This is a genomic window from Cupriavidus sp. GW823-FHT07B10, assembly GCF_058794355.1.
The window spans coordinates 1-112,032 of sequence record NZ_JBXAGS010000003.1; the positions used below are offsets into that span (position 1 = coordinate 1).

General features: G+C 64.2%; 105 protein-coding genes and 5 pseudogenes (1 of these 110 only partly in view). 60 read left to right on the forward strand and 50 right to left on the reverse strand.

The features are described 5' to 3' along the window. The coding region (locus tag AC1Q6V_RS07735) for a potassium transporter TrkG (protein ID WP_492316305.1) at positions 1-528 on the forward strand (528 nt) is incomplete at its 5' end. Beyond that, complete coding sequence (locus AC1Q6V_RS07740; RefSeq protein ID WP_454751330.1) at positions 521-1,216, forward strand: potassium channel family protein; 696 nt, start codon at positions 521-523, stop codon at positions 1,214-1,216. The genes AC1Q6V_RS07735 and AC1Q6V_RS07740, both read left to right, overlap by 8 nt. 199 nt (positions 1,217-1,415) lie before the next feature. Here the strand turns inward: AC1Q6V_RS07740 and nhaA are convergent, their stop codons facing one another. The 3 genes from nhaA to AC1Q6V_RS07755 all read right to left on the reverse strand — a co-directional run bounded on the left by nhaA (position 1,416) and on the right by AC1Q6V_RS07755 (position 4,349). Beyond that, positions 1,416-2,828 (reverse strand): Na+/H+ antiporter NhaA, encoded by a 1,413-nt coding sequence (gene nhaA / locus AC1Q6V_RS07745; RefSeq protein ID WP_052181700.1) that lies wholly within the window; start codon positions 2,826-2,828, stop codon positions 1,416-1,418. A 216-nt stretch (positions 2,829-3,044) separates the two neighbouring features. After that, positions 3,045-3,485, reverse strand: a complete 441-nt coding sequence (locus AC1Q6V_RS07750) for a universal stress protein (protein WP_010812563.1) — start codon at positions 3,483-3,485, stop codon at positions 3,045-3,047. A 624-nt stretch (positions 3,486-4,109) separates the two neighbouring features. Continuing rightward, entirely contained in the window at positions 4,110-4,349 is a 240-nt protein-coding gene (locus AC1Q6V_RS07755) for an SDR family oxidoreductase (RefSeq protein ID WP_454751378.1), read from the reverse strand. On the opposite strand from AC1Q6V_RS07755, the gene AC1Q6V_RS07760 reads away from it, so the two are divergent. Next, positions 4,318-5,181, forward strand: coding sequence for a substrate binding domain-containing protein (locus tag AC1Q6V_RS07760; RefSeq protein ID WP_492344485.1), 864 nt, complete (start codon positions 4,318-4,320; stop codon positions 5,179-5,181). The genes AC1Q6V_RS07755 and AC1Q6V_RS07760 overlap by 32 nt on opposite strands. Positions 5,182-5,971: 790 nt before the next feature. Here the strand turns inward: AC1Q6V_RS07760 and AC1Q6V_RS07765 are convergent. From AC1Q6V_RS07765 to AC1Q6V_RS07795, 7 genes are all read right to left on the reverse strand, one after another. After that, a complete protein-coding gene (locus tag AC1Q6V_RS07765) occupies positions 5,972-6,355 on the reverse strand; it encodes a c-type cytochrome (protein WP_010812567.1) in 384 nt (127 codons plus the stop codon). A gap of 254 nt (positions 6,356-6,609) precedes the next feature. Further along, positions 6,610-7,164 carry a RidA family protein gene (locus tag AC1Q6V_RS07770; RefSeq protein ID WP_081645169.1) on the reverse strand — a complete coding sequence of 185 codons (555 nt, stop codon included), beginning with the start codon at positions 7,162-7,164 and terminating at the stop codon, positions 6,610-6,612. A 235-nt stretch (positions 7,165-7,399) separates the two neighbouring features. Further along, complete coding sequence (locus AC1Q6V_RS07775) at positions 7,400-8,863, reverse strand: amidohydrolase family protein (protein WP_041687964.1); 1,464 nt, start codon at positions 8,861-8,863, stop codon at positions 7,400-7,402. Between the two features lie 43 nt (positions 8,864-8,906). Continuing rightward, positions 8,907-9,662 carry a sulfite exporter TauE/SafE family protein gene (locus AC1Q6V_RS07780; RefSeq protein WP_454751332.1) on the reverse strand — a complete coding sequence of 252 codons (756 nt, stop codon included), beginning with the start codon at positions 9,660-9,662 and terminating at the stop codon, positions 8,907-8,909. Then, positions 9,659-10,909: an MFS transporter gene (locus tag AC1Q6V_RS07785; protein WP_010812571.1), complete on the reverse strand. Its 1,251-nt coding sequence runs from the start codon at positions 10,907-10,909 to the stop codon at positions 9,659-9,661. Before AC1Q6V_RS07785 ends, AC1Q6V_RS07780 begins: the two co-directional genes overlap by 4 nt. Positions 10,910-10,971: 62 nt before the next feature. After that, entirely contained in the window at positions 10,972-11,850 is an 879-nt protein-coding gene (locus AC1Q6V_RS07790; RefSeq protein WP_010812572.1) for a polysaccharide deacetylase family protein, read from the reverse strand. Positions 11,851-11,874: 24 nt separating this feature from the next. Next, complete coding sequence (locus AC1Q6V_RS07795) at positions 11,875-12,561, reverse strand: fumarylacetoacetate hydrolase family protein (protein WP_439669657.1); 687 nt, start codon at positions 12,559-12,561, stop codon at positions 11,875-11,877. Between the two features lie 154 nt (positions 12,562-12,715). On the opposite strand from AC1Q6V_RS07795, the gene AC1Q6V_RS07800 reads away from it, so the two are divergent. Next, complete coding sequence (locus AC1Q6V_RS07800) at positions 12,716-13,699, forward strand: helix-turn-helix transcriptional regulator (protein WP_051398552.1); 984 nt, start codon at positions 12,716-12,718, stop codon at positions 13,697-13,699. Between the two features lie 143 nt (positions 13,700-13,842). Here the strand turns inward: AC1Q6V_RS07800 and AC1Q6V_RS07805 are convergent, their stop codons facing one another. Continuing rightward, the gene (locus AC1Q6V_RS07805) at positions 13,843-14,238 is read right to left on the reverse strand and encodes a GFA family protein (protein ID WP_011616585.1); all 396 of its coding nucleotides are present in this window, start codon (positions 14,236-14,238) and stop codon (positions 13,843-13,845) included. A 119-nt stretch (positions 14,239-14,357) separates the two neighbouring features. On the opposite strand from AC1Q6V_RS07805, the gene AC1Q6V_RS07810 reads away from it, so the two are divergent. Next, positions 14,358-15,266, forward strand: coding sequence for a LysR family transcriptional regulator (locus AC1Q6V_RS07810; RefSeq protein WP_454751333.1), 909 nt, complete (start codon positions 14,358-14,360; stop codon positions 15,264-15,266). Positions 15,267-15,511: 245 nt separating this feature from the next. Here AC1Q6V_RS07810 and AC1Q6V_RS07815 read toward each other — a convergent pair whose 3' ends face one another. After that, positions 15,512-15,910, reverse strand: coding sequence for a VOC family protein (locus AC1Q6V_RS07815; RefSeq protein ID WP_010812577.1), 399 nt, complete (start codon positions 15,908-15,910; stop codon positions 15,512-15,514). Positions 15,911-15,933: 23 nt separating this feature from the next. Between AC1Q6V_RS07815 and AC1Q6V_RS07820 the strand changes: the two are divergent. After that, a pseudogene (locus AC1Q6V_RS07820) lies at positions 15,934-16,203 on the forward strand (hypothetical protein); the annotation flags it as partial. A 79-nt stretch (positions 16,204-16,282) separates the two neighbouring features. On the opposite strand, the gene AC1Q6V_RS07825 reads toward AC1Q6V_RS07820, so the two are convergent. Next, the gene (locus AC1Q6V_RS07825) at positions 16,283-17,053 is read right to left on the reverse strand and encodes an IclR family transcriptional regulator (RefSeq protein WP_011616511.1); all 771 of its coding nucleotides are present in this window, start codon (positions 17,051-17,053) and stop codon (positions 16,283-16,285) included. Positions 17,054-17,150: 97 nt separating this feature from the next. Here AC1Q6V_RS07825 and AC1Q6V_RS07830 point away from each other — a divergent pair, with 97 nt between their 5' ends. From AC1Q6V_RS07830 to AC1Q6V_RS07850, 5 genes are all read left to right on the forward strand, one after another. Next, positions 17,151-18,131, forward strand: coding sequence for a Bug family tripartite tricarboxylate transporter substrate binding protein (locus tag AC1Q6V_RS07830; RefSeq protein ID WP_010812579.1), 981 nt, complete (start codon positions 17,151-17,153; stop codon positions 18,129-18,131). Between the two features lie 42 nt (positions 18,132-18,173). Then, positions 18,174-18,857, forward strand: coding sequence for an RraA family protein (locus AC1Q6V_RS07835; RefSeq protein ID WP_010812580.1), 684 nt, complete (start codon positions 18,174-18,176; stop codon positions 18,855-18,857). Further along, the gene (locus tag AC1Q6V_RS07840; RefSeq protein ID WP_454751334.1) at positions 18,854-19,789 is read left to right on the forward strand and encodes an NAD(P)-dependent oxidoreductase; all 936 of its coding nucleotides are present in this window, start codon (positions 18,854-18,856) and stop codon (positions 19,787-19,789) included. Before AC1Q6V_RS07835 ends, AC1Q6V_RS07840 begins: the two co-directional genes overlap by 4 nt. An 89-nt stretch (positions 19,790-19,878) precedes the next feature. Further along, complete coding sequence (locus AC1Q6V_RS07845) at positions 19,879-20,844, forward strand: Bug family tripartite tricarboxylate transporter substrate binding protein (protein ID WP_011616507.1); 966 nt, start codon at positions 19,879-19,881, stop codon at positions 20,842-20,844. Between the two features lie 12 nt (positions 20,845-20,856). Then, positions 20,857-21,780, forward strand: coding sequence for an SMP-30/gluconolactonase/LRE family protein (locus AC1Q6V_RS07850; RefSeq protein ID WP_454751335.1), 924 nt, complete (start codon positions 20,857-20,859; stop codon positions 21,778-21,780). Between the two features lie 102 nt (positions 21,781-21,882). Here AC1Q6V_RS07850 and AC1Q6V_RS07855 read toward each other — a convergent pair whose 3' ends face one another. After that, complete coding sequence (locus AC1Q6V_RS07855) at positions 21,883-23,151, reverse strand: patatin-like phospholipase family protein (RefSeq protein WP_439669655.1); 1,269 nt, start codon at positions 23,149-23,151, stop codon at positions 21,883-21,885. A 718-nt stretch (positions 23,152-23,869) separates the two neighbouring features. Here AC1Q6V_RS07855 and AC1Q6V_RS07860 point away from each other — a divergent pair. Then, positions 23,870-24,568 (forward strand): hydrolase, encoded by a 699-nt coding sequence (locus AC1Q6V_RS07860; RefSeq protein ID WP_454751336.1) that lies wholly within the window; start codon positions 23,870-23,872, stop codon positions 24,566-24,568. Between the two features lie 268 nt (positions 24,569-24,836). Beyond that, positions 24,837-26,501, forward strand: coding sequence for an ABC-F family ATP-binding cassette domain-containing protein (locus tag AC1Q6V_RS07865; RefSeq protein ID WP_010812586.1), 1,665 nt, complete (start codon positions 24,837-24,839; stop codon positions 26,499-26,501). Between the two features lie 193 nt (positions 26,502-26,694). Here the strand turns inward: AC1Q6V_RS07865 and AC1Q6V_RS07870 are convergent, their stop codons facing one another. Next, positions 26,695-27,963 carry an MFS transporter gene (locus AC1Q6V_RS07870; protein WP_011616505.1) on the reverse strand — a complete coding sequence of 423 codons (1,269 nt, stop codon included), beginning with the start codon at positions 27,961-27,963 and terminating at the stop codon, positions 26,695-26,697. A gap of 108 nt (positions 27,964-28,071) precedes the next feature. Here AC1Q6V_RS07870 and AC1Q6V_RS07875 point away from each other — a divergent pair, with 108 nt between their 5' ends. Together AC1Q6V_RS07875 and phaZ are read left to right on the forward strand one after the other, a co-directional pair. Beyond that, positions 28,072-28,959, forward strand: coding sequence for a LysR substrate-binding domain-containing protein (locus tag AC1Q6V_RS07875; RefSeq protein WP_454751337.1), 888 nt, complete (start codon positions 28,072-28,074; stop codon positions 28,957-28,959). A gap of 335 nt (positions 28,960-29,294) precedes the next feature. Continuing rightward, a complete protein-coding gene (gene phaZ, locus AC1Q6V_RS07880; protein ID WP_010812589.1) occupies positions 29,295-30,533 on the forward strand; it encodes a polyhydroxyalkanoate depolymerase in 1,239 nt (412 codons plus the stop codon). Positions 30,534-31,693: 1,160 nt separating this feature from the next. Here phaZ and AC1Q6V_RS07885 read toward each other — a convergent pair. Then, positions 31,694-32,578, reverse strand: a complete 885-nt coding sequence (locus tag AC1Q6V_RS07885; protein ID WP_454751338.1) for a LysR family transcriptional regulator — start codon at positions 32,576-32,578, stop codon at positions 31,694-31,696. A 201-nt stretch (positions 32,579-32,779) separates the two neighbouring features. Here AC1Q6V_RS07885 and argC point away from each other — a divergent pair, with 201 nt between their 5' ends. Further along, positions 32,780-33,733 carry an N-acetyl-gamma-glutamyl-phosphate reductase gene (gene argC, locus AC1Q6V_RS07890; protein ID WP_011616502.1) on the forward strand — a complete coding sequence of 318 codons (954 nt, stop codon included), beginning with the start codon at positions 32,780-32,782 and terminating at the stop codon, positions 33,731-33,733. A gap of 275 nt (positions 33,734-34,008) precedes the next feature. Then, positions 34,009-34,116 (forward strand): annotated as a pseudogene (locus AC1Q6V_RS07895) (MBL fold metallo-hydrolase); the annotation flags it as partial. 104 nt (positions 34,117-34,220) lie between these two features. On the opposite strand, the gene AC1Q6V_RS07900 reads toward AC1Q6V_RS07895, so the two are convergent. Further along, a complete protein-coding gene (locus AC1Q6V_RS07900) occupies positions 34,221-35,117 on the reverse strand; it encodes a LysR family transcriptional regulator (protein ID WP_010812593.1) in 897 nt (298 codons plus the stop codon). Between the two features lie 113 nt (positions 35,118-35,230). On the opposite strand from AC1Q6V_RS07900, the gene AC1Q6V_RS07905 reads away from it, so the two are divergent. The 4 genes from AC1Q6V_RS07905 to AC1Q6V_RS07920 all read left to right on the forward strand — a co-directional run bounded on the left by AC1Q6V_RS07905 (position 35,231) and on the right by AC1Q6V_RS07920 (position 38,349). Further along, positions 35,231-36,238 (forward strand): Bug family tripartite tricarboxylate transporter substrate binding protein, encoded by a 1,008-nt coding sequence (locus AC1Q6V_RS07905; RefSeq protein ID WP_011616501.1) that lies wholly within the window; start codon positions 35,231-35,233, stop codon positions 36,236-36,238. Between the two features lie 20 nt (positions 36,239-36,258). Further along, on the forward strand, positions 36,259-37,302 hold the full coding sequence (locus AC1Q6V_RS07910; RefSeq protein ID WP_454751339.1) for an Ldh family oxidoreductase: 1,044 nt from the start codon (positions 36,259-36,261) through the stop codon (positions 37,300-37,302). 22 nt (positions 37,303-37,324) lie between these two features. Then, positions 37,325-38,062: an ABC transporter substrate-binding protein gene (locus AC1Q6V_RS07915; protein ID WP_011616500.1), complete on the forward strand. Its 738-nt coding sequence runs from the start codon at positions 37,325-37,327 to the stop codon at positions 38,060-38,062. Between the two features lie 80 nt (positions 38,063-38,142). Continuing rightward, positions 38,143-38,349: a DUF302 domain-containing protein gene (locus AC1Q6V_RS07920; protein ID WP_454751340.1), complete on the forward strand. Its 207-nt coding sequence runs from the start codon at positions 38,143-38,145 to the stop codon at positions 38,347-38,349. Between the two features lies 1 nt (position 38,350). On the opposite strand, the gene AC1Q6V_RS07925 is transcribed toward AC1Q6V_RS07920, so the two are convergent. From AC1Q6V_RS07925 to AC1Q6V_RS07935, 3 genes are all read right to left on the reverse strand, one after another. Next, positions 38,351-39,487 (reverse strand): zinc-binding dehydrogenase, encoded by a 1,137-nt coding sequence (locus AC1Q6V_RS07925; protein ID WP_454751341.1) that lies wholly within the window; start codon positions 39,485-39,487, stop codon positions 38,351-38,353. 314 nt (positions 39,488-39,801) lie between these two features. Then, positions 39,802-40,770 (reverse strand): Bug family tripartite tricarboxylate transporter substrate binding protein, encoded by a 969-nt coding sequence (locus AC1Q6V_RS07930; protein ID WP_010812599.1) that lies wholly within the window; start codon positions 40,768-40,770, stop codon positions 39,802-39,804. A 31-nt stretch (positions 40,771-40,801) separates the two neighbouring features. Continuing rightward, entirely contained in the window at positions 40,802-41,782 is a 981-nt protein-coding gene (locus tag AC1Q6V_RS07935) for an amidohydrolase family protein (RefSeq protein ID WP_011616498.1), read from the reverse strand. A gap of 106 nt (positions 41,783-41,888) precedes the next feature. Between AC1Q6V_RS07935 and AC1Q6V_RS07940 the strand changes: the two genes are divergently transcribed. The 4 genes from AC1Q6V_RS07940 to AC1Q6V_RS07955 all read left to right on the forward strand — a co-directional run bounded on the left by AC1Q6V_RS07940 (position 41,889) and on the right by AC1Q6V_RS07955 (position 46,724). Continuing rightward, complete coding sequence (locus tag AC1Q6V_RS07940; protein WP_010812601.1) at positions 41,889-42,854, forward strand: LysR family transcriptional regulator; 966 nt, start codon at positions 41,889-41,891, stop codon at positions 42,852-42,854. Further along, a complete protein-coding gene (locus AC1Q6V_RS07945) occupies positions 42,854-44,167 on the forward strand; it encodes a hypothetical protein (protein ID WP_454751342.1) in 1,314 nt (437 codons plus the stop codon). Before AC1Q6V_RS07940 ends, AC1Q6V_RS07945 begins: the two co-directional genes overlap by 1 nt. Before the next feature lie 457 nt (positions 44,168-44,624). Further along, a complete protein-coding gene (locus tag AC1Q6V_RS07950; protein WP_492316304.1) occupies positions 44,625-45,395 on the forward strand; it encodes a helix-turn-helix transcriptional regulator in 771 nt (256 codons plus the stop codon). A 192-nt stretch (positions 45,396-45,587) separates the two neighbouring features. Next, entirely contained in the window at positions 45,588-46,724 is a 1,137-nt protein-coding gene (locus tag AC1Q6V_RS07955; RefSeq protein ID WP_010812604.1) for a helix-turn-helix transcriptional regulator, read from the forward strand. A gap of 118 nt (positions 46,725-46,842) precedes the next feature. Here AC1Q6V_RS07955 and AC1Q6V_RS07960 read toward each other — a convergent pair whose 3' ends face one another. After that, positions 46,843-47,781, reverse strand: a complete 939-nt coding sequence (locus tag AC1Q6V_RS07960; protein ID WP_010812605.1) for a LysR substrate-binding domain-containing protein — start codon at positions 47,779-47,781, stop codon at positions 46,843-46,845. A gap of 149 nt (positions 47,782-47,930) precedes the next feature. Here AC1Q6V_RS07960 and AC1Q6V_RS07965 point away from each other — a divergent pair, with 149 nt between their 5' ends. The 4 genes from AC1Q6V_RS07965 to AC1Q6V_RS07980 all read left to right on the forward strand — a co-directional run bounded on the left by AC1Q6V_RS07965 (position 47,931) and on the right by AC1Q6V_RS07980 (position 53,787). Continuing rightward, on the forward strand, positions 47,931-49,130 hold the full coding sequence (locus AC1Q6V_RS07965) for a fumarylacetoacetate hydrolase family protein (RefSeq protein WP_058698307.1): 1,200 nt from the start codon (positions 47,931-47,933) through the stop codon (positions 49,128-49,130). A gap of 131 nt (positions 49,131-49,261) precedes the next feature. After that, positions 49,262-50,593, forward strand: a complete 1,332-nt coding sequence (locus AC1Q6V_RS07970) for an MFS transporter (protein ID WP_058698306.1) — start codon at positions 49,262-49,264, stop codon at positions 50,591-50,593. 36 nt (positions 50,594-50,629) lie between these two features. Then, positions 50,630-52,234 (forward strand): aldehyde dehydrogenase (NADP(+)), encoded by a 1,605-nt coding sequence (locus tag AC1Q6V_RS07975; RefSeq protein ID WP_058698305.1) that lies wholly within the window; start codon positions 50,630-50,632, stop codon positions 52,232-52,234. After that, complete coding sequence (locus AC1Q6V_RS07980) at positions 52,231-53,787, forward strand: UxaA family hydrolase (protein ID WP_454751344.1); 1,557 nt, start codon at positions 52,231-52,233, stop codon at positions 53,785-53,787. Before AC1Q6V_RS07975 ends, AC1Q6V_RS07980 begins: the two co-directional genes overlap by 4 nt. A 53-nt stretch (positions 53,788-53,840) precedes the next feature. On the opposite strand, the gene AC1Q6V_RS07985 is transcribed toward AC1Q6V_RS07980, so the two are convergent. From AC1Q6V_RS07985 to AC1Q6V_RS08005, 5 genes and pseudogenes are all read right to left on the reverse strand, one after another. Beyond that, entirely contained in the window at positions 53,841-54,620 is a 780-nt protein-coding gene (locus AC1Q6V_RS07985) for a DeoR/GlpR family DNA-binding transcription regulator (protein ID WP_010812610.1), read from the reverse strand. A 79-nt stretch (positions 54,621-54,699) separates the two neighbouring features. After that, positions 54,700-55,701, reverse strand: a complete 1,002-nt coding sequence (gene pdxA / locus AC1Q6V_RS07990; RefSeq protein ID WP_010812611.1) for a 4-hydroxythreonine-4-phosphate dehydrogenase PdxA — start codon at positions 55,699-55,701, stop codon at positions 54,700-54,702. 36 nt (positions 55,702-55,737) lie between these two features. After that, positions 55,738-56,985 carry a D-threonate kinase gene (gene dtnK, locus AC1Q6V_RS07995; protein WP_010812612.1) on the reverse strand — a complete coding sequence of 416 codons (1,248 nt, stop codon included), beginning with the start codon at positions 56,983-56,985 and terminating at the stop codon, positions 55,738-55,740. After that, positions 56,982-57,965, reverse strand: a complete 984-nt coding sequence (locus tag AC1Q6V_RS08000) for a 2-keto-3-deoxygluconate permease (protein ID WP_010812613.1) — start codon at positions 57,963-57,965, stop codon at positions 56,982-56,984. Before AC1Q6V_RS08000 ends, dtnK begins: the two co-directional genes overlap by 4 nt. A gap of 235 nt (positions 57,966-58,200) precedes the next feature. Next, positions 58,201-58,382: pseudogene (locus AC1Q6V_RS08005) on the reverse strand (2,4-dienoyl-CoA reductase); the annotation flags it as partial. A 367-nt stretch (positions 58,383-58,749) separates the two neighbouring features. Here AC1Q6V_RS08005 and AC1Q6V_RS08010 point away from each other — a divergent pair. Next, positions 58,750-60,144, forward strand: coding sequence for a hypothetical protein (locus AC1Q6V_RS08010; RefSeq protein WP_454751345.1), 1,395 nt, complete (start codon positions 58,750-58,752; stop codon positions 60,142-60,144). A gap of 242 nt (positions 60,145-60,386) precedes the next feature. Continuing rightward, on the forward strand, positions 60,387-62,189 hold the full coding sequence (locus AC1Q6V_RS08015) for a sulfatase family protein (RefSeq protein ID WP_439669642.1): 1,803 nt from the start codon (positions 60,387-60,389) through the stop codon (positions 62,187-62,189). Between the two features lie 53 nt (positions 62,190-62,242). Here the strand turns inward: AC1Q6V_RS08015 and AC1Q6V_RS08020 are convergent, their stop codons facing one another. Further along, on the reverse strand, positions 62,243-62,947 hold the full coding sequence (locus tag AC1Q6V_RS08020) for a GntR family transcriptional regulator (RefSeq protein ID WP_010812617.1): 705 nt from the start codon (positions 62,945-62,947) through the stop codon (positions 62,243-62,245). A gap of 145 nt (positions 62,948-63,092) precedes the next feature. Here AC1Q6V_RS08020 and AC1Q6V_RS08025 point away from each other — a divergent pair, with 145 nt between their 5' ends. From AC1Q6V_RS08025 to AC1Q6V_RS08040, 4 genes are all read left to right on the forward strand, one after another. Continuing rightward, the gene (locus tag AC1Q6V_RS08025; protein ID WP_011616486.1) at positions 63,093-64,787 is read left to right on the forward strand and encodes a thiamine pyrophosphate-binding protein; all 1,695 of its coding nucleotides are present in this window, start codon (positions 63,093-63,095) and stop codon (positions 64,785-64,787) included. Positions 64,788-64,852: 65 nt separating this feature from the next. Beyond that, complete coding sequence (locus AC1Q6V_RS08030; protein WP_454751346.1) at positions 64,853-65,854, forward strand: tripartite tricarboxylate transporter substrate binding protein; 1,002 nt, start codon at positions 64,853-64,855, stop codon at positions 65,852-65,854. Between the two features lie 94 nt (positions 65,855-65,948). Continuing rightward, on the forward strand, positions 65,949-66,641 hold the full coding sequence (locus AC1Q6V_RS08035) for a TVP38/TMEM64 family protein (protein ID WP_011616484.1): 693 nt from the start codon (positions 65,949-65,951) through the stop codon (positions 66,639-66,641). A gap of 177 nt (positions 66,642-66,818) precedes the next feature. Beyond that, entirely contained in the window at positions 66,819-67,934 is a 1,116-nt protein-coding gene (locus AC1Q6V_RS08040; RefSeq protein WP_439672355.1) for a sensor histidine kinase, read from the forward strand. Between the two features lie 47 nt (positions 67,935-67,981). Here the strand turns inward: AC1Q6V_RS08040 and AC1Q6V_RS08045 are convergent, their stop codons facing one another. After that, positions 67,982-69,010, reverse strand: a complete 1,029-nt coding sequence (locus AC1Q6V_RS08045) for an AraC family transcriptional regulator (protein WP_454751347.1) — start codon at positions 69,008-69,010, stop codon at positions 67,982-67,984. Positions 69,011-69,262: 252 nt separating this feature from the next. Here AC1Q6V_RS08045 and AC1Q6V_RS08050 point away from each other — a divergent pair, with 252 nt between their 5' ends. Genes AC1Q6V_RS08050 through AC1Q6V_RS08065 form a run of 4 tightly spaced genes read left to right on the forward strand, consistent with a single transcriptional unit; the run spans position 69,263 to position 72,176 of the window. Beyond that, positions 69,263-69,607, forward strand: a complete 345-nt coding sequence (locus AC1Q6V_RS08050; RefSeq protein ID WP_011616480.1) for a hypothetical protein — start codon at positions 69,263-69,265, stop codon at positions 69,605-69,607. Further along, a complete protein-coding gene (locus tag AC1Q6V_RS08055; protein WP_011616479.1) occupies positions 69,597-70,256 on the forward strand; it encodes a Dabb family protein in 660 nt (219 codons plus the stop codon). Before AC1Q6V_RS08050 ends, AC1Q6V_RS08055 begins: the two co-directional genes overlap by 11 nt. Continuing rightward, positions 70,253-71,128: an SDR family NAD(P)-dependent oxidoreductase gene (locus tag AC1Q6V_RS08060; RefSeq protein WP_454751348.1), complete on the forward strand. Its 876-nt coding sequence runs from the start codon at positions 70,253-70,255 to the stop codon at positions 71,126-71,128. The genes AC1Q6V_RS08055 and AC1Q6V_RS08060 overlap by 4 nt, the downstream gene beginning before the upstream one ends. Positions 71,129-71,144: 16 nt before the next feature. Further along, positions 71,145-72,176 (forward strand): NADP-dependent oxidoreductase, encoded by a 1,032-nt coding sequence (locus tag AC1Q6V_RS08065; protein ID WP_454751349.1) that lies wholly within the window; start codon positions 71,145-71,147, stop codon positions 72,174-72,176. A gap of 43 nt (positions 72,177-72,219) precedes the next feature. Here the strand turns inward: AC1Q6V_RS08065 and yddG are convergent, their stop codons facing one another. The 3 genes from yddG to AC1Q6V_RS08080 form a co-directional block, all read right to left on the reverse strand. Next, the gene (yddG, locus tag AC1Q6V_RS08070; RefSeq protein ID WP_010812627.1) at positions 72,220-73,164 is read right to left on the reverse strand and encodes an aromatic amino acid DMT transporter YddG; all 945 of its coding nucleotides are present in this window, start codon (positions 73,162-73,164) and stop codon (positions 72,220-72,222) included. Between the two features lie 282 nt (positions 73,165-73,446). Beyond that, positions 73,447-74,415, reverse strand: a complete 969-nt coding sequence (locus tag AC1Q6V_RS08075; protein ID WP_011616477.1) for a tripartite tricarboxylate transporter substrate binding protein — start codon at positions 74,413-74,415, stop codon at positions 73,447-73,449. Positions 74,416-74,441: 26 nt separating this feature from the next. Beyond that, on the reverse strand, positions 74,442-75,329 hold the full coding sequence (locus AC1Q6V_RS08080) for a pyridoxal-phosphate dependent enzyme (protein WP_454751379.1): 888 nt from the start codon (positions 75,327-75,329) through the stop codon (positions 74,442-74,444). A gap of 386 nt (positions 75,330-75,715) precedes the next feature. On the opposite strand from AC1Q6V_RS08080, the gene AC1Q6V_RS08085 reads away from it, so the two are divergent. Further along, positions 75,716-76,627, forward strand: coding sequence for a LysR family transcriptional regulator (locus AC1Q6V_RS08085; protein WP_010812630.1), 912 nt, complete (start codon positions 75,716-75,718; stop codon positions 76,625-76,627). A 110-nt stretch (positions 76,628-76,737) separates the two neighbouring features. Here the strand turns inward: AC1Q6V_RS08085 and AC1Q6V_RS08090 are convergent, their stop codons facing one another. Next, complete coding sequence (locus AC1Q6V_RS08090) at positions 76,738-78,186, reverse strand: PQQ-dependent sugar dehydrogenase (protein ID WP_454751350.1); 1,449 nt, start codon at positions 78,184-78,186, stop codon at positions 76,738-76,740. A 148-nt stretch (positions 78,187-78,334) separates the two neighbouring features. On the opposite strand from AC1Q6V_RS08090, the pseudogene AC1Q6V_RS08095 reads away from it, so the two are divergent. Then, positions 78,335-78,637 (forward strand): annotated as a pseudogene (locus AC1Q6V_RS08095) (LysR substrate-binding domain-containing protein); the annotation flags it as partial. Between the two features lie 58 nt (positions 78,638-78,695). Here AC1Q6V_RS08095 and senA read toward each other — a convergent pair. Then, a complete protein-coding gene (senA, locus tag AC1Q6V_RS08100; protein ID WP_010812633.1) occupies positions 78,696-79,898 on the reverse strand; it encodes a selenoneine synthase SenA in 1,203 nt (400 codons plus the stop codon). Here senA and senB point away from each other — a divergent pair. The 6 genes from senB to phnE are packed head-to-tail and all read left to right on the forward strand — an operon-like array spanning position 79,897 to position 85,260. Next, positions 79,897-80,892 carry a selenoneine biosynthesis selenosugar synthase SenB gene (senB, locus tag AC1Q6V_RS08105; RefSeq protein ID WP_010812634.1) on the forward strand — a complete coding sequence of 332 codons (996 nt, stop codon included), beginning with the start codon at positions 79,897-79,899 and terminating at the stop codon, positions 80,890-80,892. The genes senA and senB overlap by 2 nt on opposite strands. Beyond that, positions 80,889-81,962, forward strand: a complete 1,074-nt coding sequence (selD, locus tag AC1Q6V_RS08110; RefSeq protein WP_174549463.1) for a selenide, water dikinase SelD — start codon at positions 80,889-80,891, stop codon at positions 81,960-81,962. The genes senB and selD overlap by 4 nt, the downstream gene beginning before the upstream one ends. Beyond that, positions 81,946-82,797, forward strand: a complete 852-nt coding sequence (locus AC1Q6V_RS08115) for a putative selenate ABC transporter substrate-binding protein (RefSeq protein WP_037025643.1) — start codon at positions 81,946-81,948, stop codon at positions 82,795-82,797. Before selD ends, AC1Q6V_RS08115 begins: the two co-directional genes overlap by 17 nt. Positions 82,798-82,807: 10 nt before the next feature. Continuing rightward, complete coding sequence (locus AC1Q6V_RS08120) at positions 82,808-83,650, forward strand: phosphonate ABC transporter ATP-binding protein (RefSeq protein ID WP_454751351.1); 843 nt, start codon at positions 82,808-82,810, stop codon at positions 83,648-83,650. Then, positions 83,647-84,468: a PhnE/PtxC family ABC transporter permease gene (locus AC1Q6V_RS08125; RefSeq protein WP_010812638.1), complete on the forward strand. Its 822-nt coding sequence runs from the start codon at positions 83,647-83,649 to the stop codon at positions 84,466-84,468. Before AC1Q6V_RS08120 ends, AC1Q6V_RS08125 begins: the two co-directional genes overlap by 4 nt. Before the next feature lie 3 nt (positions 84,469-84,471). Further along, positions 84,472-85,260 (forward strand): phosphonate ABC transporter, permease protein PhnE, encoded by a 789-nt coding sequence (gene phnE, locus AC1Q6V_RS08130; RefSeq protein WP_231881478.1) that lies wholly within the window; start codon positions 84,472-84,474, stop codon positions 85,258-85,260. Here the strand turns inward: phnE and AC1Q6V_RS08135 are convergent. Further along, the gene (locus AC1Q6V_RS08135) at positions 85,235-85,369 is read right to left on the reverse strand and encodes a hypothetical protein (RefSeq protein ID WP_231881503.1); all 135 of its coding nucleotides are present in this window, start codon (positions 85,367-85,369) and stop codon (positions 85,235-85,237) included. The genes phnE and AC1Q6V_RS08135 overlap by 26 nt on opposite strands. Here AC1Q6V_RS08135 and AC1Q6V_RS08140 point away from each other — a divergent pair. Then, entirely contained in the window at positions 85,307-85,435 is a 129-nt protein-coding gene (locus AC1Q6V_RS08140) for a hypothetical protein (RefSeq protein ID WP_255266289.1), read from the forward strand. The two genes, AC1Q6V_RS08135 and AC1Q6V_RS08140, sit on opposite strands and share 63 nt — an antisense overlap. Before the next feature lie 115 nt (positions 85,436-85,550). After that, entirely contained in the window at positions 85,551-86,015 is a 465-nt protein-coding gene (locus tag AC1Q6V_RS08145; RefSeq protein ID WP_011616468.1) for a YaiI/YqxD family protein, read from the forward strand. A gap of 249 nt (positions 86,016-86,264) precedes the next feature. Here the strand turns inward: AC1Q6V_RS08145 and AC1Q6V_RS08150 are convergent, their stop codons facing one another. Both AC1Q6V_RS08150 and AC1Q6V_RS08155 read right to left on the reverse strand, forming a co-directional pair. Beyond that, positions 86,265-86,600: a hypothetical protein gene (locus tag AC1Q6V_RS08150; protein ID WP_041687924.1), complete on the reverse strand. Its 336-nt coding sequence runs from the start codon at positions 86,598-86,600 to the stop codon at positions 86,265-86,267. Positions 86,601-86,646: 46 nt separating this feature from the next. Further along, on the reverse strand, positions 86,647-86,946 hold the full coding sequence (locus AC1Q6V_RS08155; protein ID WP_041687922.1) for a hypothetical protein: 300 nt from the start codon (positions 86,944-86,946) through the stop codon (positions 86,647-86,649). Positions 86,947-87,123: 177 nt separating this feature from the next. On the opposite strand from AC1Q6V_RS08155, the gene AC1Q6V_RS08160 reads away from it, so the two are divergent. The 3 genes from AC1Q6V_RS08160 (at position 87,124) to AC1Q6V_RS08170 (ending at position 90,133) form a co-directional block, all read left to right on the forward strand. Next, complete coding sequence (locus AC1Q6V_RS08160) at positions 87,124-88,707, forward strand: MFS transporter (RefSeq protein ID WP_454751380.1); 1,584 nt, start codon at positions 87,124-87,126, stop codon at positions 88,705-88,707. Between the two features lie 167 nt (positions 88,708-88,874). Next, positions 88,875-89,753 (forward strand): alpha/beta hydrolase, encoded by an 879-nt coding sequence (locus AC1Q6V_RS08165; protein ID WP_011616466.1) that lies wholly within the window; start codon positions 88,875-88,877, stop codon positions 89,751-89,753. Continuing rightward, positions 89,750-90,133, forward strand: a complete 384-nt coding sequence (locus tag AC1Q6V_RS08170) for a RidA family protein (RefSeq protein ID WP_454751352.1) — start codon at positions 89,750-89,752, stop codon at positions 90,131-90,133. Before AC1Q6V_RS08165 ends, AC1Q6V_RS08170 begins: the two co-directional genes overlap by 4 nt. An 8-nt stretch (positions 90,134-90,141) precedes the next feature. Here AC1Q6V_RS08170 and AC1Q6V_RS08175 read toward each other — a convergent pair whose 3' ends face one another. Continuing rightward, positions 90,142-90,858 carry an FCD domain-containing protein gene (locus tag AC1Q6V_RS08175; RefSeq protein ID WP_011616464.1) on the reverse strand — a complete coding sequence of 239 codons (717 nt, stop codon included), beginning with the start codon at positions 90,856-90,858 and terminating at the stop codon, positions 90,142-90,144. 358 nt (positions 90,859-91,216) lie between these two features. On the opposite strand from AC1Q6V_RS08175, the gene AC1Q6V_RS08180 reads away from it, so the two are divergent. The 3 genes from AC1Q6V_RS08180 (at position 91,217) to AC1Q6V_RS08190 (ending at position 94,404) form a co-directional block, all read left to right on the forward strand. Next, positions 91,217-92,206, forward strand: coding sequence for a Bug family tripartite tricarboxylate transporter substrate binding protein (locus AC1Q6V_RS08180; protein WP_011616463.1), 990 nt, complete (start codon positions 91,217-91,219; stop codon positions 92,204-92,206). A 9-nt stretch (positions 92,207-92,215) separates the two neighbouring features. After that, on the forward strand, positions 92,216-93,175 hold the full coding sequence (locus AC1Q6V_RS08185) for an NAD-dependent epimerase/dehydratase family protein (protein WP_058698287.1): 960 nt from the start codon (positions 92,216-92,218) through the stop codon (positions 93,173-93,175). Between the two features lie 146 nt (positions 93,176-93,321). Continuing rightward, on the forward strand, positions 93,322-94,404 hold the full coding sequence (locus AC1Q6V_RS08190; RefSeq protein ID WP_161940229.1) for a porin: 1,083 nt from the start codon (positions 93,322-93,324) through the stop codon (positions 94,402-94,404). A 330-nt stretch (positions 94,405-94,734) separates the two neighbouring features. On the opposite strand, the gene AC1Q6V_RS08195 is transcribed toward AC1Q6V_RS08190, so the two are convergent. From AC1Q6V_RS08195 to ilvD, 3 genes are all read right to left on the reverse strand, one after another. After that, positions 94,735-95,166 carry a hypothetical protein gene (locus AC1Q6V_RS08195; RefSeq protein WP_037025644.1) on the reverse strand — a complete coding sequence of 144 codons (432 nt, stop codon included), beginning with the start codon at positions 95,164-95,166 and terminating at the stop codon, positions 94,735-94,737. Positions 95,167-95,331: 165 nt separating this feature from the next. Further along, positions 95,332-95,514, reverse strand: coding sequence for an RraA family protein (locus AC1Q6V_RS08200; RefSeq protein ID WP_231881477.1), 183 nt, complete (start codon positions 95,512-95,514; stop codon positions 95,332-95,334). 43 nt (positions 95,515-95,557) lie between these two features. Next, the gene (gene ilvD, locus AC1Q6V_RS08205) at positions 95,558-97,417 is read right to left on the reverse strand and encodes a dihydroxy-acid dehydratase (RefSeq protein ID WP_454751353.1); all 1,860 of its coding nucleotides are present in this window, start codon (positions 97,415-97,417) and stop codon (positions 95,558-95,560) included. Between the two features lie 226 nt (positions 97,418-97,643). Between ilvD and AC1Q6V_RS08210 the strand changes: the two genes are divergently transcribed. Continuing rightward, positions 97,644-97,979, forward strand: coding sequence for a DUF3175 domain-containing protein (locus tag AC1Q6V_RS08210; protein WP_011616458.1), 336 nt, complete (start codon positions 97,644-97,646; stop codon positions 97,977-97,979). Between the two features lie 85 nt (positions 97,980-98,064). Continuing rightward, positions 98,065-99,087, forward strand: coding sequence for a class I fructose-bisphosphate aldolase (locus tag AC1Q6V_RS08215; protein WP_454751354.1), 1,023 nt, complete (start codon positions 98,065-98,067; stop codon positions 99,085-99,087). 309 nt (positions 99,088-99,396) lie between these two features. On the opposite strand, the gene AC1Q6V_RS08220 is transcribed toward AC1Q6V_RS08215, so the two are convergent. Continuing rightward, positions 99,397-99,852: a carboxymuconolactone decarboxylase family protein gene (locus AC1Q6V_RS08220; RefSeq protein ID WP_010812652.1), complete on the reverse strand. Its 456-nt coding sequence runs from the start codon at positions 99,850-99,852 to the stop codon at positions 99,397-99,399. Between the two features lie 9 nt (positions 99,853-99,861). Next, the gene (locus AC1Q6V_RS08225; protein ID WP_011616456.1) at positions 99,862-100,278 is read right to left on the reverse strand and encodes a cupin domain-containing protein; all 417 of its coding nucleotides are present in this window, start codon (positions 100,276-100,278) and stop codon (positions 99,862-99,864) included. A gap of 87 nt (positions 100,279-100,365) precedes the next feature. Here AC1Q6V_RS08225 and pdxR point away from each other — a divergent pair, with 87 nt between their 5' ends. Further along, positions 100,366-101,778 (forward strand): MocR-like pyridoxine biosynthesis transcription factor PdxR, encoded by a 1,413-nt coding sequence (pdxR, locus tag AC1Q6V_RS08230; protein ID WP_011616455.1) that lies wholly within the window; start codon positions 100,366-100,368, stop codon positions 101,776-101,778. A gap of 471 nt (positions 101,779-102,249) precedes the next feature. Continuing rightward, on the forward strand, positions 102,250-102,768 hold the full coding sequence (locus tag AC1Q6V_RS08235; protein ID WP_439672342.1) for a DUF1697 domain-containing protein: 519 nt from the start codon (positions 102,250-102,252) through the stop codon (positions 102,766-102,768). A 96-nt stretch (positions 102,769-102,864) separates the two neighbouring features. On the opposite strand, the pseudogene AC1Q6V_RS08240 reads toward AC1Q6V_RS08235, so the two are convergent. Further along, positions 102,865-103,273 (reverse strand): annotated as a pseudogene (locus tag AC1Q6V_RS08240) (PPC domain-containing DNA-binding protein). 301 nt (positions 103,274-103,574) lie between these two features. Between AC1Q6V_RS08240 and AC1Q6V_RS08245 the strand changes: the two are divergent. After that, positions 103,575-104,132: a DNA-binding response regulator gene (locus tag AC1Q6V_RS08245; RefSeq protein ID WP_234788241.1), complete on the forward strand. Its 558-nt coding sequence runs from the start codon at positions 103,575-103,577 to the stop codon at positions 104,130-104,132. A 271-nt stretch (positions 104,133-104,403) separates the two neighbouring features. On the opposite strand, the gene flgL is transcribed toward AC1Q6V_RS08245, so the two are convergent. From flgL to AC1Q6V_RS08280, 7 genes are all read right to left on the reverse strand, one after another. Continuing rightward, the gene (flgL, locus tag AC1Q6V_RS08250) at positions 104,404-105,633 is read right to left on the reverse strand and encodes a flagellar hook-associated protein FlgL (protein ID WP_454751355.1); all 1,230 of its coding nucleotides are present in this window, start codon (positions 105,631-105,633) and stop codon (positions 104,404-104,406) included. 46 nt (positions 105,634-105,679) lie between these two features. Beyond that, a complete protein-coding gene (gene flgK / locus AC1Q6V_RS08255; RefSeq protein WP_011616450.1) occupies positions 105,680-107,599 on the reverse strand; it encodes a flagellar hook-associated protein FlgK in 1,920 nt (639 codons plus the stop codon). Between the two features lie 136 nt (positions 107,600-107,735). After that, positions 107,736-108,779: a flagellar assembly peptidoglycan hydrolase FlgJ gene (gene flgJ, locus AC1Q6V_RS08260; RefSeq protein ID WP_011616449.1), complete on the reverse strand. Its 1,044-nt coding sequence runs from the start codon at positions 108,777-108,779 to the stop codon at positions 107,736-107,738. A gap of 2 nt (positions 108,780-108,781) precedes the next feature. Then, positions 108,782-109,951 (reverse strand): flagellar basal body P-ring protein FlgI, encoded by a 1,170-nt coding sequence (locus AC1Q6V_RS08265; RefSeq protein WP_011616448.1) that lies wholly within the window; start codon positions 109,949-109,951, stop codon positions 108,782-108,784. Continuing rightward, the gene (gene flgH / locus AC1Q6V_RS08270) at positions 109,935-110,633 is read right to left on the reverse strand and encodes a flagellar basal body L-ring protein FlgH (protein ID WP_454751356.1); all 699 of its coding nucleotides are present in this window, start codon (positions 110,631-110,633) and stop codon (positions 109,935-109,937) included. The genes AC1Q6V_RS08265 and flgH overlap by 17 nt, the downstream gene beginning before the upstream one ends. 11 nt (positions 110,634-110,644) lie before the next feature. Beyond that, positions 110,645-111,430 carry a flagellar basal-body rod protein FlgG gene (gene flgG / locus AC1Q6V_RS08275; protein WP_010812663.1) on the reverse strand — a complete coding sequence of 262 codons (786 nt, stop codon included), beginning with the start codon at positions 111,428-111,430 and terminating at the stop codon, positions 110,645-110,647. 54 nt (positions 111,431-111,484) lie between these two features. After that, a protein-coding gene (locus AC1Q6V_RS08280) for a flagellar basal body rod protein FlgF (RefSeq protein ID WP_010812664.1) crosses the window boundary here: on the reverse strand, positions 111,485-112,032 show its 3' portion. It continues 196 nt past the right edge of the window; 548 of the gene's 744 nt are visible here — the last part of the coding sequence; the start codon falls outside the window, past its right edge; the stop codon is at positions 111,485-111,487.

The window sequence follows — 112,032 nt, forward strand, 5'->3', positions numbered from 1 at the left end:
CGCAACTCCAAGATAACAGTGGTGGGCTTGTTGGCCCTTTTTGTTTCTAAACGGTCACGCAGATCGGCGATGAACCATTTTTTCTTGATGTTCGTTGGCGGAGGTAGCGCCAGTACCGCCGGCGGAGTCAAGGTTGGCACCATTGCAATACTCGCATTGCTGGTGCTCGCTGAGATCCGCGGTCGTGGCGACACTGAGGCGTTCGGGCGGCGCGTTAGCAACTCGGCACATAGGCAGGCGATCACCGTGCTGGCACTGGGAAGCGCCCTAATTACGGCGGGAACACTCACCATTCTATTCGTTACCGAGTTGCCGACTGATCAGGTCATCTTTGAAGTCATTTCAGCTTTCGGTACAGTTGGCTTGTCGACTGGCATCACAGCGGACCTTCCGGCTTCCGCTCAGCTTACGCTGACCGCGCTCATGTACGCAGGCCGGGTCGGCACCATTACGCTCGCCGTATCGTTGGCGATGGGCGAGCATCGCACGCCATACCGCTACCCTGAGGAGCACCCAATTGTTGGCTAGGTTATTTACCGAGCAATTCTCTTTCTCTGCAGGAGACAGCGTCGTTGTGATCGGGCTCGGACGTTTCGGCAGCTCAGTTGCGCAATCGCTAATCCGCCTCGGCCACGATGTCATGGGGATCGACAAGGATGCCGATCTTGTGCAGCGCTGGTCAAATGCGTTGACCTACGCAGTCCAAGCTGACTCGACTGATGTGGCTGTGATGCGCCAACTCGGCGTGGCGGATTTCTCTCACGCCATAGTCGCGATCGGCACAGACATGTCGTCCAGCCTGATGACTTTGATGTCACTGACCGAACTTGAGATCAAGGATATCTGGGTCAAGGCCTTTACCCCTGAGCATGGTCAGATCGCGCAACGCATCGGTGCGCACCATGTGGTTTATCCAGAAGCGGACATGGGTGCACGAGTTGCACATTTGATCACCGGTCGCATGATCGATTTCATCGAATTCGACGATGGCTTTGCCATCGCTAGGATCCATGCGCCAACTTCAACCCACAATAAGGCGCTGTTGGTGTCCAGGGTGCGCGAGAAATTCGGCGTTACCGTGGTGGGCATCAAGCGTCCCAACGAAGAGTTTGAACATGCGACAGCAACCACCACGATCCAGCCGGGAGACTTGCTGGTCGTCTCTGGGCCGACTAGCAAGATCGAACGATTCGCTGGCAGTACGGAAAAACAATAGCGGTGCGCACTTGTCATGGCTTGGACTGGTGGCTGATAGGCGCCCATGATTTGGTCCACCCCAACATCACCATACCAGTAGTAGCAGGCTCGCTTGCGCCGCGAGCGCGTCTTACCGTAACGGGCGAATCAACTCCCTGCCTGTCCTAGCGGACATCGATTCTGTAGCAACTTCCCACGCCGATGCACGCGTAGCCCCTTCAGTCGGACGCCGCCGCAGTAGATTCGTCGGCTCGTTCCATGCTCGGTCTTCGGCCCCTGGCATAAATGAAACCCCAGGTCAGCCCTATGGTGGCAGCTATCGCCGATGCCAAGAGCACGCCAAGCTTGGCAGCCCCAAGTAGGTTGACATCCTCGAACGCAAGCGTGGCGATGAATATCGACATCGTGAAGCCGATGCCGGCCAGTAGTCCAACCAGGCATACGCCGCGCCAGGTCACGTCGGGCGGCAACTGGCACCAGCCCAGGCGTACGGCCAGCCAGCTGACCGACACGATGCCGAGAGGTTTGCCTACGACCAGTGCAAGGACAACACCAAACATCGCGCCTAGCGATCCGCCGCTAGTGAGATCGACGCCATCAATGCTCACTCCGGCATTTGCCAAGGCAAAGAGCGGCATGACAAGGTAGGCGACCCAAGGGTGAAGCGCCATCTGTACACGGATCACGGGCGGTAGTAGCTCCCGCTGGGCGTGACGCAGTTGCTTAAGCGGTGCCGCGATGTGTTCTGGTTTAGGTGTCCGAGCGGTCGCGCGAGCGCGCAGATCAAGGAGCGCACGCATGGCCACATCCAAAGGCCGTTCTCGCGTGCGACCGGGCAGTACCGGCGTCATCATGCCAAGCACGACGCCAGCGAGCGTCGGGTGGGCACCGGTCTTCAGCATTCCCAGCCACAGAATGGCCCCCGGTACGACGTAAGCATAGGCGGTTCCGACGCCGATCCATTGCAGCCCCAGGACCATTAGAATACCTGTACCTGCAACAAGAAGCCCCCCATAGTCCAACCCGCCCGAGAAGGCCACTGCGATAATCAGGACCGCGACAATGTCGTCGATGATCGCCAGCGCGAGCAGGAACACTCGAACGTTGCCGGGTATGGATTTGCCGAGTAACGCGAGCACCCCGACGGCGAACGCGATGTCAGTAGCGGTTGGCACCGCCCAACCCTGGCGCTGGGGCATCTCTGTGTTTATCGCGAGGTAGATCAACGCGGGGACGATCACGCCACCAAGCGCCGCAGCCATTGGCAGGGCCGAAAGGCGCACGTTCGCCAGCGCTCCCTCATGGATTTCGCGCCGGATTTCCATCCCAACGACGAGAAAGAAGATGGTCATCAGGGCGTCGTTGATCCAAAAATGCAGGGATTGCGATACCAGATGGCTACCTATCCCGAATGAGAGCGGGGTATGCCATAGGGCGTGGTAGCTGTGGGAAGCGGGGGAATTCGCCCAAAGTAGCGCGATCCCGGCGGCGGCGAGCAGGACAATGCCGCTGACGGCCTCGATATGAAGAAAATGTTCGAGCGCCGAGAATGCCTTCTCGGCTAAAACTTGAGCACGCGGCAATGGTTGCCGTGGTGGGGGCGGTGGGGGCGGGAGTCGGTCCACAGTCATAGAGCATTTGCGTTGGCGGCCCGACCAACGCATTAACCTGTCTCACTGCGACGTGCAGCGTAGACACCCTATCGGCGATTGTACATGAGCTGCCGACAAGCGACGGCACGACAACATGCGGTCTGTGACGGCAGCCGTCCCCCTGCGCTAGCAGCGGAACCCGCAGACATGCACTGCTGCAGACTCACCTCTATCGCGTGTCACCGTGGCCGCACTTCAGTCATGGCCATGGTGCTTAGGCACCAGCAAGACCGGAACGGGAGAGGAAGCTAACACGCGCGCTGCCACCGACCCGAGGACGGCCGACAGGAAAGCGCCCCGGCCGTGCGTGCCCATGACGATGACGTCGGCTCGGCACGCTAGCACCACGTCTACGATTCGTGGCGCTGGCTCACCAATGCAAGCATGTTCGGTCACCGCACAGTGAGCCGCCTTCAGTAATGGGCGAATTGCCTGGAATGCGTTATCTGCGGCCTCGTTTGCCCACTGATCGATCTGGGGCTTCGAGAAATATGCCTGCGCCCTGCCGCTGATATCGGGAAACGCGTGCACTAGGTGCACTTCCAGCGGGCGCTCAAAGAGACCGGGAGAAACCAGTCTTCTCGCGGCTCTAATGCTGTATGGCGAGCCGTCGCTCGGTAGCACGACAATGGTCATCCCGGCCTCCTATAGCAACGATTCAAGCTTACGTAAGCTCTTCCGCCTGTGATTGATTCACGTCAAAGCAGCACGCTCTCAAACCTGTAACCAGGCAGAACCCGGTGTACCACCCGCGCCGGAGTACGTCGCACACGTACCTGAATGTTACCCCCGGCATGGCCCGACTCCTTGCTGTCGATGGAGCGGTCTCCGATCGCTTCGTGCTAGGCACTATCAGCCGCCGTCCGACAATAGAAAAGCTGTCGACAATGTTGACGAGGGCTTCAAGAATGGGTGGGCAATCGCGGCGACGTCCGAAACAATGCTCGCAAACAACGCGAGGTTATCGAAGCCTACTTATTGGTGGTATCGCGTCGGTGCAACGTTCGAAGCACTCAGGACTCCTAAAGCGGTAAGTAGAGGATCAGCCGCAGATGGCGGCTCTTTCGTGCGCCGCAATTAGCCTGGTTCGGTGCTCATGGAGCCAGCAGGAAGAAAGTCATGAGTTCGCGCGACGTCCGGGCCCGGCACGTCAGCCAGTAGCGACAAGAAGATCGTTGAAGAGCGCCGGCCGGCGTGAGGCTAGGTCAATGTCGTCCCCGGCCAAACGGAACCTGGCCGTTGGCTGCCGGCAAGGCCGGCTCAAACCAGGCGCTGGCCGCCGTCGATGTGCAGCGTCTCGCCGTTCATGAAGTCGTTCTGGATCAGGAACATGACGGCGGCGGCAGCCTGTTGCATAGGAACGATCTTCTTCAGCGGCAGCCGTGCGCTGAGCTCCGTGACATAGCCGCCGCGGGCGTCGCCGAGCGTGCGGCCCAACAGCGGGGTGGCGGTGGTGCCGGGTGAAAGCGTGTTGAAGCAGCTCGGGATCCCGCTGTTCATCCGCACAACGAGGTCGTTGCGCCTGACCCACGAGGGCGAGGGGTTGCGCGAGCGCGCGATGCGCCTGTTGCACGAAGCGGAGGAAATACAGCAGGCCGCGATTTCCACTAGAAACGGTCCTTCCGGGATAATCCGCGTGGCGGCGCCGTATCCGATCGGCGTGCATGTGCTGGCACCGGCGCTGGTGCTATTTCGCGCGCGGCATCCCGCCCTCGCGGTCGACCTGCGCATCCGCGACCAGATGGCCGACCTCGTTGCCGAGGGCATCGATATCGCCATCCGCGTAGGCGATCTCCCGAATTCCCGCCTGATCTCGCGCCATCTGGCGCCGCACCGGATCTGCGCGTTTGCCGCGCCCGCGTACCTGGCTCGGAAAGGCACGCCCACGCGCCCGGAGGAGCTGGATCGGCATGACTGCGTGAAATTCCGCTTCCAGAGTTCGGGCCAGGCGTTGCGCTGGCCGTCTTCCGTGGATGGGGAGCTGGTCGAGATTGCTCCGGATGCGGGCATCGTCGCGGATGTAAGCGACGTGGTGGCGTCGATCGTCATCGCCGGCGGCGGGATCGGCATCATGCCGACCTATCTGGCGGCGACGCATGTGATGCGAGGGGAGCTGGTCCCGGTCATGCCGCGGTTAGCGGTCCCTCGCGCGAACATTACCGCGCTATGGCCCGAGAGCCGGCGCGCAAGCCCCAACGTGCGGGCATTCCTCGACTTGCTGGATGAGGTATTTACCGCGCCGCCAAGATGGGATGCGCTGATCGACGGCTTCGGGGGGGGACGAGGGAAACGGCTGATGGTAACCCCGCCGGGCTACTTGAGTCTGTACTAAAGGCAGATAGCAGCGCGCCGCGCTCTTCATCAGATGCGAGGCGCACCGCATTTGCCGGATCGGCCGAGGTCAGCCACGCCAGCGCGACACGACGCGCCGGCTCCTCGCCGGGGTGCGGCGTCGACGGGCCAGGCCGATTCCCGCTGCATGCTGCCCAGGGCCCGGTGATGGAAACGGATCGACGCAAGTGAGATGGCTGAGCACTGCAAGACTGGCCATGTTAAGGCGTGGCATAAGGTCGTACCGCCAGCATGTTTTCAAAAGTCGGCACGGGCGTGCGTTCTGTGCACCGCCTGGTCTCTTCGTTGAAGTTGGCCCGTGAAGCAGTGAACCTGTCCTGAGACAGCAACGTCGTGTCGAAGGTAGGGCAGGAGGCACGGTCTACGATCACAGTCATCCACCAACCTGCGCGGTCGTCCGGGTCCGGCCAGTGGACTAAACCGCTCGCGCGGTAGCCCTCCGGCCATTGCACAAAGTGACTGAACCGCCTGTGCTGTTCCCTATGTTGAGAATCGAGGCAATTTGCCTCGATTCTCGACAGGAGCACAGCCATGTCAATCCCGACGCCTACCATCAGCCCGCCGCGCCAGCGCATGATCGAGGACATGCGGATGCGCAAGCTCCATAGTTGAACTGCCTACGAACCGGCGCAGACAACGGTTCAAATCCAGAGCAGTCACTTAGAATCTGGCCGCCCTTCACGCCAGACTAATGTCGTCTGGCTAACGGCCGGACACAAGGAAAAGTGGCCGCGATCACCGAACTTCCGTATCGTCTTCTTGCCTCACGATCACCGGCTATTTGAAATCACACCACTCATGTATTTATTTAAATCTCGAAAATCTTGAACAGTCCAAGAGTGCGGCGCCAGCCTTACACCATTCTCTTGCAAAGTTCTTGGAATCAAGTCTCCATTTGGACGAAGTATCACCGATGAAACAATAACACCAGGATAATCATTGAGTCGTCTTTTGAAAGCGGCGGTTGTCAGATCAGGTGTGGGAGGAATGCTTTTCTTGGCCAATGGCCCTGTCCCTTTGAGGTCTGCTCCATGGCATATGGCACATCTCTGCGTAAAGAGATTTTTCCCATTAAAATTTTGCGCACAGGATAGTGATGTTTGAGTTAGCACCACAACTCCTAGCGAAGCGATGCATAATGCTCTTACTTTCATTTGGCCTTATTGTATAAATCAGATCATAATCGAGAGCAAATACCGGGGAGCACCACTGCAACACATGAGGGCCACGACACGCGACAGCTCGTCGGGCCGCCAAGCCGATCCCTGGGCAACCCGCCTCGCAGGCGGCGGCTCGGCGCACTCAGTCATGTTCCAGCGAGAGTTAGGTGCGCTGTCCCACTACCTGCGCCCGGCCACGCGAGCTCCGCCCTCCCGGTTGCGGCACACCGCTAGTTAGCCTATGTCTTCTACTGTGGCCGCCGCGACGGCACACGGCTCGCCATGACGGTGACTTCGACTAGCCATCCCGGCGGCACCAGCCGCAAGACTTCGGCTCGCGTGCGCACCGGCACGTTGGGCTGCTTGTCTGTTCCGAAGTATTGCTTATAGGCGCTCGAGAAGCCGGTGAAGTCTGGCTCGCCCGTGGCCGGGTCTGCCACAATCAACGCCTGCATGGAGACGATGTCGCCCATGCGATAGCCGCGATCCTGGAGGATGCGCTCGATCTGGCCAAGCACGCTGCGAGTCTGGGTTGCGGTGTCGCCATAGGAGGCCGCGGTATCGGGCAGCGCCGAGGCATTCGCCACCGTGGGCCCCACGCCGCTGAGCACAAGCAGCTGCGCATTGGCGGGAATCTCGATCACCTCCGCGAACTCACGCGCCCACGGTTCGGTCATGTGCGCCGGGTTGCGATGCCTGACGATCTGCTCGGCGGCGTTGGCATTGGCGATGCAGAGCGCCGGCACAACGAGGGTGGCAAGGGCCGCGATAGAACTACATGATAGCAAGCGTGCTGTGCGCATGGGCAGGGCCTGGGAAGTAAAGGATGAAGGTCCGGACAACGCGGCGTTGCCTTGCCGGACCGTACAAAACGAAGAACGCATATGCGAAGAACGTGCTCGCGTTCGTCTCGACTAAATCGAGTGGTCGCCCCTTGGGCGGACAAATAACTCCCGCTGCCTGGTCCACGGAGGGAGTTCGGTGTGCATTTCATCTCGAACAGAAGGCGGCGTTCGTCCCACTCACTCTTTAGACTACTCATAACTTCATCATCTCATCAGCCGCATTGAGAATCCGATTGGAGGACTGCTGAGCACCGCGAACAATGCTGTCCACGTTGTAGGCTAGCAAGCGACCGCTTCTCTTTATTATTCGGCCATCGACTAACACCGTGTCGACGTTGCTGGCGCTGCCGCTCTGCACAATCGCCGTTTCGATATTGCCTATTGGCCAGATGTTCAGATCCTTGGCCCGCACCAGAATGATGTCTGCGCGCTTGCCTTCAGTGATCGATCCAGTGATGTCGCCGATCCCCATCGCGATGGCTCCATTGATCGTCGCCATCTCGATCACCTCTTGCACGCTGACCGCCCTTGCCCGCTCGCTGGGGGTGCCAACCCAGGGCACCCCGAGGTTCCAGGTGAAACGCATCATTTCGAACATGTCCGGTGGGGCAATGGACGTCGCGTCGCTCGACAATGAGATAGTCAGCCCCGCGGCACGCATCGCGAACAGCGCAGCCCGGGCATCGCCCGTGCTGCTGAGCCGGAGTTCGGAATGTGTCGCAAAGGAGAGCGGTGTCTTCGTGCGCGCCATCGCCATCAAGTCCTCGGTCGTCGCCGGGACGTAATGCGCGATCATAAAATCGGGGCCGAGGTAACCGCGCCTCTCGTAGTCGACAGCATCGACATTGTTGGGCGACTCCTGCGGCGCGTGGATCGCTACGGGAAGCCCACTCTTCTTGACGAACTTCATTTCCTCGTGAAAGACAGCATCGGTGCTCTGTTGCGGACCACGCAGATTCAGTCCCAGGTGCACCAAACCTTCGAATGGGGAGTTTGCACCGAACCATTTGCGCTGGACGCGCGCAAGGTCGCCGAACCTGTTCACCTCGTCTACCGGGAGCTTGTCAATGTGGCCGTACGAGTAACGGGCCCTCAGCAGAGAGTGCTGGTGCGCGCGAAGTTCGGCATCCGCATGGGCCGCGGAGCGGGTGTTATGCGACCAGTTGTGCACGGTAGTGGTCCCGCCGTTCGCTAGTTCGGCGCACGCAAGGAGCACGCTGTTGTAGAAGTCCTCCGGCGTGTACAAGGCGGATGTGGCGCTCTTGGCCGGGTAGTAGGAGAAGCCGCCGTTCCGCGCGGTGAAGCTGCGTCCGATCGCGCTCCACATATGGTAGTGAGAGTTGACGAAGCCGGGCATGACGATCATGTCCGCGGCATCGATCGTCTGCGCGCCGGCCGTGCTCAGACCCCGACCGATCTTCTCGATCACGCCGTTTCGAATCAAGATGTCGGCGCGTGGCATGACGCCATTCTTCCGGTCGACCGTGATGACCATGCCGTTCTTGATCAGGTAGGTGCCTCGACGGGCTCCGGACGCCGCGGATGGCATGCCGCCTCCCGCCGAAGCCGATGCCGAAGCGACAAGCGAGGGGATCCCGGTTGCCGCGACCATCATTGCGCCGGCGACCTTGGCGAATTCTCTTCTGGTTGTTCTCATGTTCCTTTCCGATGCGATTTGGATTGCAGGAAGACGGTTGTGGTCAACTCGTCTCGAGAAAGAATGCTGCGGTCATTGCCAGCCCTGTCAGGACGACGAAGCCACGCACCAGGGCCGGTTTAAGTCGCCGAGCCGTGACGCCGCCGAAATACCCGCCGGCTGTGGCGCCGCTCGCCATCCATAGTGCATGCGTCCAGGCGATGGCGCCGCTGGCCGCATAAATGACGACAGCTATCAGCGTCAGGATCACGGAGACGAAGTTCTTGATGCCGTTCATCCGGCTCATGTCGGTGTGCCCGAGCGCAGCGAGAACCGCCAGCAGCAAGATGCCGAGACCGCCGTTGAAATAGCCACCGTAGATCGCGACCGCAGCGATGCAGATGTCCGTGATCCATTCACTGGGGGACTGCGATGCGACGGCTCCTTTGCGCAGAAGCCTTGGCCCACAGGCAAAGAGAAGGGTCGCGGCCAACAGCAACCATGGCACAATGCGCCCGAAGTCGCTGTTCGAGGTCGACAGCAGCAACGTGGCGCCTGCCGCACCGCCCAGCACCGACAGCACGCTTAGCCGAAGAAGCGAGGGTGCCATCGGCCCCGACAGATCCTTGCGCTGTGCCCAGGCACCCGCCATATAGCCAGGCAGGAGCGCGGCGGTCCCGGTGGCGTTGGCAGATACCGGCGGCACGCCGACCATCGCCAAGGCCGGCAGTGTCAGGAAACTACCGCCGCCTGCCACCGCATTCAGCGTCCCGGCGAAAGTCGCAGCGCCACCGAGCAGCACCCATTCGGCCGGCGTCATGGCTTACGCACAGGCAAGGACATCCGGTCGGTCCGCAGTAGCACGGTGAGTACTATTCCGAAGACCGATAGCAAGGTGATCTGCGCAAAGCCGGCGGTGCTCCAGCCAAAGCGCGCCGCGATGCCGCCGATGATGTAGCCCGCGAAAGCGCCCGCGCCGTAGAGCGTCGTGACAAAGACACCGGTGGCCCGATTCGTGAGCGAAGAGCGCACGGACTTGATATGGTAGCCGGCCAGGTTCACGTACAGCACGCCACTTACCACCAGCCCCCACACGAATGACAGCACCGATTGGACCAACATGCCCGTCGGCCCCGAGAACAGAAGGAAGCCGAGCAGCCCGGTCCCCGCAAAGCTCAGCGACAACACAAGCTTGGGGTGGAAGCGGTCGCCAAGCCAGCCGCCAAAGATGGAGGCGAACACGCCGCACCCGAAGATACTCATGACGCGACCAGTGTCCGACGGCGTGTAGTGCAGATGCTCGCGCAGGAACGTGGGGTACATGCCGAGGTAGCCATAGATGCACAACCCGCCAATGATGCTCATCACAGTCAAGAGAGCCGTGTTGCGGTTCCACATCGTGGTTGCACCGCGCGTGTCGATGTGCGTGGCGATCGCGCTGGCCTTTTCGGTCATGCGCTTGCTCACGGTAGCCGCGATCAGCGCCATTGCGACAAATCCGGTCAGGCCGAACACCACCAGCGGCAAGCGCCAGTTTCGCTCAATGCCGATCAGGTGCCCACCGAGCAGCGGTCCCACGATGGCTCCGACACCGAAGGAGAAGTTGATGGCCCCAACGGCCGTCGCGCGGAAGCGAGCGAAATAGCTCGCCGCGATGGCGATCACCACAGTCAGCTGCATCGCTTCGCCGATGCCAGTAGCGGCGCGGTAGAGGATCATGTCGGCAAAGCCGCTCGAGTAGGCAGTCAACAGCGTGCCAAGCGAGAAGATCGCGATGCCAATCTGGAGCACGGCCTTGCGCGACCACCGCGCCAGCAGGTAGCCTGTCGGCACCCCCGCCAGTGCCATGCCGAGCGTAAAGATGGTCGAAAGCAGGCCGGTGTCGGCGAGGCCGAACCCAAACTCCCTTCGCACATCTGCGGCGATCAGCGGAAAGATCTGCCGGTCCATCGCGTTGAGCGCATAGGAGGCAAGCAGCACAAGAAACATGCCGATCTCCAATGCCGTGACGGGCGCATCGCTGCGCACGTCTCCGGTCAGCGGGCCGGCCGAAGTCGAGGAATTCACGTGTTGTCTCCTTCTCGTCAAGCGAGAGATTTGTTCGAGTTTCTGGCGATGTACGGATCCGGCTATGAGGCCGCGCGCGCTGCCTTATACCAATCGAGGATCTGTTCTCCCGTCAGGAAGGCAACGTCGTCGTGTGCCCGAATGTGCGCCAGCGCCTCCCGGAAATAGCGCAGGCGGTGTGGCGCGCCCATGATGTACGGATGCACGACCAGCGCCATCACGCGGGCTGAGTCCTTCGCATCGGCGTAGAGTTGCTCGAACTGGTCGATAGCGCGGTCGCGATACTCGCTGGCCTTGTGATGCTGGATCAGCATCATCGCTACATCGTTGCACTCCTGTGTGTAGGGCACGTTCACGATACAGCCGCCATCTCGCGTCCTCAGTTCCACGGGCTGATCGTCGAGCACCCAGTCGCACACGTACTCGTAGCCTTGCTCCGCGAGGATGTCGGGTGTATTCCAGGTCTCGGTGAGCCCCGGTCCGAGCCAGCCGCGGGGGCGCTTCCCGGTGTAGGCGCGAATGGCCTCGGTGGTCTTTGCGATGTCGACCGCTTCGTCGGGCACCTTCTGCATGTTGCGCTGCCCAAAGCCATGGCCGATGAACTCCCAGTTACGCGCCTTCGCCGCCTTGGCGATAGGCTCGTAGGCATCGATGGCGGCGCCGTTGATGGCGAGCGTTGCATTGATCCCAAGCTCGTCAATGACGTCCAGCATGCGCCAAAAGCCGACGCGGTTGCCGTACTCGTGCCAGGCCCAGTTCGGGATGTCTGGCATCGGCGAACCGCCCGCCGGAGGCGTGAGAACCGTGCGCGGCATGGTCTCGTTGATATCCCATTCCTCAACATTGACGATGACCCAAACGGCCAGGCGCTTGCCAGCCGGCAGCGTCAGGGCGGGACGCTCGGAAATGGCCGAAAATGAGATGCGTTCGAGTGGTTTCATGGCGTGTTTCCTTTGACCCGGGACTCAGACGATCTCGACCTGCAAGGGGTCGAGTCCTTCAATACGGCCGATCAACCTGTCACCGCGCTGCACCGGACCAACGCCTTCTGGCGTGCCGGTAAAGATCAGGTCGCCAGGAAGCAGGCGATACTGCCTGGACAGCTCGCTGACGATTTCATGGACGTTCCAGATCATCTTCTCCAGGACCGAGTGCTGTCGTACGTCACCGTTTACCGCCAGGCTCAGTGCGCCCGAACGGAGATGGCCGACCTTCGCCACGGGATGGATGGGACCGCATGGCGCCGAATGGTCGAATGACTTGCCCAGCTCCCACGGCAGGCCGCGCTTGTTGCATTCGCGTTGGCGGTCCCGCCGCGTCATGTCAAGCCCTGCGGCATAGCCAAAGACATGATCCAGTGCAGTGTCCGGCGGCACGTCCGTCGCTTCACTGCCGATGGCAACGACGAGTTCAAACTCGAACTGAAAGTCATCAGTAAACGTCGGATAGGGGACGCGGCCATCGGTCACAATGGCATCGGCCGGCTTCTGGAAGAAGAATGGGGGGTCGCGTTCGTCACCCTCGCCCATTTCCCGGATATGGGCAAGGTAGTTGCGCCCCACGCAATAGACGCGCCGCACCGGGAAGCGTTGATCGCTGCCAACGATATCAATGAAGGCGGGGGTAACGCTCAGGACCTTGGTCGATTGCACGACGCTGTCCGCACTGGCTCTAGGCATAAGGATTGTCTCTGTGTAAGATTATTGAACGGAGTGGCTAGAGTTTAGAGACGCGGTCGTTCGGCCTCAACGCACAGGCTTGCGAAAAGATGCGCAATCCTTACGATCCTTTGCCCCCCACGTTTCCATGCACCGAGCGAAGCCCTCGAACGACCCGCTGCTGCCCCTCCACCACGACGGCGAGAAGGGTGCTGTCATCCGGAACTACACCATGGCGGCCCGGGCGCAGAGCGCCTACTTTGGCATCCACGATCAGAGCAACTGTCTGCCGAACCCGGTGCCGCACCGTCACGAGTACTTCCAGATTTACGTCAACACACTAGGCGAAACCACTCACTACATTGGGGGCCAGCAGCGGCCCATTCGCCCCGGCACCGTAAGCTTCGTCCTGCCGTTTCTGGTTCACTACATTCCGAACGTAGCGGACGGCAAGTTCCACGTAATCAACATCAGCAAAGAGTATCTGCTACCGTCGCTTAACCTTGATGTCTTCGAGTTGTCGGAAGTGCCGCTCGCGCGCGCGCCAGAGCTTGGTCCCTTCCGCTTTCAGCATTGTCTGGATTTTCAGTTCGATGAACTGGACACCGAGTACCTTCAGGAGCTATGCGAGCGCATGGCGCAAGAATCCCAGCAATCGCCCAGTGACGATACGGCCAGCAACTTGCTGATCCGCAGCCACTTGCTAAACCTGATTGGCATGGTGTGGCGACGCCACGGTGACAAGATTCGTCTTTGCGAGAGCAACGGGATGTTGCTGCAGTCGTACAAGCAGTCCGTGCTGCGCTGCATTCGGTATATCACCCAAAACCTTTCGCGGGAACTGACGTTGGGCGACGCTGCGCAGGCCAGTCACGTATCAGCAACACACCTGGCCCACCTGCTGAAAAGTGAAACCGGAAAGACCTTTCTGGAGATCGTGACTGAAAGGCGGATCGAGCGGGCAAAGACTTTGCTGGCTTTCACATCCGCCTCGGCCGCAGAAATCGGGCAAAGCACGGGATTCGGTGAACCAAATAACTTTGCTAGGCGGTTTCGGCAGATCGTGGGTTCGACACCTTTGGCATATCGACGCCAATTCCAGGACGTGGGCGCGCGAACTTGGGTTGAGTAAGACCACCTGTCAAAAGACATAGCAAAGTGGTGAGCTGAGGGCTAGCCGATGAGACTGGCATTGTTGGGGCTTTCCACTAGTCTTTATTTTAAGCTTCTTATTCGTGATATTTCCCTTGTATGTGTACTGCGTTCCGACTGGCCTCAGTATTCCTTGTGCTGCAGAAGCGTATCGGTGATGTCATACCACGACGCCTTGCTGCCGACAAAAACATGGCGCTCGGCCTTCACGCCGGGATCGCTATCAAGCGTACCGAGCGGGAATCCGATTACATCGGGATTGCTGTCAAATCGCGTCAATATGCTTGAGCCACATTCGCTGCAAAATCCCTTGTGCTCGCCAGGCGAGGACTCGTAAAACTTGACGGTGTTCTGCCCGGATACCCATTCCCAATCCCTAATCGCCACCTTGGCTCTCGTGCGGAAGGCCGAGGCATGAAGCTTTCGGCACATCGAACAATGACAATTCAGGACGTCGGTTAGCGGGCCGTGGATTCGGTATTTGACGTGTCCGCAGAGACAACTGCCGTGCTGGGTCATGGGCTTCTCCAGGAAGTGTTGCGATGAATGCTAAATTGGAGAAGATCGTAGGGTGTGCGGAAATTTTGATAAAGTAGCCGCCCATGAATGGATTCTTCATGATTTACGAATAATCGACGATGGATCAGCTGTTCAGCATGCAGGTGTTCTGCCAGATCGTGGACTCGGGGAGCATGGCGCAGGCAGCCCGGGTCCTCGGACTCGCGCCTGCGACGGTGACCGGCGCACTAGCCCGAATAGAAAAACGGCTTGGCGCGCGCCTGCTCGACCGGACGACGCGTCGCATCGCCGTGACCGAGGCAGGCAGGCTCTGGTACAAACACGCGAAGCGCATCATTGAACAGTCGCATGAAGCGGAAGATGCGGTCCGGCGCCTTGCGTCGGAACCAAGGGGTGAGTTGCGCGTCACATTACCGCTGGGCGTGGCGCTGACTTTTGTATACCCGCATCTGGATGAGTTCACGGCACGCTTCCCGAGAATCAGCCTCGATCTCCAGGTTAGCGACCGGATTGTCGACCTTGTGGCCAACGGCTTCGATCTCGCCCTGCGGGCGGGGCGACCCGGGGATTCCGCTTTCTCGGCTCGATGCCTCAGCACGTACCGCCGCGTAACATGCGCCAGTCCCGGCTATCTGGCATCTCATGGCGCCCCCCGGCATCCGGCCGAACTGGCACGACATCAGTGCCTGATTTACCGCCATGAACCGCATTCCTCATCTTGGCAGTACCAGGTGGACGGCACAACTATGGCAATTCCGGTAGATGGGGCATTTTCGAGTAACGAATCGCATGCGCTGATTGCATGGGCCAAAGCAGGCAAGGGAATCACCCGGCAGCCCGACTGGCTTGTCGAGCAGGACTTGCTCAGCGGCGGCTTGATTCGGCTGCTGGAAGAGTACGACGAGATTGGTGCATCTGAGCAGCCGGGAATATATGCGGTGTTTCCGAAACCTCGCAATCACCCGAGGAAGGTCGAGGCTTTCGTGAAGTTTTTTTCTCAAAAGATCGCCTCAGCATCCCACCAGTAGCGTCACAAACGGGGCGAGGGTCGTGCGCCATAATCGAGTGTCCTGCTGGGATCGCAGGCGCCCATCGTTTCCTTGACCGGACGGATGGCTCGGATGACAACTATCTCAGTCCAGCCGCGTTTGTCGACTTCCTGCGCTGCATGGCATCGACCGGCTTCCGTTGCCCGCGCCAGCGCGTCGACGGCCATCTGAGGTGAGGGCCGCGTCGACAGGCGCAGAGGCAGGTCAGTGCTAAATTGATAACGCTAAACCGACACCAGGTGATGGCAGCATACGCAAAGCTTGTTTCCATCAGCATCTCGGAAGTATGCGCCGTAGTAGTGAGGGTGATACTGGGCTCTTAGGCCAGGAGCGCCTTCGCAATTTGCTCCGTTTGCGAGCGCGCGGGCGTATGCCTGGTCAACGGTCTGCCGATCACGCGCAAGCAATGCCACCATTTGACCATTCCCACCTCGCGCAGCATTGCCGTCATATGGCTTGCCAATAAGGAACAGCGGCCGCGGTGCGTCCGTTGCCATCCACCCTGCCCATGGCGTGTCGCGCTCGCAGAATTTGAGGTTGTGTCCTAGTTCATGCATCAACGCCGAATAAAACTCAAAAGCACGATCGAAGTCGTTAACGCCAAGAAAAATGTGCGAAATCACTTTGCGTCTCACAGGAGGGTGGTGGCGACGAACATTATCACGGTTGTGAGCATGGGATCGCTCCTAGCCTCCCCACGAAGCGTCAGCCTCGCCGGTCCGGTTTCGTCGAGTCGGCCGTCAACCAAGTGGTGAGCAGGCGCTTCGTCAAACGACAGCAGATGGCTTGGCGGCCTCGGCGCGCGCACAACCCGCCACAAATCCGGATGGCCGTGCTCAATGACCAGTTGCGATCGCACGTTGAGCGACGGTATCCATCTATTGCCGCAGAAGAACAACATCGCCTTGCCGCTTGATTAGCCCCAACGCCCGGCTCGCGACTGACAGAGGTCATCTAAGATTTCTATCGGCTCTCCTTGCCCCACATCTGCAATCTCAAGGGTGCCAGGTCGACGGCCTTTCAATTTGCATCGCAGGCCGTTGGCTTCCTGCCATGGCATACGAAAGCTTGTTCGCCGCGTCGACGACTGTCTGTGCCAGCTCCAGCAAACGCTCTTCGCTTAGCCGGGCGGTCGGTCCCGAAATGCACATGGAGCCTAGCAGCCGCCAGTGCAATCCGAAAACCGGTGCCGACACGCTCGAGACTTCGGCCTCGCGCTCGCCGAGCGACAGATGAAATCCACGGCGGCGGATCATTTCATAAAGCTCGCCCGGCTCACCTGAGAACGCCAGGATGACGCGGCCTGGCGAACCGCTGTCCAGCGGCAGGGCCGCCCCGATCCTGACGTGATGCCGGATGGCCTGCGGTCCTTCGACCCGGACGAGGCAGGTTCGCTGTTGTCCCTCCCGGACGTAGAACGAAGCGCTTTCGCCGGTCTTGATCGTCAGCTCCCGCAGCACCGGCTCCACCACTTCCTGAACGTTGAAGGTGGCCTGGTAGCACGCGCCCAGCCACCCGGCTGCGCGGCCGAGCCGCCAGTTGCCGTCTTCCTTCTGCACCAGATAGTTGTCCGCCGCCAGCGTGCGCGCCAGCCGCAGCACGGTGGTCTTGTGGATGCCGGTCCGCCGGCTCAGTTCGGCAAGTGAGAGCTGGGGGTCGTTCACCCCGAACGCCTCGAGTACGCGCAGGGCGCGGGTGACCGCTATGACGCCCCCAGCGCCATCGTCGCCTTTTGAGGCGCCCCTTGGATCACTATTCGCATTCATAGAATGAAACGCGGTGCACGGTATGAAACAGCATTGTATGCCGTGAAACGGTCGACCACAATCCGAAGCACAACGAAACCGAGATTCGGAGACAGTAATGAAGGCAATTTCCCGTCGCTGCATATTCATGCTCGCCGCAGGTCTGGTTCTGGCGTCCGCCACTACCCAGGCCGCGCCGCAATACCCCACCAAGCCCATCCGCGTCATCGTGCCTTTTCCCGCCGGCGGGGGCACGGACATCATTGCGCGCGAGGTGACCAATACGGTGGCCAAGTCGACCGGCTGGGTCTTTGTGGTGGAGAACAAGCCAGGGTCCGGTGGCAACCTCGGGGTGGACGCGGCAGCCAAGGCGCCGGCCGATGGCTACACCATCGTCATGGGGCAGACCAGCAACCTTGCAATCAATCCCTCGCTGTATGAACGGTTGCCGTATGACCCATTGAAGGATCTGGCGCCCATCAGTCTGGTCGCCTCCGCGCCGCTCGTCCTGGTGACGCATGTCAACTCGCCCTACAAGACGATGAAGGACGCGATTCAGGCTGCCAAGGCAAAGCCCGGAGCGATCAATTTCGCATCGCCGGGCAACGGCACGGTGGCGCACCTTGGCGGCGAGCTGCTTCAAGGTACCGCGAAGGTGAAGTTCACCCATGTGCCGTACAAGGGCGCAGCCCAGGCGGTCAACGACCTGATGGGCGGCCAGGTCGATCTCTACATGGCATCCGTGCCAACGTTGCTCGGGCATATCAAGAACAACAGGCTGCGGCCGCTCGCGGTGACGTCGCCGAAGCGTTTGCCAGACCTGCCCCAGGTGCCGACAGTCGCCGAGCTGGGCTATCCCGGCTTTGATACCGCGACCTGGTTCGGCTTCGTCGCGCCTGCCGCGACACCGAAGGACATCGTGGTACGCCTCAATACCGAGTTCAACAAGGCGCTCAAATCCCCGGAGCTCGCCAAGAAGCTGAATGAACAAGGTGCATCGGTGCTGGCCGGCACGCCTGAGGCGTTCAGCGCGCTGATCAAGCAGGACATCGGACGCTGGGCATCGGTCATCAAGACTTCCGGCACGAAGCTGGATTGACGCCCTTATCTACCTATCCATTTCATATTGCTGGAGTCCATCATGACCTTGCCCAACATCATCAAATCGTTTGAGCGCGTGCCCGCCGAGATCGTGGCGCGCGCTGCCAGGTTCCAACCGGCGATCCTCTCCGATGTCGGCGGACGCCGCGGCGCGTTGCATGGCCGGATCAGGGCCTTGCGCCCGACCATGAAAGTCGCCGGGCCCGCCTTCACTGTCGAGGTACGCCCCGGTGACAATCTGATGATCCACGCAGCACTGGCGCTGGCGCAGCCGGGCGATGTTCTGGTCGTCGACGGCAAAGGGGACCAGACCTCTGCGCTGATGGGAACGATCATGATGCATGCCGCTCGCCAGCGCGGCCTTGCTGGTGTCGTCATCGACGGCGCGGTCCGCGACAGCCTCGAGCTGGACGAAATGCAGTTCCCGGTCTTTTCGGTGGGCACGAACCCTAACGGCCCCACCAAGGAAGTTGGCGGGCGTATTGGACACCCCATTTCTGTTGGTGGCGTCACGGTGAACCCTGGCGACTACATCTGCGGCGATGCCGATGGCCTGGTCGTGGTGGAGCGCGAGAAGATCGAAGCCTTGCTCGATGCGGCGGCAAAGAAGGAAGAGGCGGAAGCCAAGCGCATCGCCCAGATCAGGGAAGGCAATACCACCGCGCCCTGGCTGCTGGCATCGCTGGTGACGGCGGGCGTCCTGAAGCAGGGAGAAGCACTGTGACGAAAAAGCAAGTCATTATCGTCACGGGTGCCGACCTCGCGCCGGAAGCCCTCGCGCTGCTGGGTGACTATGAGATCGTATTCGCGGGGAAAACGCCCCAGACCGCCGATATTGCAGCCCTGGCAAAGGAGCACAACCCGGTCGGCATTATCGTGCGCTACGGCAGCTTGACCGCTGAAGTCATGGACGCAGCACCAGCCTTGAAAGTGATTTCGAAACACGGCACCGGAACTGACACCATCGATAAATCCGCTGCGCAGGCGCGCGGCATCAAGGTGGCCGCCGCAGCCGGGGCCAATGCCGCCGCCGTGGCAGAACATGCGTGGGCGCTGATCCTTGCGTGCACCAAAGCGGTTCCACATCTCAACGATCGCATGCGCCAGGGTCATTGGGACAAGGCAACTTATAGGGCCGTCGAGCTGAACGGTTGCACGCTCGGTATTGTGGGGCTCGGAGAGATCGGCCGCCGCGCCGCCGTGATTGGTGTGGCGATGGGCATGCATGTCACCGCTTTCGATCCTTATGCGACGACAGTCCCGGAAGGCGTAACGCTTGTCGACCTGCCTCGGTTGTTCAGGGAATCGGACGTGGTGTCGCTGCACTGCCCGTTGACGGAAGAGAACCGTGGCATGTTGAACCGTGAAACACTGGCGACGTTCAAGGACGGCGCGATCCTGGTCAATACGGCGCGAGGCGGGCTCATCGACGAGCCTGCACTGGCCGAAGCGCTGCAGAGCGGCAAACTGTATGCCGCTGGCCTGGACAGCTTTGCCGTGGAACCGATGCCCGTGCCGCATCCGTTCCGCGACATTCCCAGCCTCATCCTGTCGCCGCACATCGGCGGCGTCAGCAACGCGGCGTACGTGAACATGGGGGTTGGGGCGGCGAAGAACGTCCTGGCGGTGCTGCAAGGCGTGGCGACGCCGGCCTGAACGACGCACGGCTGCATCATCAACTAGAACAGAAGTGTCGCGGGAGGAGCCGACGGACAGTCAGCCCCCCCCAGCACAAGGAGACAAAGGTGTTTTATCGAACCATTGGCTGCCTGGTGGCAGCAACGACGCTGCTTGTCAGCCTGTCCGCTGTGGCGGCGTACCCGGACAAACCGGTCCGCATCATCGTGCCGAATCCTCCCGGCGGCGCCGTCGACGTCGTGACGCGCAAGGTTGCGCAGAAGCTCTCCGTGCAGACGGGGCAGAGCTTCGTCGTGGAGAACAAACCGGGCGCGTCCGGCACGATCGGCACGTCCCTGGTCGTGAACGCACCCGCCGATGGCTACACGCTTCTGGCGAACGACAACTCCTATACCACCCTCCCCTATGTCTTCAAGAAACTGAACTGGGACCATCAGACAGCTCTGATCCCTATCGCGCCGTTCGCATTTTCGCCGGTGGTGCTTGGCGTCAAGGCCGATTCGCGCTTCAAGGACCTGGCCTCCCTCATCAGCTATGCCAAGGCGCATCCCGGAGAAGTGACGTTTGGCACCGGCGGCCCCGGTAGTTCGCCGCATTTTTCTGCCGAGGCGTTCCAACAGGCCGCAGGTATCAAGCTGATGCATGTGCCGTACAAGGGGGCTGGCGAGGCCATGGTCGGGCTGCTGTCCGGTAGCGTGGATCTGCTGGTCGTGTCGACCCCGACCGCGCTGGCGCCGGTCAAGGGTAATCAGATGCGTCTGCTGGGCATCAGTGGCAAGACCAGGGTGGATGTGTTCCCGGGCGTCCCTACGTTCGCTGAAGCTGGTGTACCCAACTTCAGCCTGTTCAACTGGTCAGGCCTTGCCGCGCCAAAGGGCACGCCGAACGATGTCATTACGCGCCTGCAAACGGAAATCCAGAAGGCGCTCCAGGCGCCCGACATGAAGGCATTCCTTGCGCAGATGGGGTCGCAGCCGGGCAACCTGGACAGCCCCGCGTTCGCGCAGCTGATCCAGCGCGAAACCGCGCAATGGGCAACGGTTGCGCAAAAGGCGCATATTGAGAAGCAATAACCAGGAGCGGCGATGTTCCTACTTCAGCAACCGGCCGTACGCGATGCACAGGTGCTCACCCGGCTTCCGGAGTCGTTCCGTCGGCATGACCCTGACAACGCGTGGGCGCACGCCAATCGCGGCGGGGCGACGATCGACTCATTCCTGGAGGGGCCGGTCTGGGCCGATGGCCATCTCTGGGTAACGGACATCCCCTACGGCCGCATTTTCCGTGTTTCGATGCAGGGCGACTGGGAGCTTGTTGCCGAGTATGACGGTGAACCGAATGGCATGAAGCGCCTGGCCAGCGGTGACTTCCTGATCACTGATTATCGCAACGGCCTGGTGCGTCTGGATGCAAAGTCGGGAACCGTCACCCCGTTTCTCGAGCGCAGGAATTCCGAACGCTTCCGGGGCGTCAACGACCTGACCTTCGATTCGCAGAGCAACCTCTACTTCACCGACCAGGGCCAGACCGGCTTGCACGATCCGACGGGCCGCGTCTATCGGCTGACGCCCGACGGCAAGCTGGACGTCCTGCTGGACAACGCACCGAGCCCGAACGGTGTCGTCCTGTCGCCTGACGAGAAGGTGCTGTTCGTCGCGATGACCCGCGGCAACAGCGTATGGCGCGTGCCGTTGCAGGCCGACGGTTCGGTCAGCAAGGTCGGGCAGTTCTTTACCTCTTACGGCCCGAGCGGCCCCGACGGTCTGGCAATGAGATCGGATGGCCATCTGCTGGTGGCCAATCCCGGACTTGGTTATGTCTGGGTGCTCAATCATCGCGCCGAGCCTGTGGAGGTGATTCGTAGCCCGGATGGCACATCGCTGACCAATCTGTGCTTTGGCGGCACCGAGGGCGCCACGCTACTCATGACCGAGTCGACCACCGGGACGATCCTGTGCGCCGACATGTCGGTGGGCGGTGCACCGGTGCATGGAGGGCGGCTGGCGTGAACGGAGTACCGGGCGTTCTCGCCATGCCGGACGCATGCCACCGTCAGAGCGCCGCGGCCGAGCAGCAAGAACGCGGCCTCACCCACGCCGCGTGCCGCGGGACTATCGCGCCTCGGTCGATTCGCGCTCGAACTCGCGGATCACCGGGTTGCCAAGGATGACATCCCTTCCCGCTTCGATCAGGCGATCGACGTCCTTCTCGGGCAGTCGAAGCCTGGTCGGCAGATCGTTCAGGCTTGCAGCTCGCTCCTTGTCGAGGGCCTCAAACGAGATCCGCGTGACGAAGAATTCGACTTCATTGCACCGCCAGCCTGGGCGGCGTGCAGCGATCTCCTGCTGCCGGGAATGCGGCAGCCCACACCGATACGCCACGAGATCATCGCGCCACCGTTGCATCATGGGAACGAAGGCGTCATAGGTCATTCGAACGCTGGTCGCCATTCCCGCGTCGATGGCTGCGCTTGCGACTTCGATTCCGGATGGGCCACCCGGGCTTTGGTTCCAATCTCCGCGCGGGCCCTGACCGGCGTCAACAACGATGAAGAGTAGCCGCCGCACATTGATCGCGTCGTTCTCGCTCATGGGACCGTAAGCCGTGCCCAGCAGCAGGCGCGATTGCAAAATTGTGGCCAGGCCGTAGTTGTCGGTCACCCCGCCGTCTACCAGCTTGATGTACTTTCCCTTCGAAGTGTCCCGGTGACCGCGAACGGCGGTTGCCAACGCGCCAAGCAGCAGCGATTGCCCGGGCCTCTGGGCGTGGTCAAGGTTCGGCAGCGGTGTACTGCAAGCCTCGGGATATTTTTGAAGGACGATCGGTGCAAAGAAGAGCGGGACCGCCATGGATGCGGCGACGGCCTCGGAAACGGGAAAGCTCGCGAGATCACTGCATAGCGCATCGAATGCCAGCTGGCTGAACGGGAACGCGACCCGGTAGTAGACGTTCGTGGCGTTGATCCAGACGAGCGGCTTGCCGCGGCGGAACATGTCGGCGAACGTCGCGCCCTTGAACACGTCTTCGTCGAGCCATGTCCGGAGATCTTCCCGATTGTTGAGGCCTCCCGCGAAGAGGCGCGCAAGGTTGACCGGATTCAGGAGACTGAAGCGAAGTCCCGCCTCTCCGTCCTTCAAGAGCACTGATCGAAAGGTCGCCAGGCTGGCCTTGCCGTGCAGACCGTAGTACGCCGCGGTGATGGAGCCTCCGGACACGCTGCTGATAAATGAGACGTCGTCGAGCAGGGACGCGCCCCCGGGACCTCTCATGGCGTCGAGCCCCTGCAGCGCGCCGAAGGCGAAAGCTGCGGCTCGCGTGCCACCGCCAGAGAACGACATGGCGACGGTTGTCGGGCCAACGACGTCGGTGGGTTCGCGCATGGTCGCGGATGCGCTGCCAGCCGCGGCCTGAGGCAGATTGCGCGGAGCATTGTGAGAAAGCGACCCACAGGCACTGAGTCCCGCAAGCAGAAGCAGCATCAGAGCGTGGCAGGCCCTGCCGCGGGCGTGCCACTCTCTCCCTGCCTCCCCAACTCGCCAAGGCAGGCTGCTCTTGCGGCAAAGAGTCTGGTCATGTCGAAACTTCCACATTGGACTAGGTCAGAAAGGTGCTCGGCGTGGTGGCGGCCCGCGGGAAGGGAAGGTCGAGTTTCGTTGGCGCCAGGATCCGGTGTGTCCGGCTCCCTCGGAATCTTACGGCATCGCCATGGGGCCGCGCGACCCGCAGATGGCGCCTGAGTAGCGTCGGGAGAAAGTCGGAGGGCGGACGAAGATCAATCAGATACTGAATGCTAACTCGACCGGGCTTGCCTGGTTCGCCTGGTGCCGCGCCGCTGGCGGTCATTTTCGATCTCCTCCAAGTTGTCGGAGCCCGCCACGCTCGCGGGCTTCAGGAACCAAACGCCCACCGGAGCCAGGGTCGTACATGTCCCGATTTAATCAAATTTTTTGAATAATACTTACAACTCTGGCTGACTGCCTCCGCACTCTCCTCCGCTATAGTTCGTCACATGGACGGCACGACAACGCAACACAGCGAACAAAGCGCCGCCCAACGAGAACTCACAATCATTGAATAAATTTCATCGGAGAGAGCAGCATGTCGAACGCCAAGCTGGAAGTCCTGACCCCGCGCAACAGCCAACTGATCATCATCGACCACCAGCCCCAGATGGCTTTTGGTGTGCAGTCGATGGACCGCCAGACCATGAAGAACAACGTCGTGGGCCTGGCCAAGGCAGCGAAGATCTTCGATGTGCCGACCACCATCACCACGGTCGAGAGCGATTCATTCTCCGGCTATACCTACCCCGAACTGCTCGACGTCTTCCCCGGCAAGCAAACGCTCGAACGCACCTCGATGAACTCCTGGGACGACCAGAAGGTGCGCGACGCGCTGGCCGCCAATGGCCGCAAGAAAATCGTCGTGGCCGGCCTGTGGACCGAGGTCTGCAACACTACCTTCGCGTTGTGCGCAATGCTTGAGGGCGACTACGAGATCTATATGGTGGCCGACGCTTCGGGCGGCACGACCAAGGGAGCTCATGACTACGCCATGCAGCGCATGGTCCAGGCAGGCGTGGTGCCCGTGACCTGGCAACAGGTCATGCTGGAATGGCAACGCGACTGGAAGAACCGCGAGACGTACGACGACGTGATGGCCGTGGTCAAGGAGCACTCGGGCGCCTATGGCATGGGGATCGACTATGCCTATACGATGGTCCACAAAGCCGCGCAACGCACGGCAACCACGCACGAATCGCTGGCTCCCGTGCACGCACCGGTCATCGAGCGCTGATGCATGTCCGCCACCAGCCATCCCTCGGAGCACACAAGATGATTCCAGGTCGAAGCGTGGCCAACGGCGCCTTCCTGCTGGGATGCTGGCTGGCCATCAGCACGTCCAGCGTAGCGGCGGCAGCGATCGTCGCCAACGCGCTGATCGCATGATCGCATGCCCCCGCTACAGGATGGATCTCAGCCATGAGCGCAAACGTCAACGCATCAGACTACAGCCCTGCTCATCCGGTCGGCTATCATGCGAATCCTCTCTGAAGTAGCTCCCTATGATTTCCGTCCGTAATGTCACGCTGCGCCGCGGCGTCAATGTCGTACTCGACCGCGCGTCCGTCACCTTCAACCCCGGCGAAAAGATTGGTCTTGTCGGCCGCAATGGCGCCGGCAAGTCATCCTTCTTCGGCCTTCTCAACGGGACGCTACACGAAGACAGCGGTGAGTTCTCGATTCCCGCTGCATGGAAGATGGGCCAGGTCGCGCAGGAGATGCCGGAGACCGGGCAGAGCGCGACCGACTTCGTAGTCGAGGGTGATACCGTGCTGTTGGCCGCGCAGGCCGAAGTAGCCGCCGCCGAGGTCAGCGACGACGGCATGCGCATGGCGCACGCCTACATGGCCCTGCACGACGCCGGTGCACACGATGCCCCCGCGCGTGCCCAAGCGCTGATCCTCGGCCTTGGCTTCAGTGCTGCGCAGCTTAGTCAGCCGGTCAACAGTTTCTCCGGCGGCTGGCGCATGCGACTGCAACTGGCGCGCGCGCTCATGTGCCCGTCCGACCTGCTGCTGCTCGACGAGCCGACCAATCACCTCGACCTCGACGCGCTGGTCTGGCTGGAAGCCTGGCTCAAGCGCTATCAGGGAACCCTGGTAGTGATCAGCCACGACCGCGAATTCCTCGATGCGGTGACGCAGGTGACGGTGCACGTCGACAACGCCAAGCTCGTGCGTTATGGCGGCAACTACAGCAAATTCGAAGACATGCGCGCTGAGCAACTCGTATTGCAGCAGGCCGCGCTGGCCAGGCAGGCGGACAAGATCGCCCACCTGCAGAAATTCATCGACCGTTTCAAGGCCAAGGCCTCGAAGGCGAAGCAGGCGCAGAGCCGGGTCAAGGCGCTCGAACGCATGGAGAAGATCGCACCGGTACTTGCCGACGCAGAGTTCAACTTCGAGTTCAAGGAGCCGCTCAACGTCCCGAACCCGCTGTTGTCGATGCTGGACGCGAGCTTTGGCTACCCGGCGCCGACCGGCGCACTGCCGGGCACGCCGCCCACGATCATCGTGCGGGGCATCAACCGTTCCGTGCTGGCCGGGCAGCGCATCGGCATTCTCGGTGCCAACGGCCAAGGAAAGTCCACGCTGGTGAAGACGGTGGCGCACGCGCTGGCACCGATTGCCGGCGAAATCAGCGAAGGCAAAGGCCTGAATATCGGCTACTTCGCACAGCAGGAACTCGACGTGCTGCGCCCGCTCGACACGCCGATGGAGCACATGATCCGCCTTGCCAAGGACACGCCGGCGCACATGCGCGCTCCCGGCCAGAGTGGCACCGAACAATCCCTTCGCACCTTCCTCGGCACCTTCAACTTCAGTGGCGACATGGTCCATCAGGCGGTTAGCACGATGAGCGGCGGCGAGAAGGCGCGGCTCGTGTTGTGCATGATCGTGTGGCAGCGTCCCAACCTGCTGCTGCTCGACGAGCCTACCAACCACCTCGACCTGGCCACCCGCGAAGCGCTAGGCATGGCGCTCAACGAATTCGAAGGCACAGTGATGCTGGTCAGTCACGACCGGGCCCTGCTGCGCGCCGTATGCGATGAGTTCTGGCTGGTCACCAAGGGCGGCGTCGAGCCCTTCGACGGCGATCTGGACGATTACCAGCAGTTCCTGCGCGACGAAGCCCGTCGCCTGCGCGAGCAGCCTGCCGCAGTGTAGAAGGTCATCGTCTGAAATGGTGGGACCCAGGCGTGAGCTTTACAGGATTCAGCGCGAAGGTCGCCATTGAGCACCTCGTGATTGATATGGCGAATTCCGAAATCCCGTCGCAGTGGGTCTCCTTTTCAGAACCCTGCGCATGCCTATTAATGGGAAGCTGCTCGCCGGTCGAAGCAGTGACTGGAAACGTCAGTCAGTTGCCGGGACCATCGCCAGCCCGGGGAAAAAGCGGCCACGCGGTCGCCGCGCAGGCCCCGGCCAGGAGCCAGACGCCGGCCCAGCCGCCGCTATCGAGCAGTAGCGGAATCGCCGCAGGGGCAGCGAAGTACGCGGCGAAGACCAGCGTATTGGCCAGTCCGAGGGCCGTACCCGCCCGCTCCGCGCCCGCCTGCGTCGCCAGTTCGGTGTAGGCAACCCCATGCCAGGCCGAAACCGCGATGCCAGCCAGCACGACCGCGACCATGGTCAGCGTCGCAGGAACACCCTGCCCGACCGCCGCGCAGAGGGCCAGCGGCACGAACATCAGCGCGGCGATCAGCGTGCAATGGCGCAGCCATGCACGGCGGTTGCCACGCCGATCGGTATGGCGGCCGCTCCAGATCCGCATCGCCATCGCGCCGAGCTGCACAGCGCAAAGGGTGGCGGCGATGCCCGACACAGCCACATGGGCCGCATCGTGCAGGAACACCGAGGCGAAGCTCAAGACCGCGAACTGGGGCGCGCACAGGATGCCGATGGCCAACGCAATGCGCCAGACCCGCAGGCTGCGCAACGGGCTGGCATTGTCATGCGCATGGCGTCGTGCCGACGCGGGGGCAGCGAGATGCGTGGGTTCGTGCAGCCATCGCCAGGTCAGCCAGGCAGAGGCAAGGCAGAACGCGGCCAGGACTGCATACACCCAGCGAAAGCCCATGGCAAAGGCCAGCCACGGCAACACGAGCGCCCCTAGCCCGCCGCCGAGGGGCACCGCCGTCTGGCGGATACTCATCGCCAGGCCGCGCTCGCCGTCGGCGAACCATCGCATCACCGCCCGCCCGCTGGCCCCGTTGACGCTGCCGCCCGCCAGTCCCAGCAGCGCCATGCAGGCCATCGCCACCGGCAAGGACGGCACGCGATCCGGCCTTGGGGCCAGGAACAGTGCCATCACCGCCAGTATGAGAGCGGTGGCGCCGAGCCCGTACAGCAGGACGCGACGGTCGCCCCACCGGTCGGCCGCTGCGCCCCACGGCAGTTCGGACAACGCGGCGCCGATGCCCAACGCACCAAGCAGCAGGCCAAGCCCCCCGTTGTCGATCTGATAGGCGCTGCGCAGCCACACCGCGGTGGCGGGCAACCCGTTGGCGGCAGCGATGAAGCTGGCGTTCGCGGCAACGCCGACGCCCAACACTTTCCAGCGATGCGAAGCAGCGGAAGCCGCGAGGGAATTGCCACCAGGGCGGGCAAAACAGACGGACTCGGCCACGACGGCCCTCCGATAAGGCTGTTGACAGGGCGTCAGTATTGCAACCAATATTCGTCTTGAAAATCAGAAAGTTTGGGACCAATTGTTTCGTTTTTCCGCACGATTGCCATGGCGTCGAATCTTGATATTGCCGCGCTGCGCAGCTTGATCGCCGGCATCGACCTGGGCAGCTTCGCGCGCGCTGCGGAGCAGGTCGGGCGCTCCACTTCGGCCGTCAGTGCGCAGATTCACAAGCTCGAGGACATGGCAGGCACGCCGCTGTTTCGCAAGGCCGGCCGGACCCTGGAACTTACCGAGGCGGGGAGTCTGCTGCTTGGCTACGCGCGCAGAATCGTTGCCCTGAACGACGAAGCTGCCGCGGCCGTGAAAGGGGTGGACCTGTCCGGCGGCGTGCGATTGGGACTGCAGGAAGAGTTCGGCGAGGCAATGCTGCCGGAGGTGTTGGGGCGGTTTGCGCGAGCGCATCCGAAGGTCCGGGTCGAAGCCATGGTGGCGCGCAATCACGATTTGTTCGCCCGCATCCAGGCGCGGACGCTGGATCTCGCGCTGGTCTGGGGCGGCGCGGATGGCGCTCGGACGGCAAGAGAGCCCGGCGCCGATATCGCCGTGGTCGGCGAACCGCCGATGTGCTGGGTCGGACCGGCTGCGCTGCCGTGGCACATCGAGCCCGGCCAGCCGATACCGCTGGCGGCGTTCGACCGGCCCTGCCATTTCCACGATGCCGCCACGGCGGCATTGGACCGCGCCGGAATCCCCTGGCGCGTCTCGTTCACCAGCCCCAACCTTGGTGGCCTGTGGGCCGCCGCGGCAGCCGGACTTGGGTTGGTGGTCCGCACGCCCTACGGCTTGCCGGCATCGCTGCGGCAACTTGGGGCTGCCGAAGGATTGCCGCCGCTCGGCAAGATGCCCCTGATGCTGCTGCGCGCGCCGGGACCCGCGTCCGAGGTATCGCAGCGCCTGGCTGACATCATGCTTGAGGCGTTGCGTCCAGTGTGATGGCGGCGGTGGGATGGCTGGTCACGCCCTATCGGATCGGCGGTGAACCATCGAATTCCGGCCGTTCACGTAACAGGATGCGGAAGACCGGTACGGGGTCGCAAGCAAGCGGGCCCCGCCAGCGGCGCGGCGCTTGATGTTTGGCGTTGCAGCAAGGCCTGTCCGACATATAGTGAAATCCTGGCCCGTGTTTATGACTGCACTTCCCCCCCCGCGGTGACACCTGTTGCCATGGAGAGGCACATCGACCCCGGCAGCATGCCCATCGCCGTGAGCAACACAGCGCGGATGTCATTGCCAGCCGGAATCGTGTGCGCGTTCCTACGGGAGTCTTCATGCTGTACCAGCTCGTCGAGTATCAGCGCGCGCTGCTCGCGCCATTCACCGCATGGGCGGCGAGCGCAGCAAATGCGTTCATCGATCCGGCCAGCCCCTTCGCGTATGTCCCGGGCGCATCGGGCTTTGCTGCTGGCTATGAGATGCTCTACCGGCTCGGCAGGACCTGCGAGAAGCCGTCGTTTGGCATCATCACCGCCATCCGGCGCGACGGCCACGTCATCGCGGTGGCTGAGCAGGTCATCGTGGAAGGGCCGTTTTGCCGGCTGCTGCGCTTCGCACCCGACATGGGCGCGCTTGACCCTTGCACCGCACCGACGCCGCCGGTGCTGGTCTGTGCGCCGCTGGCGGGCCATCATGCCGTCATGCTGCGTGAAGTCGTGCAGGCCTTGCTGCCCGAGCATGTCGTGTATGTGACGGATTGGAACGATGCGCGTCGCGTGCCGGTGGCCGAAGGACCGTTCCACCTCGATGACCAGGTGGCCCACCTGCAGGCCTTTATCCGTCGGATCGGGGCGGAACCGCTACATGTGCTGGCCATCTGTCAGGCCACCGTGCCAGCGCTGGCTGCGGTTTCCCTGTTGGCGAGCGCGGGTGAGCCGACGCCCAGGAGCCTCATCCTGGTGGGCGGCCCGGTCGATGCACGCCGCAGCCCGACTGCACTCGGACGTCTGGCCGCGCGCCACTCTCTCGCGTGGTTTCAGCGTAACCTGACCTATGCGGTACCGCAGCCCTACCCGGGTGCCGGACGCAAGGTGTGCCCAAGCTTTCTGCAACTTGCCGGCTTGGCGGCGGCACAGCCAGAACGTCTGGGGGAGGCTTATTGGGACTATTGCCTGGATCTCGTTCGCTGCGACCCCGTGCGTGCCAAGGAGCACCGGCGTGCCTGCGATGCCTACCACGCGGTGCTCGACATGGCGGCCGAGTTTTACCTGGACACCATCCAGCTCGTGTTCCAGGAATTTCAGTTGGCGCGCGGCAGCTGGCAGGTGCGGGGCGAGGCAGTGCGGCCACAGGACATCCGTACCACCGCACTGCTGACCATCGAGGGCGAACAGGATGAGATTTCCGGCCGGGGCCAGACGCAGGCCGCGCACGATCTGTGCCAAGGCATCGCCGCATGCGACAAGCGGCACCTCACGGCCCGCCAGTGCGGCCACTATGATCTGTTCTGCGGGCCTCGCTGGTGCACCGACGTCTACCCCCGCATCCGCGATCTGACCGGGCACGATACTTAGCATCGCCTGCCCGCGGGCAGGCGCGAGCGATCATCCAGTCAAGGGTTGTGCAATCCCTATTGGGGAACAAGAACTCGCGGTGGCCAGCTCAGGGCTGGCTCTCGGGCGCCGATGCAGGACGGCCACGCGTTGCCGCGGCGGAAGCGCCTTGGCCGCCGGCACGCCCCTTACTGCGGTCAACCTTGCCGTGCGCTTCGCTCTTGTCTTTCTTGGCACTCTCGCCGGAAGCTCCGCTGGCGGCCTGCACAGTTGGCTCCGCGCGCCTGCCAGTGTCAGTCCCCGGTGTTGGAGGCGAACCGTAGCGACCGCCCTGCGCCCACGCCGCAACGGCCGTTAGCGAAAGGGCGGCGAGGAAAGCTAGCTTTTTCATTGCTGTCTCCTTTCCTGTGGGATCGCCTATCACGGTAGACGCTCGCGCTGTAAACACAAGCCTGCGAACCCAATAGCGCTCAAGTAGCTGCAAACTCTGCTCCGCGCCGGCGTGCGATGAGGGTGCACACGAGTTCAAGAATGACGCTAACCCTCTGGCGCCGACGACACATCGTGCGTGATCTGCCCCGCGCCCAGCTTGTTCACGCGTCATCGCGCAGTCGGTAGTGGTACCGGTGATCGCTGATGCCGACACAGACTATGGCAACGAACTGAACGTCACGCGCCGGCGCGTACTTCGATCGTGAAGAAGTGATCGAGTGCCTGTACGGGACCGGCCGGCCCATCGACCGAGCCGCCGGGCGCGAAGCCGACCAGCCGCTGCAGGTCCCTACTTGCCGCCGACGCCGACCTTGCCGCGCCCGACCTTTCGATGCGGCACACTGGGGCGTAGCCTCTTCCTGGAGCCAGCCGTCAGCGTGACGTGCTCCGCAGGGTAGCGGGGGGTCCTGTGCGGCGCGGCCTGATGGGCGGAATGGCCCGGATCGATGCGCTTGATAGCTGACATGACTGACACCTCCTCAGAGGATTCTAGTCCGAAACGGCACGGCGCTTATGCCGCCCGCCGCTAGCAGCCCCATGGGCGCTGAGCTTGGGGCGCTCACCAGTGAGGGGCCCATGACCGCAACATGCAGACAGGCGCGGCAAATGTCTCCATCAATGCAATCGAGGACACGATCAACGCGTGGCGGCGCCGCGCACAGCCGCCGGCCGACGTGTGGCCAACGGCACTATCCCGCCCGCAGCGCCCACAGGGCCTCCAGTACGTATTCCGTGGCACGTTCTACCCGTTCCCCGCTGTGCGCCAACCCCAGTCGCCGCCACAACGCCGGCCGCAGCGGCCGCATCACTATGCGCGCATCCGGCGCCGGCGTGGTGACCTCGTGTGGCAGCAGGGCCGCACCATAGCCGGCCGCCACCAGGCTCTTGATGGCGTCGTTGTAGTTGAGCTGAATCCGCGGCGCCGGCCTGTGGCCACCGCTGGCGAACCACTCGGCGGTCAGGCGCGACAGGCGCGTGGTGCCGTCATTGAGGATCAGCGGGCGCGTTGCCAGCCAGGCCGGCGTGATGCGCGCCGGGCAGGGCCAGCTCGCTGGCAGGAAAGCCCGTACCGGATCGCGCCGCCAAGGGCGGATGGTCAGCCCCGCCACGCGCGCCTGTGGCAGTGCCACCAGACCGATCTCCAGCGTGCCGGCGGCCAGCCGCGCCAGCGTCTCCTCCGAGGTAAGCACGGCCACCTGCACGTCGATGTCGGGATGCCGCTCCGCCAGCATGGCCAGCGCCTGCGGCAGCAGGTGGGCGATGGCCCCGGTCGAGGCGCCGAGGCGCACGCGGCCGGTCAACCCCTGCGCCTGACGCTGCACGTCGTCCAGCGCAAGGTCGGCATCGGCCAGCAGGCGGCGGGCGCGATCGACCAGGGTCTCGCCAATGGACGACGGACGCACCTCACCGCGCCTGCGCGTCAGCAGTTGCGCACCGACACGGGCTTCCAGCTCGGCAATGTGAAGGCTGACGGTGGGCGGAGCCAGGTGCAACGCGCGCGCGGCTTCGGCGAAGGAACCCAGATCGGCGATGGCGACGAGGGTACGCAGGCGGTCCAGGCTGATCTCGCGCATGGGGCGGCACTCCGGTTAAGGGCGTATCTGCTGACGAGGAATATCGTTCAGGAAACGTGAATTTCATCGTCATGAAATTCAACTTCTTCGATTCTAGCCGGTGGCGCAAGATGGCGCTTCCTGTACCGGCCGCACCAACGCAGAGCTGATGCTGAACCGGCCGGGGCCGCCACTTTCACGCCACTGCCAAGGATCCATCCCATGCGCTACCCTCTTGTTTTCATCGACGGCGACCAGGGCACCACCGGCCTTCAGATCCACGAGCGCCTGCGCGGACGCGACGATCTGCGCCTGCTGACACTGCCCGCCGGCCAGCGCAAGGATGCGCGCGCCCGCGCCGACGCCATCAACGGCTGCGACATCGCCATCCTGTGCCTGCCGGACTCCGCCGCACGCGAGGCGGTGGCGTCCATCGTCAACCCTGCGGTGCGTGTGATCGACGCCAGTTCGGCACACCGCACGCAGCCCGGCTGGACCTACGGCTTTCCCGAGATGACCGCCGGCCAGGCGCAGCGCATCGCGGGCGCGCTGCGCGTCAGCAATCCGGGCTGCTATCCCACCGGGGCGATCGGCCTGTTGCGCCCCCTGGCGGAGGCCGGCCTGCTGCCGCACGACTACCCCATCGCCATCCATGCGGTGTCGGGCTATTCGGGTGGCGGCCGCATCGCCGTCGATACCTACGAGGGACCGGAGGCCACCCGGGCCCTGCCCTTCCAGGTCTATGGCCTGGACCTGGCGCACAAGCACACACCTGAAATCCGGCAGCACGCGGGCCTGGCACGGCGCCCCGCCTTCGTGCCGGCCTACGGCGCCTTCCGGCAAGGTATCGTACTGACGGTGGCGCTGGAGTTGGACCTGCTGGCACCCGGCACGGACGTCGGCAGGCTGCACGCCTGCCTGCTCGACCACTACGCCAACGCCCGCCATGTCGAGGTGATGCCGCTAGCCGAATCGGCCGCCGCCACTCACCTCGACCCGCAGGCACTGAACGGCACCAACGACCTGCGCCTGGGCGTGTTCGCCAACTGCGAGCACGGGCAAGTGCTGTTGGCAGCGGTGTTCGACAACCTCGGCAAGGGTGCTTCGGGGGCGGCAGTGCAGAACCTCGACCTCATGCTGGCCGGGGTGGCGGCGGAGGTTCACCGGGCCGCCTGAAGCCTACCCAGCGTCGAAATAAGAAGCGGGCCGGCAGCTTCCCGGCTTCCAGCCCGCCTGGTGCGATCGGGTCAATCACGCGTGATTCGGCGCGTCTGTGAATCCGCATGCCACGCATGGCGTGGATGCGTTCGTGATATTTCCGCATGCGCTCGTACTGACGCAGGAGCAATTGTTGCCGTTCGGTCAACATACTGAGGGCCTTCGCGATGCTGCTGGCGTTCGCCCCCGCTGCCTACAATCGGTTGCAACGATGGTTGCACAAGACGTGCGACGGTCGAGGCCTGGCTGCGGTCACCGACATCGTGATTACGCATATGCACATGGATCACGTCGGGGGCCTGAACGTGGATGGCGTCAAGGCCAAACTGCGCCCGGACGTGCCTGGGGTCGGCCATTCTCGGTCGATCATCGCTTCCTTCCCGAGTGACCATGGGTGCTCTGACACCGGTGGTCACTGACACGGCAGTAACTTCGTGCCACGCGCCTAGGGTTTCGCTGTTCCTCTTCGGATAAGCATGTCAAAGAGAAACTGAGCGGCCGGCGCCAACGGGCGTCCTCGTCGCGAGATCAATCCCAACGTTCGAGTTATCACCGGGTCAGTCAGCGGGATCGCAAGCAGACCACTGCTGGACTTCGGCGGCAAAGCCATTCGAGGCACAACACCGATTCCCAGGTCGGCCTGGACCAGGCTTACCAAGGCGGGAACATGATTTACCTCGCAGTACCATCGCGGTCTTACCGGCAGCCGCGCAAGGGCCTGGTCGATCAGGAAGCGGTTGCCGCTGCCTTGCGCGAGCGTAATGTAGTCAAAGCCTTCAAGGTCTTTCCATTTGACGCTTCTTCGCGTCGCCAGCGGATGCCCCTTGCGACAGGCGACAACGAACGCCTCTTCAATCAAGGGGCAGAAATCGATGTCAGGCTCCTGCGTCCCGATATAGGTCAGGCCGAAATCCGCATCGCCGCGCGTGACCGCGAGAAGGACATCCCCGGAAGACTCGTCAATGATGCGGATCCGTATCCCCGGATAGCGCTCGTGATACGGCCCCACGACAGAGGGCAGGAAATGCCCGACCGCAGACGGTACGCATGCAAGCGTCACCTCGCCCGACAGCCGATCGGCAACGGTCTGGATGCCGAGCATGGCCTCTTCCAGCTCGTTGATGACGTTTCGCGCCTTGTGCACAAACATGCGGCCCAGGGTAGTCAATTCGACTTTCCGGGTGGTCCGCGTGAACAGCGCGACGCCAAGCGCTTCTTCCAGTTTATCGACGCGACGCGACAGTGCCGACTGCGACAGGAACATCGCATCGGATGCCGCCTTGAAGCTGCCCAGATCGGCTACGGCCAGGAACGCTCGCAAGTCCGCCAAATCGAAATTCATGTGTCATACGCAAGAATACTTGTGATCTTTGCACTTTACACTGGAATCCGGTCAGCGTGATCATTCGCCCTATGGATGGAACGAAACACTGTCCTGACCAAGCAGGAGACACAATGCCCAACAAAGTACAAGAGCCGTTACGGCGCATGTCGCGCCGTAACGCCCTAGCCGCCCTCGCGATCCCGCTAGCCACTGCACTGATTCCCGCACAGGCGCAGACCTGGACACCCGCCAGGCCGATCCGGCTGATTGTCCCGTATGGGCCCGGCGGAAGCTCGGACGCCATTGCCCGCGTCATCGCGGCAGAGATGTCGAAGAATCTGGGCCAACAGATCGTGGTGGACAACAAGGGCGGCGGCCAGGGTGTCATCGCCATGCAGGAGACCGCACGCGCAGCGCCTGACGGATACACACTGGTTCTCGGCCACGTTGGCACGCTTGCCGTCAATCCCGCCATGATGCGCAAGCTTCCCTACGATCCTCTGAAGGACTTCACGCCGGTGACTTTGCTGGCGAAAGTGCCGATGGTGTTCGCGGTGGGGCCTACCGTCCATAGCGATTCCATCAAGGCATTCATCGCCCAGGCCAAGACGAAGCCTGGTGCCATGACCTATGGATCGGCGGGCAACGGAAGCGCTGGCAACGTTGCCTTCGAAATGCTCAAGCAGACTGCGCATATCGATCTTGTGCACGTGCCATACAAGGGCACCGGCGCCCAGATTTCCGACTTGCTCGCCGGAAACATCGACGCCGCATCGGCGGGCCTGGCGGGGATCCTGCAACACGCCAAGGCGGGCAAGCTGCGCATCCTCGCCGTTGGATCGTCACAGCGCCTCGCGCCGATTCCCAACGTTCCCACCATTGCCGAGGAAGGCTACCCGGGATTTGAAAGCTCGCAATGGTTTGGGCTGATGGCGCCAGCGCGCACGCCAACGCCGGTGGTCAGCCGCCTGCATGCCGAGGCAGTCAAGGCCCTGGCCACCCCGCTGGTGCGACAACGACTTGCCGAGGACGCAAGCACGCCTGTCGGCGCGGGCAGCGCCGAATTTGCGTCATTCATTCGTGCCGAGCAACAACGCTGGGGCACCGTCATCCGCAGCGCGGGAATCCAGGCAAACTAAGTCTTCCGAGAATATCCAGCATGCAACAAGATCGAATCACTGTATCCGAAGCCGAACTCCGCCAGCTCGGAGTGCGCGCGTTCCAGGGCCTGGGCCTGACCGAAGGGGACGCCATCGATGTCATTGACATCCTGGTACTTGCAGACCTCTTCGGGCTCAGCACCCATGGACTGTCTCGCATTGAATCCTATGGCGAACGGCTCCAGTCCGGCGGTATCTCGGCACGCCCCACCATTACAGTCGAGCGCGCCGCGCCAGCGCTGGTGAAGGTCGATGGTGGCAACGCAGTCGGCCCGCTCGCTGGCATGAAGGCGCTGCGCGCCGCCATGGAAGTCGCCGAAGAACTCGGCATCGGCATGGCCTTCGTCCGGGGCAGCAATCATTTCGGGCCAGTTTCACCGTACAGCTACATTGCGGCGGAAGCAGGATTCGCCAGCATGATTGGCAGCAACGCCACGACGACCATCGCGCCATGGGGTGGAAGCGACGCACGCCTGGGCAACAGCCCGCTGGGTTTCGGCGTACCGGGGCATGACGGCCGCCACTTCCTGCTGGACATGGCCATGAGCGTGGCCGCACGCGCCAAGATTCGCAATGCGCTCAAGGCAGGACAATCCATCCCGGATTCATGGGCTACCGACGCGCAAGGACGACGGACCACCGATCCCAAGGCTGCCCTCGATGGCTTCCTGCTGCCGATTGGCGGGCACAAGGGCTATGGGCTGGCACTGATGGTCGATCTTTTCGCAGGACTGCTGTCGGATGCGGCGTACCTGACTCACGTCAAGTCGTGGGTCGATGCACCCGACCAGCCCCAGAACCTGGGCCATTTCTTTATCCTGGTTGATACCCGGCGACTGGGATCGGCCCAATGGCTGGCTGCCCGCATGCAAGACTTTGCGGCGATCCTCCACGGTAGCGCACCCGCGGAGCCTGGCAAGCCTGTCATTGTTCCCGGAGAGATCGAACTCGACAAGCTGGCGCGTCAGCGCGAAAAGGGCATTGCCATGGATCCAGCGGTGAAGGCGCTACTGGATCGACATGCCAACGCAAAGACGAACTGAAATGGCACACGCCGGAAGCATCATGACAAGTCAATATGCAAGGCTCGCAGCGGAGCTTGCGCCGACGGGAATCCTTCGCGCATCCATCAACGTAGGCAACCCTATCCTGGCAAACCTCGATGCCGGCGGCAATCCATTCGGCGTTTCAGTGGACCTCGCCCGTGAGCTTGCCAGTTGCCTGGGTGTTCCGCTTGAGCTTGTCGTATTTGACTCAGCGGGGAAGTCGGTCGAGGCCGTCACGGCCGAACAGGCGGACTTCGGATTCTTTGCCGTCGACCCGGTCCGGGGGGCCGGCATCGCATTCTCCGAACCCTACGTGCTGATCGAAGGCGCGTATTTGGTGAAGGAGGAATCCACCGTCAAGGCCAACGAAGAGGTCGATCTTGCCGGACGCCGTGTCGTGGTAGGAAAAGGGAGCGCCTACGATCTTTATCTCACTCGTACGCTGCAACATGCACACATCGTGCGCGCGCCGACGTCCCCGGCCGTTGTGCAAACATTCCTGGAGCAAAGCGCGGACGTGGCTGCAGGGGTGCGACAGCAATTGGAAGCAGATGCCAAGCGCACTGCGGGCCTGAGGTTGTTGCCGGGCCGGTTTATGGTCATACAGCAAGCCATGGGCCTCCCCATAGCCCGCAGCGCTGAAGCCGTGGAATGGCTACGGCGGTTCGTCGAGCAGATGAAGGCCTCCTGCTTCGTTTCGGACGCTCTCAGGCGTCACGGAATCGAGGGCGCGTCCGTCGCGCCCGCAAAGTCATAGCCTGCACGGAACGCCGGGCTGGCAATGCCGGCGACGCAGGTGCTGATCTATGACAACGCCAGGCGGGGAACGCACCATTGATGCTCGCCGCACGCAGCGTTGCGCTGGACTTGCCCCTGCGCGTGCTGGTGCGCGATGACTGCCAGGGCAGCACCTGGATGAGCTGCCACACCGCCGCGGAACTGGAAAGCGCCCTCCCATTGCCGGCCGGCAGCGCCGCGCCGCCGGCTGTGGCGCAGCGGCTGATTCTTGACACGGGTGTGGGCGCGCAAGGCGCCCCACGGTGACTTATCCGGCCAGGCCCTTGTTCGGGTTGATCAGGTACTTCTCCCCCGTCGCGCGCTTGTTGTAGACGGCGATCACGTCCAGGTCCAGCACCTCGGCCAGCGAGATCTCTTTCGAGTAGTGGCTGGCAAAGGTGGTCTTCAGCTCCGCCATCACGCGTTGCTTCAGCGCGTTGGCCCGCTCGCGCCCGATCTTCTGCAGGAACGGGAACAGCAGCCAGCCGCCCATGCCCCACGCCATGCCGAAGTTGCGGTTGAACTCGGTCGGGCTTGTGTCCAGGCCGCCGTAGAGATAGACCTGCTTGTGGGTGGTCGAGCCATAGCGGCTGTATTCGCGGGCCGTCTTGCTCAAGGCCGCTTCCATGCAGGTGAGGATCTGGCCGCCGAGCTTGCCGCCGCCCGTGGCGTCGAACGCGATCGTTGCGCCAGTGGCGACGAGTGCCTCGGTGAGGTCCTGCATGAACGTGGGCGACGCGGCGTTGCAGACGTGGACCGCACCTTGTGCCTTGAGCAGGTCCGCCTGCTCTTGCTTGCGCACGATGTTCACCAGCTTGATGCCATCCTTGAGACAGATCTGATTGAGCATCTGGCCCAGGTTGGAGGCCGCGGCGGTGTGCACCAGGGCGCTATGTCCTTCGAGGCGCATGGTCTCGACCATGCCCAGTGCGGTGAGCGGGTTGACGAATGACGACGCGCCATCAGCAGGCGTGGCGCCTTCGGGCAGGACCAGGCACTGGTCCGCGGAAATGCAGCGGTACTGCGCGTACATCGCGCCGCCGATGGCAGCCACGGTCTTGCCCATCAAGGCTTGCGCCGCAGGGGACGAGCCTGCATCGACGACCACGCCCGCGCCCTCATTGCCAACCGGCATGGACGCATCCAGGCGGCCCGCCATGCTGCGCATCGCGCCTTCCGGAACGCGCGCGGTGACGATGGGGCGCTCGGCCGTGCCGCTGGCCTTGGCCGTGCTCATGTCGGCCGCACCGAACAGCAGGCCGAGATCGGACGGGTTGAGGGGGGAGGCTTCAATGCGGATGAGCACTTCATCCGGACCAGGGTGCGGCGTGTCGATGCTGTCTAGCGACAGCTCGAGTTCACCGCTGCTCTTGATTTGCGAACGAAGTTGAAGTGCGGTGTGCATTCGATGTCTCCTTGGTCTGTCGGTTTGCGGTGAGCGCGGCAGCAGCAGGGGGCTGTTTTCGCCAGCAGTCAGCAATGTAGCAAGTTCCTGCGAATGCCGTACTGGGCCGGAAATTCAGGTCATGCGTCGGCCGACAGGCCATCATGCATCGAACTGATAACGGTGGATATGCCAATCACCTGGCGGTCAGCCCTGTTGCGCTTTACGTTCCAGTCGCCGGCTCGACTCGGACTGAAGGAAACGATTGACCCGCCTGTGCGGGACCGGCCGGCCCACGAGCGCGGCCAGCCCCTGCATGCTGCACGGCGGCAACATCATTCGGCCTTGTAGCCCGATGCCTTGATGGGCCGCTCCCAGCGCCTGAGGTCGGCGACCTGGGTCTCGCCGAGTTGCTGCGGGCCGGCGTAGTTCGCATTCAGGCCGATCTCGCGGATGCGCGCCTGGAGATCGGGCGCCTTGAGCACTTCGGCGATCGCGTCGGACAGGCGCTTGACCTTGTCGGCCGGCAGGCCTGCCGGGGCGAACAGGCCGACGAAGGCCTCAGCTGTGGCGTCGATTCCGGACTCCTTGAGCGTGGCCACGTCGGGCAGCGCCGGCGATCGCGCGTTACCCGTGACCGCGAGGATGCGCAGGCGGCCCGCGCGGTGATGCTCGATCGTCTCCGATATCGTGTCCACCATGATGGGAATCTGTCCGCCCAGCAGATCGGACACTGCCGGCGCGCCGCCCTTGTAGGCAACGTGCGTGAGCGGCACGCCTGAGGCCTGCGACAGCAGCACGCCCGCAAAGTGCGGCACGGTGCCTGCGCCCGAAGTGCCGTAGTTGGCGCGGGCCGGGTTGGCCTTGAGCCAGTTCAGCACCGCGCGGATGTCGCCGGCCGGCGCCGCCGGACCCGCCGTCACCGCGAAGTCGAAGGTCACCACGCGCGCGATGGGCGTGAAGTCCTTCACCGGGTCGTAGTTGAGGTGGTAGAGCCATGGCGAGATCACCAACGCGCCGCTGGGTGAAATGACCAGCGTGTTGCCGTCGGCCGGCGCGCGCTTTGCTTCCCCAAGCACCAGGCGACCGCCAGCTCCGGGCTTGTTCTCGACGATCACCTGCTGGCCGAGCGGCAGGCGCAGGCGCTCGGCCAGCAGCCGCGCCACGACATCGACCGAGCCGCCGGGCGCGAAGCCGACCAGCAGCTTGAGGGGGGGCTTGTCCTGGGCAAGGGCGCCCATGGGCAGCGCGGCGGCCAGCGCCATGGTTGCAGCCACCCGATTGAAAACGCGTCGCTTCAACATGCTGAGAGTCTCCTTGGTCAGCCGAAGTCGATCAGAAACCGAATACTCGCATGGCATTGCCCGAACGCACGGCGTCGCGCTGCGCGGCGGGCAGCCGCTCGGTATTGGCGAAGGACCCGCGCGTGTCGTGAACCTGGTGCGGCCAGTCGGTGCCGAACATCACCCGGTCGGCGCCGACGACCGAGATCAGGAACTCCAGCGAAGCCGGACTGTACGAGATGCAGTCGTAGTGGATGTGGCGCAGGTAGTCGATGGGCGTGCGCTGCATCTTGCGCCGCTGGGGGATCTCGACCTCGTGGCCCTTCCCGAAACGGCCGGCCAGGTAGGGCAACGCACCGCCCGCATGCGAGGCGATGATCTTGAGGTTGGGGTATTGGTCGAAGAAGCCCTCGAAGATCATGCGCGTGATGGCGAGCGTGGTGTCGAACATGAAGCCCACCGACCAGCTCAGGTCGAACTTGGTCATGTCCATCAGGTCGGCGCCCGGCGGGTCGGTGGGGTGCACCAGCACCGGCAGCGCGCGGCGGTCGATTTCGGCCCAGATGGGTGCGAAGGCCGGGTCGGTCAGGCTGCGGCCGGCGATGTTGGCCAGCACCATGACGCCGCTCGCACCGTTGTCGCAGGTGCGCTTGAGCTCGTCGAGCGCGCGCTGCGGGTATTCCCACGGCAGCGACGTGAACCAACGCAGCCGGCTCGGGTGATCGGCCTGCGCCTGCGCCAGCGAATCGTTGGATTCGCGCGCCGCTTCGCAGCTGGTTTCCTCGTCGCCCCAGAACACATTGGGGCAAGTCAGCGACATGACTGAGATATCGATGCCGGCCGCGTCCATGTGCTGGATGCGCAGATCGTAGTCGAAGTGTCCTTTCTGTGGGATGACCACGGGCGTGTCGCCACGGAATACCTCGTGCTGGCCGTCGGGGCGCTGCTGGATGTTGTAGAGGCCGCCCTTGCGCTTGAGCAGCTCCAGCCAGGGCTTTGTGAAGATGTGGGTGTGGACATCGATGACAGGCATCTAGGAGGCTCCTGTGGTGTGTGAGTGACGGATGTCTAGACACTACTGTAGTGATCTGGCATAAACGTATTGGCAGATATCTTGATACCAGGATAAGTAAATACTTATGCCCGACCGACTCACCGCCCTGGCCCTTGAAACGCTGGGCCGCATGCGCTCACGCCTGAAGGCGCGCCAGCTCAACCTGCTGGTCGCGCTGAGCGAGTACGGCTCGCTTTCCCGCGTAGCGCAGGAATGGGGGGTGACCCAGCCCTACTTGACGCAGATGCTGGCCGAGGTCGAATCCATGATGGGCACGGCTCTGTTCACGCGGCAACGCGGTGGCGTCACGCCCACGCCGGTGGGGCGCATCGCGATCTCGCGCGCATCGCGCCTGCTGGTCGACCTGCAGGACTGGGCCAACGACATGGCCGCAGCCCGCCTGGGCTTCACCGAGCGGCTCAGCATCGGCGTGATCCACTACCTGTCCGGCCAGTTGCTGTGCGACACGCTCTCGCACACACGCGAGCAGGTCGGGCCGTTCGTGTTCTCGGTGGAGGAAGCCAGTAGCGACCGCCTGCTGGCGCTGCTTCGCGAGCACAGGCTCGAAGGCGTGGTGGCACGCGCGCGCGGCGCGGCACAGGTGCGTGACCTGCGCTGCGACATCCTGTTCCGCCAGCGCCCTGCGCTGGTGTGCCACCTCAAGACTGCCAGGCATCTGGGCAAGCGCGCGCTGGACTGGCACGAGCTCGCCACCATGGACTGGGTCCTGCCGCCCGCGGGAACGGCGCTGGGTGCCTCGGTGCTGGACCTGTTCCTGCACGTGGGCGAAGAGCCACCGGTGCCGGCCATCGAAACCCATTCGCTCAAGATCGTCGGCCGCATGATCGAGCGCAACCCGTCGATGGTGGCCATCGTGCCTGCCGACGTGGCGCACGATCTGTCCACCCGCGCGCACGTGGCCAGCGTGCCCTGCGACCTGGAGTGGCCGCTGCCGCCGGTGGCGCTTTACCGGCGCCAGGGTGCGGGTGACTCACCTACCATGGCGACTTTTGTGCGCACGCTGAAGACTCTGTGCAAGGAACGGTTCTGATGACCGCCAGTCACCTCTTCCCGACCTCCCCAATGTCCGCATCTCCCGAACCAACACCGTCCCAACAACTCTCCGACCAGCAACTGGTGCAGGAAATCTGTTCGGCTCCCAATGCGCTGGAAGCCCACCGCCGGTTCGAGAAGAACGCGGCCGCCTTGGAAGAATGGCAGATCCTCTTTGCGGAGGAGAGCAACGCCGGATCCATCAAGCTGCTGGATCGGACACTAGGCCCCGCCGGCGTTGCGACGTCTGTATTCCGCGGGAAATCGCTATGGCTGATGGACGCGCCATTTGTCTCGCAATCCGGGCCAATGGGCTTTCACGGCGGCTCGGCCATGTTCGTAGACTCCAATGCGGCCACCTATATTCGCAAGATCGCCTACCAGGACAACCCGTCTCCGGAAGCGTTGAACCGGGCTGATCTGATCAACCAGATCGGACCAAGGCTGCAACAGCTCAACCCCTATCTCTATCTGTGGGAGTCGCTCCGGTCCTGGAATGATGAGACGGTCGCCAGATGCAAAGAGTCAGTAGCCGCGATCCATGCGCTGTCGTCCTCCGGCAGCAAGCTGACTGCGGAATGGGGTCGGCGCTTCCGCGCGGAGTTCCGTGAGAGTGCAGAGAATTTTGCCACCGGCCTGATGGCGGAATTCGAACGGAACCTGAAGGCTGGGCTTTTCGCCGGCCTGGAGGACCAGCTCGATCTGATGGAGGCGATCCTGGTTCGGAGCCGGATCATCGAGCTGAGTTCCAACAAGGCCAAGGAGCACAAGCTGGCGCAGTTGGTCGAGTACATGCACGAAGAACTGTCCACAATCATGCTACGGGAGCTGATCGTCTGCGGTGACATCCTGCTTCGCAGCAACCGATCAAGGATCTCCAGGAAGCTCAATTCCATCCAGAACCATGCCGATCCCCTCGCGCTGATCAGAAACTGCGCTTGGGACATGTACATTCCTCGCGCCCTGGATGCCTTGACCTCCGTCACTCCTGACCAGGCTCCTCACGTGGACTTCTATGTGGCGGAGGTGCTCAGCTTCGACGGCGACGTATCAGACATCATCAACACCACGAAGTTGAGGGCGATCGCCGTGCATCGGCCTTCGAAGAAGAACTTCCCGTTCTTCGATAGCGATGTGGCCGAGTGGTTGGGCAACCGCCTCGGGCCGAAACGCATGGACGCGCTGTCGGACTACTTCCTGCCGGAAGCCTTCATGGATCGAGCCAGGCGCCGGCCCTCAACGTCGGTCCGGTCCATTCTGGAAGCAGACCGCGAGGAGCTGATGCAGTTGATCCGGCAAAAGAAGGGTTGAACTCGAAACCGGGCCGCCCAGACTGTTGGCAATTTGCTGCAAGGCCCGGCCCCCTCGACTGCCGAAGCCGCCCCCTGCAGTAGTCGAGAGGCTGCTCAGGGTCGGAAGCGGCAGTTTGCTGGAACGCCACCAAACCGCTAAAGCGACCACAAGCTGTATATACTCGCTCCACACATAGCGCACGACCTGCCGCCAAGGCAGTAGCGAAAGGTGACGGTACAAAAAGATGAAAAATGCCGTATATCTCGCCTTGCCCGCGATGTTGGGAGCGGGTTGACCCGCGCCAACCATGGGCCAGACTCCTCCACGCACCCAGTTGCTGGCAACAACGGCCGGCGGCACCATGCCAGCGATCCCTACCACGCCGCGCTATGGCAGCGCGACTTCTCACTGGGACGGCTTTGTACTGGAGCGCCACCTGCTGCCCGCCGGCGCCCTGGACACCACGGTCATGCCCGTGCACTGCCTGGCCGTCCCGATCGGCCGGCATCCCGTCGCGATCCGCTGGCACGTCAACGGGCGGTGCCTGGACGGGGCGATGGCGCCAAACCAGGTCTATTTTCGCGCCGCAGGCGATGCGCTTTCCAGCGCCTGGTCAGCCCCGCTGGATGCCATCTATTTTTCCGTGCGGCCCGATGCCGTTGTCCTGGCGCATGAACAGACGCACGAACGCAGCGCGCCCGAGCTGCGCTCGGACTTCGCCGGCGGCGCCGACAATGGCCTGGTGCAACTGGTGCTGGCGCTGGACGCCCATGTGCGGGGCGGCAGCGTGGGCGGCAGCCTGCTCGACCAATCCTTGCTGCTGGCCATCAGCCTGCGCGTGGGCCTCCTCTATGGCGGCGGGAGGCAGGACGCAAGCGCTCTGGCAGGGCAACGGGGCCTTTTGTCCAGGCACACGCTGGCGCGGCTGGACGATTTCATCCTCGCCCACCTGTCTCAGCCGCTCACCATCGACGCGATCGCCGCAGCGGTTCATATCAGCCCCTTCCACCTGTGCCGGATGTTCCGCAAGACGCGCCAGGTCAGCCTTTGGCAATACGTGCTGAGTTGCCGCGTCGAGTATGCGCGCAAACTGATACGGCGCCACCCCGATATGTCCCTGTCCGATGTGGCGGCCGCAAGCGGGTTCGATTCCTACACACAATTCTTCGCTGCCTTCCGCAAGTTCAGCGGGGCATCGCCAAGCGATTTCCGCCGCAATGCGCATGTGCAGGCCAGGCAAGCCTGACCTGACAGCCGACGCACAAGCCTGCTCCCCAGAATTATTCGCAAGAAACCGCAAGTACGGGCGTGGCGGATCTCGTATTGTCCTTGTATCCCCCCGAATGGGGGACAAGTCAGACAGAGCAAGGCGGGCAATCAGGCCGCGCGGGGTAAACCCCCCGGCAGGTGCGCGGCGCAGGCGCCCAGGGGGAGCGCGATGAAAGAAGAAGTGATGCATCAGACCATACGAGGTCTGTACGAGGGCATCCTTGACGAAACCGCCTGGCAGTCCAGCCTGGCCCTGCTGCGCGATGCCAGTGAAAGCATGCACGCCGCGCTGGTGGAGTTCGACGCGCTCAGCCAGCGGTTGCGGGTCAGCGAGATCCATGCCCTGAACCAGGAACTGGTCGACGCCTACAACGACCACTACCAGGCCGAGGACCCGTCGCGGACATACACGCGCCAGATGGCGGTGGGTGACTGGTATATCGATTCGCGCGACCTGGGCCTGGCAAATATGAGCCGGCTGCCCTTTTATAGCGAGTTCATGCACGGGTTCAATCTGAGTTCCGTCATGGGCTGCCTGGTCGAGCGCAAGCCGCACCGCGAAATCTATTTGTCGCTGCAAAAGCCGCTCGGACAACAACCGTTCCACGCTGACGACGCGCGCCGGCTAGGCTGGGCCATCCCGCACCTGCGTCAGGCACTGAGCCTGCGCGAGCGCACGCTGGACGTCACCATGCTCGGTGAGCTCTCTGCGCAAGTGCTGGAGCGACTCCCCTTTGGCCTGATCGTCGTCGCGCCCGACGGCAAGGTGCTGCTCAGCAATGCCCGTGGCGAACACTGGGTGAGGCGGCTGTTGCCGGGCAAGCAGGGTGAGCCCGGAGCCCGGGCGTGCCATGACGACTGGTGCCTGAGCCGGCCGTTCCGGGAGATGCTGGCTGCGGCCTGCAGCCCTGAAGCGGCCATGCCGGCCCAGGCCGCGCATGCCCGTGACGGCAGCGGGCACAGCGCAAGCGTCATCGTGCTGCCGCTGCCGCCGGCCCATCGCCTGGCCAGCCGATGGCAGCGCCCCGCCGCCCTGGTTGCAGTCCGCGAGGTCGGCGCTGCTCCGCCCCAGCCCCTGCTGGCGGGCGTGCTACGCGAACTGTATGGCCTCACCGCATCCGAGGTTCGACTGGCGACCGTGCTCACCGCGGGCATCGGGCTGCCCGAAGCCTGCGCGCGGCTCGGCATCCGCCACGAGACTGCCCGCAGCCAGCTCAAAGCGATCTTCAACAAGACCGAGACCGGCAGCCAGGCCAGCCTCGCTCACCTGCTGAGCGAACTTGGTGCGTGCATGGGCCCTGGCTGATGACGGTCCGTTGCCGCTTTCGAGGGCCACGGACATGTCGAATACCAGGGAGCAATATTCACGTCTACACCGGGCCAGCGCATCCGACCCGCCTGCTATCTCCGATCCCCGTGCCGTCTCACCGGGCCGCCGCCCGTAGTGCCGCCATGAACTGCAGCATGGCCTCCGACGGCAGCTCATTCTTGCGGGTGACAATGCCGTAGCTCGACATGGCGCGCCGGATCGGCACCGGCACGTGCGCCAGCATGCCTTCCGCGACGAAGCGCTCGACCACGGCGCGCGGCTGCAGCGAAAGCATATCCGTCGCCTGCAGCAGTTCCAGGGTGGAAAAGATTGACGGTGTTTCCACCATGCCGACCAGGCCCTGGATGCCTGCCGCCGCAATGGTTTCATCGAACAGTTGCCGGATGGCGGTGAGCTGCGGGTAAAGGATCCACGGCCATGCGCCGATGTCGGCAATTTCCAGCCTGGGCCTGTCCAGCAGGGGATGTCCCGGCCGGCAGACGACCCATACCGGCTCTGGCGACAGTGCCTCGAAATCGAAGATCGCCTGGTGCCGTGGCTCGGTCAGACGCCCGACCATGATATCCAGCTTCCGGTCTTCCAGCCAGACGGCGAGCTGGTCACTGCTCTGCTCGATCAGCTTGACGACCAGCCGCGGGCGCTGCTGCAGGATCTCGCGGATCGCCGTGGTCACCACCTGCGCGGCCGACGCCGAAATCGCGCCAACGGTGAGGTGGCCGTGCCCGCCGGCCCGTAGCGCTTCCAGCTCGCTCACAAACTTGCCGAGCTCGGCCAGCGCCGTCGACGCGTAGCGCAGCGCGAACTCGCCCAGTTCGGTCGGGCGCATATCCCTTGGCAAGCGATCGAACAGCCTGGCCTGCAGGGTGTCTTCAATATCGCTCAGTATCTTCGTGGCAGCCGGCTGGGTGATATGCAATTGCTCGGCCGCGATGCGCAGGTTGCGGCTGCGTCCCAGCACATCCAACAGCTGCAGGTGCCGGAAGCGCAGCTTGGCGAGCACGGCGGAAGGGGCGGAAGCAGTCTGTCTGGCCATGAAGGGGTAAACCCGGCTGAATCAATAACTAAACGGAATCGATTCTACCCAATTATCGATTGGATGTTTATGGGACTGCCACGTAGAGTTCCACCCGACGCCGCGGTGGTCGCGGCGCTCATGACAACAACATCAGGTGGAGACAATCGATGGCATTGCCGCTCACGCTCAGCGCAACGCAAACGCTTCCTGCCGACGGGCTGGCGGGGACGCTGGTCGGCCGCGCATGGATCCCGGCCAGTGACGGCGCTCCGGCCGGCCCGGCTGTCGTGGTCCTGCGGCCGGATGGGGTATTCGACATATCGGATGTCGCTCCGACCATGAGCACCCTGCTCGAACAGGGCGACCCGGTGACGGTCGTGCACAATACGCCCGGCCGCTGGATCGGCAAGCTCGACGACCTGCTGGCCAACACGGCCGATCCGCGCGGCAGCGACAGCGTGGCCCGCCTGCTGGCGCCATGCGACCTGCAGGTGATCAAGGCGGCAGGCGTGACCTTTGCCGGCAGCCTGGTCGAGCGTGTCATCGAAGAGCAGACCAAGGGCGACCCGCAAGGCGCCGCCGAGGTCCGCAACCGGATCCAGGCGCTGGTGGGCGAGCGCCTGTCCCGGATCCGGCCGGGTTCCCGCGAGGCGGGCGAACTCAAGGCCTTGCTGATCGAGCATGGCATGTGGTCACAATACCTTGAGGTGGGCATCGGCCCGGACGCCGAGATCTTCACCAAGGCACCGCTGCTTTCGGCGCTTGGCACCGGCACGGAAATCGGCCTGCATCCCGGCTCGGCATGGAACAATCCGGAACCCGAGATCGTGCTGGCCATCAACAGCCGCGGTGATGTGCTCGGCGCCACGCTGGGCAATGACGTCAACCTGCGCGACTTCGAGGGCCGCAGTGCGTTGCTGCTGGGCAAGGCCAAGGACAATAACGGCTCCTGCGCGATCGGTCCGTTCCTGCGCCTGTTCGACCAGAGCTTCTCGCTCGACGACGTGCGGCGGGCGACGGTGGATCTGCGCGTCGATGGCCTGGACGGCTTCGTGTTGTCCGGCACCAGCTCGATGGACCAGATCACGCGCGACCCGCTGGAGCTGGCCGAGCAGGCAATGGGGGCGACCCACCAGTATCCTGATGGCGCCATGCTGTTCCTCGGCACGCTGTTCGCGCCGGTGGAAGACCGCGACACCGCGGGCGGCGGCTTCACCCACAAGGATGGTGATCTTGTCACCATCTCCAGCCGCCAGCTCGGCAGCCTGGTCAACCGCGTGGGCCGCAGCGACCGTATCACTCCGTGGACGTTCGGCGTACGCGCCCTGATGGCCAACCTGGCCGCACGTGGCCACACCACTTTCTGAACGGCGATTTCTGAACGGGCGCCACGGCGCCCCGCCCTGAACACCGCAGCAACCCTCGCGCAAGCAAAAGACGGGGATGCCGCAATCCATGACATGAGGCCGCGGCGCGGCTTCGTACCGGAGACAAACCCATGCAGACTCAAGCTGCCAACCGCGATCCGCTCGCAAGCGCGGTAAGCAAGGCCCGCCTGCGCCTCGCGCCTTTCCTTGCACTGATGTTCGCGCTGTCGATGCTCGACCGCTCCAACGTCGGCTTCGTCAAGCAAGCCCTGATGGTCGATTCCAATATCGGCAATGCGGCCTATGCGCTTGGCGCCGGCATCTTCTTCATCGGCTATGCCGTCTTCGAAATCCCCAGCAACCTGATCCTGCACCGGGTCGGCGCCAGGGTCTGGCTCAGCCGCATCATGGTCACCTGGGGGCTGGCGTCGGCGGCCATGATGTTCGCGCATGACGAGACCTCGTTCTACGTGCTGCGCTTTATCCTTGGCGTCGCCGAGGCGGGCTTCTCGCCGGGCGTGATCCTGTACTCGACCTACTGGTTCCCTGCCAGCCAGCGCGGCAAGGCGCTCGGCGTCTACTACTTCGGCTTGCCGGTGGCACTGGTGCTGGGCGGGCCGGTCTCGGGGCTGCTGCTCGATGTGATGGGTGGCCAGCTGGGCCTGCGCAACTGGCAATGGATGTTCATCATCGAAGGCCTGGCGGCGTCCGTGGTGGGCGTGATCGCCTTCTTCTACCTGGTCAGCAAGCCGCGCGATGCCAAGTGGCTGAACGCCGACGAGAAGACTGCGCTCGAAGCCGCTATCGCCGCGGAAGACAACCAGAAGACCGCGCATGGCCCGGCAACCGCACTGAGCGCGCTGGGCAACTGGCAAGTGCTGCGTTTCGTCGCCATCTACTTCGCCATCCAGGTCAGCGTCTACGGCGTCATCTTCTACCTGCCGACGCGTATTTCCGAGCTGACCGGCACAGCGATCGGTGCCAAGGTCGGCCTGCTCACCGCGATTCCGTGGCTGTGCGCGCTGGTTTCCCTGCGCCTGATCACCGGCATCGCGGATGCCAGGGGCAAGCAACGGGAATTCGCCATGGCCATGCTCGCCATGGCGGCCACCGGCATCGCACTGTCGACGCTGGGGCACGAACTGGCGCCCGTGCTGATGGCGTTCTGCCTGGCTACCGTCGGCTTTGTCGTGGTCCAGCCGCTGTTCTGGACGCTGCCCACCGCGTACCTGAGTGGCACCGCCGCGGCCAGCGGCATCGCCCTGATCGGTGCGCTGGGCAATCTCGGTGGCTTTATCGCGCCGACGCTGAAGACCGCGGTCGAATCCGCATTCCATAGCCAGCAAGCGGGCATGCTGGCCCTGGCCATCGCGGGCGTGGTCGGTGTGCTGCTGCTGATGAGCATCGGCGCACGGGCCCGCCGCACCGCGACGTTGCGGCTTGGTTCCTCCGAGGCGGCCTGACTGTGTCCCGTATTCCCTGCACCAAAACACCCTGACATGACCATCCTCGGACTTCACTACATCGGCGGCGAACGCCGTGCTGCCGGCACCCCGCTGTTCAGCATCGACGCCGTGACCGGCGAGCGGCACCCGGTCAGCTTCCAGGAAGCCACCGAAGCCGAAGTTGCAGCAGCCGCGCTGGCCGCGCACCAGGCCTTCCCCGCATTGCGCGCCACCAGCCCGGCCGAACGCGCCGCGCTGCTGGAGACCATTGCCGATGAAATCGATGCGCTGGACCAGGCGTTCATCGCGGCGGCCAGCCGCGAGACCGCCCTGCCGCCGGCGCGGCTGGAAGGCGAGCGCAAGCGCACCAGCAATCAGCTGCGCATGTTCGCGGCCACGGTACGGCGCGGCGACTTCCTCGATGTCCGCATCGACCGCGCGCAGCCTGCGCGCCAGCCGCTGCCGCGACCCGACCTGCGGCAGTACCGCGTCGGCGTGGGTCCGGTGGCGGTCTTCGGCGCAGGCAATTTCCCGCTCGCATTCTCGGTGGCCGGCGGCGACACGGCTTCGGCGCTGGCAGCGGGCTGCCCGGTGGTGGTGAAGGCGCATCCGGGCCACATGGTCACGTCTGAATACGTTGCCAATGCGATCGAACGCGCGATCGCGCGCTGCGGTGCGCAGGCGGGCGTCTTCAACATGGTGTTCGGCACCGCAGCCGCCGGGGCGGCACTGGTACGGACGCCGCACATCAAGGCAGTAGGCTTTACCGGATCACTGGCTGCGGGCCGGGCTTTGTTCGATCTGGCGCACTCGAGGCCGGATCCGATTCCGGTGTTTGCGGAGATGTCGAGCGTGAACCCGGTGATCCTGATGCCCTCGGCACTGTCCGCGCGCGGCGCGCAGATTGCGCGCGAACTGGCGGCCTCGGTCACCTTCGGCTGCGGCCAGCTCTGCACCAACCCGGGGGTGGTGCTTGGCATCCGCTCACCGGCATTCGATGCGTTCGTCGCCGAACTTGGCACGGCACTGGCGCTGGCCGAACCGCAGCCCATGCTGGGCGCCGACATCCGGGAGAATTTCCAGCGCGGGCTGGCCGGCTTGCGCGAAGTCCCCGGCGTGGAAGTCCTGGTGTCAAAGCAAGCTGACGGCCGCATTGGCGGACATCTGCTGAAGGCAGATCGCAGCGTGCTATTTGCGGAAAATCGTCCGCTGGAGGAGGAGGTATTCGGCCCGTCGACGGTGATCGTCGCGCTGGATTCCGAAAATGACTTCCTGGCCTTTGCCGAACGGATGCGCGGCCAGCTTACGGCCACGCTGATGGCCGACGACGGTGACCTCCATCACCACGCCGCGCTGATCGAGCTATTGGAAAGCAAGGTCGGCCGTTTGCTCTTCAACGGTTATCCGACCGGCGTGGAGGTCAGCGACGCCATCGTCCACGGTGGCCCCTACCCGGCTACCACCGATGCGCGCGGCACCTCCGTCGGCAGCGCTGCCATCGAGCGCTTCCTGCGCCCGGTGTGCTACCAGAACTATCCCGATTCCGTGCTCCCACCGGCCTTGCGCGACCGTAACCCGTGGCAGCTGCCGCGCCTGGTCGACGGCGTGCCGACACGCGCCGCGCTGCAAGGCGCGCACGATCTGGAGGCCGAAGCATGAGCGTCGTCCTGGAACAGGAAGCAGCAACCGCCGCCGAACCCGTCATACGGCTGCATCCGGATGACGATGTCGTCATCGCGCGTGCGCAACTGGTGGCAGGCGCGCGCCTCGGCTCAGGCCTGGTGGTACGCGGCCTGGTGCCCGCAGGGCACAAGCTGGCAGTGCGCGCACTCGAGGCTGGCGCGCCAGTGCGCCGCTACGGACAGGTCATCGGCTTCACCACTCGCCCGGTCGCGCCTGGCGAGCACGTCCACACCCACAACCTGGCCATCGGCGAGTTCGAGCGCGACTACGCGTTTGGCACCGGTAAGCGCCCTGCCCCGGTCGCGGCGCAGCGCGCGCAATTCATGGGCATCGTTCGCGCCGATGGGCGGGTCGGCTCGCGCAACTACATCGGCATCCTTACCTCCGTCAATTGCTCGGCCACCGCGGCACGCGCCATCGCCGAGCATTTCCGGCGCGAGCTCAATCCGCATGCGCTGGCAGACTACCCGAACGTGGATGGCGTAGTGGCCCTGACGCACGGGCAAGGCTGCGCGGTGGATGGCGAAGGCGAAGGCCTGGCGCTGCTGCGGCTCACGTTGTCGGGCTATGCGCGCCACCCCAACTTTGCAGCCGTGCTGATCGTCGGGCTGGGCTGCGAAACCAACCAGATCGACGGCCTGCTCGACAGCGAGGGACTGGCGCGCGGCGCCGCGCTGAAAACCATGACCATCCAGGCCACCGGCGGCACGGCCCGTACGGTGGCGGCAGGCATCGAGCAGATCAAGGCGATGCTGACCGACGCCAACCGGGTGCGACGCGAGCCCGTCGATGCCAGCCACCTGGTGGTCGGACTGCAATGCGGCGGCTCCGACGGCTATTCCGGCATCAGCGCCAATCCCGCGCTTGGCGCAGCCGTCGACCGGCTGGTGGCGCACGGGGGTACCGCCATCCTGTCGGAGACGCCGGAGATTTATGGCGCCGAGCATTTGCTGACGCGCCGTGCCGTCTCGCCGGAAGTCGGGCACAAGCTGCTCGACCGGATCCGCTGGTGGGAAGCCTACTGCACGCGCATGAACGCCAGCCTGGACAACAACCCGTCCGCCGGCAACAAGGCGGGCGGGCTCACCACCATCCTGGAGAAATCGCTCGGTGCCGTGGCAAAGGGCGGCACCACCAACCTGGTCGACGTATACCGCTACGCAGAGCCGGTGGAGGCGGCTGGCCTGGTCTTCATGGACACCCCTGGCTACGATCCGGTCTCGGCGACCGGGCAGGTGGCCGGCGGCGCCAACCTGATCTGCTTTACCACCGGGCGCGGCTCCGCCTATGGCTGTGCACCGTCCCCGTCCCTGAAGCTCGGCACCAATACTGCCTTGTGGCAGCGCCAGCAGGAGGATATCGACATCAACTGCGGCACCGTGATCGATGGCTCGCAGACGATCGACGAGCTTGGGGAAGAGATCTTCCGCCTGATGCTGGCGACGGCTTCGGGACAGCGGTCAAAGAGCGAACTGCACGGTTACGGCCAGAACGAGTTCGTTCCCTGGCAGCTTGGCGCGATCACCTGACGGGGCGTCGCTCGCAGAATTAGCGCTTCTCAGCAGCAGCTGCGCGCGGGGAATCAGTCGGGGGCGACCGCCACACGTACCTGCTTCAATGCCTGGAACGGTTCCAACTGCTCGGCCGTGGCCGCCGCATCGGTAATCAACGTCCATGCGCGGTCGAGCGGCGTCCAGTGCTGCTGCTGTGCCCGGCCCAGCTTGGTAGCGTCGGCCAGCACAAAGATATCGGCCGCCTGGCGGACGATGCACTCCTTCAGGTAGGCCTGCTCCGCGCTGGCTTCGCACAGCCCCACGCCTGCAACCACGCCGTCCGCGCCAAGGAACGCCTTGTCGACGCTGATGCGCGACAGCGTTACCTGGGCCAGCGGACCGAAGGTGCCCATGCTGGAGGGGCGCACGTCGCCGCCGATCAGCGTCACGCGGATGCCGGGCAGGCCGGTGAGCGCGGTGACGGCCAGCAGGTTGGTGGTATAGACATGGAGGTCCTCGCGCGCCCCCAGCTGCCGAGCCAGCGCGGCGGCCGTGGTGCCGCTATCGAGCAGCACGGCGTCGCCGTCCTGCACGAAGCTCGCCGCCAGGCGGGCAATGGCTTCCTTCTGCTCACGCTGCAGCGACTTGCGCTCCTCAAGCGAAGCCTCGGGCTCGTGGCCGCCCACCTGCATCAGCGCGGCGGCGCCGCCATAGGTCCGCACAATGCGACCCTCGCGAGCCAACGCGGTCAGATCGCGGCGCACCGTGGCCACGGATACCCCGAGGCTGCCGGTCAACTGTTCGACATTGGCGACCTCGCCCGAGAGCACGAGTTCGAGAATGGCGCGGCGGCGGTCGGCGGCTTTCATGGCAGGCGAAATGAAAATGGGGGATCCTCAACGATCCCCGATCTTACAGGAGCCGGCAGCCCCGGCGTGCGCCGATGGCTCAGGCGCGGCGCGTGGCCAGCTCAGCGCCCTGGCGCAGCGCCTCCAGCAGGCTGCGTTCGTCGGCGATCCCCTTGCCGGCGATGTCGAAGGCGGTGCCGTGATCAACCGACGTGCGGATGACCGGCAGGCCCACCGTGATGTTGACGCCGGCCTCCAGGCCGAGCACCTTGACCGGCCCATGGCCCTGGTCGTGGTACATCGCCACCACCAGATCGAAGTCCCCGCGGCCGGCGCGATAGAACAGCGTGTCGGCGGGCAGCGGACCTTCCACGTCCCGGCCGCGCGCGCGCAAGGCCTCGACCGCCGGGATGATTTTTTCCGCCTCCTCGCCGTGGCCGAACAGGCCGTTCTCGCCGGCGTGCGGATTGATGCCGCACACGCCGATGCGCGGCGATGCAATGCCAGCGCGCTGCAGCGTCTGATGGCCGCGCTCAATGGTGCGCTGGACCAGCCCCGGCTCGATCTTGCGGATGGCGTCGAGCAGGCCGATGTGCGTGGTGACGTGGATCACGCGCAGCTTCGGCGCCACCAGCATCATCGACACCTCCGGGGTGCCGGTCAGGTACGCCAGCATTTCCGTGTGGCCGGGAAACTTGTGACCCCCCGCGTGCAGGGCTTCCTTGTTCAGCGGCGCTGTGCAGATCGCATCGATCTTCTCGTCGCGGGTCAGCGCCACCGCGCGCTCGATGTAGCGGAAGGCGGCATCACCGGCGACGGCGGACAGCTTGCCGAAGGGCAGGCCTTCCGGGATCAGGCCCAGGTCGATGCAGTCGATGGTGCCGGACTGGAAGCGCGCTTCCTCCGGGGCCTGGATGGCGCGCAGCTTGAGCGGGGAGCCGACGAGCCGGCCGGCCACTTCCAGCCGGCGCGCGTCGCCGATGACGAGCGGGCGGCATTGCGCACGAACGCTGTCATGCGCGAGGCTCTTGACGATGACTTCGGGGCCGATGCCTGTGGCATCGCCCATGGTGATACCGATGACGGGGAGGTAGTCGCTCATTGATGTGTCTCTTGTCGAGTGTGGCGCGGCGCGCCGTCAGGCTGACGGCGCGCGGGATTCAGTCATAGCCTGCCAGGCATGCCACAGGGCGGCCTCGGAGCCGAATGCGCCGGCCTTAGTAGCAACGCGGCGCGCGGGCACGCCGGGCAGCGCAGGGGTGTCGGACAAGGGCACACCGGGCTCGACTTCGCGCCGCAGCATCAGGGCGCCGATGCCGGCCGCCGAGAGCATGGCCCGGGCCGTCTCGCCGCCGGTGGCGATCAGGCCGCGCGTATGCTGGAAGCCGGGCAGGGACAATTGCGCCAGCGCGGCGCTCAGGCGCGGCCCTTCGCCCGGGTCGAACGCGTCGTCGCGACCAATGCTGACCAGCAGGTCGCGGCCAGCCCGCAGGCATCCGGTGATCGATTGCTGCGCGGCGTCCCAGTCAGCGTGGCCCGCGCCTTCACGCAAGATCCGCGGCGGAACCACCAGCGACTGCATCCCGGTGCGTTCGCGCAGGCAAGCGGCCTGTCGCCCGGAGATGCCCGAGAGGCTGCCGACCAGCGTCAAGACCGGGCCGCCCTCAGGGGCAGGCAGCGGCTGCGGCGCACCGCCCTCGAACAGGCATGGTGCAGCCAGCGCACGAGCCAGGCCGCCCGAGCCGACCCAGAATGCGGGGACGTCGAGCTGCGCCGTGGCCGCGGCGAGCGCCGCCAGGTCTTGCTCCGTCTGCGCATCGCAGACTACCGCCCGCACACCTTCGCGCGCCAGTCCGGCGATGGTTAGCCGCAGGGTCGCGTCACCCGCACGCACCGTGTCCAGCGGCAACAGGGTCGCCCGCAGCCCCCGCGCGGCCAGCAGCGCGACAAGGTCGGCACGTCCGGTAAGCGCTTCCAGGCGCCAGATGTCGGAGTCTTCCAGCGGCTGGCCGTTCACGAACATGCAGCCGCCGGCCGTGGTGCGGCCAGTGGCCGGAAAGGCCGGCGCGACGATGGCAAGGCCGGCCAGCGGCGCCAGCGCCGCGGTTTCGGCAGCCCAGTTGCCTCGCAACGTGGAATCGATCTTCTTGTACAGCCGCCGGCTGGCGCCCTGGCCGCGATGCCAGGCTTCGAGATTGCGCGCCGCCGCCTCCTGGGGCGCCATGCGGCGGCTGTCGACGTCGCAAGCCACTACGTCGGCCTGCGACAGGTCCGCGCCCGCAGGCGCCGCCTCCAGCGTTACAACGGTCCGGGCGCCAGACATGGCGTAGCCGATCGCGCAGTCGGCCGCGCCTGACAGGTCGTCGGCGATGATAAGCCAGCTCATGCGGCGGTCCTCACCAACGCCTCGGCCTCCTTGCCCGCCACGCGGCGGGCAATCCAGGCGGTCACCAATGGCGTCAGTACGGCGGTGACCACCACGCAGGCGGCCACCAGGATCGTGGCGCTCTTGGCCGATTCTGCGTAGACCGGATTAGCCGCCGCTACCAGCGTCGGCACGGCGGCGGCATTGCCGGCGGTGCTGGCGGCTGCGACACCTGCCACACCCGTGCCGCCGGTGAGGCGGTCAGCGAAGTACAGCGCGCAGCCGGTGACGGCCACCACGGCAACACCAAGGCCGAGGCCCAGCATGCCCGCCTGCCAGACCTTGTGCAGGTCCAGGCCTGCGCCCAGCGCCAGTGCGAAAAAGGGAATCATGACCGGCACGGCCTTACCCAGGAAATCGCGCATCTCCCGATCCAGGTTGCCCAGCAACATGCCGAGCATGAGCGGAAGAATGCTGCCGACCATCGTCGGCCATGGGAACGCGGACAAACCCGCCACGCCCAGCGTCACCATCGTCAGGAACGGGCCGGACTCGAGCGACATGATGCTGTAGGCGCCCACGTCTTCAGGCTTGCCGTACTGGCCCATCAGCGCCATGTACAGGCCGCCGTTGGTGTCGTTCATCGCGGCCACCACGGCAAGCGTCGACAGGCCGGCAAACATCCCGGCACTGATCGGCGCCTCGCCCAGGAAGTGCCCCATGATCACGCCCAACACCATTGCCGTGCCGACCTTGGTGCCGAACAACACGCCGCCCTTCTTGAGAATGTAAGGCGTGGCTTTGATGTTGATGCTTGCCCCCATGCAGACATAGAACACCGCGAGGATGGGCAGGGCACCGGTAAAAAGCGCGCCGGTAAACGATCCAAAAAACTTCGGCCCATCCGGCGCGAACGTGGCAACGAGCGAACCGATCAGCAGCGGCACGATCATCATGCCGCCGGGCACGCGCTCGATGGCGCGTTTGATAGAAATCTGCATGGTTGTCTCCTGCCGCTGAGGATGCGGCCTTGTATGTTTCGAGCAAACATTTGATCGAATCGATCAAATGTCATCAGAGTGTAGTGCAGCTGACTGAATTTGACTAGTTCAATCATTTATTTGATCGAAAGGATCACATCGAGACAGAATACTGGCAGGTAGCGGGTTCAGAAAAGGCACCGCAGGTCACTCCATTGTGTCCTGCGACATGCCGAGCACCGGCCCTCTGCGTCGTCTATCCGCGATAGCGCCGCGTCTGGCACGAGGTGCTGCAACACTGGCGCCGTGAGGGGCGAGATGCGTGGATCCGTGACACGCCCCTCGCTGAGCCGTTTGAGCTGGAATTTGACGACGGCCATTGGCCAGGGAGCCCGGCATCTTGTTCCTCCAGGTGATCGACCGCAGCGCGGGCGCACTGATCGACGAGATCAACGGCAACAGGGAAGGTGAAGATTGCGAGGACAAGGCCAGGCGGGTCCTAAAGCGATTGAATCAGGATGACAACAGCGCCCGGGCTGGTCTCCCTGGCCGTAGGACGAGGACGTCAAGAAAAGGAATTCCTCTGTAACGAGGCGTCAGGTTCGCCTATGCTGTCCAATGCGGCAGATGCAAAATCCGCACAGGTCCGACGGATCTGAAAACAAGAAGGGGGAAGTCCCCGGAACGGAAAGCGCCATCCGGATTGCGCTTTCCGTGCGCTTGCTTGGCCGAGTCACGGGGTGGTGACCCATCGCACACGAGGCATATTGCCAGCTCGTGGGCGGGATTCTCCGTTGACGACAACATGACAGACGCTTTCCTGTTCAGTAAGCCGTTCACGTTTCTCGCCTGCGCCGGCATGTCGGAAGTCAGGGAAGGGGTTGATGTACTGGAAGCCCTCCCCGGCCACTTGTTCTGGCTCGAGAACGAGGACTATATCCGCCGGGTCTTCGTGCCCGATTTCCTGGAACAGAGCCGCGCCGCCCTTGAGGCGGTGATGCCGGACGGGCCAGCGCTGATCGATGCGATGGCCGACGAGATCCGGCACAGCCCCCGCCTGCTGCCGGATCTGCAGCGCCTCTCTCCGGAGGTGGCCGCTGCCGCCCACTCGTACTGCTATTGGCGCTACAGCGCAGACGTGGTCGGGCGCGCGCAGGGAATTCCGCGCAGCGCCATCGAGCGCCAGTTCGACCGGGCCGCGCGGCCTCGGGACGGCGCGCACAAGCTGCAATGGATCTGCCCGTGCTGCGACGGACTGGCGCACTATCAGGTCGACGGGCTGCTGGCCTCGCAGCGGCCGGCACGGCAAGGCGGTTTTTCACTCGAATGCGCACACTGCGGACACCAGGAACGGCTGTACGCCGGTTTCCTGCATGCGGGCCGGCTGGAATGCCGCTGCGCGCATTGCACGGGGTTTATCAGGACGCTGGCCGGCCAGCTGGCCAGGCCTGCGCGCAGGCTGTGCGCGGCGCTGGAGGACTATGCATGGATGCATGCCGTGGATACCGCGGCAGAAATCCGCGAACTCTGGGAAACGTCATTGCAGATGCTGGCAAGCGGTGCCAGGCCGTCAGACAACGCGATGGCATTCGCCCTGGCCATCCAGTCAGGCGAGGCGCGCCCGATCCCGGAGATCCTCAGCCAGATCGACCCGACCCTCGAAGGCCGGTTCGACAAGAATCCAAGGGCCTGGGTACTGCTGTGCGAGCTGCTGCGCGAAGGCGTGCTGGACGCCGACTGCGCAATCTATGACCACGACGGCCGCCAGCACGTGGCACTTGAGCTAGCCCTGCTCGAAGACGACCAGGCGGCCGACAGCGCCACTGCACAGGACAGCCTGGCTACCTTGCTGAAGGGCTACCAGCCACCGGAGCGTGATGCCTTCATCAACTGGCTGAAGGCGCTGAAGCGCTTGCGGCTTTGCACCGCCAGGTTCAATGCCGCCGTGGACGTTGCCTGGAAGCCCAACCTGGAGCATTGCCGCATCCTGACCGCGCGATGGTCTGACGGCCAGGGAGCGCCCGCCGTGCAAGCCAGCGCCGCGTGGCTGCCCCCCGCGCCGCGCCCGCGCCGCCCGGAACGGCCGGTGTACCTGGACGCAGAGCTGGAGGCGGTGCAGTTGCTGAAGTCGCTGGGCTATATCGTCCTCAGTCCTGAGGAGATTCGCTCGCAACGAGATCCCATCGAGGATATGTCGTGAACCGGAAAGCGCAGTCCCAGGGTGTCGGGAATTTTGTCCGCACTCCGATCATCTGCGGAACGTAGTTCGACTGCCTGAGCCGCGAATGTGTGTGGTTGCCAACCATCGCCTCCTGCCGGCGCCGCACGCTGCCTTGGCGGCAAAAAGTGCGCTTGCTAGACTGTCTTACGCATGCCTGGGCGGGCCTGCGGCAGCACAGCGTCCACCCGCCATGGGCCGCGCAATCAGGCAGGGAGAAGCCAATGAGCAACGACGACAAGCCTGGCGGCACATTGACGCGGCGCGATTTCCTCCTGACTACCGGGATTGGGGCCATGGCCCTGGGTCTTGGCGCAGGCGCGGATGCCAAGGATGCGCCAGCCGGGGCAAGCGACGCGGCCCAGGCCGCTGGGAGCCTGCCTTCGGGACCGTACAACATCCTGTTCATCCTTGTTGACCAGGAGCGCTACTTCCGACCTGGCGAGTTGCCCAGGGGCTATGGCCTGCCTGCACATGAACGCTTGATGAAGCGCGGTACGACCTTTGTCAATCACCGCATAAATTCATGTGTTTGCACCCCGTCCCGCTCAGTTCTGTACACGGGCCAGCACATCCAGCACACCCGGATGTTCGACAACACGAACTTCCCGTGGATTAGCAGCATGTCAACAGAAATACGGACGCTCGGTGACATGCTGCGTGACGCCGGCTATTACACCGCCTACAAGGGCAAGTGGCACCTCACCAAGGAATTCGAAACCGTCAACAAGCTTGGCACGCCAACCAAGATCTTCACTCAGGAAATGGAAGCCTATGGCTTTTCCGACTACATCGGAATCGGCGACATTATTGCCCACACCAGCGGTGGGTACCTGCACGACGGGGTGATTGCAGCAATGGGTGTGAGCTGGCTGCGCGGGAAAGGGAGCGAGCTCGCGGCACAGGGCAAGCCATGGTTCCTGGCCGTCAACCTCGTCAACCCGCACGACGTGATGTTCTACGACACCGACGCGCCCGGCACCGAGGTTCAGGCAATGCGCGGCCTCGCACATGTCGCGCGCGACCCGGCCGACCCGCTATACGGCAAGCAGTGGCAATTCATGCTGCCGGCAAGCCGGAAACAGGCGCTTGACGCGCCGGGGCGCCCTGCGGCACACCGCGATTTCCTGCGCTCGCACGACGCCCTGGTCGGAGCCATTCCAAATGAAGACGCGCGCTGGCACCGGCGGCACAACTATTACCTGAACTGCATGCGCGATGTCGACCGGAATATCGCTGCCGTATTGGCCGCGCTCGATGCTGCAGGACTTTCCGACAAGACCATCGTAGTCCTGACATCGGATCACGGTGACATGGACGGTGCCCACCAGCTCCATGCAAAAGGCGCTGTCTCCTATCGGGAGCAGAACAACGTGCCGTTGGTCATTGCCCATCCCGCCTATCACGGTGGCAAGCAGTGTCGCGCCGTCACCTCGCATCTGGACATCGCGCCCACCCTGGTTGCATTGACTGGCGTCGCGACTGACAAGCGCGCAGCCATCGTCAAGGGATTACCGGGAAAGGATTTTTCCCGCTTGCTCGCAAAGCCTGGGGCAGCCGAAGCAAACGCCATTCGCGATGGCGCGCTGTTTTGCTACAACATGCTGGCCTACCTGGATGGCGATTTTCTTTTCAAGGCTGTTGCCCATCTGCAGGGCGGTGGCAAGCCCGACCAGCTCAAGCAGGCCGGTATCCGCCCGGACCTGATGAAGCGCGGCGCAGTGCGTTCGATCTACGATGGACGCTACAGCTTTGCACGGTATTTTTCCCCCAGGCAGCATAACAAGCCGACGACCCTGGAGGAGCTCTACCGGTTCAACGACGTTGAGTTGTACGATCTGCAGACCGATCCATTCGAGATGAACAACCTGGCGGCAGGCGAAAAGCAACGGGAACTACTAGTCGCCATGAACGAAAAGCTGAATCAGCTGATTGATGCCGAGGTTGGCGAGGACCGTGGCCAGATGCTGCCCGGTGGCATTGACGCAGGATGGGAAGTCAGTGCGGAAACGATGGCGGGAGCCTGACCGCACCGGCCCGGACAGCTTAGGCTGCCCGATGGGGCGGCATTGGCTGGCCGCTAGCGCTGTTCGGCCAGGTAGATCCTGGTGAGGCCTTTCGCAATGGCCTCGACGATCTGCTCGCGCCGCAAGGCAATATGCGAAGTCAGGCATTTTTCCCCCTTCTCCCAGTCGTGGGCCTGCAAGGCGTGAACGATTTCAGCGTGTTCGCTCTGGGTGGAATCGCGCCCGATATTCTCCATGTCGATCCAGCGGATAAACCGGATGCGTTCGTTCAGGCTGACCAGCATCCGCTTGAGTTCGGCGTTGCCCGCCATGGCGGCGATGCGCAGGTGAAAACCTTCGTCCAGTTCCACCAGTTGCGGGATCGGGGTATTTGCGGGCACCGACTTGCTGTGCTCGAGGTATCGCGCAAGCTCCTCGATGCTCTCGGCCGAGGCCCGCTCGAACGCCAGGCGCAGGCAATCGCGCTCGATCGTTACGCGTGCTTCGTATAGGTCCAGCATTTCCTGGATATCGAGCGGCCGGCGCACATAGCCGCGGCTGGACTCCACCAGGAAGCCCTCGGTGGCAAGGCGGGTCAGCGCTTCGCGCACTGGCGTCCTGCTCACGCCGAGGCGTTCCGCCAGTTCGATCTCATTGAGTCGTTCGCCCGGCTTGAGCTCGTAGGAAATCGCCATCTCGCGCAATCGACTGATGACATCGGATCCCCGTTTGCGCCTGACAGCGGAGATCAGCGGCTTCATGCCGTTGGTTGCTTGCATAGATATTCCTCGTTGGCCGCGATCATACCCGACGCTGCCGAGCCTTCAGGTGACGCATCCATCCCTTCAGGTTTAAGTATACTTAATTGTATCCTGCAGTGTATTCTTATCTCGCCTGCTCGACACTGACTTGGAGACTCCTGGAATGACGAAGATGAACGGCGCTGAAGCCATGGTCCGAATGCTTCAACTGAATGGTGTAAAGCACGTCTTCGGGCTGTGCGGCGATACCAGCCTGCCCTTCTATGACGCCATGGCCCGCCTCGACCATGGGATTGACCACATCCTGACGCGCGATGAGCGCAGCGCCGGCTACATGGCTGACGCCTATGCCCGCGTAACCGGCAAGGTTGGCGTATGCGAGGGGCCCAGTGGGGGCGGAGCCACCTACTTGCTGCCGGGTCTGGTCGAGGCCAATGAGTCTTCAGTGGCTGTGCTTGGGATTACCTCGGACGTATCGGTCGGCTCGCGCGGCAAGTACCCCCTGACCGAACTCGACCAGGAAGCGCTGTACCGCCCCCTCACCAAGTGGAATACCACGATCGACCGCGCCGACCAGATCCCGGGCGCGGTGCGCGGCGCCTTCCGCGCCATGACCACCGGCAAGCCCGGATCCGCGCACCTGTGTTTGCCATACGACGTGCAGAAGCATGAGGTGGATGCTGCCGAGGTATGGGCGCAGCCTGGCCACGACCGCTTCCCTGCCATGCGCTATGCGCCGGACCCGGCCGAGATCGAACGGGCAGCGCAGCGGCTGGTCGCAGCGCGCCTGCCGGTCATCATCTGCGGCGGTGGCGTGGTCATCTCTGGCGCCTGCGCAGAACTGGAAGCGCTGGCCGGCATGCTGAATGCCCCGGTCTGCACCACCGTCAGCGGGCAAGGCAGCCTGGCCGACACCCATCCGCTGAATACCGGCGTGGTCGGTGCCAATGGCGGCATCATGGCCACGCGCGAGATCGTCGCCAAGGCCGATGCCGTGCTGTTCATCGGTTGCCGCGCCGGCTCGACCACCACCGAGCATTGGCGCTTCCCGTCGCGGGACATCGCAATCCTGCATCTCGATGCGGATCCGATGGTGATTGCCGCGAACTACCGCACTGACGTCGCCATGGTTGGCGATGCCCTGCTCGCCCTGAAGGCGCTCAACGCCGCCGTGAGCGACCGCCTGCCCCACCGCCCGTCCGACGCCGCCGACGGCGCCGCGCTGGCCGGTGCCGCGCGTGCCGCCAAGCTTGCCGCCTTCGCACCGCTGGCAGCCTCGCTCGATGTGCCGATCAAGCCGGAACGCGTGGTGGATGCGCTCAACCGGCTGCTGCCGGATGACGCCGTCGTGGTGGCCGACCCCGGCACGCCCTGCCCGTATTTCTCCGCGTATTACAACGCCAGCAAGCCTGGGCGCCATTTCATCACCAACCGGGCCCACGGCGCCCTTGGCTTCTCGATGTCGGCCGGGATCGGCGCGGCCGTTGGGCGCCCGCGTGCGACCGTGGTATCGGTCATGGGCGACGGCAGCTTCGGCTTTACCTGCGGCGAGATGGAAACGCTGACGCGACGCAAGATTCCGCTGAAGATGATCGTGTTCTCGAATGCCGTCTACGGCTGGATCAAGGCAAGCCAGAAGGCCGGCTACGAACAACGCTACTTCTCGGTCGATTTCAGCCGCACGGACCACGCGCGCGTTGCCGAGGCGTTCGGCATCAAGGCCTGGCGCGTGGAAGACCCGGGACAGCTCGATGCCGCGATTCGCGCGGCGCTGGAGCATGATGGCCCGGCGCTGGTCGACGTGATTTCACAAGAACTGCAGGACACCGCCGCACCCGTGAGCCAGTGGATGGGCTGACATCCAGGCCATGTCCAGAACGCTTATCTGATCCGAACCAAAGCTCAACGATGGGAGAGGTATCTATGTCTAGCCGACTTGCGGCACCAAGCCGCCAGAAAGCGCTTGGTGCCGGCGTGGTGGCCCTTGCCTGCCTGCTGCTGCCGCTGACAACGGCAGCAGCAGGGCCTGACAATGCCACGCCACTGAAGCTGGTGGTCACCTTCCCGCCCGGCGGCAGCACCGACATTGCCGCACGCATCATCCAGCCGAAACTGGCGGAGGCGGCCGGGCGGCCCGTGGTCATCGAAAACCGGCCCGGCGCAGCCAGCCAGGTCGCGACCCAGTACGTGGCTCGATCCGCGCCAGACGGCAATACCCTGCTGGTCGCCTTCGATACGCATGCGATCAACCCCGTGGCGAAGTCCAGGCTCCCCTATGACACGTTCAAGGACTTCACTGGCGTCACGTTTGCCGTGCGCTTCCCGCTCGTGATCGGCGCATCGCCCACCGTTCCTGGCAAGGACCTGCGCAGCTTCCTCGACGCTGCGCGGCGTGAGCCGTCCAAATACAGCTACGCCTCCACCGGGCTTGGCTCGATGAACCATCTTGTGGCCGAGGACCTGAAGCGGCAGGCTCGGGTCGAGTTGATGCACGTGCCGTACGCCGGCGGGGGTCCCGCGGTCCAGGCAGTGCTGGGCAATGTGTCCAGCATCACGCTGCTGAGCTATGCGGCCCTGAAGGGCCAGATCTCTGCCAACAAGATCAAGCCGCTGGCCGTGACGGGCGCGCGCCGCCTGCCCGACCTGCCCGATGTTCCAACCGTCATCGAGTCCGGGTTCCCGGACTTCGAGGCCTACTCGTGGATCGGCATCTTCGCACCGGCAGCCACCCCACCTGCGGTCGTCAGGAAACTGACGGAAGATTTCCAGACCGCATTGTCGGACCCGGAAACCAAACGAAAGCTGACCGCGGCCGGCTTCGAGGTCATGGCCACCGATGGTCCCACCGTAGACCGCTATGCGCGCGAGCAATACGAGCGCTGGCACAGCTTCGTCAAGAAGACCGGGCTGAAGCTGGAAGACTGAGGCGGGGCCGAACGCATCGTATTCGGGGGTGTCGCGGACCGGGCCTCGGGGAATCACCTCGAAACTTTGGCCCGGCCTGCGGTTCTAATTTTGTATGGTGAGCAAATTGTCTGCCAATCGGCGCCCCGTCTGGTTCTGGCTTGCAGTCGGCGCCGCGACGGTGCTGATTGGCCTGGTCGTCCTGTCGCCTCCGTTCAAGGCCTTCGTCGACCAGGCCATCGATTGGGCGCGGGCGACGATGGAACAGCACCCCGCGGCAGGCGCGCTGGTCTTCTTCCTGTTCTCGGCCGTGTCTGCCATGCTCGCCTTCGCCTCGAGCGTGGTCCTGGTGCCGCCGGCCACCGAGGTGTGGGGCAAGCCGCTCACCATTGTTCTGCTCTGGGGCGGCTGGCTGCTGGGCGCTGTGGCCGCCTTCGGCATCGGCCGCCTGGCTTATCCATTGCTCGCCCGTAGCGGTTACGAGGACAAGCTCGCGAAGTACCAGGACTACGTGTCGCAGCGCATGAAATTCTGGGCGGTGCTGCTGTTCTGTATCGCGGTTCCGTCGGAAATTCCCGGTTATCTGTTCGGCTCCATGCATTACCCCTTCCGGAAATTCCTGGCCGCGATGGCCATCGCCGAAGCGGGCTATGCGTTGGGTATCGTCGTCGCCGGGGAAAGCCTGGCAATCGACCGGCCCTTACCTTTCTTTGTCGCCATCGGCATCCTGGCGGTTGTCGCGGTGCTGGCGGGCCTGGTGCTGCGTGCGGTCAGGAAGCACAGGTCTGGCGGCCTGCAACGGCGCTGAACGGGGCCGCCAGGGATCTGCGGGAGACGAATTTCGCCCCCACGGCTCAACCGACGTTTGTGCCGAATCGGTCATTCCAGGCCGTTTCCGACGCTACTTGGAACCGCTGACAACTAGCCTAAGATAAATTCTCAAGAGTGCATTTCCGGGGCTTGCTCAGTTGCTTCAGGGGGAGACATGCGACTAGCTGACTTCATCTTGCGGAATACAGGGCGCATTGTGGCGGTATGGGAGGAGTTTGCGACCACCCTGCTGCCTGCCGCAAGAAGCATGGACTCCCTCGCGCTGCGTGACCACGCACCGCAGATCCTGCAAGCCGTGGCGAAGGATTTGTTGACCCCGCAAACGAGGGAAGCTCAACGCGAAAAATCAATGGGGCAGGCCCCCAGGCTACTCGGTGCGCCGGAGACCGCCGCACAATCACACGCCCTCATGCGCGCGCGCGGTGGCTTCAACATCAATCAACTGGTCGCTGAATACCGGGCGCTGCGCGCCAGCGTGCTGCGTTTGTGGATTGACGAATGTCAGCCGGCCGCCCCGGATCTGGACGAAGTAATGCGGTTCAACGAGGCTATCGATCAGGCAGTCGCGGAATCCGTGGATTTTTTCCATTCGGAGGTAGAGCAGGCTCGCGACCTGTTGCTCGGCATGGTTGGGCACGATATGCGCAGCCCACTGCAGACCATCCAGACGACCGCCACATATCTGGCGGCGCTGAACGCTGGGGAGAAGGTATCGGAAGCTGCAGCCCGGCTGATTCGAAGTGGTTCCCGCATGAATTCTCTTCTGAATGATCTGTGCGATTTCAACCGAACGAAACTCGGCTTGGGTATCAACATCACGCCTGACGACGTCGATCTGGCTGACTTGGTTGCCGATACCGTGGACCAGTTGCGTGCGGCGTATCCGGCCCGCCGCATCGATCTTGAGGTGAAGGGCAACGTGCAGGGTATTTGGGACGGTCCGCGCCTGCAGCAACTGCTTTCTAATCTGGTGCTCAATGCGATAAGGTACGGCGCGCCGGACGAGCCGGTCCGCGTTGTAGTCACCGGCCATGACGCGGAAGTCCGTCTCGAGGTCAGGAACAGTGGTCCCGCCATTGACCCGCTGTCGCTGCAGCGCCTTTTTGACCCGCTAAGGAGAGGCCCGGATCAGGAGCACAAAAACGCGGACGGACTCGGACTCGGGCTGTATATAGTGAGCGAGATTACCAAGGCCCATCAGGGATCGATCGAGGCGCGCTCCGACCAGACAGGGACCGCGTTTGACGTGCGTCTGCCGCGTCGCAGGTAACGGCGCGCGCAGCCTGTTCTCTGTCGCCGACAGCTGGAATTACCGCTTCACGAACTCCCGTTCACCACCTCACCCCTGCTTTCCCGCCTGAAGCGCGTCGGCGCATGCCCGGTCCAGCGCTGGAACGCCCGGCGAAACGCTTCCTCGCTGGCAAAGCCAAGCTGCTCCGCGATTCTTCCTACCGGCCAGTTGGTCGTGCACAGGCATTGTTCCGCGTATTCCTGCAGGCTGTGTTCGCGCAGTACCCGGTAGCTGCTGCCGTCGGCAGCGAGACGGCGGCGCAGGGTCGGTTCGCTCACGTCAAAGCGCATGGCCAGTTCAGCCAGCGTTGGCAGCCGCGCGCCATGCACCAGCGCTGCATGCAGGATGCCATGCACCTGCTGGCTCAGTGATACGACCTCGACCGGCGCACCGATCAGCCGGTAAGGAAAGTCTTCCAGGAACGCATCGAGCTCCGCGGCCTGGCGCACGACCGGCCGGTCGAGCAAGGCCTCATCGAATTCGAATCCGTAGGTCTGGGCCCCGGACGTGACCGCGGCATGGAACAAGCCCAGGAAAGGCATGGCGTCCTCGCGCCGGGGATGCGCCAGGTAGACGTGGGTCGGGCGCAGCGGCTGGCCGACCAGCCAGCCGAACAGCAGCATATAGAAGAAGAGCCCGGTCAGGTCCACCAGGCAAGCCGCGGAGGAGTTCGCACGCCGCAGCGAATCCATGCGGAACACCGCCTGCCCTGCGCTTTGCCCGAGGCTGAGCGTACCGGCGCGCGGATACAGCATCGCGCAGAAGTCGGCAGCGCAGCGGATCGCCTCCCTCAGCGTCTGGCTGCTCAAGACGCAACGGCACAGCAAGTCCACTTCCTGCTTGCGCATGGGGGGATGGCCGTTGCCTTTGGCGACCAGGGCTTCCAGCCGCTCGATCGCGGCGCGATAGAGCGCGGTGAACCTGGCGGGCGGCGCATGCCCGGATGCGCCGGCGGCAGGTGGAACCTCGACGCCCTGCCGCTTCAGTTCGTCCAGCAGGCGCTGCACCATGCCGTGCGGAACAGGTACGGGATTCCCCGGTATGTGGGCATTCATGGTCGCTGGTCGTGATTGCTTCGGTAGCGATGGTTGATCGTTCGGGTGGGGATCCGGTGCGGCCTGGCCTCCCATAATCATCCCGGCACTTCCACCCGCGCGACAGCTTGCGCACGGCCTGGGCGATGGAGGTTGCCATGCGATGAACACCATGCCTATACGGGACAACCCAATGACCGCGCTTCCCTCCCGCAAACCCGCGGCTCCGGCATCGCAGCCCTGCTGCCCTGCCTGCGCCGCGTGAGACACACAATGATCCACATCCTCGATGAAATCGTGCTCGCGCCCGGGCACCTGCCCACTGTGCTGAGCCTGCTGGAAAGTCAGTACTTGCCTGGCAGCGCCGCCAGGGGCCTGGCACTGCTGCAGCGCTGGGTGTCGCCGCCCGTGGCGCTGGAAGATGCACCCAATACGCTGTGGCTGCTGTGGCAAGTGGCGGATGCGCCGGCTTACTACGCCATGCGCGCAAGCATCGATGCTCCGGCCCTAGCCTTCTGGTCGACAGTCGGCACGCTGTGTGAAGCCCGCCGCCGCCATGTGATGGCCGAGGCGACAGCTGCGCGGCCCCGGCGCAAGGAGCATGGCGATGCGGCTTGAGACAGCACAGGTGCGATTGCACGCCGGCTTCAGCGCCGGGACGTGCACACAGGAGCAAGCCTTGCTTGCCCGCGTTAAAACACTGCCGGGCCTGCGCCATGTGGCGATTGGCCGAAACCTGGCGGGAAGCTGGGGCGCTGGCGACTACACGCTCGACCTGCGATTCGGCGCGACTGCATCCGGCTCGCCCGGTCACGGCACCGGCCTGGCTGCCGCGCTGGACGGCATGGCAGAGGTGGATAGCGTCGCCTATCACCCGATCTCGGGCGGTCTGCGCGCCCCTCAGCTGCGCCACGGGATCTGGCGCACGCTGATGTTCCGGGTCCGGCCTGAAGCGCCGGACCGGCAGGTCCGCGCACTTGAGCAGGACCTGCTGCGGATGCCCGGTTACATGCCCGGCATCCGCAACTGGCGCCTTGCCCGCGTCTTGTCGCCCGGCACCTGGACCCATGTCTGGCAGCAGGAGTTCGCCAGCGCGGACGACCTGCTGGGCGAATACCTGATGCACCCCTTTCATTGGGGCCGCGTCGACCGATGGTTCGACCCCGAGTTTCCCGAATGGACAGTCCAGGCGATCTCCCACGCCTTCTGCCCGCTCGCGACAAGCCTGATTGCCAACCACAACCGCACAGAGGAATACGCGCCATGACCGCACACGGAAAACTGACAGGAAAGATTGCGCTGGTGACCGGCGCCAGCCGCGGCATCGGCCGTGCCATCGCGCAGCGCTTCGCGGTGGAGGGCGCGCTGGTGGTTGCCACGGCACGGCGCGCAGGCGAGTCCGAGGACGAACCTGGCACGCTGGCCGAGACGGTCGGCCAGATCAGGCGGCAAGGGGGCAGTGCCATCGCGCTGGCGGCGGACCTCGAAGACCCGGCGCAGCGCGACAACCTGGTGGCACAGGCGGCAAGCGCCGCGGGCGGTCTCGACATCCTGGTCAACAATGCCGGCATGGCGGAATACAGCGGCATCGAATCGATGCCGCTGGAAATCTTCGACAGGACGGTCGAGCACTACCTGCGCATCCCCTTCGTGCTCAGCCGCGCAGCGATCACGCTGCTGCGCACGCGCGGCGCGGGATGGATCCTGAACCTGGGCTCCGTCACCGCCCTGTCGCCTGCTCGCCCGTATCAAGACTTTGACCGGGCTGGCGGGGTCACGGCCTACGCCGCGGTCAAGGCTGCCATCAACCGGTTCACAGAGGGCCTGGCGGCAGAACTGGAGGCCGACAATATCGCGGTCAATTCGGTAGCGCCAAGCACGGCGATCCTCACGCCAGGCAGCGAACGCTATATCCCGGACGGCTATCCGACCGAGCCGGTGGAGTACCTGGTGGAAACGGCGCTTGCACTCTGCAGCGTGCCGGCCCGGCTGCGCACCGGCCACATCGCCCATAGCCTGCACTTCCCCCTGGCGCACGGGCTGGACGTCCATACGCTGGATGGCAAGGGCATGCTGCCGCCGCCCGTGATCCCGTCCTGGGCACATCCCGGCCTGAGCCACGACCTGTCCGCAAGCTAAGCCCATGGAGAAGAGCATGCGCGCTGTCGTCATTGATCGTACCGGCGGACCCGACGTACTCAGGCTTGGAAACCTCCCGACGCCGGAACCCGCTGCCGGCGAAGTCCTGCTCCGCGTGGCCTGTGCCGGCGTGAATCCCGCTGACTGGAAATGCCGTGAAGGCTATCTGAGCCACTTCATGCAGTACAGCTTCCCGTTCGTGATCGGCTTCGATGCCAGCGGCGTCGTGGCAGCGGTGGGAAGCGGCGTCAAGGATTTCGTCCCGGGACAGCGCGTGTTCGCGCAAACCGCGGTCGGCGCAGGCAAGTGGGGTTCCTATGCCGAATACGTCGCGGTCAGCCAGGATTGCGTGGTGCCGATTCCCGACAATCTGGGATTTGCCGAGGCCGCGGCCGTCCCGACCCCGGCGCTGGCCGCCTGGACGGGACTCTTCGACGAAGGCGGACTCAAGCCAGTGCAGACGGTGCTGGTTCATGGCGGTGCCGGCGCGGTCGGCACGTTTGCCGTGCAACTGGCAAAAGCAGCCGGGGCAACCGTCGCAGCCACCTGCAGCGCGGCACGCCGCGACGAACTGATGGCGCTCGGCTGCGACCTGGCAATCGACTACCGTGGCGGCGACATCGCTGCCGCGATGCAGGCATGGGCGCCGGCTGGCGTCGACCTGGTACTGGACGCCGTTGGCTGCGGCACCCTGCCGAACGGCATGGACCTGCTCAGGCCCGGCGGCATCCTTGTCGCCATCCTGACGCTGGTCAGCGGCGACAACGGCCCGGATCCTGCCGCAGCCGCGCAGCGCGGCGTCCGCACCGCGGTGGCGTTCAGCAAGATGCCCAGCGGCGCGCGGCTGCGCGAGATCGCGGCGCTGCTCGACAGCGGGCGCCTGCGACCGCCCCGCATCGAATGCCTGCCGCTGGAACACGCGGGGCGCGCACTCGATCTGGTCCAGTCGGGCAAGGCGGCAAGCAAGCTGGTGCTGCGTATCGCCGAGCCAGCCAATGCACACGACCTGGTCGCTGGCTTCCAGTCAGGCAGGCCGACCAAAAAATAAGTTGGATACTGCTTGCTTGATCAAACAGCGCGGTCGCACGCACTCACGGTTCCTGGACACGTTCGCGCGACTGCGGTAATTCCGGCAACGGAGGTGCCTTGGAACGTTGCCCACGTGTTGCCAGCCAACAGAGGATCGACCCCGCACATACCATGGATGCGCCCTTCCAGAAGTCGATCGACAGGGGTGTACGCAAGAGCATGGCCGCCAGGGCGGCGGAAAGTACCGGAATGAAGTAGGAAGCGCCGGCAAGGACGGTGACATTGCCATGCAGGATGCCAACATTCCAGGCCGCATAGCCGAATCCCATCGCAGAGGCGGCCAACGCAAGATAAATCACTGCCTGATAGCTGAATTCCATCGACCCGCTCTCTGTGGCGAAATACTTGATCCACAACGCCAGCGCTGTCAGCATGAAGAACAGCGTGATGCCATTCCTGCCTTCGGCAATCCGGTTGGTCACAGTGCAATACGCCGCCCAGATCAGGGCACCAAGGAAGGCCAGCCCATAGCTGAGCGGATTGTCCTGGATGTTCTCCGCCATCCCGGCGAAGTCCAGGCCCTGATCCCCGCCAAGCACCCAGCAGATCCCGAGAATGGCGATCAGGAAGCCGGGAATGATCAGCAAGTTGGCCTTCTGCTTGTTGAATGCGATGGCACACAGCATGGTGAAGCTCGGCCACAAGTAGTTGACCATCCCCACCTCAATGGCTTGCCTGCTGCTGTTGGCATAGCCAATGGACAAGGAAAGACACAGCTCGTACGAAACGAACAGAATGCTTCCCCAAACCAGATAGCGCCGGGGAAAATCCTGCATTCTGACGAAACCGACTGTCAGCAAGAGCAGGGCCGAGGCGACGGTATAGATCATTGCCGCCCCACCGGTTGCCCCAAGGTTTTCGCTGACACCGCGAATCAGGCCGACAATCGAGCTCCATAACAGAATCGCGATGAGCCCGATGAGAGTTGCTTTGCTCTTGCTTTGCATGACACCTGTTTGCGCCTACCAGTCGATCTGAACCATCGGCATTGTAAGGGCACCATGCTCAGCCGCAGCCAACGCGGGTATGGCCCGTCATTTCACCTGCTTGGCGTATTACCGGCCGGATACGTCGATCCAGATGGGAACGAAGTGGAGAAGGTGCCGGGGTTTTCACCGCTCCCAGAGCAGGCATCTTCAGCAACTGGGCCAGCCGTCATGTTGTGGCGGTCACGACGCGGGCCGATATAGACTCCCCATGTCAGGATCCAGGCGCTTGTCCAGGTCTAGTCATTCGGGTTGAATGCCAGCCTGCTTAGCCAGATTCGCCCAGCGATCCGTCTCTGCGCGCAGCCGGTCTCCGAGTTGAGCAGGCGAGGACGCCTTGAGGTCGATACCTTGGCTGTCGAGCCGTGCCTTGGTCTGCGGATTCGTCAATGCCGCGCGGACTTCGTCCGCAAGCCTGCTCACGACGGCAGACGGTGCCCGCGCGGGAGCCACCAGGGCCCACCATTGGCTGACCTGCATTCCCGGCAGCCTGGCTTCGGCTGCGGTCGGAACACCGGGAAGCGAAGTCACGCGCACCGGCCCCGTCACCATCAAGGCCGCGATCTTGCCACCGCCAAGCAGGCTGCTGCCGCTTGCCAGCGTAGCGAAATGGCCTTTGACCAGTTGGGCGGACACATCGGTCAGCGCGGGCGCCGAGCCCCGGTACGGTACGGCATCGACCGGGATGCCCGCCTGCGCTTCAAGCATCTTGGCGGCCAGATGGCTGATCGTGCCGTTCCCGCTGGTGGCAAGCTGCAGCGGCGTTCCTGCCTTGCGTGAGTCCGCAAGGAAGCGCTGGACGTCGCCAGCGCGATAGTGCGTGCTGTCCGCGAACAGGATGAGCGGCGCCTCGCCGAGCAGTGAAACCGGCGTGAAGTCGCGCAACACATCATATGGCATCTGGCGGAACACCGACGGCGCCACGGTATGAGCCAGCTCGATGACGCCCAGCGTGTAGCCGTCGGGAGCCGACTTTGCGAGGATGTCGGCGCCGATGCGGCCGGAGGCGCCGGCGCGATTGTCGACGACCACGGGCTGGCCCATCGATTCGCTCATTCGCTGCGCGACCGCACGGGCCAGCGCATCGGTGCTGCCGCCGGCAGCCCAGGGCACGATCAATCGGATCGGCTTTTCAGGATAGGCGGCCAGGGCCGACGGTACCTGAGCCGCGAGGCCGAAGGTGATGGCAGTCAACAGAGAACGCAAGTTCATGGGTGGCTCCGAATATTGTCTGGAAATCAAGCTTGTCCCGGATCGCGATCGCCGCGTGCAGTCAGCATCAGCATGACTGCTTCCGTCCTGGCGATGCGCCCGTCGGCGCGCAGCGCTTGCGTGGCGGCAAACCCCGCTCCCGCGCACAGCTCGACCCAGAATCCGGCCGCAGCGAGACGGCGGGTACCGTCGCGTGCTGCCGCGTCGTCGATGATCACCGCGCCGCCGCCCGATTGCCTGACGGCGTGGACCTGCTGCGCGGTCACGGTCGAGCCGGCCGTGGAGAATTGCTGGGTCGTGCCCGGGAAGTCGGACTGCTGCGACGCGCCCGCCAGCACGCGCGACAGCCGCGGGAACGGCTCGATCGCCCAGAGGCGGGGCAGCTTCGGGAGATGTCCCAGCGTGACCAGGTCACGCAGCGCGCTATAGATGCCCCACAACAGATCCCCGCGCGCCGTCGGCACCATGACATGGTCGGGGCGGCATCCTTGCGCCACCCACTCCAGTGCGACAGCACGGTAGCCTTCCACACCGAATACCGGGCTACCCACCGCGGGCACGCTGTAGTTGGTCAGTGCAAAGGCTCCCTCTTCCCTGACGCGGCGGCGGACATGCGCCCATCGCGCGTGACCGTTGTCGCAGATGACACGCCGCGCACCGTAGTAACGCAACGCCGCATCGAAAACGGACGGAAGCGCCTGGTAGGTCGCGACTTCGCAGTCCAGTCCCGCGGCGGCGCAATAGGCCGCGGCTGAGACTGCGGCGTTGCCGCTTGACGCCAGCACCACCTCGCTCGCGCCAATATCCAGCGCCCGGCTTACGGCCTGCGCCGACATGCGATCCTTGTGCGAGCCGGTCGGATTTGCGCCTTCATTCTTGATCCATACGGACGCCACGTCCGCCAGCGACGCCAGGGTTGGCACCGGTACGCATGGCGTGGCGCCCTCCCCCAAAGACACGCCTTCCAGGTACGGCTGCCAATGCCCCCATGTATAACTTCCGCTTCTTGGTGCAAAATCCAGTGCGTGGTGCTGGTAGGCAACTTCGAGACTACTGGGCCGGCCGGCGCTTGCGCAGTTCGGGCACCCTTCCGGCATGTCGCTGACTGGATATTGAGCGTGGCAGGTAATGCATTGCAGGGCATGCATCGCCGGATTGACGAGCGCTTCAGTCGGATGCGGATAGCGACTGGCGCGCATGATAAAAGCCCAAGTGGTCATGACCCGAGTCTATGTGATGTCACGCCTGGGCAGCGCAGGCATTCCGATTATCGAATTAAGCAAAACTTATAGGGTTGGGTATGGGGACAGCCACCGACATCGTGATCAGCGCCCGGCAAATCGAGGTGTTTCGCATGGTCATGCGCCTGGGATCGGCGCGCCGGGCCGCCGAAGCCCTGCACATCAGCCAGCCCGCCGTGACACAGATCGTGCTGCAGCTTGAACAGGCAGCGCGGTTAAGACTGTTCGACCGAAGCAAAGGGCGTATGGCGCCCACGCCCGAGGCGGCGTCCCTGATCGACGAAGTCGAGCGCGTCTATGTCGGCCTCGACGCCGTGCAGCGCAAGATAGATCAGTTGCGTTCCTATGAAGATACGATCCTGCGCGTCGGCGCCTTGCACGCCATGGCCTCCAGCGTGATGCCGTCATCGGTGGCGGACTTCATCCACAACCACCCCCGCGTTCGTTGCCAGCTGGAGGTCGACAGCTCCAGGGGCTTGCGCGAGCGCCTGCTTCAGCGCGAACTCGATATCGCGTTCATGGGCGACGAGGCGGACACCAGCGGCCTGACCGCGTCCGAGTTCTACGCAGTGCAGGCGGTTTGCGTCGCTCCCGCGACGCATCCTTTCGCGGCGCGCGCGAAAGTCGGCATCGAGGATCTGATCGAGGTTCCGTTGATCGGCCTGGACGCTTCGGATCCTGCGCAACGCCGGCTGGAAGCGTGCTTTTCCGAGTCCGGCATCGAGCCGCGTTTCGTGGCGACAACACCGTACAGCCACACGCAGTGCTCACTGACCCTGGCCGGTGCTGGGCTTGCGATCACCAATCCATTGGTGGCCCGTGGCTACGTTGCGCTCGGGCTGCGCAGCGTACCGCTCACCGCTCCCGTTCGATTCCGGGCAATCCTGGCATTCCATCCGGCACAAGGCCAGTCGACTGCGGCACAGCAGTTCGTGAGCCTATGCCGGCAGCGGTTGGCCGATTTGCTGTGATGCACGTGCAGCAATGAGGGCGCGTGCAGGAAAGTGCCATAGCAGCACGTCCGCGGCGGTTCAACGGCCAGGAGCCCCTGCCCGAAGCGCAGTGCTCCTGCGCCCCGCCGTTAAGGCGTGCCGTCCGACACATCGATCCGATACACCCGCCCGCTCGTCGCCGACGTGCCCGGATCGGCCAGCACGTACAGCGCCTGCGCGTCATCCACGCCAAACGAGAACACACTGCCCGGGATCGTGACGTTCCAGTCGACCAGTTCTGCGACAACGCCGTCGCGATACATGAAGCTCAGCAGCTTGCCCGTGCAAAGGTCGGAATAGAAGTACCGCCCATGCAGCACCGGGTTGGCACTGCCCCGGTACGCATAGCCACCGACGATGGCACAAGCGCCCGCTTCGTGGCCGTATTCGAAGACCGGCATGGTCAGCCCGGTCTTGTCGCACGTGGCCGCACCCACGCAGGCGGTGCCTTCGGTCCGGTTCCAGCCGTAGTTCAGGCCCGCGCTGGTGGCCGGCGCCACGTCGACTTCCTCGCGCTGGTCCTCGCCGACATCGGCGATATACAGCAAGCCGGCGTCGAACGTAAACCGCCACGGGTTGCGCAGGCCGAGAGCCCAGATTTCGCCGCGGCTGCCGGACTGGCCGACGAAGGGATTGCCGGCAGGCAAGCCGTAGCCGGATGCCCCGCTGACGTCGATGCGCAGCATCTTGCCGAGCAGCGTTGCCGGGTTCTGGGCGTTGCCCGACGGATCGCCACCGCCGCCGCCGTCGCCCGTGCCGATATAGAGCATGCCGTCCGGGCCGAACGCGAGCTGGCCGCCGTTATGGTTGGAGAAGGTGCCGTGCGGAATCGACAGCAGCACGGTGCCGGATGCCGCGGCGATATCCGGATTCGCGGCCGATACGTTGTAGCGGGCGATGGTGATGGCCCCATTGGTGTCGGTGTAATAGACGTAGAAGCGGCCGTTGGTCCCATAGTTGGGATCGAACGCCATCGACAGCAGCCCGCGCTCGCCATCGGTCGTCGTCAGCGCGGCGATATTGAGGAACGGCGTAGCGACCAATGCGCCGTTGCGCACGATCCGGATGCGGCCGGCCCGCTCGACCACGAACAGGCGCGGATCGCCGGGGGGCGCGGTCAGGAAGATGGGCTCGGATAACCCGCCGGCAACCTGCGTCAGCGACAACTGCACTGTTTCCGGTGAGCCGTATTCCACGCTTGCCAAAGCACTGCCGCCCGCGGTCACCGCCACGGTCTGCGAAGGCGGCTGCGGCTTGAGGAGCGTGCTGCCAGTCAGCACGCTGGCGGCACTGACGGTATAGCTGCCAGCAGCCAGGTTGGACAGCGTGGTCGACTGGGTCACGGTCTGGCGGAACTGGCCGGGCCCCAATACCGTGATGGCCGCCGACGTCCCGGACGGCAGGCCGGAGATGGAGAGCGTCAGCGTGCCGGTGGCGCTGTCACCGCCCCCGTCTCCCCCGCCCCCTCCGCAAGCTGCGATACCCAGGCAGCAGGCGATGAAGAATCGGCAAAGCGAGGATCGAAGTGCTTCGGACATGGCGCGCTCCTGTCACGGCTCGGGCACAGCCTGCCATGCAAGAACCGATCCACGGCCCTGGCACAAGTCCCGCCGGGCCTTTCCGGCGGCTGGCGTGCCTCGCCCTTGTAAAAGATACCTCATGCGCGCGGCATCGGCGATGCATGCGGGCTTGTCCGTCTGGGACTTCGAGCGCCGTGGCCGTCAGTTGAAGGTGCGCGACGACGGCCAGGCCGTTTTCAACAGCACGCCCCATATCGTGATGGCCGCGCTTGAGGGGCTGGGCGTCGCCTTCCTCCCGGAAGAGGAATTTGCACCCCACATCGAGGAAGGTCGGCTGGTACGCGTGCTGGAAGACTGGTGCCCTCCGTTTGCGGGCTGCCACCTGTACTACCCCAGCCGCCGCCAGGCATCGCCAGCCTTTTCGCTGGTGGTGAATGCACTTCGCGTTGGTGGGTCGGCCCGCCGCTAGGGTGGTCAGGGCGGTGTCAGCCGCATCGTTGATATCACCGTGAAGACGCCCTCCTTCCTCAACCGCAGCAGCGGAATCCGACGAAGAGGTCGCTGCGGTGCGGCAGGTAGAAGTTCCGGTAGCGAGGATGCTGCATGCGGGCATGGGTGGCGAACGATCCGCCGCGAACCGAGCGATGCGTGTGAAACCAGGGGGCGGAATATTCCTGGTAGGGATCGGGCGAGAACCCTGCATAGGGCACGAAAGGATCAGCCGTCCATTCCCACACGGCGCTACCCCAGCGGATCAGGTCATGCGTTGCCGCATACTCCCATTCGGCTTCCGTGGGCAAGCGCTTGCCGGCCCAGCGGCAATAGGCTTCCGCCTCGTGGGCATTGATATGACACACCGGCTGTTCGGGCGGCAGCGGCACCCACTGCCCGAACCAGCGCAACGCCCATTGCCCCGCGGTGCCGCCGGCTGTCCGGCGCCAGCGCACCGGATGCGCCAGCCTGCTCTGTTGCAGCCATGCGCGTCCGTCGTCTGACCACCATTGATGGTCGCGGTAGCCGCCGGCGGCCACGAATTCCGCAAATGCGGCATTGCTGACGCAAGTGCGATCGATGTGGAAAGGGGCGATGTGGACCGGGTGGGACCACTTCTCGTTGTCGAAGACGAACCCGTCGCCCCCGATGGGCGACCCCATTGCGAACGTGTCGCCGCCTGCGGCTGCCGAGCCGGCGCCCGGCGCAATGGAAGGCATGCCGAGCGGGGCATGCAGCGGATAATCGAGCGTCTGGCGCATATAGGTCAGCGCCTCCGCATGCATGTCTTCGTGGAACAAGGCGAGCCGGAAGAAATAGAGCGCAGCGTCGGTATCGTCCGACGTGGCGAGCCTGGCGCGAACGTGCTCCAGCACGGCGGCTGCGTAGTCGCGAATCTCGGAGAGCCGGGGCAGCGCAAGATGCCATCGGTCCCGGTGGGCGACGCGCATGGAATCGAAGAGGCGGTCGGCGTCCGGCAGCATGGACGGGAGGCTGGCCACCCAGCAGCCGTCCTCGCCGGCACGTGGCTCCCGCAGCACCCATTGCTCCGTGAACCAGGCGATATGGGCATACTCCCACAAGGGCGGATTGATTCCCGCGTCATAAGGAACCTGCCATTGGGACGGCGACAGCTCCTCAAGCACGGCCCAGGTGCGCCGGTGCGCATCGGCAAACGCCGCATCCAGCTCGAACTTGTTTATCCTTCTTGCTGCCGCCCCCTCAGAACCTGTCATCATGCGTCCTCCCAAGGCCACCGTCGCGATTATCAGTCCAGCGCTGCGCAAAGCCAACAATGGCAACTGGCAAACCGCCAATCGCTGGGCCCGGTTCCTGCAGGGGGACTACGATGTCACGCTGGCCGCTGAATGGTCGACGGCCAGCCAGGGCGGCGCCCTGCCCGACTGCCTGATCGCCCTGCACGCCCGGCGCTCGGCCGAGTCCATCGCCAGGTTTGCCGAGGCTTGTCCGGATCGTCCGCTGATCGTCGTGCTGACCGGCACCGATCTGTACCGCGACATCCGCACCGATGCATCGGCCCAGCGCTCGCTCGAACTCGCCACCCACCTGGTGGTGCTGCAGGACGAAGGGTTGGCCGAACTGGCGGCCGCGCATCGCGCCCGGTGCCGGGTGATCTACCAGTCTGCCCCGGCATGCGCGCCCGCGGCGCCCCGCCAGAATCACTTCGACGTCGTGCTGGTCGGCCACATGCGGGCGGAAAAAGACCCGCTGACGCCCATGCGCGCGCTCTCGCTGCTTCCCGACGATTCGCGCGTGCGCCTGATCCACATCGGCGGCGCGCTGGATGACGCCTATCGGCAGGAGGCCCTGGCGCTGGAAGCACGAGCCTGGCCCGGCGTGCGGCGCTATGTCTGGCTCGGAAACCTGCCCCATGACGAAACCCTGCAGCACATCCGGAAAGCACAGGCCATGGTGATCTCCAGCGCCATGGAAGGCGGCGCCAACGTGATCATCGAGGCCGTCGCCAGTGGCGTGCCGGTGCTGGCCAGCCGCATCCCGGGCAACGTCGGCATGCTGGGCCGTGACTACGAAGGCTATTTTCCGTTGGGTGACGCCGCGCAATTGGCGCTGGTGCTGGAACGCACCAGCCGGGATGCCGGGTTCCTGGACCGCCTGCGGCAGCAATGCGCAATTCGCGCGCCGCTGTTCGCGCCGGCGCGGGAACGGGCGGAAGTGAGTAAACTTGTCGCCGACGCCTTGAAACCAGAATGACTCGGAGCCCCGCAGTGGACCAGCCAAACAACGCAAAGATCAAGCTCACCGCCTTCTCCCACGGCGGCGGGTGTGGGTGCAAGATTGCCCCCGGTGTGCTTTCTGAAATCCTAAGGAATTCGGTCGGCTTCGCTGCTCCGGCAGCACTGCTGGTCGGCAAAGAGACCAGCGACGACGCGGCGGTCTACCAGCTCAATGACAGCCAGGCCCTGATCGCCACCACGGACTTCTTCATGCCGGTGGTGGACGATCCGTACGATTTCGGGCGTATCGCCGCCACCAACGCCATCTCCGACGTCTATGCCATGGGCGGAACCCCGATCATGGCGCTGGCGCTGGTCGGCATGCCCATCGAGAAGCTGCCGCCTGAGGTCATCGGCAAGATCCTCGAAGGCGGCGAATCGATCTGCGCCCAGGCGGGCATCCCGGTCGCGGGCGGCCACACCATCGATTCCCTTGAGCCGATCTACGGGCTGGTGGTCCTTGGTCTGGTGCACCCGAACCGGGTCAAGAAGAACAGCGGCGCCAAGGCGGGCGACAAGCTGATCCTCGGCAAGCCGTTGGGCGTGGGCGTGTTGTCCGCCGCGGTGAAGAAGGACAAGCTCGACGCGGCCGGCTATCAGGAACTGATTGCCTGCACCACCAAACTCAACACGCCCGGCCGACTGCTGGCCGAAGTGCCGGCTGTCCACGCGCTGACCGACGTGACCGGCTTCGGCCTGCTCGGCCACCTGCTGGAGCTGTGTCGTGGCGCGGGCGTCGGCGCGCGGCTGGACATGGCGCGGATTCCACTGCTGCCGCGGGTCGAGCGCATGGCCGCCGAAGGGCTGGTGACCGGCGCATCGGGGCGCAACTGGGTCAGCTACGGCAGCGAGGTGGACCTGTCCACGTCGGTCACGCCAAGCCAGCAGGCACTGCTGACCGATCCCCAGACCAGCGGCGGCTTGCTGGTGTCGTGCGCACCGGAAGCCGTGGACGAGGTCCTGGAGATCTTTAACCGGGAAGGCTTCGCAGACGCTGCCGTGATCGGAGAAATGACGCAAGGAGCCGCCCGTGTTGCCGTTGCTTAAGCGCCTTGCCGCGCTGACCCTGCTGGGCTTTGCCGGCCTCGCCAGTGCCCAGGCTGTCCTGAAGGTCTCGGCCATTCCCGACGAGTCCCCCACCGAACTGCAGCGCAAGTTCGCGCCGCTCGGCAACTACCTGGAGAAGGAAACCGGCATGAAGGTGAAGTTCGTGCCCGTCACGGACTACGCTGCGGTGGTCGAAGCGCTGGCCACCGGCAAGATCGACATGGCGTGGCTGGGCGGCTTTACCTATGTGCAGAGCAAGATCCGGACGAAGGGAGCCACCATCCCCATCGTCCAGCGCCAGGAAGATGCCGCCTTCACCAGCAAGTTCATCACCGCCGACAGCGCGATCAAGTCACTGGCCGACCTCAAAGGCCACACCTTCGTCTTCGGCGCGCCGTCCTCTACCTCCGGCCACCTGATGCCACGGCACTTCCTGCTGCAGGCGGGCATCGACCCGGACAAGGACTTCAAGACGCTCGCCTATTCGGGCGCCCACGATGCGACGGTGGCTTTCGTGCAGGCCGGCAGGGCCGACGCCGGCGTGCTCAATGCCTCGGTGTGGGACAAGCTGGTGGAGCAGCGCAAGGTGGATCCCGCCAAGGTCAGGGTATTTGCTGTCACACCGCCCTATTACGACTATAACTGGACCGTGCGCGGCGGGCTCGATCCGGCCTTGCGCAAGAAGCTGACCGAAGCATTCCTGCGGCTGGACCCGGCCAATCCCGAGCAGCGCGAGATCATGGCATTGCAGCGGACCGCCAGGTACATTCCCACCCGGCCCGAAAACTACGACGGCATCGAGGCCGCAGCCCGGGCCGCGGGCCTGATCCAGTGATGCCGGTCTGATGAGCTTCCGCCTGGACGCCGCCAGCGTCAGTTACGCCAACGGACAGCGTGCGCTCAGCCAGATCACGTTGGCGGCCAGCCGCGGCGAGCCCATCGCCGTCATCGGTCCGTCCGGAGCCGGCAAGACCTCCTTGCTGCGCTTGCTGGCAACGTCGCTGCGGCCAAGCGAGGGCCGTGTGGAGGTGCTGGAGCAAAGCCCCTGGGCGGTATCCGCCGCACGCCTGCGGCAGTTGCGCTGCCGCATCGGCATGGTGCACCAGGCGCCGCCGATGCCGCCGCGCCAGCGCGTGGTCACGGCCATCCTTGCCGGCCGCCTGGGCATCTGGCCCGCCTGGAAATCCTTTCTGTCGCTGGTCTATCCGGCAGACATCGATGGTGCCGGCGAACAGCTCGCCCGCCTTGAGCTGGCCGACCGCCTGTTCGACCGGTGCGACCAGCTCTCGGGCGGCCAGCTGCAGCGCGTGGGCGTCGCCCGCGTGCTTTACCAGCGCCCGGAATTGATCCTGGCGGACGAACCGGTCTCGGCAATGGACCCGGTGCTGGCCAACCTCACCCTGGGCGAGCTGCGCAGGGAAGCGGATACACGCGCGGTGCCCCTGGTCGCCAGCCTGCACGCAGTGGATCTGGCGCTGCGCTGGTTTCCCCGCATCGTCGGCCTGAAGGCGGGCGAGATCGCCTTCGACCTGCCGGCCGAGCGCGTCACCGACGCGCTGCTGCGCGAACTCTATGCCTCCGAAAGCGCATCGCCACCGGTACAGGGCAGCCAGGCCCTGACGAGCATCGCGGCAGGTGCGAGCGCCGCCATCGGTGGCGACACCCAACCCAGGCCGGCGTGCCGATGACCGCCCACCCGCGCGATCCCCAGGCGCTGCGGCGCGCCAGCGGCCTGGTGCTCGCGCTGCTTCTGCTGTGGCCATTGTTGCAGCTGTCCCGGTTCAGCCCTTCAGCCTTGTTCGACACCGGAAACCTCAAGGTGATGGGCGCCTTCGTGCGCAACTTCCTTCCCCCCGAGGTTTCGCCCGGATTCCTCGGGCTTGTGGTCAACGCCACGCTGGAAACGCTGGCGATCGCCACCGCGGGCATTGCGCTCGCCTTTGTGATCGCAACACCTCTGGCCGTGGCCTTGACGGGTAGCCTGTCGGTGTCGCGCATCGGCCCCGGCCGGGGCCGCAAGCCGCGCATGGCGGTGCGCGCTGGCGTGCGCGCCCTGGTGCTGCTGCTGCGCGGGGTGCCGGAGTTGGTGTGGGCACTGGTCTTCGTGCGCGCCCTCGGCCTGGGGGCGGCGGCGGGCGTGCTCGCCCTGGCCATCACCTATGGCGGCATGCTGGCAAAGGTCTATGCGGAAATCCTCGAATCCAGCGACAAACGCGCCGTGGATGCCCTGCTCGGCAGCGGCAGCGGGCGCCTGGCGGCACTGTTCTATGGGCTGCTTCCCCATGCCTCGCAGGAGCTGGTCTCGTACACCGTCTACCGCTGGGAATGTGCCATCCGGGCTTCCGTGGTCATGGGCTTCGTTGGCGCCGGCGGACTTGGGCAGTTGATGGACCAGGCCATGAAACTGCTCAACGGCGGGGAAGCCGCGACCATCCTGCTAGTGTTCCTGCTGCTGGTCCTGCTGGCGGACGCGCTCAGCGCGCACCTGCGCAAGCTGCTCGACTGAATCATGGCGCACAAGGTCAAGGCCGCTCAATTCTGCATGCGCTGCCTGCTCACCCTGATCGCGGTGGCCGCCGCGGTTTCGGGCAGCTTCGCGTATCTGTCGCTCGATCTGGGCCAGCTTTTTTCCGCGGACGCTGCAGCCGAGATGGCGCGCTTCCTGCTGACGTTCTTCCCGCCGCAGCTGTCACCCGCTTTTTTGGCCAGAACCGCTGGCAGCATGCTCGAAACGCTCGCGGTTTCCGCAGTGGGCACGCTGTGTGCGGCGGTGCTGGGTTTTGGCCTGGCACTACCGGCTTCCGGGCTCTACGGCGATGCGCTGCGCGCCTTGTCGCGCTTGCTACTGAACCTGTTGCGCTCGATCCCCGAGCTGGTATGGGCTGCCCTGACCGTACTCGCAGTCGGCCTTGGACCGTTTGCCGGCACCCTCGCCCTGGCACTGCATACCGCGGGCGTGCTCGGTCGCCTGTTCGCCGAGGCGCTGGAGAATGCGCCGCGCGCACCCGCCCGCGCGCTGATGGAAGGGGGCACTCCTGCCGCGCTGGTCTTCATGTACGGGACGCTGCCCTGCGTATGGCCCCAGTTTCTGGCCTACATCCTGTACCGCTGGGAAACGAATATCCGCGTGGCGGCAATCCTTGGCTTTGTCGGCGCCGGCGGGCTTGGGCAGATGTTGTATTTCGAGCTGTCCCTGTTCCATCTGCCCCAGGCTTGCACGGTGATCATCGCCATGCTTGCCCTGGCGGCCGTGGTCGACACGGCCAGCGCGATCATGAGGGGTGGCCGGCATTCGTGAAGAGGCGCCGGCGAGGCTTGCGGGTACATCCTGCCAACAGGTGGACGTGATCGTCCTCTCCATCGATTTCCACAATGTCCGCCTCTACTTCGGTGCAGACGTTGGCCAGGATTCCGCGCAAGTCGTCGATGATTTCTTTGGCGAACACCTCACGACGGTGCGGCGCGGGAAGTAAAGGCGAAGGTGCGTTCGGGCCGGCTACCGCCGGACCAGGGGTTGGCCGAATAACAAACGAACGGGACGCGCAGGCAGTAAGATGAGCGTTCCCTCCCCCCATTGGAAGTATCGCGATGCAAGTACTGGTTGACGCAGACGCCTGCCCGGTTGTCGTCAAGGAAATGTTGTATCGGGCCGCACAACGTGTCGAAGTGTGCGTCACGCTGGTTGCCAACCAGTACATGCGCACGCCGCCTTCGCGCTTCATCAAGTCACTGCAAGTGCCTGCGGGCTTCGACGTCGCCGATGACCGTATCGTCGAGTTGGTCAGCAGCGGGGACCTCGTCATTACGGCGGACATCGTTCTTGCCGCCGCCGCCCTTGACAAGGGCGCCTATGTGCTCGACCCGCGAGGAAGCTGGTTCAGCCGTGAGAACATCCAGGAGCGCCTGACCATGCGCGAGGTGATGGAACAACTCCGCAGTTCAGGCGTTGATACCGGCGGGCCGGCAGCGTACGCCCAGCAGGACAGCAAGGCGTTCGCTGGGCAATTGGACCGCTTCCTGGCACGCCATGCGCCGCCGGGTGCGGTCGCCTGAGGCGTGCTGGCCATCGCAACGCAGTAGTGGGCCGGCCTTGGGGTTCAAGGCGGCAACATCGGGCGGCAGTTTCGCGGAGGGCATCCGGCCGGTACCGGCTGAACGATTCCATCAAGCTGTTGCATCGACCGGTTGAATCTGCAATCGGAAACGGCCGTCGACCGGAATCGCTGGCTGGTGGGGATTGTTAAGCAATGCGCCAACGAAAAGACGCTCTGTTGCCAGCAAAGCGTCTCGCGTTCGCCAGAGTCAAGATGCCGCCGACTGCAAAAGCTCCTCGACGCCAGGCTGCTCTTTCGTCCGGCTTTGACTAGTTTTGTTGACGTAGCCCTCCGGAGCGCACTCGCCTGGCATAACGCCTTGGTTGCGAAGATGGGCCGCGACCATCTCGCACCATTTGAGCAACTGGTGCTTATCAAGATCCGCGACCACGTCTTCACCGAATAGATTCGAAAGCTCAAGCGCGACTCCTGAAAATGCGGCGCCGTCATCTCGAATGGTCAATACCCCGTCGCCATCCTGGTCGCACATCTCAATCCTTGTGGCAGACATATCCATTACCTCCTGAAGCTTCGTAACCGTCATATCAAGCGCTCCCTGCCTTGTCGGTCGCTTGGCCAGCGTATCTATGCTAGAAGATCGACTTCCCTCCCACCAAGGGGAGTAACGGGCCCAACCGCCCGACCTGGAATCCCGCGTGCGCGGCCTGATTCGCGACAGCTACGCCGACTTCGGCCCAATGCTGGCCTGCGAGACCCTGCGCGAGCGGCACGACATCAAGATTTCGCCAGTCTTCGTATGCCGGATCATAGACATTCCCGCCGGTTGCACGGCTGATGCTTTTGGGTGGGCGCAGCTTCCAGGACACCCGGAAGCCGGTGTCGAACAGCAAGTCTGGAGCGAACCGGTGCAGATCGATGGCAGCGATCACGCCTGGTTCCATGCGCTAGATGAGGCGGACCGCGCAACTGATGGGCGCCGCGACCGCTCGCACGCACGCACCCGTCCCAACCGTATCGGCGGTCCCGCACTCCCACTACTATGCTAGTCACCATCGACCGGCACGGGAGCGAGCTTGGCCAACCCGGATCTTCCCGATAGCGACCAAATGATCGCGCACGTCATCGCTGCACAAGCAAGCCCGTGCGACGAACTCGTCATCCGCACGCAGCCCACCGCAGTCGACCGCCCGTGCCGGCGCAAGCGTCTAGCACTCGCCGCGACGATCCTCGGCTCAAGCATGGCGTTCATCGACGGCTCCGTCGTCAATGTCGCGCTACCCGCCATTCAGAGCGAACTCGGCGCGAGCGTCGCGGCAATGCAGTGGATCGTTAACGCCTACCTGCTCTTTCTCGGGTCCCTCGTGCTGGTGGGCGGATCGATGGGCGACAAGCTCGGCCGCCGCACGGTATTCATTGCGGGCATCGGGGTCTTCACGCTGGCGTCGGCCGCTTGCGGGTTCGCGCCGGACGCGAATTCGCTGATCGCCGCGCGCGCAGTGCAGGGCATTGGTGCAGCACTCTTCGTACCCAGCAGTCTCGCGATCATCGGCGCCGTGTACGAAAGCGAAGCGCGCGGACGGGCAATCGGCACCTGGGCGGCCGTCGGGGCGATCACGTCGGCGGCGGCGCCGGTGGCGGGCGGCTGGCTCGTCGACGTGTTGTCGTGGCGCGCGATATTCTTCCTCAACGTCCCGCTTGCAGCGGTGACGATCGCGCTCGCGATTTTGTCGGTGCCGAACAGCCACAAGCTCGATGCGCCTCGACAGTTGGACTGGCCCGGCGCGCTTAGCGTCGCAGCGGGGCTGGCTGCCCTCACCTATGGTCTGACCGAGGCGTCTGCGCGCGGTTTCGCAGATCCGCTTGTACTGTGCGCGATCGGCGCCGGCGCGCTCGTGCTGGTCGCATTCGTGATGATCGAAGCGAACAGCCGTCACCCCATGATGCCGCTCGACGTGTTCCGCTCACGCGATTTCACCGGCGCCAACCTCGTCACACTGCTGCTCTACTTCGGCCTGAGCGGCGCACTGTTCTTCCTGCCGTTCACGCTGATCCGCGCACATGCCTACACCGCAACTGAAGCGGGCGCGGCGCTGCTGCCGGTGCCGGTCATCATCGGCTTGTTGTCGCGCTTCACCGGCGGCCTGACGAGCCGCTTCGGCTCGCGGATCCTGTTGAGCGCTGGCCCGGGTATCGCGGGAATCGGATTCGTGATGCTGGCGTTGCCGTTCGTGGGCGGCAGCTATTGGGCCGGATTTTTCCCTGCGCTCACCGTGCTTGGGCTTGGCATGACGATCACCGTCGCGCCACTCACGACGATTGTGATGGGCTCGGTGCCGGCTGACCACGCAGGCGTTGCATCCGGCATCAACAATGCGGTTGCACGTATGGCGAGTCTGCTGGCAGTTGCGGTGCTCGGCATCGTGTTCGTGTGGTCGCACCAGGCGGCGCTGTCGGCGCGGCTCGATGAACTGGGCGTTCCCAGGGACGCACGCCGGACCGGGCAGTTGCTGGAGCCGGGCGCGCAAGCCGGGGCGGCAGCGGGCGACGCCCATTTGCCGACCCAGCCACCCGTGGCGCTGGCGGAAGCCGAAGCTATCACTGAAGCGCTGCGCGCGGTTGCGCTGGTGTCCGCCGTGTGCGCGTTCGCCGGAGCGGGTCTCGCGGTAGCGACCATCCAACCCCGCAGGTGATATGCGTCGTGTCGCCGGAGGCGTCCGTTGCCTATCCGGCACGGACATTGCGCCTTTAATTTATAAATTGTTCTCTTGCAAACATGAATAATTGAGATGTATATTTTGCAAACTGCCAGGAGCGGCGCAAGCCGGTGGCTCGTACTTGATATGGAAGCAAAGTGAAAATGTCAGACCAGTTCGCAACTGAACCAGAGCCATCTCAGCCACCGCTGTCGTCCGCGGCCGCAGTGGCGTATGAACGTACCGTTCTTGACTGGGCCGAACACCTGCCGGAAAGCGTCGTCGCTGTGCGCAACCTCACCTACGGTACCGACCAGCGGCAGCGGTTCGACGTGTTTACGGCACGAGGGTTGCGCGACGCGCCTGTCCTGATCTTCTGGCATGGTGGGGGCTGGACGAATGGCTACAAGGAATACGCCTCGTTCCTTGCGCCTATGGTGATAAGCCTTGGCATGGTGCTGGTGGCGCCCACGTATCGGCTGGCACCGGCCCACAGGTTGCCCGCAGCGTTTGACGACGCGGCGTTGCTCCTGGGCAGCGTGCAGAAAAGCATTGCCACCTGGGGCGGCTCACCCTCTCACCTCTATCTTTCCGGCCATTCGGCAGGCGGCGGTATTGCGGCCATGGCGGCGATGCGAAAACCACAACTGCGCGCGGTGGGTATTGACCAGCAGGCCATTCGCGGTTGCCTGCCCATCAGTGGCATCATGAACCTGCACCACCCGAACCCGGCGCCCGGGAGTCTTGAGGAGCGGGTGTACACCGCATTGCTCGACTCGCAGGAACTGGATGCGGCAATGAGTCCGCTGACGTGGTCTGCCGGCAATACCGTTCCGATGGTGCTCAGCTACGGCGAACATGACAGCGAGCGCGTGATCCGCTCCAATCTCACCCTGTACGCCATGCTGAGGATGCAGCCGGCTCCCGTTGATTGCTACATGCACGCGGGCGAGGATCATTTCCGCACGCATACTGCGCTTTCGGACCCTTCCCACCCTTGGTATGCGCGGCTCGCGCAACTCGTCAAGGAGACCTCACAGTGAAGCAAGTCATTGAGACTGGCTTGCCCACTCCGGCACAGCCATTTTCCTGGGCGACCCAGGCCGCAGGTCTGCTGTTCACTGCGCACGGTCCAGTCCGTCCTGACGGGTCGGTGGATACCGGCGATATCGCCCGGCAGGCCCGCCTGACGTTTGAGAACCTGAAGTTAGCGACCGAAGCAGCGGGCGCGAACCTGAACGATGTGGTGCAGGTGCTGATCACCCTGTTGGAAGCCGATGACGTGCCGGTAGTCGATGCGCTCTATGGAGAGTTCTTCGCCCCGCCTTATCCAAACCGCTCGACGGTGATCGCCAAGGCCTTGGTAGTGCCAGGCATGCGCATCGAAATCGTGGCCTATGTCGCGCTGCCCGACAAGCCCTGAAATTGGGGCTAGTCGGCAAAGCGCTTGCTGAGGACTTCGGCGGTGCGCATCAGGTGGTGCCGCAGCAGCGCGGAGGCTTTCTCCGTGTCGCGCGCGAGCACCGCCTCCATGAGATCCAGGTGTTCCTTCAACACATCGTCGGCCAGTTCCTTGCTCGAGCGCGGGTAGGCCAGGCGAATTCGACGATACCGCTCAGAATGGTCGACCAGTTGTTCGTCGATGCGCAGTAGCCACTTCGACGTAGCCGCTGCAACCAGCGCGAGGTGAAAGCGCCGGTGAGCCGTTTCCCACAGTTCCACTGCCACCGTGTCCGATGCATCGGTCGGGAGCCGCGCCCTGGTCAGCTTGTAATAGGCGGCCATGATGTTCGCGCCCCAGTCATCGTCGCCATGCTCAATGGCATCGGCCAGCAGGAGCAGTTCGATCGAGGTGCGCGCATGCATCAGATCGAGCAGATCACTCCTGGAGAGCTTGGTCACGCTGAAGCCCCTTTGGCCCTCATTGCTGACCAGTCCTTCGCCGCAGAGAAGCATCAGGGCCTCGCGGATCGGGCTCACGCCGAGTTCGTAGCGTTCCTGCAATGCCTGCAGGCGAAGCTTTTCCCCAGGGGCCAGGCTGCCCGCGATGATGTCTGCGCGCAGCAGTTGATACGCCTTCTCGGAAATGGTCTGGGTCGGCGCCGGCTCTGCGTGCTGCAGCCTGCGCGGCAAATCGGAAGTCCGCATGATTTGTTGTTGGATGGATGAGCGGCAAGGGCTGGCCGGCATCTATAGGACACTGGCAATTTCATAAATTTACCTCCAACAACGAAATTTTGCACTATCCGGGGACCAGAGCAGGTGCTGCCGGACCCGTCGGATTACCGATTCAGGCCCGAATTTCGCCCGTCTGCAGCCGATACAGGCCATTTCCGCGCTCCTCGCCCACGCAGGGTAAACTCCACCTTTTATTCAATATATATAAATTTATAATTTTTCATGAGTGTTCAATGAGACGCCGTTTCATATATGAACAATGCGCGGTGAGCGCCGGATCTGCTGTGAGGCCCGGCGGGCCGCAATGCACCTAGAGGAGTTGGATCACATGAAGAAATCCGCGAGACGCCGGGCATTGGTTGCCCTGACAGCTATTGCCACCCTACTTGCGACGGGCGGGGCCACTGCGCAGGGCAGCTATCCAACCAAGCCGGTCACGCTTCTCGTGGCCTATCCAGCCGGCGGCGATACAGATGTGCTGGCACGCCTCTTTGCCGAGAAGCTGACTGCTCGGCTTGGGCAACCTGTCGTGGTGGAGAACCGCACCGGCGCCGGCGGCACCATTGGCACGGCGTACGTGGCAAAGGCTGCGCCGGATGGCTATACGCTGCTGTTCGCCCCGAACACAATCTCGATCTCTCCGCACGTGCTGCGGCCCGGCACGGGTGCCTCCTACGACCCGCGCAAGGATCTGACGCCGATCACGCTACTCGGCACGCAGTCGCTGTTCGTTGTGGTCAACAAGGCCGCCGGTGTCACCCGGATTGAAGACTTCGTCACGCATGCTAAAGCCGGTACGCTGAAAACCTATGGCAGTCCGGGCAACGGATCGCCAATGCACATACTGGCGGAACTGTTCAACAAATCGGCCGGCATCAAGCTCACGCAGATCCCCTACCGCGGCAGCGCCCCCGCGGTGGTCGACTTGCTGGGCGGGCAGGTGCCGATGATGTACTCCACGCTTGGGCCGGTGTCCCAGTACTTCCCGTCGGGCAAGCTGATTCCGCTGGCCGTCGCGGACAAGAAGCGCTCGCCTTTCGCGCCGAACGTGCCGTCCCTGGCCGAGCTTGGCTACAAGGATGTCGAGGTTGGTGCCTGGCAGGCCGTGGTGGGCCCGAAGGGCATGTCCCCGGAACTGGTTCTGACGCTGAACAAGCACTTCAACGACATCCTGAAAATGCCGGACGTCGTCGCCCGGATGGCAACGGTTGCCGTGACTCCGCAGGGCAGCGACCCAGCCGCCCTTGGCAAGCTGATCGCTGCCGACTACGAGCGCTATGGCCGGATCGTCAAGGAATTCGGCATTCAGGCCGACTGAGGAGCAGCCATGACGATATTAGTCACCGGTGCCGGCCTGATCGGCCGTCTGACCGCCGCGCAGTTGCTGGCCCGGGGAGAACCTGTGCTGCTCGCCGACGTCAGGCGGCCCGATTCCGCTGAACTGGGCGCGCTGCCGCTGGCATTGTGCGATGTGACCGACTACGACGCATTGTCCCGCCTGGTGGACGAGCATGGGGTCACCGCTATCGTCCATACGGCGGCCTTGCTTTCCACTGCCATTCGCAAGGATCCACTCGCCGGCATCCGGGTCAATACGATGGGAACGGCAAACGTTCTTGAGCTGGCACGCCAGCGTAAGCTCTCGCGTGTCGTGATTGCCAGCTCGACCACCGTCATGTACTCAGCCTTCCCGTCCCTGCCTGCCACACCGATCGCCGAGGATTTCCCGTTGCGGGTCCTCAGCGAACGGCCTGGCAGCATCTATGCGGCCACCAAGCTGGCTGGCGAGCATCTCGCGCTCGCCTACGCCTCGCTCTATGACGTCGATGCGGTCGTGCTGCGCTACGGCGCTGTGCTCGGCGCCGGACGGGACGCGGTCACCAGTGTGCCGGGCCGGCTACTGGCCACACTGCTCGAAGCCGGACGCACCGGAGTGCCTGCAAGGCTAGACGATCCGATCCTGTTGTGGAACGGCCGTGAGGAATTCATCGATGCCCGGGACTGCGCTATCGCCAACATCGCTGCACTGACCGCACCGGCACCGCGTCAACGCGTGTACAACATCGCTACCGGCGAATGGTTCTCGGTTGAAGCGTTCATCGATGTCGTGCGCCAATGTTATCCGGCGCTGCAGACCACCGATCTCAGGCTGCCCGAGGGCGGCTTTGCCGGATTTCCGCATGTGCGACCGGCGTCGTCCGACGTCAGTGCCGCTCACCGCGAAATCGGCTTCAAGGCCTCCTATTCGCTACTAGAGACCACGCGGCACTTCGCTGCAATGCTGTAGATCCGCGCCGCCGCACCCGGCAGGACCCCAACCAGGAGCAGGCTCACAGTCCACCAGGCTGACTGGCGCCCTCGTGCGCGCCACGCAAAAATTTAGATATTTCATACATATTTGCATATTTTAAAAAATTTAGAATGAGAACCGATATGGGAATGAAGCGGGCGATGTTGGCAAGATGCGTGCTCGGCGCGGCAGTGGCATTCGGCGCAGGTGGGCACTCGATATATGCCGCGGCGCAGTCGTCCAGCGTGAATCTGTATGGCGTAGCGGACGTCGGGCTGGTACACGAAAACGGCGCGGCAGCCGGTTCGGTAACAAAGGTCACGAGCGGCATGATGTCAGGCTCGCGCGTTGGCATGCGCGGACGCGAAGAACTAGGCGGGGGCACGGCAGCGTTCTTTACGCTGGAAGCCGGCATCCTGATGGATACTGGCGCATCAGGTCAAGGTGGCTTACTGTTCGGCAGGCAGGCCTACGTCGGACTCGACGCATCGCCGGGCCGTATCACGATGGGGCGGCAATATACAACGCTGGCGCTGGCACAAGTGGAGTTCGATCCGTTTGTGACTGGCCTGGCCGGCACGTCTGCAAACCTGATTTCAGCCGGCGGTCGAGGCGGCAGCAACCGTGTCGACAATGCCCTTAAATACAACCTGCCGGGCACACTCGGCGGCCTCGATGGCGAACTGTCCTACAGCTTTGGCGAAGTGCCCGGCAGTGCGGCCACCAACAGCCAGTTTGGCGCGTCACTTGGCTATTCGGGGGGGAGCTTCATGGGACGCGTCGCCTACGCGGACGCCCATGACGCCAACGGCCCTGGCAAGAATGCACGGGAAGTGTTCTTCGGCGCCAAGTACGACTTCGGGCTCGCGACGGGTTACCTCAACTACGTGATCAACCGAGGCGCCATCATACCGGGCACGCCCAACTTCAAATCGGAAGACGTGCTGGTCGGGGCTTCGATTCCGGTCGGCGCCGGGCGGGTCGTGACCTCGTACATCTACAAGAACGATCGGACCGACGCCGACAACGATGCCCATCAGTTTGCGATCGGCTACGTACATAACCTCTCCAAGCGGACCAGGCTCTATACGTCTTACGCCCACATCTGGAATCGCGCGGCGAACACGGCCAAGTCCGGCTTCTACCGCGTATGGAATGCCAATGATGTCGGCAACCCGCTCGCCGGCAACTCTGCTTTCAACGTTGGTATCAACCACACTTTCTGACCTCTCTGCCGCCTACCGTCCGGTGGAATCGTGCCCACCGGCCTTCTTGCCCGATGCCAGCAAATGCTCGCATCGGGCCTTTCTCATAGGCAGGCACCAGATTTAAGAGCACAGGCAATCGTGCGAAGTACGCACCGCTGGGCGCCATTGATTTTTCGGAAAACGCAGTCTGACGAATTCCGGTTCCCCACGAATCGCGCGATGTTGCGCAGCGCGTCTTATCAGGCAGTCTGGCCGCGGCGGGAAGTGGCCCTTGACCAAGGGCAGATAGTCAGCTCCCGCAGGCGGATCGGATTAACCGTCCGTTTCAAGACCCATGGAATGACCGGATCACCCACGCATCCGCAACAGATCAGCGTAAGAAACCAGCTTGCGTTTCTCGTTAGCAAGCGTCTTTCGTTTGGACGCCGAGCGGGTTGGTTGGCCGCGCTCGAACTTGGCGGCGGCGCGTGCGTCCTCCCGCGCGTAGGCCCGCGCGGTCCTGGCTTCCGCCTTCAGGCGTTCAGCCTCCAGCCGCGCAGCAGTGCGTTCCTCTCGGGCAACATCTTGCACGGCCGACATGATTTCGGCTCTTAGCAGATCGCGCCTTTGCCTGGCAGCGGCACGGGCAGCCTGCAATTGCTCTTTCCTCTGTCGCAGCCAGTCTTTCCCGTTGACCGGCGCAGGCCTGGCCTCTGGCGGCACGCTCAGGCGCAAAGCCCTGCTGGTTGAAACTCTCTCAGTCGGCGGCGCGCGCCGCGCATCCTGCTTCGCATCACTCACGCTGCATCACTCTCCCAGCACCACATAGCTGCGGCCCATGCGTCACTGGTTGAAGTCCGTAAACTCATGCCAGCAACCTTACCATAGGACTGCATCTCGGGCCTGGAGCGTCCAGCCTCCTTTTACTTGGCGGCATGAATCGCTTAAACATGTGGGCTTTCGCCGTCACCGCGCGGTAAGTGCCGCGATATCGCGTACGCCGCCGTCGATCACCAGTGCGGCAATACCCGCCGCCTCGGCCGCGACCGTCAGCACTTCACCCCAATAGCCAGCAAACGAATTTCCTGGATCGATCGAAGGCCAGCCACGGGGCGCGTTCTTATAAGAACCAAAAAAAAGCCGCTCCAAAGAGCGGCCTTATCGGCAAACGAAGCAAAGCTTCGCCCCGGGATCAGTCATCCAGCAACGACAAGTCCCGCACAGCCCCCTTATCCGCCGACATCACCAGCTTGGCATAAGCCTTCAGCGCAGCAGACACCTTGCGCGCACGCGCCTTGGCCGGCTTCCACCCCCTGGCGTTCTGCTCTTCGCGGCGGCTCGCCAGTTCCTCGTCGGACAGCAGCACGTTGATGGTGCGGTTGGGAATGTCGATGCGGATCTTGTCGCCGTCGCGCACCAGGCCGATGGCGCCGCCGGCCGCAGCTTCGGGCGAGCAGTGGCCGATGGACAAACCCGAGGTGCCGCCGGAGAAGCGGCCGTCGGTCAGCAGCGCGCAGGCCTTGCCCAGGCCCTTGGACTTGATGTAGCTGGTCGGGTAGAGCATCTCCTGCATGCCGGGGCCGCCCTTGGGGCCTTCGTAGCGCACGATCACCACGTCACCGGCCTTGACCTTGTCGTTGAGGATGTTCTCCACCGCCTCGTCCTGCGACTCGGTGACGTGGGCCGTGCCTTCGAACACGAGGATGCTCTCGTCGACGCCGGCGGTCTTCACCACGCAGCCGTCGAGCGCGATATTGCCCGTCAGCACCGCCAGGCCGCCTTCCTTGGAGAAGGCGTGCTCGTAGGAGCGGATGCAGCCCTCGGCGCGGTCCAGGTCCAGGCTGGGCCAGCGCGTGTTCTGGCTGAACGCCACCTGGGTGGGAACACCCGCCGGGCCGGCCAGGTAGAAGTTCCTGACGGCTTCGTCCCGGGTCCGGCTGATGTCCCACCGCTCCAGCGCGTCCCTGAGCGTGGGGGCATGCACCGTGGGCACGTCAGTGTGCAGCTTGCCGGCGCGCTCCAGCTCGCCCAGGATGGCCATGATGCCCCCTGCGCGGTGCACGTCTTCGATGTGGTACTTGTTGGTGTTGGGCGCCACCTTGCACAGCTGCGGCACCACGCGCGAGAGGCGGTCGATATCGGTCATGCTGAAGTCGATGTCGGCCTCGCGCGCGATCGCCAGCAGGTGCAGGATGGTGTTGGTGGAACCGCCCATGGCAATGTCCAGCGTCATGGCGTTCTCGAACGCCTTGAAGCCTACCGAGCGCGGCAGGATGCGCTCGTCTTCCTGCTCGTAGTACTGGCGCGCCAGTTCCACGATGCGGCTGCCCGCGCGCTTGAACAGCTGCTCGCGGTCGGCGTGGGTGGCCACCACGGTGCCGTTGCCGGGCAGCGACAGGCCCAGCGCCTCGGTCAGGCAGTTCATGGAGTTGGCGGTGAACATGCCCGAGCACGAACCGCAGGTGGGGCAGGCGGAGCGCTCCACCTCGGCCACGTCGGCGTCGGAGTAGGTGCTGTCGGCGGCGATCACCATGGCGTCCACGAGGTCGAGCTTCTTGAACTCCATGGCCTTGGTGACGGGGTTGGCCAGGCGCGTCTTGCCGGCTTCCATCGGGCCGCCGGAGACGAAGATCACCGGGATGTTGAGCCGCATTGCGGCCATCAGCATGCCCGGGGTGATCTTGTCGCAGTTGGAGATGCACACCATGGCGTCGGCGCAGTGCGCGTTGACCATGTACTCCACCGAGTCCGCGATGATGTCGCGGCTGGGCAGCGAATACAGCATGCCGTCGTGGCCCATGGCGATGCCGTCATCGACCGCAATGGTGTTGAACTCCTTGGCCACGCCGCCCGCGGCCTCGATCTCGCGCGCGACCAGCTGGCCCAGGTCCTTCAGGTGCACGTGCCCGGGCACGAACTGGGTGAAGGAATTGACCACCGCGACGATGGGCTTGGAAAAATCTTCGTCTTTCATGCCGGTGGCGCGCCACAGCGAGCGCGCCCCCGCCATGTTGCGGCCGGCGGTGGAGGTTTTGGAACGGTATGTGGGCATTTTTATTGCTGAAGAAATATCGCAGAAAGGAAGCGGGCCACAGGAATAAGGACCCTTGCGCGCCCGTGCGAACAACCTCTTGAGCTGCGCCCTGGGCAAAGGGGCAATTATCCCACACCGCCCGGGCCGTCTTGCCACCACGCGCCGGTCCCCCCTGACCCCCCCCGGGACGGCGAGAAGTTGCCTAGGCTAGACGGATCCCGATAAAGCTATGGGAGGACCGGAAATGGCTGCCGCGAAATCCACCCGCCGGCCGGCAAAGGGCCGCGCCAAAGCTGGCGCCAGCAAGGGGCGGCGCTGGTCGCAGCAGATAACAGAGCACAGCAACGCGCTGGACCTCGAACCGCACATCTTCGCCTCGGACAACCCCGAGGAAATTGCCGCCTCGCTCAAGCGTTCCGCCGTGAGCAGCCGGCGCCGCAAGGGCACGGCGTTCCAGTCGGCGATGTCGATGCTCAATTTCTACATCAATCGTGCCGGCCGCCATCTGCCCAGGGCGCGTCGCGCCACGCTGGAAAAGGCCAAGGGCAAGCTGCGCGAAGCGTTCGGGCGGCCACCTTAGGCAGGCGCTACGTGCCCCACCTGGCTTGCGCGACGGCGTTTTCGCGCCAATGCTTGTTCCTATGTCACCTGCACGGAGCCTGATCATGGACAGAAAAAGCGAACTGCAAGCCACCGTGGACGCCCTGGCACAAGCGGGCAAAGGGTTGCTGGCGGCCGACGAGAGCGGGCCGACTATCGCCAAGCGGTTCGAACGCATCGGCGTGGAGTCGAGCGAGGAAAACCGCCGCGCGTGGCGCAACCTGCTCTTGTCGAGCCCAGGCCTTGGCCAGTTCATCAGCGGCGTGATCCTGTACGAGGAAACCCTGGGCCAGCGCGCCGACGATGGCACGCCGCTGCCGGAACTGGCGGCGCGCCAGGGCATCGTGCCCGGCATCAAGGTGGACAAGGGCAAGATCGCACTCGCCCTGGCACCCGGGGACGAGGTCACCGAGGGTCTCGACGGGCTGGCCAAGCGGCTTGCCGGCTATCGCCAGCAGGGCGCGCGCTTTGCCAAGTGGCGTGCGGTCTACAACGTGTCGGACAAGTTGCCGGGCTGGGCTGCCGTCCAGGCCAATGCGGAAGCGCTGGCACGCTATGCCGCGATCTGCCAGGAAGCAGGCGTGGTACCCATCGTCGAGCCCGAGGTGCTGATGGACGGCGCGCACTCAATGGCGCGTTGCGCCGAGGTCACCGAGGCCGTGCTGCATGCAGTCTTTCATGCCTTGCACCGGCATGCGGTGGTGCTCGAGCACATGCTGCTGAAGCCGAGCATGGTGCTGCCCGGCAAGGAGGCCGGGCACGCGGCCCCGGCCGAGGTCGCCATGCAGACCGTGCAGGTGCTCAGGCGCACGGTGCCGGCGGCGGTGCCGGGCATCTTCTTCCTGTCCGGCGGCCAGACGCCCACCGAGGCCACCGTCAATCTGGACGCCATGAACCGGCTTGCCCCGCTGCCCTGGCGATTGTCCTTCTCCTACGGGCGCGCCTTGCAGGAGCCGCCCCTGCTCGCCTGGCGCGGCGACGCCGCCAACTCCGCGCAAGCGCAACGGGTGCTGCTGCAGCGCTCACGGCTGAATGCCATGGCCTGCCTGGGTCAATACGACGAGGCGCAGGAGAACGCCGCAGGCTGAGCTTGCCGATGCGCCTGCGCTCCTTCGGCGCAGGCGCGCAGCCCCGCAGCAAATTCCGCATACGCCAGTGCCCGCGATCCTGGCTCGCCTCAGCAACTGGATACTGATGTGGACAGGCCGGCCGACCGGTACCGGCCCAGTTCCGGTCAGTCGGTGCGTGAACTACGGGCGCCCCGTTCGGAAAGGAAGCGGACCTCTGAATGGAAAGCTGCGAAGCGCAACTCGGGGGCTACGTGCCCCCAAAAGGGAAACGCCCCTAAAGGCGCGCTTCTCAACAGACTTCACCCGGCACCCGAGGGACAACAAGCATCAGTCTTTAGCGGCCAGTGCGGACTCGGGGGCGCGCCGGAAGCTGATGGCGAGCCGGTTATAGGCGTTCATCAGGCTGATAGCCATCGTGAGGTCAGCGAGCTCTTTCTCGTTGAACGCCGCGGCCGCGACTTGGAATTCCTCCTCGGGCACGTGTGTGTCCGCCACCAGGGTGACCGACTCGGCCCATGCGAGTGCGGCCTTTTCGCGGTGAGTGAACAACGGCCCCGCTTCGCGCCAGGCTTGCACGAGCGCAAGCTTCTCGGGCGTAGCGCCCTTCTTGATCAGGTCACGGGTATGCATGTCCAGGCAATAAGCGCACGCGTTGATCTGGCTCACGCGCAGATAGACCAGCTCGACGAGGACGTCTTCGAGGCCCGACTGCATGACATAGCCGTACACGCCGCCAAATGCCTTCACACCGCCTGGCGATGCCTTGGTGTAATCCAGTCTCATTTCAAACTCCTACTTGTCGTTGATCGTCAGTTCCTTGTCGTCTGAATCGACGACAAACACGGCGAGCAGTTTTGCCGGCTTGGTCTTGCTCGCATTGCGGCTCACCGGATGGCGTGCGCCTGGCTCCTCGAAGAAGCTCTCACCAGCCTTGTATACGCGTTCCGGCTCGTCGTTCACCTTGCTGGCGACGCTGCCCGAGACGACGTATGCATAGATGAATGACGACTTGGCATGGGTATGAGGATGCGAAGCGCCTCCGGGCGGATAAAGGACCTCCACGGCGATGAGCGACTTGCCCGGGATGTTGGGAATCGCCCGGGAGAAATTCGGCTTGACCGTATCGCCAACGGTGTGTGCAGCGGCAGCCCCGGTGAAGGCGATGCTCGTAGCCGCGACGAGAGCGCGAAGAATGCGCTGAAGTTTCATGTTTATCTCCTGTGAGGCTAGAATCATGCTCTCCCGGAGGTTCATAAAAAAGAACCAAAAATTCAATTTCCTGATGTACCAGAGGCTATGGGACTCCTGGATCTGAAGCTTGACCGCGCGTCGAAAACTTCACTGGCGGAGCAGATTCGGCTCGGCATTACCGGCGCCATTGAGAACGGGGTACTCGTTCCCGGTGCCAGACTGCCGTCCTGGGTAGATCTTGCCGCACAACTCGGGGTTGCCCGAGGCACCGTCAAGACTGCATATGAGCGGCTGGCCGACGCACAACTGGTCGTTTCATCGCGCGCTTGGGGGACCAGAGTCTCTGAGCATGCTGCCGTCGCGAGCCCGATCACGGAGCGTGCGCGTTCCATCGAGTCTGATCTGCGATCCGAGCTGTACCAGCATTTCCTGCCCGGACCTGCGGTCTTTCAAATGGGCGTGCCGGCATCGGACTGCTTCCCGGCTACATTGTTTTCGCGGCTGCGAGCCCGTGCGGCACGCGACGAAGTCGAAGCGCCTGCAGCGTATCCGGACCCAAGAGGCGAACATGAACTCCGACGAGAGATCGCAGCGCATCTGGCCCTGGCACGCGGCATTGAATGCCAGCCCTCACAGATTTTCATTACGGCGGGATGCTCAGGGGCGCTCGGTGTGGCGCTGCGAGTGATTCAGGCCGAAGGCCGGAAGGCATGGGTCGAGAACCCGGGATTTTTTCCCAGCCGCAGGGCATTGGAAATTTCCCGGCTCGCAACGGTTCCCATCCCGGTAAACGAAGAAGGCATTGATGTCAGCTACGGTGAAACGCACGCACCAGATGCCGCGGTGGCTTTGGTCACCGCGGGCCAACAAGCGCCTCTGGGTCCTACCTTGTCGCTCGCTCGTCGGGTGCAGATCCTCGACTGGGCGACACGCGCGGATGCCTGGATCATCGAAGACGATTACCTGGGCGAACTCCAGCTGGCACGCCGCGCGGCTCCCGCATTGGCGTCACTCGATCGTGCGGGGCGGGTGATTCATATCGGGTCCTTCAGCAAGACCATCAGTCCGACGCTGCGGCTTGGATTTGTCGTGGTGCCGGCCTCCCTGGTAGCCCGATTCGATGAAGCCGTGGCCTGCCTTGCTTCAGCGCCCGGACCGGCAGTGCAAATGGCAACTGCTGAATTCATGCGGGATGGGCACTATATCCGACACTTGCGTCGGATGAAGCGCATCTATGCAGGCCGAAGCCATGCACTGCTGGCTGCGCTGAGGTCCAGGGGATTCCAGGCCTATCCGGCCGGACTTGCCGTGGTGATGAGGCTTCCCGATGGCGCCGACGACAAGACGATCGCTCGGGAAGCCTATGCCTACGGCCTTGCGCCCGCCCCGTTGTCGGGGTGGTATTGCTCGGCGTCTACGCAGCGATCGGGACTGCTCCTTGGTGTTGCGACAGCGATTGAACAGCAGCTGCCGGCTGCCTGTGATCGCTTGCAACACCTGATCAGCAAGTTCTCCTAGCGCAAAGGCACTGACAGCACATGGGAGGGGTGGTACACGAATTCTTCAGCTTTTTGGTGCTTTTTTAAGTCCCAGGACCAGAAAAAATGGCGTTCACCGAATCAGAACGGGGCGTCACTCCGCTCCGCTGTGTCGTCGACTTTGCGCTGCGCTGCCAGCCTGCGCAGCTCAATGGAGAAAAGCCATGAAGATTTTCGTTGCAGGCGCAACTCGCGCCATCGGACTGCCGCTCGTGCGGGTACTTCGCGCACTGAACCATGAAGTACCCGGCTCGAGAGTCCGTAACTGCGCGCTAGCAGGTCGTTTCGCCATCTCCTGTGAGATTGTTAATTCTCCCCTTTTCATAGCGGCCATGCGCTGACACGTGGGTGGGCTGAACCGCTGGCCGGCACTCGTCTATCATTGACCAGCCTGTTTACCGTTGACCGCGAGCGAGCTGTGTGGCGGTTTGCCAGCAATCACGAGATAGCCATGTCCCGATACGTTGCCTTTCTTCGCGGCGTCAGCCCGATGAACGCCCGGATGCCCGAACTCAAGCGCTGCTTCGAGGCGGCGGGCTTCTCCGAAGTGAAAACCCTGCTCTCCAGCGGCAACATCGTGTTCAACGCGCGATCGTCGTCACTGGCCAGCCTGGAGCAACGCGCCGAGAAGGCGATGCAGTCTGAACTGGGCCACAGCTTCGACACCTTCGTCCGGCCGTCCCGCTATCTCCAGGACCTCATCGACTCGGACCCTTTCGCCGAGCTCAGCCTTGCACCTTCGGCCAAGCGGGTTGTCACCTTTCTCCGCAACCCGGTGCCACCAGACGTGGAGCTGCCCATCGAGCGCGACGGCGCAAGCATCGTCAAGGCCAATGCCACGGAGGTCTTCAGCGCCTACGTGCCCGATCCGAAGAAAGGCCCGGTGTTCATGCGCCTGCTCGAACGCTCGTTCGGGAAGGGCATCACCACTCGCACGCTCGATACCGTCATCAAGTGTGCCAAGGCATAGGCTTCATGCGTAAGGCGGTCGCCCGAACACTCGCACCGAGTGGCTGAAACGGGCCGAACGACCTCATTCATCCACGCTGCCCGGGTTGCTTCGAATCTAATCCAGCGGCGGCTCGTTCCGTACCACCAGTTCCATGAACCCCTGAACTCTGGTCGTACTCACGGGCGAAACGATGTTCGGGAAGCAGCGCCAGCAATATCTCGGCAGTCGTACGGACCGTGCAACCGCGCGCCACATGACCACCGAGCACCCGACCTCGCGAGTCCGCAACCGACATGTGCAGGTGCGCTCCATCCGGTGACAGGGATCCGGCGAGCGTCAGGATCTCCAGATTGCCACGCAGTTCGGTAGCGTCTTCCGCCCCGGCAAATCGCAATTGGGCAACGCTGAGGCTCCCGATTCCCTGGATGACGAAAGCCGCATGCAACTTGAGCCGACTCAGCACGTCTTCGAGTGCGGCACGCAGATCGTCGCCGGGAGAGAGGCGTAAGGGATGTGCTTGCATCGCGCGGTTCCAGGGTGGGGCTCTGTGACAGGTTAAGGCGAATTGAGACCGATCGCAATTGAGCACCAGCTTTCGGTCGTTGGCGTCCTGCTCTGCGCGGGACGCTGGTTTCGACAGCCTCCGGCGTCCGGCCGAGGCTGGTCGCGTAACACGTTACGTTACACGTAACACCCCGCCGCGGCTGCCAGTCGTCCGCAAAGGCCGGCAGGTCCGCGTCAACCTCCCGGAAACCCGCAGCGGGCCTGGCTCCCGCGCCTGTGCGCGATGGCACGAGGCGGCCTTGCCAGAGTTGGCATTGCCCTTGCTGGTACTGGTGCAGGGCGCTGGCCACGAAGCCAACGCCGGCAAACCGGAGGAAACAAGGATGAGCTGGACGAACCGTGGAGCGGCCGCCTGGGAACAAGTCCTGGGGCGCAACCGCGAGGCACATGCCGTGGTGATCGACGACATGCCGGTGTACCGGCACGGAGTCATGCGCCTGCTCGGAGAAATGCCGGGCATTGGCCGGGTCGAACTCGTGGAAACGGACGCCCTGGCGGCACGCAATGCGCGCCTGCCGGCTCCGGCATTGCTTGTGTTCGGCATGCCGCCGGATCTTGCCGACGGCTGGCACCTGCTGCGCCTGGCCAGCCTGGCGCTGAAGCCAAGGCGCCTGCTGCTGGTCTCGGACAATATGTGGCTGCGTCTGCCACCAGGCCTCGACAGCCGCTTTGCCCGCTCCCTGTCCAGGTCCGCTTCGCTCGCGACGGTAGAACGGGACGTGCGCGCGCTGCTGGACCTTCCGCCTTCTGCGGAAGCCCCGCTCGGGCAAGACGCCGGGTCCGTAGCCTTCCAGCGCCCGTTTCACGTGCTCGCGTAAGCCGTTCACGCTGGCACCGGAGCGGGCAAGGCGCTTGGCAAGAGCCGGCGATCTTGCGCTTCGGAAAAATAGAAAGGTCCCCCGGGTTACGTGGGGCCAGGCGGAAGTGCAGGCCGAGGACGGTGCCATCTCCTGATGGCTCCTGCGTGTCCGCCTTCGTGCACGTCGCTAAATGGAGCTGCTACCCGCGGATGCAAAACTTCTTTCGGGGTTTTGCGGAACTTTTTTCCGGCTAGACAAGAACACACCTGAGGCCGCCGCCCCACCCACCTTACAAATACTTAAACAAATTCATCCCCTGAATCTGCATAAACGACTGCTGCGCCCCCTGCAGCGCCGTCTGCCGCTGGTAATACTCGGTGATCGCCTTCGCGTAATCCAGATCCTGCAGTCCCGACAGCGTCTGCGAGTACGTCAGGTCACGGTTGGACCCCACATCATCCAACGCATCGAGCTCGTTCATGCGCGAACCCACCGATGCCCGCACGGTCAGCACGTTGTCGAGCGAGTTGGAGAACTGGCGCGTGGCGGTGGAGATGACGTTGCCAAGATGCGCCCGATCACTGCTGTCGGGGGTGGGCTGGCGCAGCGTGTCGATCACGGTCTGCAGATTGGCGAACATGTCGGTGCCGGCCTCGCTGGCGGGAGCCATGGTCATGGTGTCGCCGTCCTTGGGATCGCCGGTCACGTTGAAGCTGATGCCGCCGACGTCGATATGGGCTGGCGACGTGTAGGCGGCGGGGCCCTTCACGACCGGTGCGGGGGTCGTGCCTGCCGACAGGTTGGTGATGGTGTATTCCATCTGGCCGCTGGCATTGGCCGCGAACGTGACCTGCATCGAGAGCCCATAGTCGGGATCGCTCGGGTTCGTGGTCGACACCGTGCCGAACGTGGCGCTGCCGGTGTTGTTGGCATTGCCCTTGACGACATAGCCGGCGCCGCCGGTCACGCTCATGAACACTTCGCGCCCGGTGTTGCCGGCGGGCATCTGGCGCGCCACATCGACCTGCAGCAGTTGCTGGCCGTTGTCGCCGATGTAGGCGCCCGGACCTTTGCTCTGCGTGAACGGCGCGCTGCCGGAGCGGGTGCCGCCAAACAGGTACTGGCCGTTGCCGTCGTCGGAGTTGGCCAGGCCCACCAGCTGGTTGTACAGGCCTTCCAGCGCCGTGGCCAGCGAGCCGCGGTCGGCATCGCTCATGGTGCCGTTGCCGGCCTGCACCAGCAGCGTCTGGATGTTCTGCGTGACCGTGGTCACGGACTGCAGCGCGTTTTCTTCCGCGGCCAGCGCGATATTGGCCTGCTTGCGCGAGGTTGCGTACTGGCCGTTGACGGCCTGTGCCTGGCTCACGCCCAGCGCGCGGGTGGCGCCGACGGGGTCGTCGGACGGCGTCAGGATGCTGCGGCCGGTGCCTAGCTGCTGCTGGATATGCAGCAGCGAGCCCTGCTGGTAGTTCATCGAAGCCAGGCCTTGCTGGTACAGGGTGGAGCTTGCAACGCGCATATTGGTTACCTCTTCTGACTCTGCTGACGCTTGTGGGTGCCGCAGCTTACCTGCCGATGCCGATGATGGTGTCGAACAGCGTGCCGGCCGTCTGGATCACCCGGGCGTTGGCCTGGTACAGCTGCTGGAAGCGCAGCATCGACACGGTCTCCTCGTCCATGTTGACGCCGGACACCGATTGCTGCGCGGTCTTGATCTGGGTGGTGATGCTGTCCTGCGAGGCCGAGGCGATCTTGACCGACTTGGCGCGCGTGCCGACGTCGTTGACCAGCTGGGCATAGCCCTCGCTGAAGCTGGACACACCGCCGATGGTCTTGGCGTTCTGCAGCTTGGCCAGCGCCAGCATGTTGCCGTTGTCCTTGACCGCGCCGGCGTTGCTGCTCAGCGTGAAGGTGTCGCCCGTCGCGGGCGTGCCGCCGAAGCTGAAGGTCAGGCCGTTGAGGGTGTAGTCGGTATTGCTGCCGTTGGACACGGGCGCCGGCTGGGTCGCGAGCGGTCCGTTGGCATCGCTGAAGACATAGGTGGTTCCGTCGAACCTGGCGGTGATCGTGCCAGCCAGCAGCGAATAGCCGGGCGCGACCTTGCCCAGGCTGACCGTGCCGTTGCCCTTGTTCGACGCCGCCGCGTCGGCGCGAGCCGGCGATGCCGCGGCGATCCTGGCCGGGTCGCTGATCGCCATGTCGAAGCCGGTGGCGGCATTGCGCGTGGGCTGGATCGTGAACGAATCGTTGGTGCCCATCGCCGCATTGATCTCGACGGTGAAACCGTCGGCGCTGAACTGCAGCGGGTAGCTGGCGCCGCCGGCGGGCACCGGCGTGACCACCTGCTGGTTGTCGGAGAGACGCGTCAGCGTGTAGTTGGTACCGTCGAACTGCAGCTTGTAGTCGCTGGTGGTCAGGGCCGAGGCATTGTCGATCCTGGTCGTTGCCACCGTGGTCTTCACGGTGTTGTTGGCGTTGGGGATCGAGGTGGCGCTACCCAGTTCAAACATGTCGGTGCCAATCGCGCCGTTCAGGTCGATGCCCAGCTTGTGCTGCGCATTGAAGCTCTGGCCGATTGCCAGCGACAGCCGGCCGATGGCGTTCTGCGCCGCGTCCAGGGATTCGGTGCGGAACTGCAGCAGGCCGCCCAGCGAACCGCCGGTGATCGCGCCCGGCTCGCTCTCGAACACGTTGCCGTTGGGCAGGGTGTAGGCCACCACGGTGCGGTTGGGATCGGCCGCCGAGGCTACCGCCTTCAGCTCGTACGCGTCATTGCCCATCACCAGCGGCTGGCCGTTGCCGACGAAGACGTTGTAGGTGCCGCTGTCCTGCACCACCACCTTGGCGCCGACCAGCCTGGTCAGCTCGGCCACGGCCTGGTCACGCTGGTCCAGCAGATCGTTGGGCGGCTGGCCGCCGGAGGCAGCCTTCAGGCGGGTGATTTCCTGGTTCAGGTTGGCAATCTGCCTGGTGTACGCGTTGACCTGCGTGACGGCGGTGCCGACCTGCTCATTGACGCCCGATTGCAGCTGCTTGAAGTAGTTGCTGGCCGAGCGCACCTGCCCCACCAGCGCCTGCCCCGCCGACAGCATGCCCTGGCGCGCTGCCGGATCGGCCGGGGTGTCAGCCACTGCCTGCACCGCCGCGAAGAACTTCTGCATCAGCGGCGCCAGGCCGCCCTTCTGGTCGGCGAGCAGGTTGTCGATCTGGGCGATCTGGTCCGAGTACGCCGCCAGCGATGCGCTGGCCGAGGTGGCGCCGCGCAGCTGGCCGGTCAGGAACTCGTCATAGACGCGGATCACCGTGGTGGTGTTGGAGCCGAAGCCATAGAAACCCTGGCTGGTGTACTGGCCGCCGGCCGAGGCCACGATGGTATTCTGGCGCGAATAGCCTTCGGTCGCCGAATTGGCAAAATTGTGGCCGGTCGTCGTCAGCGCGTTCTGCGCGGTGTTCAGGCCGGAAAGACCAATACTGAAGAGAGACATTGTGCTCTGACCCCGGATTGATGGGACTACCGCGGCGAGGGCCGGCGGTGGTGGATGTGGAAGTTATCGGCTGGGTGGGGGCGGGACTTTAGGTGTGGAAGTGATCTTCGCCAGATCCGCTGGCTTCCCCCTGCCCTCAGGCTGCGACCTTCTTCATGATCTTCACCAGCTTGTGCCCGTACGCCGGATCGGTGGCATAGCCCGCGCGCTGCAAGCCATGCGCCGCCTCTTCAGCCGACGCCGCGCTGACCACGCCCGCGTAGCGCGGGTTGTTCGTCAGCAGGCGGGCATAGTCGGCACAGGCCTCGTCATACGAGCCATAGGCGCGAAACTTCGCCCGCACCTTCTGCGGCTGCCCGTCGACATATTCCGTGGTGGTGATCTCGGCCACACGCCCCTTCCAGCTGGCCCCGGCCTTGATGCCGAAGACGTTGAAGGTGGTGGAGCCGTCGGCGTGCGTGATCTCGCGCTGGCCCCAGCCGGATTCCAGCGCGGCCTGGCCTACGATCAGCCGCGCCGGCACGCCGCTGGCGCGCGCGGCGGCTTCCGCGGGCCCGGCCATGCGGGCGACAAAGGCGCTGACGTGGGACGGCGCGTCGTCCGGCAACCGTCCCAGCCTGTCCTCGCCCTGGCCACGGTCCGCGTACCACTGCGGCTGGTACTGGCGCAGGCCGGCAGTGGGATTCCAGTTCTGCCCCGGCACGATGGTGCCGATCGCCGGCAGGTCGGCCTGCTCGCCGGCGTCGGCCGGGATCGCCCCGGCGCCGCGGCTGTCGAGCAATCTTGCCATCTCGGCATCGGCCGCCTTGCCTGACTCGGCCGGGCTCATGGCGCTCATGCCGGCCGGCATCGGCGTGCCCGTGGCGCGCGCCAGCTGCCGCACCATCACATCGGCCAGGCCGATCCCGCGCGACGACATCTGCTGCGCAAGCTGCTGGTCCATCATCGACATATAGAGCTTGCTCTGCTCGTTGTCGAAGAGGCCGTCCTGCGGGGTGGCATCGCGCATGCTCTTGAGCACCATCTGCGTGAACACCGCCTCGAACTGCCTGGCGACGGCTTGCAGCGTATTGGCGTCGGCGCCGCCGCGCGCGCTGTGCTTGAGCGCCTCGAAGCCCTGCGTGTCCAGCGCAAAGCGCTGCGTCAGCTCCGCCGCCTGCGGGGGTCGTGCCGTGTTCATGGTCAGATCACTTCCAGCTCGGCGCGCAGCGCCCCGGCCGCGCGCATGGCTTCCAGGATGGTCTGCAGGTCGGCCGGGGTTGCGCCCAGCGCGTTCAGCCCCTTGACCACGGCGGCCAGCGAGGCGCCCGCCTTGACGATCTGCAGCGAGCCGCCCTGCTGCCTCATGTCGATCTGCGACACCGGCGCCACCACCGTCCGCCCTTCGCTAAATGGCGCGGGCTGGCTGATCACCGGTTGCGTGTTGATCACCACCGACAGGTTGCCGTGCGCCACCGCGCAGTCTTCCACGGTCACGGCCTGGTTCATCACGATGGAACCGGTGCGGGCGTTCAGGATCACCTTGGCCGCGGCCTTGGCCGGGGTCACGTCGATGTTCTCGATGCGGGCCAGGAAGCCCACGCGCGCGGCCGCCGAGGCCGGCGCACGCACCTGCACCACGCGCCCGTCCAGCGCCGCGGCAACGCCGCCGCCCATGGAGCGGTTGATGGCTTCCACCACGCGCTCGGCGGTGCCGAAATCGGTGTCCTTCAGTTCCAGGTTGAGCACGCCGCCATCCGGCTGGAACGGCGCCACCGCGCGCTCAACGATCGCGCCATTGGCGATGCGCCCCACCGCCAGCTGGTTGACCTGCACCTTGCTGCCGTTGGCCGATGCGCCCGCGCCGCCCACCAGCATATTGCCCTGGGCGATGGCATAGACCTGGCCGTCGGCGCCCTTGAGCGGGGTCATCAGCAGCGTGCCGCCGCGCAGGCTCTTGGCATTGCCCATCGACGACACCACGATGTCCAGCTGGCTGCCGGGCTGCGCGAACGCAGGCAGCGAGGCGGTCACCATCACCGCCGCCACGTTCTTGAGCTGCATGTTCTTGCCGGCCGGCAGCGTGATTCCCAGCTGCGAGAGCATGTTGGTCAGGCTCTGCGTGGTGAACGGCGTCTGCATGGTCTGGTCGCCGGTGTTGTCCAGGCCGACCACCAGGCCGTAGCCCACCAGCGGGTTCTCGCGCACGCCCTGGAACGTGGCCAGGTTCTTCAGACGCTCGGCCTTGGCGACGCTGGCAAAGGCGCCAAAGGCCACGCCCAGCGCCAGGCTGATCACGCTCAGGCGCAGCAGGCGGGACAGGAAACGGGCGAGCATCGGAGCAGACATGGCGCGGTCAGAACGGTGAAACATTGAGGAAGAAGCGCTGCAGCCAGCCCATGTTCTGCGCTTCGTCGATCACACCCTTGGCGGTGTATTCGATGCGCGCATCGGCGACCTGCGTCGACAGCACGGCGTTGTCGCCGGTGATCGTGCGCGGATTGACCACGCCGGAGAAGCGGATGAACTCGGCGCCCTGGTTGATGGCCATCTGCTTTTCGCCGGAGACCACCAGGTTACCGTTGGTGAGCACCTCGAGCACGGTCACGGTGATGGTGCCGTTGAAGGTATTGGCCGCGCTGGCGCCGCCGCTGGCCTTCATGGTGTTGGCGCCGTTGATGCTGGCGTTGCTGCTGCTGTTGAACAGGCCGCTGAGCGCGCGCGGCACGGCATCGAACGCCAGCGCGGTGTTGCCGGTGCGGCTGGTATTGGTGCCGGAATTCTTGCTGGCGTTGACGTTCTCGGTTATCAGGATCGTCAGGATGTCGCCCACATTGCGCGGACGCCGGTCCTCGAACAGCGGGTTGCCGGCGTAGGACGACTGGTAGATCGAGCCCGAAGCCGGCCCCATCGGCCGCGGCTCTGCGCGCGCGGTGGTGGGCAGTTGCACCAGCGGCTCGCGCGGCATCAGCGCGCAGCCGCCGCTGGCCAGCATTGCCACGCCGGCCAGGCAAACCAGCCCATGCGCGCCCAGGCGGGAAAGCAAGGTGGCCATGTTCACACCAGTCAACCCAGTTGCGACAGGCGCTGCAGCATCTGGTCGGATGCCTGCACGGCCTTGCTGTTGATCTCATACGCGCGCTGGGTCTGGATCATGCTGACCAGCTCTTCCACCACGTTCACGTTGGACGCTTCCACGTAGTTCTGCTGCACCACGCCAGCGCCGTTCAGGCCCGGCACGGTGGTGTTGGGCGCGCCCGAGGCATCGGTCTGCACGTACAGGTTCTCGCCCATGCTTTCCAGGCCGGCCGGGTTCATGAAAGTGGCCAGCTGCAGCTGCCCCACCTGCACGTTGGCGCTGGAGCCGGGCTGCGTCACCGACACGGTGCCATCGCGCGCAATGGTCATCGACAGCGTATTGGCCGGGATGGTGATGGCGGGCTGGATCACGAAGCCGCTGGAGGTCACCAGCTGGCCGTTCTGGTCCACCTGGAACGAGCCGTCGCGGGTGTAGGCGGTGGTGCCGTCGGGCAGCGCCACCTGGAAGAAGCCCTGGCCCAGGATGGCCACGTCCTTGGCATTGCCAGTCTGCTGCGGGTTGCCCTGGGTGTGGATGCGCTCGGTGGCCACGGGGCGCACGCCGGTGCCCAGCTGCATGCCCGACGGCAGCGTGGTCTGGTCCGACGACAGCGCGCCGGGCTGGCGGATGGTCTGGTACATCAGTTCCTCGAACACCGCGCGGCCGCGCTTGAAGCCGTTGGTCGACACGTTGGCCAGGTTGTTCGAGATCACGTCCATCTGCGTCTGCTGCGCATCGAGGCCGGTCTTGGCAATCCAGAGAGAGCGGATCATGGTGGTCCTTGCGTTGGTGCTGGCACGGTGCGCCGTGCCGGTCAGTCATTCAGGTCAGTTGGTCGAGAGCAGCTGGTTGGCGCGCTGCTCGTTGCCGTCGGCGCCCTGGATCATCTTCATCTGCATCTCGAAGCGGCGGGCATTGGCGATCATCTCGACCATGGCTTCGGTCGGGTTGACGTTGCTGCCTTCCAGCGCGCCCGAGATCACGCGCACGGTGGGATCGGCCTCCAGCGGCTGCGCGCCGGGACGCAGGCGGAACAGGCCGTCATCGCCGCGCGCGATGGCGTCGTTGGGCGGGTTGACCACGCGCAGCCGGCCCACCTGCGCCAGGCCGGCAGAGGCTTCGCCGGGGCCGCGCGCGGTGATGGTGCCGTCGGTGCCGATGGTCACCTGCGAGCCCGGCGGCACCGCCAGCGGACCGCCATCGCCCATCACCGGCAGGCCGGAGATGGTCTGCACCTGGCCGTCCTGCGCCACCTGCAGCGCGCCGGCGCGGGTGTAGGCCTCAGTGCCGTCCGGTGCCTGCACCACCAGCCAGCCATTGCCTTGCAGCGCCACATCCAGCGTGCGGCCGGTGTAGGTCAGCGGGCCGGCGCGCA

Coding starts and splice junctions, on each gene's coding strand:
- AC1Q6V_RS08215 (WP_454751354.1), top strand. CDS start 98,065: ATGGACAGAAAAAGCGAACTGCAAGCCACCGTGGACGCCCTGGCACAA.
- AC1Q6V_RS08165 (WP_011616466.1), top strand. CDS start 88,875: ATGTCAGACCAGTTCGCAACTGAACCAGAGCCATCTCAGCCACCGCTG.
- AC1Q6V_RS07975 (WP_058698305.1), top strand. CDS start 50,630: ATGACCATCCTCGGACTTCACTACATCGGCGGCGAACGCCGTGCTGCC.
- AC1Q6V_RS08035 (WP_011616484.1), top strand. CDS start 65,949: ATGGTGAGCAAATTGTCTGCCAATCGGCGCCCCGTCTGGTTCTGGCTT.
- AC1Q6V_RS08020 (WP_010812617.1), bottom strand. CDS start 62,947: ATGCAAGCAACCAACGGCATGAAGCCGCTGATCTCCGCTGTCAGGCGC.
- AC1Q6V_RS07825 (WP_011616511.1), bottom strand. CDS start 17,053: ATGAATGCGAATAGTGATCCAAGGGGCGCCTCAAAAGGCGACGATGGC.
- AC1Q6V_RS07765 (WP_010812567.1), bottom strand. CDS start 6,355: ATGAAAGTAAGAGCATTATGCATCGCTTCGCTAGGAGTTGTGGTGCTA.
- AC1Q6V_RS07885 (WP_454751338.1), bottom strand. CDS start 32,578: ATGCGCGAGATCAGCCTGGACCGCCTGCGTACCCTCGTCGCCATCGCC.
- pdxR (WP_011616455.1), top strand. CDS start 100,366: ATGGGACTCCTGGATCTGAAGCTTGACCGCGCGTCGAAAACTTCACTG.
- AC1Q6V_RS07905 (WP_011616501.1), top strand. CDS start 35,231: ATGCCCAACAAAGTACAAGAGCCGTTACGGCGCATGTCGCGCCGTAAC.
- AC1Q6V_RS07855 (WP_439669655.1), bottom strand. CDS start 23,151: ATGCGCGAACCCACCGACGTCGTTGGCCCGACAACCGTCGCCATGTCG.
- AC1Q6V_RS07850 (WP_454751335.1), top strand. CDS start 20,857: ATGTTCCTACTTCAGCAACCGGCCGTACGCGATGCACAGGTGCTCACC.
- dtnK (WP_010812612.1), bottom strand. CDS start 56,985: ATGAGCTGGCTTATCATCGCCGACGACCTGTCAGGCGCGGCCGACTGC.
- nhaA (WP_052181700.1), bottom strand. CDS start 2,828: ATGACTGTGGACCGACTCCCGCCCCCACCGCCCCCACCACGGCAACCA.
- AC1Q6V_RS07935 (WP_011616498.1), bottom strand. CDS start 41,782: ATGCCTGTCATCGATGTCCACACCCACATCTTCACAAAGCCCTGGCTG.
- AC1Q6V_RS07920 (WP_454751340.1), top strand. CDS start 38,143: ATGCTCGCCGCACGCAGCGTTGCGCTGGACTTGCCCCTGCGCGTGCTG.
- AC1Q6V_RS08050 (WP_011616480.1), top strand. CDS start 69,263: ATGATCCACATCCTCGATGAAATCGTGCTCGCGCCCGGGCACCTGCCC.
- AC1Q6V_RS08210 (WP_011616458.1), top strand. CDS start 97,644: ATGGCTGCCGCGAAATCCACCCGCCGGCCGGCAAAGGGCCGCGCCAAA.
- phnE (WP_231881478.1), top strand. CDS start 84,472: ATGGCGCACAAGGTCAAGGCCGCTCAATTCTGCATGCGCTGCCTGCTC.
- AC1Q6V_RS07985 (WP_010812610.1), bottom strand. CDS start 54,620: ATGAAAGCCGCCGACCGCCGCCGCGCCATTCTCGAACTCGTGCTCTCG.
- senA (WP_010812633.1), bottom strand. CDS start 79,898: ATGATGACAGGTTCTGAGGGGGCGGCAGCAAGAAGGATAAACAAGTTC.
- AC1Q6V_RS08190 (WP_161940229.1), top strand. CDS start 93,322: ATGGGAATGAAGCGGGCGATGTTGGCAAGATGCGTGCTCGGCGCGGCA.
- AC1Q6V_RS07970 (WP_058698306.1), top strand. CDS start 49,262: ATGCAGACTCAAGCTGCCAACCGCGATCCGCTCGCAAGCGCGGTAAGC.
- AC1Q6V_RS08235 (WP_439672342.1), top strand. CDS start 102,250: ATGTCCCGATACGTTGCCTTTCTTCGCGGCGTCAGCCCGATGAACGCC.
- senB (WP_010812634.1), top strand. CDS start 79,897: ATGCGTCCTCCCAAGGCCACCGTCGCGATTATCAGTCCAGCGCTGCGC.
- AC1Q6V_RS08055 (WP_011616479.1), top strand. CDS start 69,597: ATGCGGCTTGAGACAGCACAGGTGCGATTGCACGCCGGCTTCAGCGCC.
- AC1Q6V_RS08075 (WP_011616477.1), bottom strand. CDS start 74,415: ATGAACTTGCGTTCTCTGTTGACTGCCATCACCTTCGGCCTCGCGGCT.
- phaZ (WP_010812589.1), top strand. CDS start 29,295: ATGCTGTACCAGCTCGTCGAGTATCAGCGCGCGCTGCTCGCGCCATTC.
- AC1Q6V_RS08025 (WP_011616486.1), top strand. CDS start 63,093: ATGACGAAGATGAACGGCGCTGAAGCCATGGTCCGAATGCTTCAACTG.
- AC1Q6V_RS07930 (WP_010812599.1), bottom strand. CDS start 40,770: ATGTTGAAGCGACGCGTTTTCAATCGGGTGGCTGCAACCATGGCGCTG.
- AC1Q6V_RS08265 (WP_011616448.1), bottom strand. CDS start 109,951: ATGTTTCACCGTTCTGACCGCGCCATGTCTGCTCCGATGCTCGCCCGT.
- AC1Q6V_RS08125 (WP_010812638.1), top strand. CDS start 83,647: ATGACCGCCCACCCGCGCGATCCCCAGGCGCTGCGGCGCGCCAGCGGC.
- AC1Q6V_RS08180 (WP_011616463.1), top strand. CDS start 91,217: ATGAAGAAATCCGCGAGACGCCGGGCATTGGTTGCCCTGACAGCTATT.
- AC1Q6V_RS08015 (WP_439669642.1), top strand. CDS start 60,387: ATGAGCAACGACGACAAGCCTGGCGGCACATTGACGCGGCGCGATTTC.
- AC1Q6V_RS08090 (WP_454751350.1), bottom strand. CDS start 78,186: ATGTCCGAAGCACTTCGATCCTCGCTTTGCCGATTCTTCATCGCCTGC.
- AC1Q6V_RS07780 (WP_454751332.1), bottom strand. CDS start 9,662: ATGACGCCGGCCGAATGGGTGCTGCTCGGTGGCGCTGCGACTTTCGCC.
- flgG (WP_010812663.1), bottom strand. CDS start 111,430: ATGATCCGCTCTCTCTGGATTGCCAAGACCGGCCTCGATGCGCAGCAG.
- AC1Q6V_RS07965 (WP_058698307.1), top strand. CDS start 47,931: ATGGCATTGCCGCTCACGCTCAGCGCAACGCAAACGCTTCCTGCCGAC.
- AC1Q6V_RS08220 (WP_010812652.1), bottom strand. CDS start 99,852: ATGAGACTGGATTACACCAAGGCATCGCCAGGCGGTGTGAAGGCATTT.
- AC1Q6V_RS08030 (WP_454751346.1), top strand. CDS start 64,853: ATGTCTAGCCGACTTGCGGCACCAAGCCGCCAGAAAGCGCTTGGTGCC.
- AC1Q6V_RS07960 (WP_010812605.1), bottom strand. CDS start 47,781: ATGGCCAGACAGACTGCTTCCGCCCCTTCCGCCGTGCTCGCCAAGCTG.
- ilvD (WP_454751353.1), bottom strand. CDS start 97,417: ATGCCCACATACCGTTCCAAAACCTCCACCGCCGGCCGCAACATGGCG.
- AC1Q6V_RS08085 (WP_010812630.1), top strand. CDS start 75,716: ATGGGGACAGCCACCGACATCGTGATCAGCGCCCGGCAAATCGAGGTG.
- yddG (WP_010812627.1), bottom strand. CDS start 73,164: ATGCAAAGCAAGAGCAAAGCAACTCTCATCGGGCTCATCGCGATTCTG.
- flgH (WP_454751356.1), bottom strand. CDS start 110,633: ATGGCCACCTTGCTTTCCCGCCTGGGCGCGCATGGGCTGGTTTGCCTG.
- AC1Q6V_RS07875 (WP_454751337.1), top strand. CDS start 28,072: ATGGCGTCGAATCTTGATATTGCCGCGCTGCGCAGCTTGATCGCCGGC.
- AC1Q6V_RS07810 (WP_454751333.1), top strand. CDS start 14,358: ATGGATCAGCTGTTCAGCATGCAGGTGTTCTGCCAGATCGTGGACTCG.
- AC1Q6V_RS08145 (WP_011616468.1), top strand. CDS start 85,551: ATGCAAGTACTGGTTGACGCAGACGCCTGCCCGGTTGTCGTCAAGGAA.
- AC1Q6V_RS08010 (WP_454751345.1), top strand. CDS start 58,750: ATGACAGACGCTTTCCTGTTCAGTAAGCCGTTCACGTTTCTCGCCTGC.
- pdxA (WP_010812611.1), bottom strand. CDS start 55,701: ATGAGCGACTACCTCCCCGTCATCGGTATCACCATGGGCGATGCCACA.
- AC1Q6V_RS08185 (WP_058698287.1), top strand. CDS start 92,216: ATGACGATATTAGTCACCGGTGCCGGCCTGATCGGCCGTCTGACCGCC.
- AC1Q6V_RS07790 (WP_010812572.1), bottom strand. CDS start 11,850: ATGAAACCACTCGAACGCATCTCATTTTCGGCCATTTCCGAGCGTCCC.
- AC1Q6V_RS07805 (WP_011616585.1), bottom strand. CDS start 14,238: ATGACCCAGCACGGCAGTTGTCTCTGCGGACACGTCAAATACCGAATC.
- AC1Q6V_RS07925 (WP_454751341.1), bottom strand. CDS start 39,487: ATGCACACCGCACTTCAACTTCGTTCGCAAATCAAGAGCAGCGGTGAA.
- AC1Q6V_RS07860 (WP_454751336.1), top strand. CDS start 23,870: ATGTCGAACGCCAAGCTGGAAGTCCTGACCCCGCGCAACAGCCAACTG.
- AC1Q6V_RS07775 (WP_041687964.1), bottom strand. CDS start 8,863: ATGAGAACAACCAGAAGAGAATTCGCCAAGGTCGCCGGCGCAATGATG.
- AC1Q6V_RS07900 (WP_010812593.1), bottom strand. CDS start 35,117: ATGAATTTCGATTTGGCGGACTTGCGAGCGTTCCTGGCCGTAGCCGAT.
- AC1Q6V_RS07830 (WP_010812579.1), top strand. CDS start 17,151: ATGAAGGCAATTTCCCGTCGCTGCATATTCATGCTCGCCGCAGGTCTG.
- argC (WP_011616502.1), top strand. CDS start 32,780: ATGCGCTACCCTCTTGTTTTCATCGACGGCGACCAGGGCACCACCGGC.
- AC1Q6V_RS07940 (WP_010812601.1), top strand. CDS start 41,889: ATGCCCGACCGACTCACCGCCCTGGCCCTTGAAACGCTGGGCCGCATG.
- AC1Q6V_RS08120 (WP_454751351.1), top strand. CDS start 82,808: ATGAGCTTCCGCCTGGACGCCGCCAGCGTCAGTTACGCCAACGGACAG.
- AC1Q6V_RS07915 (WP_011616500.1), top strand. CDS start 37,325: ATGACAAGTCAATATGCAAGGCTCGCAGCGGAGCTTGCGCCGACGGGA.
- AC1Q6V_RS08045 (WP_454751347.1), bottom strand. CDS start 69,010: ATGAATGCCCACATACCGGGGAATCCCGTACCTGTTCCGCACGGCATG.
- AC1Q6V_RS07955 (WP_010812604.1), top strand. CDS start 45,588: ATGAAAGAAGAAGTGATGCATCAGACCATACGAGGTCTGTACGAGGGC.
- AC1Q6V_RS07865 (WP_010812586.1), top strand. CDS start 24,837: ATGATTTCCGTCCGTAATGTCACGCTGCGCCGCGGCGTCAATGTCGTA.
- AC1Q6V_RS07750 (WP_010812563.1), bottom strand. CDS start 3,485: ATGACCATTGTCGTGCTACCGAGCGACGGCTCGCCATACAGCATTAGA.
- AC1Q6V_RS07980 (WP_454751344.1), top strand. CDS start 52,231: ATGAGCGTCGTCCTGGAACAGGAAGCAGCAACCGCCGCCGAACCCGTC.
- selD (WP_174549463.1), top strand. CDS start 80,889: ATGACTCGGAGCCCCGCAGTGGACCAGCCAAACAACGCAAAGATCAAG.
- AC1Q6V_RS08060 (WP_454751348.1), top strand. CDS start 70,253: ATGACCGCACACGGAAAACTGACAGGAAAGATTGCGCTGGTGACCGGC.
- AC1Q6V_RS08160 (WP_454751380.1), top strand. CDS start 87,124: ATGATCGCGCACGTCATCGCTGCACAAGCAAGCCCGTGCGACGAACTC.
- flgJ (WP_011616449.1), bottom strand. CDS start 108,779: ATGAACACGGCACGACCCCCGCAGGCGGCGGAGCTGACGCAGCGCTTT.
- AC1Q6V_RS07910 (WP_454751339.1), top strand. CDS start 36,259: ATGCAACAAGATCGAATCACTGTATCCGAAGCCGAACTCCGCCAGCTC.
- AC1Q6V_RS08225 (WP_011616456.1), bottom strand. CDS start 100,278: ATGAAACTTCAGCGCATTCTTCGCGCTCTCGTCGCGGCTACGAGCATC.
- AC1Q6V_RS07835 (WP_010812580.1), top strand. CDS start 18,174: ATGACCTTGCCCAACATCATCAAATCGTTTGAGCGCGTGCCCGCCGAG.
- AC1Q6V_RS08175 (WP_011616464.1), bottom strand. CDS start 90,858: ATGCGGACTTCCGATTTGCCGCGCAGGCTGCAGCACGCAGAGCCGGCG.
- AC1Q6V_RS07945 (WP_454751342.1), top strand. CDS start 42,854: ATGACCGCCAGTCACCTCTTCCCGACCTCCCCAATGTCCGCATCTCCC.
- AC1Q6V_RS08065 (WP_454751349.1), top strand. CDS start 71,145: ATGCGCGCTGTCGTCATTGATCGTACCGGCGGACCCGACGTACTCAGG.
- AC1Q6V_RS08150 (WP_041687924.1), bottom strand. CDS start 86,600: ATGACGGTTACGAAGCTTCAGGAGGTAATGGATATGTCTGCCACAAGG.
- AC1Q6V_RS07755 (WP_454751378.1), bottom strand. CDS start 4,349: ATGAACAGCGGGATCCCGAGCTGCTTCAACACGCTTTCACCCGGCACC.
- flgK (WP_011616450.1), bottom strand. CDS start 107,599: ATGTCTCTCTTCAGTATTGGTCTTTCCGGCCTGAACACCGCGCAGAAC.
- AC1Q6V_RS08040 (WP_439672355.1), top strand. CDS start 66,819: ATGCGACTAGCTGACTTCATCTTGCGGAATACAGGGCGCATTGTGGCG.
- AC1Q6V_RS07800 (WP_051398552.1), top strand. CDS start 12,716: ATGCACCGAGCGAAGCCCTCGAACGACCCGCTGCTGCCCCTCCACCAC.
- flgL (WP_454751355.1), bottom strand. CDS start 105,633: ATGCGCGTTGCAAGCTCCACCCTGTACCAGCAAGGCCTGGCTTCGATG.
- AC1Q6V_RS08000 (WP_010812613.1), bottom strand. CDS start 57,965: ATGCAGATTTCTATCAAACGCGCCATCGAGCGCGTGCCCGGCGGCATG.
- AC1Q6V_RS07770 (WP_081645169.1), bottom strand. CDS start 7,164: ATGCGCACAGCACGCTTGCTATCATGTAGTTCTATCGCGGCCCTTGCC.